This window comes from Methylobacterium sp. A49B, from assembly GCF_053346215.1.
Genome location: NZ_JBKFBO010000117.1, coordinates 337,049 through 449,267 on the forward strand (window position 1 = coordinate 337,049; position 112,219 = coordinate 449,267).

The 112,219-nt window shown below is 69.5% G+C and carries 108 protein-coding genes, 1 tRNA gene and 1 riboswitch (2 of these 110 cut by a window edge); of the genes, 53 read left to right on the forward strand and 56 right to left on the reverse strand.

Features of this window, described 5'->3' with window-relative positions; genetic code table 11:
- The 3 genes from carB to carA form a co-directional block, all read right to left on the reverse strand.
- Window positions 1–1,268, reverse strand: the start of a protein-coding gene (carB, locus tag ACLBX9_RS22845; RefSeq protein ID WP_447720525.1) for a carbamoyl-phosphate synthase large subunit. 2,206 nt of this gene lie to the left of the window's left edge; the window shows 1,268 of its 3,474 coding nt (coding positions 1–1,268); it begins with the start codon at window positions 1,266–1,268; its stop codon lies off the left edge, out of view.
- Window positions 1,269–1,439: 171 nt separating this feature from the next.
- Window positions 1,440–1,817 carry a hypothetical protein gene (locus ACLBX9_RS22850; RefSeq protein ID WP_447720526.1) on the reverse strand — a complete coding sequence of 126 codons (378 nt, stop codon included), beginning with the start codon at window positions 1,815–1,817 and terminating at the stop codon, window positions 1,440–1,442.
- A 275-nt stretch (window positions 1,818–2,092) separates the two neighbouring features.
- Window positions 2,093–3,325 (reverse strand): glutamine-hydrolyzing carbamoyl-phosphate synthase small subunit, encoded by a 1,233-nt coding sequence (gene carA, locus ACLBX9_RS22855; RefSeq protein WP_010681969.1) that lies wholly within the window; start codon window positions 3,323–3,325, stop codon window positions 2,093–2,095.
- A 192-nt stretch (window positions 3,326–3,517) separates the two neighbouring features.
- Here carA and ACLBX9_RS22860 point away from each other — a divergent pair, with 192 nt between their 5' ends.
- The 4 genes from ACLBX9_RS22860 to ACLBX9_RS22875 all read left to right on the forward strand — a co-directional run bounded on the left by ACLBX9_RS22860 (window position 3,518) and on the right by ACLBX9_RS22875 (window position 9,498).
- On the forward strand, window positions 3,518–3,979 hold the full coding sequence (locus ACLBX9_RS22860) for a GatB/YqeY domain-containing protein (RefSeq protein WP_010681968.1): 462 nt from the start codon (window positions 3,518–3,520) through the stop codon (window positions 3,977–3,979).
- Between the two features lie 110 nt (window positions 3,980–4,089).
- On the forward strand, window positions 4,090–5,979 hold the full coding sequence (gene dnaG / locus ACLBX9_RS22865) for a DNA primase (RefSeq protein ID WP_447720527.1): 1,890 nt from the start codon (window positions 4,090–4,092) through the stop codon (window positions 5,977–5,979).
- Between the two features lie 199 nt (window positions 5,980–6,178).
- Window positions 6,179–8,158: an RNA polymerase sigma factor RpoD gene (rpoD, locus tag ACLBX9_RS22870; RefSeq protein ID WP_010681966.1), complete on the forward strand. Its 1,980-nt coding sequence runs from the start codon at window positions 6,179–6,181 to the stop codon at window positions 8,156–8,158.
- An 80-nt stretch (window positions 8,159–8,238) separates the two neighbouring features.
- The gene (locus tag ACLBX9_RS22875; protein ID WP_447720528.1) at window positions 8,239–9,498 is read left to right on the forward strand and encodes an adenylate/guanylate cyclase domain-containing protein; all 1,260 of its coding nucleotides are present in this window, start codon (window positions 8,239–8,241) and stop codon (window positions 9,496–9,498) included.
- A gap of 78 nt (window positions 9,499–9,576) precedes the next feature.
- On the opposite strand, the gene ACLBX9_RS22880 is transcribed toward ACLBX9_RS22875, so the two are convergent.
- Both ACLBX9_RS22880 and ACLBX9_RS22885 read right to left on the reverse strand, forming a co-directional pair.
- Entirely contained in the window at window positions 9,577–10,737 is a 1,161-nt protein-coding gene (locus tag ACLBX9_RS22880; protein ID WP_447720529.1) for a tetratricopeptide repeat-containing glycosyltransferase, read from the reverse strand.
- A gap of 349 nt (window positions 10,738–11,086) precedes the next feature.
- Complete coding sequence (locus ACLBX9_RS22885; protein WP_447720530.1) at window positions 11,087–12,247, reverse strand: glycosyltransferase; 1,161 nt, start codon at window positions 12,245–12,247, stop codon at window positions 11,087–11,089.
- 562 nt (window positions 12,248–12,809) lie between these two features.
- Window positions 12,810–12,938: riboswitch (TPP riboswitch) on the forward strand.
- Window positions 12,939–13,002: 64 nt separating this feature from the next.
- Between ACLBX9_RS22885 and thiO the strand changes: the two genes are divergently transcribed.
- The 6 genes from thiO to ACLBX9_RS22915 all read left to right on the forward strand — a co-directional run bounded on the left by thiO (window position 13,003) and on the right by ACLBX9_RS22915 (window position 17,443).
- A complete protein-coding gene (gene thiO, locus ACLBX9_RS22890; protein WP_447720531.1) occupies window positions 13,003–14,226 on the forward strand; it encodes a glycine oxidase ThiO in 1,224 nt (407 codons plus the stop codon).
- Window positions 14,223–14,435 carry a sulfur carrier protein ThiS gene (gene thiS, locus ACLBX9_RS22895; RefSeq protein ID WP_447720532.1) on the forward strand — a complete coding sequence of 71 codons (213 nt, stop codon included), beginning with the start codon at window positions 14,223–14,225 and terminating at the stop codon, window positions 14,433–14,435. Before thiO ends, thiS begins: the two co-directional genes overlap by 4 nt.
- Window positions 14,436–14,437: 2 nt before the next feature.
- On the forward strand, window positions 14,438–15,241 hold the full coding sequence (thiG, locus tag ACLBX9_RS22900; RefSeq protein WP_447720533.1) for a thiazole synthase: 804 nt from the start codon (window positions 14,438–14,440) through the stop codon (window positions 15,239–15,241).
- Window positions 15,238–15,891 carry a thiamine phosphate synthase gene (locus ACLBX9_RS22905; protein ID WP_447720534.1) on the forward strand — a complete coding sequence of 218 codons (654 nt, stop codon included), beginning with the start codon at window positions 15,238–15,240 and terminating at the stop codon, window positions 15,889–15,891. Before thiG ends, ACLBX9_RS22905 begins: the two co-directional genes overlap by 4 nt.
- Before the next feature lie 265 nt (window positions 15,892–16,156).
- Window positions 16,157–16,522, forward strand: coding sequence for a hypothetical protein (locus tag ACLBX9_RS22910; protein ID WP_447720535.1), 366 nt, complete (start codon window positions 16,157–16,159; stop codon window positions 16,520–16,522).
- Between the two features lie 222 nt (window positions 16,523–16,744).
- On the forward strand, window positions 16,745–17,443 hold the full coding sequence (locus ACLBX9_RS22915; protein WP_010684121.1) for a YoaK family protein: 699 nt from the start codon (window positions 16,745–16,747) through the stop codon (window positions 17,441–17,443).
- On the opposite strand, the gene ACLBX9_RS22920 is transcribed toward ACLBX9_RS22915, so the two are convergent.
- The 4 genes from ACLBX9_RS22920 to ACLBX9_RS22935 all read right to left on the reverse strand — a co-directional run bounded on the left by ACLBX9_RS22920 (window position 17,433) and on the right by ACLBX9_RS22935 (window position 19,399).
- A complete protein-coding gene (locus tag ACLBX9_RS22920; protein ID WP_010684120.1) occupies window positions 17,433–17,681 on the reverse strand; it encodes a hypothetical protein in 249 nt (82 codons plus the stop codon). The two genes, ACLBX9_RS22915 and ACLBX9_RS22920, sit on opposite strands and share 11 nt — an antisense overlap.
- Before the next feature lie 134 nt (window positions 17,682–17,815).
- A tRNA-Leu gene (locus ACLBX9_RS22925) sits at window positions 17,816–17,902 on the reverse strand.
- Window positions 17,903–17,935: 33 nt separating this feature from the next.
- Entirely contained in the window at window positions 17,936–19,129 is a 1,194-nt protein-coding gene (locus ACLBX9_RS22930; RefSeq protein ID WP_447720536.1) for an FAD-dependent monooxygenase, read from the reverse strand.
- A gap of 12 nt (window positions 19,130–19,141) precedes the next feature.
- Entirely contained in the window at window positions 19,142–19,399 is a 258-nt protein-coding gene (locus tag ACLBX9_RS22935) for a zinc-finger domain-containing protein (RefSeq protein WP_447720537.1), read from the reverse strand.
- Window positions 19,400–19,613: 214 nt separating this feature from the next.
- Here ACLBX9_RS22935 and map point away from each other — a divergent pair, with 214 nt between their 5' ends.
- The 6 genes from map to ACLBX9_RS22965 all read left to right on the forward strand — a co-directional run bounded on the left by map (window position 19,614) and on the right by ACLBX9_RS22965 (window position 25,481).
- A complete protein-coding gene (map, locus tag ACLBX9_RS22940) occupies window positions 19,614–20,441 on the forward strand; it encodes a type I methionyl aminopeptidase (RefSeq protein WP_010684117.1) in 828 nt (275 codons plus the stop codon).
- A gap of 6 nt (window positions 20,442–20,447) precedes the next feature.
- The gene (radC, locus tag ACLBX9_RS22945) at window positions 20,448–21,194 is read left to right on the forward strand and encodes a RadC family protein (protein ID WP_447720538.1); all 747 of its coding nucleotides are present in this window, start codon (window positions 20,448–20,450) and stop codon (window positions 21,192–21,194) included.
- Window positions 21,195–21,290: 96 nt separating this feature from the next.
- Complete coding sequence (locus ACLBX9_RS22950) at window positions 21,291–22,724, forward strand: circularly permuted type 2 ATP-grasp protein (protein ID WP_447720539.1); 1,434 nt, start codon at window positions 21,291–21,293, stop codon at window positions 22,722–22,724.
- Window positions 22,725–22,789: 65 nt separating this feature from the next.
- A complete protein-coding gene (locus ACLBX9_RS22955) occupies window positions 22,790–23,737 on the forward strand; it encodes an alpha-E domain-containing protein (protein WP_010684114.1) in 948 nt (315 codons plus the stop codon).
- A gap of 122 nt (window positions 23,738–23,859) precedes the next feature.
- Window positions 23,860–24,687 carry a transglutaminase family protein gene (locus ACLBX9_RS22960; protein ID WP_447720540.1) on the forward strand — a complete coding sequence of 276 codons (828 nt, stop codon included), beginning with the start codon at window positions 23,860–23,862 and terminating at the stop codon, window positions 24,685–24,687.
- A 44-nt stretch (window positions 24,688–24,731) separates the two neighbouring features.
- Window positions 24,732–25,481: a proteasome-type protease gene (locus ACLBX9_RS22965; RefSeq protein WP_010684112.1), complete on the forward strand. Its 750-nt coding sequence runs from the start codon at window positions 24,732–24,734 to the stop codon at window positions 25,479–25,481.
- A 181-nt stretch (window positions 25,482–25,662) separates the two neighbouring features.
- Here ACLBX9_RS22965 and ACLBX9_RS22970 read toward each other — a convergent pair whose 3' ends face one another.
- On the reverse strand, window positions 25,663–25,911 hold the full coding sequence (locus ACLBX9_RS22970; protein WP_447720541.1) for a hypothetical protein: 249 nt from the start codon (window positions 25,909–25,911) through the stop codon (window positions 25,663–25,665).
- 150 nt (window positions 25,912–26,061) lie between these two features.
- Window positions 26,062–26,691, reverse strand: a complete 630-nt coding sequence (locus ACLBX9_RS22975; protein WP_447720542.1) for a carboxymuconolactone decarboxylase family protein — start codon at window positions 26,689–26,691, stop codon at window positions 26,062–26,064.
- Window positions 26,692–26,852: 161 nt separating this feature from the next.
- On the opposite strand from ACLBX9_RS22975, the gene hrpB reads away from it, so the two are divergent.
- From hrpB to ACLBX9_RS23010, 7 genes are all read left to right on the forward strand, one after another.
- Window positions 26,853–29,315, forward strand: a complete 2,463-nt coding sequence (gene hrpB / locus ACLBX9_RS22980) for an ATP-dependent helicase HrpB (RefSeq protein WP_447720543.1) — start codon at window positions 26,853–26,855, stop codon at window positions 29,313–29,315.
- A 45-nt stretch (window positions 29,316–29,360) separates the two neighbouring features.
- On the forward strand, window positions 29,361–29,786 hold the full coding sequence (locus ACLBX9_RS22985; RefSeq protein WP_447720544.1) for a PaaI family thioesterase: 426 nt from the start codon (window positions 29,361–29,363) through the stop codon (window positions 29,784–29,786).
- Window positions 29,787–29,879: 93 nt separating this feature from the next.
- Window positions 29,880–31,076 carry an SMP-30/gluconolactonase/LRE family protein gene (locus tag ACLBX9_RS22990; protein WP_447720545.1) on the forward strand — a complete coding sequence of 399 codons (1,197 nt, stop codon included), beginning with the start codon at window positions 29,880–29,882 and terminating at the stop codon, window positions 31,074–31,076.
- A gap of 91 nt (window positions 31,077–31,167) precedes the next feature.
- Window positions 31,168–31,752 carry a DUF1285 domain-containing protein gene (locus tag ACLBX9_RS22995; protein ID WP_039893518.1) on the forward strand — a complete coding sequence of 195 codons (585 nt, stop codon included), beginning with the start codon at window positions 31,168–31,170 and terminating at the stop codon, window positions 31,750–31,752.
- On the forward strand, window positions 31,749–32,420 hold the full coding sequence (locus tag ACLBX9_RS23000; RefSeq protein ID WP_010684105.1) for a CoA pyrophosphatase: 672 nt from the start codon (window positions 31,749–31,751) through the stop codon (window positions 32,418–32,420). The genes ACLBX9_RS22995 and ACLBX9_RS23000 overlap by 4 nt, the downstream gene beginning before the upstream one ends.
- Before the next feature lie 13 nt (window positions 32,421–32,433).
- A complete protein-coding gene (locus ACLBX9_RS23005) occupies window positions 32,434–32,691 on the forward strand; it encodes a DUF6111 family protein (RefSeq protein ID WP_010684104.1) in 258 nt (85 codons plus the stop codon).
- Window positions 32,688–33,932: a CCA tRNA nucleotidyltransferase gene (locus tag ACLBX9_RS23010; RefSeq protein ID WP_447720546.1), complete on the forward strand. Its 1,245-nt coding sequence runs from the start codon at window positions 32,688–32,690 to the stop codon at window positions 33,930–33,932. The genes ACLBX9_RS23005 and ACLBX9_RS23010 overlap by 4 nt, the downstream gene beginning before the upstream one ends.
- Before the next feature lie 64 nt (window positions 33,933–33,996).
- Here the strand turns inward: ACLBX9_RS23010 and ACLBX9_RS23015 are convergent, their stop codons facing one another.
- From ACLBX9_RS23015 to ACLBX9_RS23045, 7 genes are all read right to left on the reverse strand, one after another.
- Complete coding sequence (locus tag ACLBX9_RS23015) at window positions 33,997–34,398, reverse strand: F0F1 ATP synthase subunit epsilon (RefSeq protein ID WP_039893282.1); 402 nt, start codon at window positions 34,396–34,398, stop codon at window positions 33,997–33,999.
- 210 nt (window positions 34,399–34,608) lie between these two features.
- Window positions 34,609–36,063: a F0F1 ATP synthase subunit beta gene (atpD, locus tag ACLBX9_RS23020; RefSeq protein ID WP_010684101.1), complete on the reverse strand. Its 1,455-nt coding sequence runs from the start codon at window positions 36,061–36,063 to the stop codon at window positions 34,609–34,611.
- Between the two features lie 41 nt (window positions 36,064–36,104).
- The gene (locus ACLBX9_RS23025) at window positions 36,105–36,995 is read right to left on the reverse strand and encodes a F0F1 ATP synthase subunit gamma (protein WP_447720547.1); all 891 of its coding nucleotides are present in this window, start codon (window positions 36,993–36,995) and stop codon (window positions 36,105–36,107) included.
- 148 nt (window positions 36,996–37,143) lie between these two features.
- A complete protein-coding gene (gene atpA / locus ACLBX9_RS23030; protein WP_010684099.1) occupies window positions 37,144–38,676 on the reverse strand; it encodes a F0F1 ATP synthase subunit alpha in 1,533 nt (510 codons plus the stop codon).
- Between the two features lie 54 nt (window positions 38,677–38,730).
- Entirely contained in the window at window positions 38,731–39,303 is a 573-nt protein-coding gene (locus ACLBX9_RS23035) for a F0F1 ATP synthase subunit delta (RefSeq protein ID WP_447720548.1), read from the reverse strand.
- Between the two features lie 217 nt (window positions 39,304–39,520).
- On the reverse strand, window positions 39,521–40,207 hold the full coding sequence (locus tag ACLBX9_RS23040) for a DsbA family protein (protein ID WP_010684097.1): 687 nt from the start codon (window positions 40,205–40,207) through the stop codon (window positions 39,521–39,523).
- Window positions 40,208–40,326: 119 nt separating this feature from the next.
- The gene (locus ACLBX9_RS23045; RefSeq protein ID WP_447720549.1) at window positions 40,327–40,953 is read right to left on the reverse strand and encodes a DsbA family protein; all 627 of its coding nucleotides are present in this window, start codon (window positions 40,951–40,953) and stop codon (window positions 40,327–40,329) included.
- Window positions 40,954–41,158: 205 nt separating this feature from the next.
- On the opposite strand from ACLBX9_RS23045, the gene ACLBX9_RS23050 reads away from it, so the two are divergent.
- A complete protein-coding gene (locus ACLBX9_RS23050) occupies window positions 41,159–42,403 on the forward strand; it encodes an argininosuccinate synthase (protein ID WP_085988029.1) in 1,245 nt (414 codons plus the stop codon).
- A gap of 176 nt (window positions 42,404–42,579) precedes the next feature.
- Here the strand turns inward: ACLBX9_RS23050 and ACLBX9_RS23055 are convergent, their stop codons facing one another.
- The gene (locus tag ACLBX9_RS23055; RefSeq protein ID WP_447720550.1) at window positions 42,580–43,224 is read right to left on the reverse strand and encodes a hypothetical protein; all 645 of its coding nucleotides are present in this window, start codon (window positions 43,222–43,224) and stop codon (window positions 42,580–42,582) included.
- A gap of 62 nt (window positions 43,225–43,286) precedes the next feature.
- Complete coding sequence (mtgA, locus tag ACLBX9_RS23060; RefSeq protein ID WP_447720551.1) at window positions 43,287–44,045, reverse strand: monofunctional biosynthetic peptidoglycan transglycosylase; 759 nt, start codon at window positions 44,043–44,045, stop codon at window positions 43,287–43,289.
- Between the two features lie 47 nt (window positions 44,046–44,092).
- On the opposite strand from mtgA, the gene ACLBX9_RS23065 reads away from it, so the two are divergent.
- The gene (locus ACLBX9_RS23065) at window positions 44,093–45,064 is read left to right on the forward strand and encodes a polyprenyl synthetase family protein (RefSeq protein WP_010684092.1); all 972 of its coding nucleotides are present in this window, start codon (window positions 44,093–44,095) and stop codon (window positions 45,062–45,064) included.
- Window positions 45,065–45,607: 543 nt separating this feature from the next.
- On the opposite strand, the gene mmsB is transcribed toward ACLBX9_RS23065, so the two are convergent.
- The 4 genes from mmsB to ACLBX9_RS23085 form a co-directional block, all read right to left on the reverse strand.
- Window positions 45,608–46,837, reverse strand: a complete 1,230-nt coding sequence (mmsB, locus tag ACLBX9_RS23070; protein WP_447720552.1) for a multiple monosaccharide ABC transporter permease — start codon at window positions 46,835–46,837, stop codon at window positions 45,608–45,610.
- A complete protein-coding gene (mmsA, locus tag ACLBX9_RS23075; protein ID WP_447720553.1) occupies window positions 46,834–48,369 on the reverse strand; it encodes a multiple monosaccharide ABC transporter ATP-binding protein in 1,536 nt (511 codons plus the stop codon). Before mmsA ends, mmsB begins: the two co-directional genes overlap by 4 nt.
- Before the next feature lie 90 nt (window positions 48,370–48,459).
- Window positions 48,460–49,536: a multiple monosaccharide ABC transporter substrate-binding protein gene (chvE, locus tag ACLBX9_RS23080; RefSeq protein ID WP_447720554.1), complete on the reverse strand. Its 1,077-nt coding sequence runs from the start codon at window positions 49,534–49,536 to the stop codon at window positions 48,460–48,462.
- A gap of 632 nt (window positions 49,537–50,168) precedes the next feature.
- Complete coding sequence (locus ACLBX9_RS23085; RefSeq protein ID WP_010684088.1) at window positions 50,169–50,918, reverse strand: SDR family oxidoreductase; 750 nt, start codon at window positions 50,916–50,918, stop codon at window positions 50,169–50,171.
- A gap of 206 nt (window positions 50,919–51,124) precedes the next feature.
- Between ACLBX9_RS23085 and ACLBX9_RS23090 the strand changes: the two genes are divergently transcribed.
- The 5 genes from ACLBX9_RS23090 (at window position 51,125) to mutS (ending at window position 57,497) form a co-directional block, all read left to right on the forward strand.
- On the forward strand, window positions 51,125–52,858 hold the full coding sequence (locus ACLBX9_RS23090; RefSeq protein WP_447720555.1) for a patatin-like phospholipase family protein: 1,734 nt from the start codon (window positions 51,125–51,127) through the stop codon (window positions 52,856–52,858).
- 98 nt (window positions 52,859–52,956) lie between these two features.
- A complete protein-coding gene (locus tag ACLBX9_RS23095; protein ID WP_447720556.1) occupies window positions 52,957–53,154 on the forward strand; it encodes a hypothetical protein in 198 nt (65 codons plus the stop codon).
- Window positions 53,155–53,192: 38 nt separating this feature from the next.
- Complete coding sequence (locus tag ACLBX9_RS23100) at window positions 53,193–54,050, forward strand: alpha/beta fold hydrolase (RefSeq protein ID WP_447720557.1); 858 nt, start codon at window positions 53,193–53,195, stop codon at window positions 54,048–54,050.
- Between the two features lie 321 nt (window positions 54,051–54,371).
- Window positions 54,372–54,665 carry a hypothetical protein gene (locus ACLBX9_RS23105; RefSeq protein WP_447720558.1) on the forward strand — a complete coding sequence of 98 codons (294 nt, stop codon included), beginning with the start codon at window positions 54,372–54,374 and terminating at the stop codon, window positions 54,663–54,665.
- A 114-nt stretch (window positions 54,666–54,779) separates the two neighbouring features.
- The gene (gene mutS, locus ACLBX9_RS23110; protein WP_447720559.1) at window positions 54,780–57,497 is read left to right on the forward strand and encodes a DNA mismatch repair protein MutS; all 2,718 of its coding nucleotides are present in this window, start codon (window positions 54,780–54,782) and stop codon (window positions 57,495–57,497) included.
- 50 nt (window positions 57,498–57,547) lie between these two features.
- Here the strand turns inward: mutS and ACLBX9_RS23115 are convergent, their stop codons facing one another.
- Together ACLBX9_RS23115 and ACLBX9_RS23120 are read right to left on the reverse strand one after the other, a co-directional pair.
- Window positions 57,548–57,997: a response regulator gene (locus ACLBX9_RS23115; protein WP_010684082.1), complete on the reverse strand. Its 450-nt coding sequence runs from the start codon at window positions 57,995–57,997 to the stop codon at window positions 57,548–57,550.
- Between the two features lie 42 nt (window positions 57,998–58,039).
- A complete protein-coding gene (locus ACLBX9_RS23120; RefSeq protein ID WP_447720560.1) occupies window positions 58,040–59,116 on the reverse strand; it encodes a histidine kinase dimerization/phosphoacceptor domain -containing protein in 1,077 nt (358 codons plus the stop codon).
- A 205-nt stretch (window positions 59,117–59,321) separates the two neighbouring features.
- Here ACLBX9_RS23120 and ACLBX9_RS23125 point away from each other — a divergent pair, with 205 nt between their 5' ends.
- From ACLBX9_RS23125 to ACLBX9_RS23135, 3 genes are all read left to right on the forward strand, one after another.
- The gene (locus ACLBX9_RS23125; protein WP_010684080.1) at window positions 59,322–60,707 is read left to right on the forward strand and encodes an AmpG family muropeptide MFS transporter; all 1,386 of its coding nucleotides are present in this window, start codon (window positions 59,322–59,324) and stop codon (window positions 60,705–60,707) included.
- Window positions 60,708–60,732: 25 nt separating this feature from the next.
- Window positions 60,733–61,671 carry an EcsC family protein gene (locus ACLBX9_RS23130; RefSeq protein ID WP_447720561.1) on the forward strand — a complete coding sequence of 313 codons (939 nt, stop codon included), beginning with the start codon at window positions 60,733–60,735 and terminating at the stop codon, window positions 61,669–61,671.
- 79 nt (window positions 61,672–61,750) lie between these two features.
- Window positions 61,751–62,410: an MgtC/SapB family protein gene (locus ACLBX9_RS23135; protein WP_010684078.1), complete on the forward strand. Its 660-nt coding sequence runs from the start codon at window positions 61,751–61,753 to the stop codon at window positions 62,408–62,410.
- Window positions 62,411–62,551: 141 nt separating this feature from the next.
- On the opposite strand, the gene ilvA is transcribed toward ACLBX9_RS23135, so the two are convergent.
- From ilvA to ACLBX9_RS23155, 4 genes are all read right to left on the reverse strand, one after another.
- Window positions 62,552–64,183 carry a threonine ammonia-lyase, biosynthetic gene (ilvA, locus tag ACLBX9_RS23140; RefSeq protein WP_447720638.1) on the reverse strand — a complete coding sequence of 544 codons (1,632 nt, stop codon included), beginning with the start codon at window positions 64,181–64,183 and terminating at the stop codon, window positions 62,552–62,554.
- A complete protein-coding gene (locus tag ACLBX9_RS23145; RefSeq protein ID WP_010684076.1) occupies window positions 64,170–64,517 on the reverse strand; it encodes a diacylglycerol kinase in 348 nt (115 codons plus the stop codon). Before ACLBX9_RS23145 ends, ilvA begins: the two co-directional genes overlap by 14 nt.
- Window positions 64,514–65,572 (reverse strand): AbrB family transcriptional regulator, encoded by a 1,059-nt coding sequence (locus ACLBX9_RS23150; RefSeq protein ID WP_447720562.1) that lies wholly within the window; start codon window positions 65,570–65,572, stop codon window positions 64,514–64,516. Before ACLBX9_RS23150 ends, ACLBX9_RS23145 begins: the two co-directional genes overlap by 4 nt.
- 145 nt (window positions 65,573–65,717) lie before the next feature.
- Window positions 65,718–66,653: a LysR substrate-binding domain-containing protein gene (locus ACLBX9_RS23155; RefSeq protein WP_447720563.1), complete on the reverse strand. Its 936-nt coding sequence runs from the start codon at window positions 66,651–66,653 to the stop codon at window positions 65,718–65,720.
- A 135-nt stretch (window positions 66,654–66,788) separates the two neighbouring features.
- Between ACLBX9_RS23155 and ACLBX9_RS23160 the strand changes: the two genes are divergently transcribed.
- Together ACLBX9_RS23160 and ACLBX9_RS23165 are read left to right on the forward strand one after the other, a co-directional pair.
- On the forward strand, window positions 66,789–68,378 hold the full coding sequence (locus ACLBX9_RS23160) for a catalase (RefSeq protein ID WP_010684073.1): 1,590 nt from the start codon (window positions 66,789–66,791) through the stop codon (window positions 68,376–68,378).
- Window positions 68,379–68,462: 84 nt separating this feature from the next.
- Window positions 68,463–68,939: a cupin domain-containing protein gene (locus ACLBX9_RS23165; RefSeq protein ID WP_447720564.1), complete on the forward strand. Its 477-nt coding sequence runs from the start codon at window positions 68,463–68,465 to the stop codon at window positions 68,937–68,939.
- Here ACLBX9_RS23165 and ACLBX9_RS23170 read toward each other — a convergent pair.
- From ACLBX9_RS23170 to ACLBX9_RS23225, 12 genes are all read right to left on the reverse strand, one after another.
- The gene (locus ACLBX9_RS23170; protein ID WP_447720565.1) at window positions 68,891–70,135 is read right to left on the reverse strand and encodes an MFS transporter; all 1,245 of its coding nucleotides are present in this window, start codon (window positions 70,133–70,135) and stop codon (window positions 68,891–68,893) included. The two genes, ACLBX9_RS23165 and ACLBX9_RS23170, sit on opposite strands and share 49 nt — an antisense overlap.
- Window positions 70,136–70,153: 18 nt before the next feature.
- Complete coding sequence (gene lnt / locus ACLBX9_RS23175; RefSeq protein WP_447720566.1) at window positions 70,154–71,833, reverse strand: apolipoprotein N-acyltransferase; 1,680 nt, start codon at window positions 71,831–71,833, stop codon at window positions 70,154–70,156.
- Between the two features lie 10 nt (window positions 71,834–71,843).
- A complete protein-coding gene (locus tag ACLBX9_RS23180; protein ID WP_010684069.1) occupies window positions 71,844–72,977 on the reverse strand; it encodes a hemolysin family protein in 1,134 nt (377 codons plus the stop codon).
- A gap of 36 nt (window positions 72,978–73,013) precedes the next feature.
- On the reverse strand, window positions 73,014–73,493 hold the full coding sequence (gene ybeY / locus ACLBX9_RS23185) for an rRNA maturation RNase YbeY (RefSeq protein ID WP_447720567.1): 480 nt from the start codon (window positions 73,491–73,493) through the stop codon (window positions 73,014–73,016).
- 2 nt (window positions 73,494–73,495) lie between these two features.
- On the reverse strand, window positions 73,496–74,602 hold the full coding sequence (locus ACLBX9_RS23190) for a PhoH family protein (RefSeq protein WP_039893271.1): 1,107 nt from the start codon (window positions 74,600–74,602) through the stop codon (window positions 73,496–73,498).
- 37 nt (window positions 74,603–74,639) lie between these two features.
- A complete protein-coding gene (miaB, locus tag ACLBX9_RS23195; RefSeq protein ID WP_447720568.1) occupies window positions 74,640–75,977 on the reverse strand; it encodes a tRNA (N6-isopentenyl adenosine(37)-C2)-methylthiotransferase MiaB in 1,338 nt (445 codons plus the stop codon).
- A 166-nt stretch (window positions 75,978–76,143) separates the two neighbouring features.
- Window positions 76,144–77,883, reverse strand: a complete 1,740-nt coding sequence (locus ACLBX9_RS23200; protein ID WP_010684065.1) for an L-lactate permease — start codon at window positions 77,881–77,883, stop codon at window positions 76,144–76,146.
- A 164-nt stretch (window positions 77,884–78,047) separates the two neighbouring features.
- On the reverse strand, window positions 78,048–78,917 hold the full coding sequence (locus tag ACLBX9_RS23205) for a lysophospholipid acyltransferase family protein (RefSeq protein ID WP_447720569.1): 870 nt from the start codon (window positions 78,915–78,917) through the stop codon (window positions 78,048–78,050).
- A 4-nt stretch (window positions 78,918–78,921) separates the two neighbouring features.
- Entirely contained in the window at window positions 78,922–79,437 is a 516-nt protein-coding gene (locus ACLBX9_RS23210; protein WP_447720570.1) for a GNAT family N-acetyltransferase, read from the reverse strand.
- Entirely contained in the window at window positions 79,434–80,108 is a 675-nt protein-coding gene (tsaB, locus tag ACLBX9_RS23215) for a tRNA (adenosine(37)-N6)-threonylcarbamoyltransferase complex dimerization subunit type 1 TsaB (protein ID WP_447720571.1), read from the reverse strand. Before tsaB ends, ACLBX9_RS23210 begins: the two co-directional genes overlap by 4 nt.
- Window positions 80,109–80,300: 192 nt before the next feature.
- Entirely contained in the window at window positions 80,301–80,453 is a 153-nt protein-coding gene (locus ACLBX9_RS23220; RefSeq protein ID WP_010684061.1) for a hypothetical protein, read from the reverse strand.
- A 310-nt stretch (window positions 80,454–80,763) separates the two neighbouring features.
- Window positions 80,764–81,330, reverse strand: a complete 567-nt coding sequence (locus ACLBX9_RS23225) for a NifU family protein (RefSeq protein ID WP_010684059.1) — start codon at window positions 81,328–81,330, stop codon at window positions 80,764–80,766.
- Window positions 81,331–81,488: 158 nt separating this feature from the next.
- Between ACLBX9_RS23225 and ACLBX9_RS23230 the strand changes: the two genes are divergently transcribed.
- The 4 genes from ACLBX9_RS23230 (at window position 81,489) to ACLBX9_RS23245 (ending at window position 83,742) form a co-directional block, all read left to right on the forward strand.
- The gene (locus ACLBX9_RS23230) at window positions 81,489–81,968 is read left to right on the forward strand and encodes an atp-dependent helicase (RefSeq protein ID WP_447720572.1); all 480 of its coding nucleotides are present in this window, start codon (window positions 81,489–81,491) and stop codon (window positions 81,966–81,968) included.
- Between the two features lie 120 nt (window positions 81,969–82,088).
- Entirely contained in the window at window positions 82,089–82,487 is a 399-nt protein-coding gene (locus tag ACLBX9_RS23235) for a DUF2934 domain-containing protein (RefSeq protein ID WP_447720573.1), read from the forward strand.
- 196 nt (window positions 82,488–82,683) lie between these two features.
- Window positions 82,684–83,355 carry an HAD family hydrolase gene (locus ACLBX9_RS23240; protein WP_447720574.1) on the forward strand — a complete coding sequence of 224 codons (672 nt, stop codon included), beginning with the start codon at window positions 82,684–82,686 and terminating at the stop codon, window positions 83,353–83,355.
- 180 nt (window positions 83,356–83,535) lie between these two features.
- Entirely contained in the window at window positions 83,536–83,742 is a 207-nt protein-coding gene (locus ACLBX9_RS23245) for a hypothetical protein (RefSeq protein WP_010684055.1), read from the forward strand.
- 14 nt (window positions 83,743–83,756) lie between these two features.
- Here the strand turns inward: ACLBX9_RS23245 and ACLBX9_RS23250 are convergent, their stop codons facing one another.
- Window positions 83,757–84,056, reverse strand: a complete 300-nt coding sequence (locus ACLBX9_RS23250) for a hypothetical protein (protein ID WP_447720575.1) — start codon at window positions 84,054–84,056, stop codon at window positions 83,757–83,759.
- Window positions 84,057–84,612: 556 nt separating this feature from the next.
- Window positions 84,613–84,990, reverse strand: a complete 378-nt coding sequence (locus ACLBX9_RS23255; protein ID WP_447720576.1) for a DUF6481 family protein — start codon at window positions 84,988–84,990, stop codon at window positions 84,613–84,615.
- Window positions 84,991–86,100: 1,110 nt separating this feature from the next.
- Between ACLBX9_RS23255 and ACLBX9_RS23260 the strand changes: the two genes are divergently transcribed.
- The 10 genes from ACLBX9_RS23260 (at window position 86,101) to ACLBX9_RS23305 (ending at window position 95,827) form a co-directional block, all read left to right on the forward strand.
- Window positions 86,101–86,292, forward strand: coding sequence for a DUF4089 domain-containing protein (locus tag ACLBX9_RS23260; protein ID WP_010684051.1), 192 nt, complete (start codon window positions 86,101–86,103; stop codon window positions 86,290–86,292).
- Window positions 86,289–87,680, forward strand: coding sequence for an AtzE family amidohydrolase (locus ACLBX9_RS23265; protein ID WP_447720577.1), 1,392 nt, complete (start codon window positions 86,289–86,291; stop codon window positions 87,678–87,680). Before ACLBX9_RS23260 ends, ACLBX9_RS23265 begins: the two co-directional genes overlap by 4 nt.
- Entirely contained in the window at window positions 87,680–88,063 is a 384-nt protein-coding gene (hpxZ, locus tag ACLBX9_RS23270; protein ID WP_447720578.1) for an oxalurate catabolism protein HpxZ, read from the forward strand. Before ACLBX9_RS23265 ends, hpxZ begins: the two co-directional genes overlap by 1 nt.
- Window positions 88,064–88,171: 108 nt before the next feature.
- Window positions 88,172–89,794, forward strand: a complete 1,623-nt coding sequence (locus ACLBX9_RS23275; RefSeq protein WP_447720579.1) for an ABC transporter substrate-binding protein — start codon at window positions 88,172–88,174, stop codon at window positions 89,792–89,794.
- Window positions 89,795–89,869: 75 nt separating this feature from the next.
- Window positions 89,870–90,823 carry an ABC transporter permease gene (locus ACLBX9_RS23280; RefSeq protein ID WP_010684047.1) on the forward strand — a complete coding sequence of 318 codons (954 nt, stop codon included), beginning with the start codon at window positions 89,870–89,872 and terminating at the stop codon, window positions 90,821–90,823.
- A gap of 13 nt (window positions 90,824–90,836) precedes the next feature.
- Entirely contained in the window at window positions 90,837–91,772 is a 936-nt protein-coding gene (locus tag ACLBX9_RS23285; RefSeq protein ID WP_010684046.1) for an ABC transporter permease, read from the forward strand.
- Window positions 91,769–92,824 carry an ABC transporter ATP-binding protein gene (locus tag ACLBX9_RS23290; RefSeq protein ID WP_447720580.1) on the forward strand — a complete coding sequence of 352 codons (1,056 nt, stop codon included), beginning with the start codon at window positions 91,769–91,771 and terminating at the stop codon, window positions 92,822–92,824. The genes ACLBX9_RS23285 and ACLBX9_RS23290 overlap by 4 nt, the downstream gene beginning before the upstream one ends.
- An 8-nt stretch (window positions 92,825–92,832) precedes the next feature.
- Window positions 92,833–93,858, forward strand: coding sequence for an ABC transporter ATP-binding protein (locus tag ACLBX9_RS23295; RefSeq protein ID WP_010684044.1), 1,026 nt, complete (start codon window positions 92,833–92,835; stop codon window positions 93,856–93,858).
- Window positions 93,859–93,946: 88 nt separating this feature from the next.
- A complete protein-coding gene (locus ACLBX9_RS23300; protein WP_447720581.1) occupies window positions 93,947–95,206 on the forward strand; it encodes a hypothetical protein in 1,260 nt (419 codons plus the stop codon).
- Window positions 95,207–95,539: 333 nt separating this feature from the next.
- Window positions 95,540–95,827 carry a hypothetical protein gene (locus ACLBX9_RS23305; protein ID WP_158169196.1) on the forward strand — a complete coding sequence of 96 codons (288 nt, stop codon included), beginning with the start codon at window positions 95,540–95,542 and terminating at the stop codon, window positions 95,825–95,827.
- On the opposite strand, the gene pdxR is transcribed toward ACLBX9_RS23305, so the two are convergent.
- Window positions 95,802–97,310, reverse strand: coding sequence for a MocR-like pyridoxine biosynthesis transcription factor PdxR (gene pdxR, locus ACLBX9_RS23310; RefSeq protein WP_447720582.1), 1,509 nt, complete (start codon window positions 97,308–97,310; stop codon window positions 95,802–95,804). The genes ACLBX9_RS23305 and pdxR overlap by 26 nt on opposite strands.
- A 125-nt stretch (window positions 97,311–97,435) precedes the next feature.
- Here pdxR and ACLBX9_RS23315 point away from each other — a divergent pair, with 125 nt between their 5' ends.
- Together ACLBX9_RS23315 and ACLBX9_RS23320 are read left to right on the forward strand one after the other, a co-directional pair.
- Entirely contained in the window at window positions 97,436–98,062 is a 627-nt protein-coding gene (locus ACLBX9_RS23315) for an FMN-binding negative transcriptional regulator (protein ID WP_010684040.1), read from the forward strand.
- Window positions 98,059–98,775 carry a GNAT family N-acetyltransferase gene (locus tag ACLBX9_RS23320; RefSeq protein ID WP_447720583.1) on the forward strand — a complete coding sequence of 239 codons (717 nt, stop codon included), beginning with the start codon at window positions 98,059–98,061 and terminating at the stop codon, window positions 98,773–98,775. The genes ACLBX9_RS23315 and ACLBX9_RS23320 overlap by 4 nt, the downstream gene beginning before the upstream one ends.
- 43 nt (window positions 98,776–98,818) lie before the next feature.
- On the opposite strand, the gene ACLBX9_RS23325 is transcribed toward ACLBX9_RS23320, so the two are convergent.
- From ACLBX9_RS23325 to ACLBX9_RS23340, 4 genes are all read right to left on the reverse strand, one after another.
- Window positions 98,819–99,874, reverse strand: coding sequence for a DUF2891 domain-containing protein (locus ACLBX9_RS23325; protein ID WP_447720584.1), 1,056 nt, complete (start codon window positions 99,872–99,874; stop codon window positions 98,819–98,821).
- Between the two features lie 60 nt (window positions 99,875–99,934).
- Entirely contained in the window at window positions 99,935–100,903 is a 969-nt protein-coding gene (locus ACLBX9_RS23330) for an alpha/beta fold hydrolase (RefSeq protein ID WP_447720639.1), read from the reverse strand.
- A gap of 198 nt (window positions 100,904–101,101) precedes the next feature.
- Window positions 101,102–102,649: a GMC family oxidoreductase gene (locus ACLBX9_RS23335; protein WP_447720585.1), complete on the reverse strand. Its 1,548-nt coding sequence runs from the start codon at window positions 102,647–102,649 to the stop codon at window positions 101,102–101,104.
- Window positions 102,646–104,070 (reverse strand): alpha/beta fold hydrolase, encoded by a 1,425-nt coding sequence (locus tag ACLBX9_RS23340; protein WP_447720586.1) that lies wholly within the window; start codon window positions 104,068–104,070, stop codon window positions 102,646–102,648. Before ACLBX9_RS23340 ends, ACLBX9_RS23335 begins: the two co-directional genes overlap by 4 nt.
- Window positions 104,071–104,222: 152 nt before the next feature.
- Between ACLBX9_RS23340 and ACLBX9_RS23345 the strand changes: the two genes are divergently transcribed.
- Entirely contained in the window at window positions 104,223–104,975 is a 753-nt protein-coding gene (locus ACLBX9_RS23345) for a GNAT family N-acetyltransferase (RefSeq protein ID WP_447720587.1), read from the forward strand.
- 98 nt (window positions 104,976–105,073) lie between these two features.
- On the opposite strand, the gene xseA is transcribed toward ACLBX9_RS23345, so the two are convergent.
- From xseA to ACLBX9_RS23375, 6 genes are all read right to left on the reverse strand, one after another.
- Window positions 105,074–106,756: an exodeoxyribonuclease VII large subunit gene (gene xseA / locus ACLBX9_RS23350; RefSeq protein ID WP_447720588.1), complete on the reverse strand. Its 1,683-nt coding sequence runs from the start codon at window positions 106,754–106,756 to the stop codon at window positions 105,074–105,076.
- A gap of 74 nt (window positions 106,757–106,830) precedes the next feature.
- Window positions 106,831–108,303 carry an MDR family MFS transporter gene (locus tag ACLBX9_RS23355; RefSeq protein ID WP_447720589.1) on the reverse strand — a complete coding sequence of 491 codons (1,473 nt, stop codon included), beginning with the start codon at window positions 108,301–108,303 and terminating at the stop codon, window positions 106,831–106,833.
- A 170-nt stretch (window positions 108,304–108,473) separates the two neighbouring features.
- Window positions 108,474–109,793 (reverse strand): MFS transporter, encoded by a 1,320-nt coding sequence (locus tag ACLBX9_RS23360; RefSeq protein ID WP_447720590.1) that lies wholly within the window; start codon window positions 109,791–109,793, stop codon window positions 108,474–108,476.
- Window positions 109,793–109,996: an Rmf/CrpP family protein gene (locus tag ACLBX9_RS23365; protein WP_010684030.1), complete on the reverse strand. Its 204-nt coding sequence runs from the start codon at window positions 109,994–109,996 to the stop codon at window positions 109,793–109,795. Before ACLBX9_RS23365 ends, ACLBX9_RS23360 begins: the two co-directional genes overlap by 1 nt.
- A 77-nt stretch (window positions 109,997–110,073) precedes the next feature.
- On the reverse strand, window positions 110,074–110,331 hold the full coding sequence (locus ACLBX9_RS23370; RefSeq protein ID WP_010684029.1) for a DUF6894 family protein: 258 nt from the start codon (window positions 110,329–110,331) through the stop codon (window positions 110,074–110,076).
- Window positions 110,332–110,452: 121 nt separating this feature from the next.
- Entirely contained in the window at window positions 110,453–110,716 is a 264-nt protein-coding gene (locus ACLBX9_RS23375; protein ID WP_010684028.1) for a hypothetical protein, read from the reverse strand.
- Between the two features lie 688 nt (window positions 110,717–111,404).
- On the opposite strand from ACLBX9_RS23375, the gene ACLBX9_RS23380 reads away from it, so the two are divergent.
- Entirely contained in the window at window positions 111,405–111,770 is a 366-nt protein-coding gene (locus ACLBX9_RS23380; RefSeq protein ID WP_158169194.1) for a c-type cytochrome, read from the forward strand.
- A gap of 49 nt (window positions 111,771–111,819) precedes the next feature.
- Here the strand turns inward: ACLBX9_RS23380 and ACLBX9_RS23385 are convergent, their stop codons facing one another.
- Window positions 111,820–112,219, reverse strand: partial view of a MarR family winged helix-turn-helix transcriptional regulator gene (locus ACLBX9_RS23385; RefSeq protein WP_010684026.1) — the 3' portion only. The gene runs 119 nt beyond the window's last position; only the last 400 of its 519 coding nucleotides appear in the window; its start codon lies off the right edge, out of view; it ends in the stop codon at window positions 111,820–111,822.

Below are 112,219 nucleotides of genomic sequence, written 5' to 3' on the forward strand. Positions count from 1 at the left end.
CCCGGGAACTTCTCGAACGCGAACCGCGGGATCTTGGTGACGACGTAGTCGATCGTCGGCTCGAACGAGGCCGGAGTCGCGCCGCCGGTGATGTCGTTGGCGATCTCGTCCAGCGTGTAGCCGACCGCGAGCTTGGCCGCGACCTTGGCGATCGGGAAACCCGTCGCCTTCGAGGCGAGCGCCGAGGAGCGCGAGACGCGCGGGTTCATCTCGATCACGATCATGCGCCCGTTCTCGGGATTGATCGCGAACTGCACGTTCGAGCCGCCGGTCTCGACGCCGATCTCGCGGAGCACCGCGAGGGAGGCGTCGCGCATCACTTGGTATTCCTTGTCGGTGAGCGTCAGCGCGGGGGCGACGGTGATCGAGTCGCCGGTATGGACGCCCATCGGATCGATGTTCTCGATGGAGCAGACGATGATGCAGTTGTCGTTCCGGTCGCGAACGACCTCCATCTCGTACTCTTTCCAGCCGAGCACGCTCTCCTCGATCAGCACCTCGTTGGTCGGCGAGGCGTCGATGCCGCGCTCGACGATGTCGAGGAATTCCTCGCGGTTGTAGGCGATGCCGCCGCCGGTGCCGCCCATCGTGAAGGAGGGCCGGATGATCGCCGGCAGACCGACCTCGGCCAGCGCGATCAGGGCCTGCCCGATGGCGTGCTCGCCGTAACGCTTGCGCCGATCGCTCTCGCCGGCCATCCAGCCCTTCTCGAAAGCCGCAAGGGCAACCCGGCGGGCCTCCGGATCGGCGTTGGCGGACTCGATCCGCGCAACCTCCGCGAGGTATTTCTCGCGGTCGGCTTTCTTAGCCGCCGAGGCGTTGGCCAGCGCCGATTTCGGGGTGTCGAGCCCGATCTTGGTCATGGCGTCGCGGAACAGACTCCGGTCCTCGGCCTTGTCGATCGCCTCCGCGGTGGCGCCGATCATCTGCACGCCGAACTTGGCGAGCACGCCCATCCTCTGCAGCGAGAGCGCGCAGTTCAGCGCAGTCTGCCCGCCCATGGTCGGGAGGATCGCGTCGGGGCGCTCCTTCTCGATGATCTTGGCGACGATCTCGGGCGTGATCGGCTCGACATAGGTCGCGTCCGCCATGTCCGGATCGGTCATGATGGTCGCGGGGTTCGAGTTCACCAGGACGATGCGGTAGCCCTCCTCGCGGAGCGCCTTGCAGGCCTGTGTGCCGGAGTAATCGAATTCGCAGGCCTGTCCGATGATGATCGGACCCGCACCGATGATCAGGATCGAGGAGATGTCGGTGCGCTTGGGCATCGGAGGCCTTCTCAGGCCAAGCGCGCCCGATCGGGCACGGCTGGGTTCAGCCCTGCTCCCGGACGCGCGTGGCGGGATTGTCGTTGAGCCCCGCGTTTACACGGGCCACGGGCGCATTGGAAGGCCGCTGCAACCGCGCAGCCTCGCTGCGCGCGCCGTGCATGGCCGATCTCAGAAGCCCGCGAGAAGGGCGGCGACGGCCCGGTCGATCGAGAGATAGAAAACCCCGAAGGCCACCATGGCGGCCGCCGCGAATTCGACCGCCACGTTCGAGAGCGTCTGTGCGCGGCGCAGGGTCTCGCGGCCGAAATAGAGGGAAACCCAGGCCAGGGCGAGGACCGCGGGAAGGGCGAAGAGATACGACACCGTGCTCTCGACGCGGTCGAGCCCGGCCACCGGATCGATCAGAGCCCGGATGTTGCGCACCCAGGGTGCGTAGAAGGCGGCGGTGAGAGCGGTCAACCAGGACAGGCTCACCGCCACGCCCAGATGGAACGTGAACGTGCGGTGCAGGCGGGAGAAGTCGTCGCGCGCCTCGTCGATGGTCATCCGGCATTCCCCTGCGACGGTGGCGGCGGTGGCGGGGGCGCCGCCGCTCGCGGGTCGTCGTGGGTGTGCATAAGCCAGTCGATCTGGCGGATTTTATGGCCCCGGCAGGGCTCGTTTGGGATCGCGTGATCGACGACGCCCGAGGCGAATCACTCCAGCCCGACCGTTTTGGCGAATGCAGCGCCACGATTTAGGGACGGGACGCACCGAGCGCGAACTTGGCTGTCAGGCCTGCTTCGCCGCGGCCGCCGCGCTCGGGCGCGGCAAACGCCGTTTCAGCTGTTCTTCGCGGCCTCCGGCTCGCCGGAGCGCATCAGCGTCACGAAGCGCTCGAAGAGATAGTGGCTGTCGCGGGGACCGGGCGACGCTTCCGGGTGGTGCTGCACCGAGAAGGCTGGACGATCGGTCAGCGTCAGCCCGCAATTCGAGCCGTCGAACAGCGAGACGTGGGTCTCGACCGCCGTGTTCGGCAGGCTGTTCGGATCCACCGCGAATCCGTGGTTCATCGAGACGATCTCGACCTTGCCGGTGGTCTTGTCCTTGACCGGATGATTCGCCCCGTGATGGCCCTGGTTCATCTTCACGGTCCGGCCGCCCAGGGCGAGGCCCATGAGCTGGTGGCCCAGGCAGATGCCGAAGGTCGGCACCTTCTCGTCGAGCAGCTTACGGATTACCGGAACCGCGTAGGCGCCGGTTGCCGCAGGATCGCCGGGGCCGTTCGATAGGAACACGCCGTCCGGCTTCATCGCCAGGATCTCCTCGGCGGGCGTGGTGGCCGGCACCACAGTGACGTCGCAGCCGGCTTGAGCGAGGAGACGCAGGATGTTCCGCTTCACGCCGTAATCGATGGCCACGACCTTGAGCCCCTCGCCGGGGGCGCGCTTGCCGTAGCCGTCGCCCAGCGCCCAGACGGTCTCCGACCATTCGGACGGCGCCCGGCTCGTCACCGGGGGCACGAGGTCCAGTCCCTCCATGGGCGCGAGCGCGGCCGCGCGGGCCTTCAAGGCCTCCCGATCGAATCTGCCTTCGGGATCGTTCGCGATGACCGCGTTCGGCATACCCTGATCGCGGATGCGGGCAGTGAGCGCCCGCGTATCGACGCCGGTGATGCCGACGATGCCGCGGGCCTTCAGCCAGCCGTCGAGGTGCGACGAGGAGCGCCAGTTCGACGGCTTCGTCACCGCGGAGGCGATCACGGTGCCGCGCACGCCCGAGGCCGGCGCCGCCTCCAGGCTCTCCAGATCCTCGTCGTTGGTGCCGACATTGCCGATATGCGGGAATGTGAACGTGACGATCTGGCCGGCATAGGACGGATCGGTCAGGATCTCCTGATAGCCTGTCATCGCTGTGTTGAAGCAGACCTCGCCGTCGGCGATGCCGGTCTGCCCGATTCCGAAGCCCTCGAGAATGGTGCCGTCCGCCAGGACCAGCAGCGCCGTCGCCACGGGCTCGGCCCAGGGCTCGGGGGCCCGAGCCTCGGGAGCGGGCGCGGCGGCGTCTTGCAGCATGGGTCGAGTCTCGCTTATGTCCGGCCGAAGGCGGGCGCCGGCTTGTGGCGCTCTCGGCTTGCAGCATGATCGTGTGTGGCGCTCTTAGCGAGCGGCCCGCGATGGGGTCAATGTGGCCCCGCTTTTCGCCGGGCTCAACATCCGCAAATCGCAGGCCAGCCCCCCGTTTCGACCTTTGGAAGGCTCACCAACATGCTGCGCGCGCGCTTCACGACCGAGATGAAGGAGGCCATGAAGGCCGGCGACAAGGAGCGGCTCGCGACCATCCGGATGATCCAGGCCGCCCTCAAGGACAAGGACATCGAGGCGCGGGGCCTCGGCAAGGAACCCATCTCCGACGAGGAGATCCTGTCGCTGCTTCAGAAGATGATCAAGCAGCGCACCGAATCGGCCGGCGTCTACGATCAGGGTGGACGCCCCGAACTTGCCGCCACCGAGCGGGCCGAGATCGGCATCATCGAAGGCTTCCTTCCGAAGCAGATGGACGAGACCGAGATCAAGGCGGCCGTCGAGGCGGCGATCCTCGAGACCGGCGCCGCCGGCCCGAAGGACATGGGTAAGGTGATCAGCGCCCTGAAGGGCACCTTCGCGGGCCGAATGGATTTCGGCAAGGCGAGCGGGCTGGTGAAGGCCGCGCTGGCGGCCAAGGGCTGACGGGAGCTGAGCCTCTCCCCGCTATCCTCCACCGGATTTCGGGGGTGCGAAGGACTCGGTTACGTGTCACGCGCTATAAGGATGGGTTCACGCAACCCATCCCAGGCCCCGTGCGCTATCCGCCCCATATCTTGGAAGAGATTCGCGCCCGGCTGCCGGCCTCGTCGGTGGTCGGCCGCCGCGTGAAGCTGAAGAAGGCCGGCCGGGAGTGGCGTGGCCTGTCGCCGTTCAACGCCGAGAAGACTCCCTCCTTCTACGTGAATGACCAGAAGCAGTTCTACCACTGCTTCTCGTCTTCCAAGCACGGCGACATCTTCACCTTCCTGATGGAAACGGAGGGCTTGAGCTTTCCCGAGGCGGTCGAGCGGCTGGCGGGGGAAGCCGGCGTCAGCCTCCCCGCGCCCACCGAGGACAACCGCGCCGCCGAGACCAAGCGCGCGGGTGCCATCGAGGTCATGGAGATGGCCGCCCGCTGGTTCGAGGAGCGGCTGCGCTCCGGCCAGGGCAGCGAGGCCCGCACTTATCTCGAGCGAAGGGCGCTTGCGCCGGAGGTCCAGGAAAAATTCCGGCTCGGCTACGCGCCGAACGAGCGCTACGCCCTGCGCGATCATCTGGCCGGACAGGGCGTCGACAAGGCGCTGATGGTCGAGATGGGCCTGCTGGCCGCCGGAGAGGGTGTGTCGGTCCCGTACGACTATTTCCGTGACCGGGTGATGTTTCCGATCACCGATACCCGGGGCCGGGTGGTGGCCTTCGGCGGCCGGGCGCTCGCCAAGGAGGTGCGCGCCAAGTACCTGAACTCCCCGGAGACGCCGCTCTTCCACAAGGGCCGGACGCTCTACAATCTCCACGGCGCCCGGAAGGCCGCGCATGATCGGAGCTCGATCATCGCGGTCGAGGGTTACGTCGACGTGATCGCGATGACGCTCGCGGGCCATCCCGAGACGGTGGCGCCGCTCGGCACCGCGCTGACCGAGGACCAACTCGGCCTGCTCTGGCGCCATGCCGACGAGCCGATCCTGTGTTTCGATGGTGACAAGGCCGGTCAGAGGGCGGCGTTCCGGGCGCTGGACCTCGCGCTGCCACTCCTCGAACCGGGGCGGTCGCTGCGGATCGCGCTGCTCCCCGGCGGACAGGACCCCGACGACCTGTTGCGCTCGGGCGGACCGGCGGCGATCGATCAGGTGCTGAAGGCCGCGCTGCCCCTCTCCGAGCTGCTATGGCGGCGCGCCGTCGAGGCCGGGCCGGTCGATACGCCTGAGCGGCGGGCCGGATTGACCCAGACCCTGCGCACCACCGTCGCGACGATCCGCGATGAGACCGTGCGGCGCTACTACCGCGACGAGATCGAGGAGCGGCTGCGCGGCCTGTCACCCCGGGGGGCGCGTGCCGCCGGGCCGGCCACCCGCGGACGCACCCGCTTCACCCGTCCCGGCGAGCCGGTCTCGCCCCGTATCACCGGCGGCCCGAGCCCGTCGGTGACCGCCTCCGCGGGCTTCACCGGCGCCGCCGCGGTGCGCGAGGCGGTGATCATCGGCACGCTCCTCGCGCATCCCGAGATGCTCGCGGACTTCGCCGAAGAGATCGCCGAATTCGATTTCGAGGATCCGGACGCGCAGGCGCTGCTGTCGGTCCTGCTCGCCAGCGCGGCCGAGGAGCAGCGTACGGACCCGGACGTGTTGCAAAATCGCATCACACGCGCTGGACTCGCTGCAGCGTCCGACCGGATCCTGACCCTGGCCCGCTCGCGTGACCGTACAACCCTGGCTCCGCATGCGGACCCGGCACACCGCGCGGACGCCCTCAGACAGGCGATGATCTTGCACCGGCAGGCAGGCGCGCTACATAGCGAACTTCGCGAAGCACGGCAGGCGTTTGAGAACGATCCGACCGATGCCGGGTGGGCATGGCTCTGCGAGGTGAAGGCGAGGCTGGAAACCGTCATCGCCGCCGAGGCTGAGGCCGACGTGCCGGTGTCGAACGACTCGACGGCCGCGTGATGGCTGTGCCATGGCGGTGGCGGAGGGGGAACGCCCCGCCATAGTTAATAATCGGTCAAGCCTCAGGCTTGCATACGGAAACCGACGACTCAACGCGACCGGAGCGATCCGGCGCGGTTCTCAGAAAGCGGCGTCGCAGGCTTGGACCGGCCTCACCACGGCCTCCGCCGCGCGCCGCGTGCGAAACAATAGGCTGATCATGGCAACGAAGGCAACGGAACGGGACGAGACGGACGCTGCCCCCGAGCAGCCGACCGACGGGCCGCTCCTCGACCTGACGGATGCTTCGGTCAAGCGGATGGTCAAGCTCGCCAAGAAGCGCGGCTACGTGACCTACGAGGAGGTGAACGAGGTGCTGCCCGAGGGCCAGTCCGACCCGGACCAGCTCGAGGACGTGCTCTCCCAGCTCTCCGAGATGGGCATCAACGTCGTCGAGGCCGAGGAGACCGACGAGGCCGCTGGCGAGAAATCCGCCGATGGCGAGGAGGAGGAGGCCGAGGGCGGCGAGGTCGCCGAGGTCGCGCCGGCGCGCGCGGTCGCGGTCGCTACCACAACCAAGGAGCCCACGGACCGCACCGACGACCCGGTGCGCATGTATCTGCGCGAGATGGGCTCCGTGGAGCTTCTGTCCCGCGAGGGCGAGATCGCCATCGCCAAGCGCATCGAGGCCGGCCGCGAGGCGATGATCGCCGGCCTCTGCGAGAGCCCGCTGACCTTCCAGGCGATCATCATCTGGCGCGACGAGCTGGTGGAGGGGAAGGTCCTCCTGCGCGACATCATCGATCTCGAGGCGACCTACGCCGGGCCGGACGGGAAGAACGCGCCGCAGATCGCCGAGGGCGAGGAATCGGAGGACGGCGAGCCGCCGGCGCCCCCGGAGGGCGGTGACGACGAGGACGACCTCGAGAACAACGTCTCGCTCGCCGCCATGGAGGCCGAGATCAAGCCGCGGGTCCTGGAGACCTTCGACGCGATCGCGGCGAACTACCGCAAGCTGCGCAAGTTCCAGACGGAAGGCACCGAGCGCAAGGCTGCTGGCGAGCAGAACACGCCCGCCCAGAACCAGAAGCAGGTCGAGCTCAAGGACATCGTCGTCGCTGACGTGAAGTCCCTGTCGCTCAACAACAACCGCATCGAGGCTCTGGTCGGGCAGCTCTACTCGATCAACAAGCAGCTCATCGGCCACGAGGGCCGGCTGATGCGCTACGCCGAGAGCCACGGGGTCGCCCGCGACGAGTTTCTGCGCCACTACCAGGGCTACGAGCTCGATCCGAACTGGATGGAGCGCGTCGGCACGCTCGGCGGCAAGGGCTGGAAGAACCTGGTCGAGCGCGGCTCGAAGCAGGTGGCGGAGCTGCGCGCACAGATCCTCGATCTCGCCTCCGAGACGGGCCTTGAGATCGGCGAGTACCGCCGGATCGTCAACATGGTCCAGAAGGGCGAGCGCGAGGCCCGGCAGGCCAAGAAGGAGATGATCGAGGCGAACCTGCGCCTCGTGATCTCGATCGCCAAGAAGTACACGAACCGCGGCCTGCAGTTCCTGGACCTGATCCAGGAGGGCAACATCGGCCTGATGAAGGCGGTGGACAAGTTCGAGTACCGCCGCGGCTACAAGTTCTCGACCTACGCCACGTGGTGGATCCGGCAGGCGATCACCCGCTCGATCGCCGACCAGGCCCGCACCATCCGCATTCCGGTGCACATGATCGAGACGATCAACAAGATTGTCCGGACGTCCCGCCAGATGCTGCATGAGATCGGCCGCGAGCCGACCCCGGAGGAACTGGCCGAGAAGCTGGCCATGCCGCTGGAGAAGGTCCGCAAGGTCCTGAAGATCGCCAAGGAGCCGATCTCCCTCGAGACGCCGATCGGCGACGAGGAGGACAGCCATCTCGGCGACTTCATCGAGGACAAGAACGTGGTCCTGCCGATCGACGCGGCGATCCAGTCGAACCTGCGCGAGACGACCACGCGGGTGCTCGCCTCGCTCACGCCGCGCGAGGAGCGCGTGCTACGCATGCGTTTCGGCATCGGCATGAACACCGACCATACCCTCGAGGAGGTCGGCCAGCAGTTCTCGGTGACACGCGAGCGCATCCGCCAGATCGAGGCGAAGGCCCTGCGCAAGCTGAAGCACCCGTCGCGCAGCCGGAAGCTCCGGAGCTTCCTGGACAACTGAGCCCACGCCGCGGCGGCCGTCGCGGCGCTTTTCTCGTCGACCGCGTTGCCAAGGTGTTTCGCGGCATCCAGTCTGGCGCCATGCTCGAACGCCGCCCGTCAAACACCGGAGCGCCGACGGCCTTCGCGGACGGCTCCGAAGCCGACGACGTCCCCTTCGGCGCCCTCCAGCCTTCCGTGGGCATCCGCGACTGGCTGCTCGGGGAAGGCGCGCGGATGCCGAACGCCGAAGAGATGCTCGCAGGACTCGCCGAGCGGCTGATTGCCATCGGGGTGCCGGTGGACCGGGCTTCCACGGCGATCGACACCCTGCACTCGGAATATGCCGGCGTCGGCCGCATCTGGACGCGGGACGGCGGCACCACCGTCCGGCTGTTCCCGCACGGCGCCCGCTCGACCGACGCCTACCTCAACTCTCCCTTCCACACGGTCCACGAGACCGGGGAGTGGCTGATCCTCGATTTGTCCGAGACACCGGACGATGCCTACGCGATCGTCCCGGACCTGAAGGCCGGCGGCTACACCCACTACGTCGTGGCGCCGCTGTTCTTCACCAACGGCACCAAGAACGGCATCACCTTCGCCACCCGCGCACCGAAGGGATTCGGCGAGGACGACATCGCGATCCTGCGCTTCGTCATGCCGGCGCTCGCCGCGGTCGCTGAGATGCGCGTGCTCAACAAGCAGCTCGACCATGTGCTGCGGCTCTACGTCGGCGACGAACCGCACCGGGCGATCCTTGCGGGCGATATCCGCCGCGGGCAGGTGACGCGGATCCGTTCGGCAATCCTGTTCGCCGACATGCGCGATTACACCCGCACCTCCGCCGACATGACGCCCGAGGAGGTGGTTGGCCTGCTGAACGTGTTCTTCGACTGCCTCGTGCCGCCGATCGAGCGCGAGGGCGGCGAGGTGCTGAAGTATCTCGGCGATGGCCTGCTGGCGATCTTCCGCGAGTCCGGCGACGATCTCGGCGGCGCCGCCAAGGGGGCGCTGACGGCGGCGCAGCACGCCTTGGCGGCTCTCGATGAGGCGAACGCGCTGCACCAGTTTCCCGTGCCGGTGGCCGCCGGTATTGCGCTTCACCACGGTGAGGCCGCTTATGGGAATGTCGGATCGGGTTCGCGCCTCGACTTCACCGTCATCGGCCGGGACGTGAACCTCGCGAGCCGCCTCGCGCAGATGAATCGGATCCTGGGCGAGCCGCTGCTGATGTCGAAGCCGTTCGTGGATTTCTTGTGGGGCGATCCGATTCCCCTCGGCGAGCATCAGCTCGACGGCTTCCGGGAGCCGATGGCGGTATTCCGACCGAAGTTTCTGCGGCCGCGCAAGGCGAGCTGAACGCGCGCCCCGGGCGCGCTCGCCGAACAGAGTCGATGACTGGCGCCGCGAATCCCGATGTGGACGCTTCGGACCGCGCTAAGCTCGCCACTGAGGATCGTATTGCGAACTGTAGGGCAGTGGCCGGCAGCCCCATATGGGTTCCACAATCTGGGTGAGCGCCTGGCGCGCCAGCGCGCGAACGCGCGCACGCACCTCGTCGGGTATGTTCGACTGCACCAGTATCTCGGTGCAATTATACAGGCAGACGGCAGACTGCCCTAAGTGGAACGCATTGAGGGCAAGTTCCTCCCGCAGGCCATAGGCATAGACCCAAGGGTGCAAACTGAGGCCTTTGCTCGGCAGGTCCAGGCCAACGCCCCCCTCCGCGTAGCGATAGCTTGCGGCGTGGTTTCCTTTGCGCCGGCAATATCGGCTGGCTCCGAGCCATGCCTCCGCACGCTCCGGCCTGATGGCGATCATCCTCTCATAAAGCATCAAGATCGCAGCCGCCGGTTCGTCCAGGCGCTCCATCGCATCGGCAGCCGACAGCAGCGCGAGGAAAACTTCTTCATCCCAAAAACCTTGATCTGCACGCTTCAAATACAAATCGATAGCCTTGCAATATTCGGACGTTTCAAAATAGCCGTTTGCGAGGTAAAAATTGTAGCGCGCGATCATGAATGGATCCGTCTCGGTCTTCAACGCCTGCTCCAAGACAGCAATCATGCGTTGGGCGGTCGCATCATCGAGATGACGTGCTCCGTCCTTGCCACGCCGAATTTTCAGCGGTAGAGCCTCCACCTCACGCTTATCGGAACACTCCAGAAACTCATGTACGACGCCACGATAACGCCAATCCACTCGATTGTTCAAAAGATGGTTGCGCCAATAGCTTGTTTGATCATCGACGATTTCTAGCTGATAGGCGATGTCGCTCAATTCGGGCATGACGAATCCTGGGGGAACGATCAGGTCGTCGTCGGCGTCAATGATCAGCGAGTACTCGGCCCGTGACCGAGCTAGGCTCAAGGCCTCGTTCCGGTTGAACGCGAAGTCGACCCACGGCCGTTCGACGAGCATGCCGGGCATATCGATCATCGCGGTGCGGATCACGTCCTGGGTTCCATCCGTGGAGCCGGTGTCGACGATAATCCAATGATCAATAAACGGCCGAACAGATTCCAAGCATCTTGTAATAACGTGCGCCTCGTTTTTGACGATCATAGACAAACATATTGTCTGGCCAGATGCGTTCATGCCATGAATCCCCCGGCATACCGAGAACGCCGCGATCATTGCGGCCGCGAGTGTCTATCTCAAGACTGATTGCGAAGTAAATCTGAAGTTCTAGTTTTATAAAGCTTACTTATTCATTTATCTGTTAAATAAAGATCCTGTTAGTTCCTGGTAGAAAATCCGATTGTGTGGCAATATTCCTCGTGGAGTACAAAACGATAACACGGCTTGTTCAGAGAGAGAACGATCTTGATCAATTATAGCGGATGTCAAACTCCTGGAGATCTTCTGCGGAAGCGAATGAGCCCCCACGCTCCGACGTATCTTGGAACTGCTGCCCTCGCATTCGGATACGCGAGCCCAACGGTCTTCAAATTTGCCAATCCGGCATAAAGTCCGATGTGTAAGGTACCGGCTGACAGCCCCAGGCAGGATCAGTCAATTTGGCCAGCGCCTCACGAGCCAAGGTGATGCTTCGCTGAAGGATATCGGGTGTCACATCGGCTTGCCTCATGATTTTTAAACATGTCGATATACAAAGTCGGTATTTTTTAAGATGGAATACGCTATCGGCCAATTCATGCAACATACCGTATTTATACACGGACGTATCGACGCTGACACCTTCAGCGGGCACATCTAAAGCGATGCCCGCTTCCGCGTAGGACAGTGCCGCCGCGAACTTCCCTTGCGATCTCAGATAACGACTCGCACTGTAACGCGCCTCAGCGCGGTCCGGACAGATTGCTATGATCCGATCATACATCTTCAAAACGGATTCGGCCGGTGCGCCGAGCTTCTCCATGATACACACGGCCTCGAGCAGACTCAGGTAAACCTCTTCCTCGTCGAATCCAAATTCGCCTCGCCGCAAGAAGTGGTCGAGAGCTTTGAAATGCTGGCCCGTATTGCGGTACGATCTTGCCAAATAGAACGTATAGCGTGAGATCAGGAACGGATCTGCTTCGGTCGATAGAGCCTTCTCCATCGCCGCAATGTCGCGCAGTTCGGTCACTCGGTCGCGATGCCGCGCCCCGTCGTCGCCGTAGCGCATGGACAACGGCAGCGCCGGTGTCTCCGGATTGCCGGAACATTCCAGAAACTCGTGAATGACACCCCGATAACACCAGTTCAATTTATTGCTTACGAGCTGGATCCGTCTGTATTGAACTCGATTTTCCACGATTTGGAAAGTGTATCCAGCATCCTGCAGTTTCGGAAGCACGAAATCGTCCGGGATGATGAGTTCGGCGGCGGCGTCGATGATCAGCGAGTAGTCGGCATGGGGCCGGGCCAACGTGAGCGCCTGGTTCCGATTGTAGGCGAAGTCCACCCAGGGCCGCTCCACGAGCGTGCCCGGCAGACCAGCCAGCGCCGCTTGGACCTTCTCCTGTGTTCCATCGGTCGATCCCGTATCGACGATAATCCAGTGATCGATAAAGGGGATTACCGAGTCGAGACAACGCTTTATAACTGGCGCTTCATTCCTCACGATCATCGAAAGACAAACCGTTGCACTGAATTCTTTCATGACCGACCTGAGAAAAGAGCGCTCAACGGGGCGCTGATTCAAGCTGACGCATCATGAACGGAAAGCCATTGCCGTATCAACTCCGAGAACATGGAGAAAATTTTGGAGAATAATTCTGATTTTTGAACGGTTGAATCCCATTATTAGCAATATACAAGCCTCTAATTACATATATAGACCTCAGTAAAAGAATTATTATTCAGAATTTACTGCTTGATCGATGATTTCACATGCGCTCGCCTACGGTCCATCGAGCATCGAGATCGCAAAAACCGTGTTGGGATGCGCTGCGCTCGCCCGCTGGCACGTAAATATGGACTTCTGCACGACGCCACCGGCGTGACCTCGCCCTCCGGGGCCGGCAACGCGTCGCGGATCGCACGCTCGCCCGCGACGTCGGGCTTTGGGGCGAGACGCATCGTGCTCTGAGCCTGTCCGTCGCCGTCGCGATCGCGTCCTCATCTCGGCGCTTTTTGGTGACGGCAGCGATACGGATGCCGCCGCAACTGGTCGCGCCCCGAAGGACGGGGTTGACCACAAGCCTTCCGGCGACCACATCTGTACCCGTTCCAGGGAGATCCCCGGCAAGGGGCTGAGAAACCGCTGGCACGTCCGTCAGGACCTGCGGCGCGGAAATCCTTCGAACCTGATCCGGCTCATACCGGCGTAGGGATTGGACCGCGGCCGCCCGCAGGGTAGGCCACAGCTTCTCACAGAAGCGCACGGCCCGATCCCCGCGGCGGCAATCCGCGGAGATGCCAGTGCCCCTGAACCGTCCCGACTCACCGATCGGCCGCCGCCGCAGCGCGGACGGCTTCGGTGCGTCAGCTGCTCTGCCGGCCCGCACCGACATCGCCCTGGTCGGCGGCGGGCTGATCGGGCTGTCGATCGCGTGGCGGCTCGCCCGGACAGGACGCACCGTGACGGTGCTTGAGCGGGAGACGATCGGGGCGGGGGCGAGCCTTGCGGCCACAGGCATGCTGGCGCCGGCCGCCGAGCACGAGCCCGGCTCGGACCCGCTGCTGCCGCTCGCCCTTGAGTCGCTCCGGCTCTGGCCGGATTTCCGCGATGCCCTGGAGGCCGAGTCGGGCGGGGCGATCGACTATCGTCCGGACGGCACCCTGGTGCTGGCGATCGGCCGGGATGAGGTCGAGCGCCTGCGCTTCCGCTACGATCTCCAGAGGCGGTCCGGGCTCGAAGCGACTTGGCTCCCGGGCAGCGAGGTCCGGCGGCTGGAGCCGGGCCTGCGCCCGTCGGTCACCGCCGGGATCCACTGCAACCTGGACCATCAGGTCGATCCCCGGTTGGTCATGGCCGCCCTCGGCGAGGCCTGTCGCCGGGCCGGCGTGCTCCTCGCCGAGCGGACGCCCGTCAGCGGTCTCGACTGGTCGGGGGGCCGCGTAACGGGCATCCGTGCCGGCGAGCACGGCATAGCGGCCGGCACCGTCATTCTGGCATCCGGCGCCTGGAGCGGAGAGGGAGGCCTGTTGCCGGAGAGCCTCGCCCTGCCGGTCCGACCGCTGAAAGGACAATCGCTCGCCCTCCGCACCACCGCGCGCACGGGCGGGCTTGCCCGGATGGTCTGGACCGAGCAGGTCCACATGGCCCCGAAAAGCGACGGCCAGCTCATCGTCGGCGCAACCGTGGAGGATTGCGGCTTCCGGCCAGGCGTGACCGCGGGTGGACTCTACGCGCTGCTGGAGGGGGCTCGGCGTGTCCTCCCCGGCATCGAGGAGATGGAGGTCGAAGCGGTCTGGTGCGGTTACCGACCCACCTCGGACGACGACGCGCCGATCCTCGACGAACTCGCCCCCGGCCTGGTCGTGGCCACCGGTCACCATCGCAACGGCTATCTGCTCGCCCCCGCCACCGCCGAAGCCATCGCCGAGCTGGTGACGCACGGCACGTTGCCGGCCATCGCCCGGCCCTTCGGACGGGCACGGTTCGGACGGGCCGAGCCTCTGAGGGAATCGGCATGAGGCTCTTCATCAACGGCGAGCCCCGCGAGCGGGAGGCCGACACCGTCGACACCCTGTTCCGCCTGGAGGCGGAGGAGACGGGGATCGAGAGTCCGCAGGGCGTCGCCATCGCGCTTAACGGTCGGGTGCTGCGCCGCCGGGACTGGGGCGAGACGCCGATCGCGGAGGGCGACCGCGTCGAGATCGTCCGCGCCATGCAGGGAGGTTGAGAATGGACCGAACCGTCACGCCGCTGCACCCCGACAGCGGGGAGGGCAGCCTGACCATCGCCGGCGTGAACCTGTCGTCCCGGCTGTTCATCGGCACCGCCGGCTACCCCACCCAGGCGATCATGCGCGATGCCGTGCAGGCCAGCGGCGCCGAGGTGGTGACGGCCTCGATTCGCCGGGTTTCTCTCCAGGGCCACGGCTCGGATACGGTGAAGATCCTCAAGGGCAAGCGTTTCCTGCCCAACACCGCCGGCTGCGAGACTGCACGCGACGCGATCATGACCGCCGAGCTGGCCCGGGAGGCTCTCGACACCAACTGGATCAAGGTCGAGGTCATCGGCGACCGGGAGACGCTCTATCCGGACGTGACCGAGCTGATCGAGGCCTGCCGCCACCTCGTGGACGAGGGCTTCGTGGTGCTGCCCTATTGCAACGACGATCCGATCGTCTGCCAGCGCCTGGAGGATCTCGGCTGCGCTGCCGTGATGCCGATGGGCTCGCTGATCGGCTCCGGGATGGGTGTGGCCAACCCCGCCAACCTCGAGCTGATCTGTCGCCGTGCCAAGGTGCCGGTCGTGGTCGATGCCGGGATCGGCACCGCCTCGGACGCGGTGATCGCCATGGAACTCGGCGCCTCCGCCTGCCTGATCAACACGGCGGTCGCCAAGGCCGATGACCCGGTGCGCATGGCGCGCGCCATGGGCCGGGCCGTGGAGGCTGGGCGCGACGCGCATCTGGCCGGACGGATTCCGAGGCGCGGCCGGGCCGAGCCATCGAGTCCGCAACTCGGCCTCGTGGGCTCGTGAGGGCTCTGCCGTCGTCGCTGCTGGCGGTGACGGACCGGCACGGCCGCGGGCGTTCCCTCGCCGAGACCGTCCAGGCGATCCTGGACGGTGGCGGCCGCTGGATCTGGTTCCGCGACAAGGATCTGGACGCGGTTGCGCGCCGCAGCCTCGGCGCGGCTGTCTCGGCGCGCGTGCGCGCGGCCGGCGGGTTCCTGACGGTGGGCGGCGACATCGCGCTGGCGCGCGCCCTCGAAGCCGACGGCCTTCATCTCGGCGGCGGCACGGGTCCCGAGGCGGTCGCGGCCGCGCGGGCAGCGCTGGGGGAGGGGGCGCTGATCGGCATCTCGGCCCATGCACCGCAGGAGGCTGCACGGGCAGCGGCGGCCGGCGCCGATTACGTGACGCTCAGCCCGATCTACGCGACGGCGAGCAAGCCCGGCTACGGCCCCGCGCTCGGTCCTGAGGGTGTCGCGACGGCCGCGGCAATGGGGGTGCCGGTGATCGCTCTCGGCGGGATCGAGCCGGACAGGATCGCGGAATGCCGGAACGCCGGTGCGGCCGCCGTCGCCGTCATGGGCGGCCTGATGCGGACCGCGGATCCGGCTGCCGCCGCGACCCGGCTCCTCGGCTCCTGGGCGACCGCCCGCTCCGCGACGACACGGGAGGCGTGAGACCCTCGGCGGCGCGGATTGCGCGGCCTGGCGCCGCGATCCGGCGAAACACGCGCCTCGAGCGCCGCATGAGTCGCGCAAACGCTTCGCTGCCAGTCCATCCGACCTTCCGGGACCCGTCTCCGTCAGGATGCATCGAGGCGGCCTATGCAAGCTGAACGGTGGCTGCAGGCGCGCTTCAGACCCGGTGCAGCGTGGCCGTGAGATGTTGCCTCCCGTGATCCGGGACGCCCCGGGGCTCCCGCGCTTCATCTGGAGACAGGTCATGACACGCATCGCTCTGCTCTCGGCCGCCGCGCTGATCGGCGCGGGCTCCCTGGCCTCTACGCAAGCCGAAGCCCGCGGCGGCGGCGCGATCGCGGCGGGCATCATCGGAGGCCTCGCCGCGGGTGCCCTGATCGGTGCCGCGACGCAGGCCCACGCGGCGCCGGGCTACGGTTATGCGGATTACGGCTACGCCCCCGCGCCGGTCGCGGTTCGGCCCGCGCCCGCCTACCGCGTCTACGAAGAGGAGGCTCCGGTCTATGCCACCCGGCGAGTCGTCACGTACGAGCGCGTGCCGGTCGGCTACGGCCCCGCTCGCCACTGGCACGGCGATTGGGACGGTGGCTACGGCTATCGCGGCTGGTAGGGCCGAAACCGCGACACTTGGTCGAAGAGGGGCGTACCGAGCGGCCGGGCATGAACCAAGTGTTCAGGCCCATCGGGCGAAACTCCCGAAGGCTTTTCCGGAATCCGGCGACGATGTCGTCGCTTGAGTCCGGTCGGGATGTGCGGCGGCTGAGCGACATGAACGTCCCGATCGACCTCGGCCGCCAGCCCGTTACCCGACGCCCCTGCTGACGGCGAGCTCATGCTGGTCCACGACGGCGAGACGCGCACACCTGAGGCCGACCGGCATCTCGCCCTGTCCCTGGCGGCCGTGGCGGGAGCCTTGAACACCGCGGGATTCTACGCGGTCGGCCTGTACGCTTCGAACATGACCGGAAACATCTCGGCCATCTCGGACCGAACCGGCACGGGCGATATCGTCCTGGCGGCGCAGGCGCTGCTGATCGTCGTCCTGTTCGTCCTGGGTGCCGCGACATCGACGCTGCTGATTCGCCATCGGCGCCGAAGGGCCGACGTCGGAGCCTATGCGTACAGCGTCTGCGCCGAGGCGGCACTCCTTGCCGGCACGGGCCTGCTCGTGCTGCCGCTCCATGACCCCGCCCGGAGCCACGTCCTCGTTCTTGGCCTGAGCTTCGTACTCGGCCTTCAGAACGCGGTCGTGACCAAGATCTCCGAGGCCCGGGTGCGGACCACGCACGTGACCGGCATCGTCACCGACATCGGCATCGAGCTGGCCCGCTGGCTGGATCGCGGCGCGACCGGGGCCGGGCCGATGAAGCCGCATGATCCGGAACGGCTTCGGCTGCACCTCGTCACCGTCGGCGCGTTCCTGGCGGGCGGCCTTGTCGGGGTGGTCGCCTACCGGCTCGTCGGTGTCGGCCTGCTGTTCGCGGCAGCCGCGATTCTCGCCGGTCTGGCGCTGCCCGCCCTCAGGCGCTGACATCGAGGAGCTGGCCGGTCATCCGGTCGGCGGTGCGGGCCACGGCCGCATTCAGCGCGAAGGCGGATTTCGAGCCGATCAGCTCGGCAGCGGCGCCGGACAGATCCACACGGTCGGCGGGAGCCAACGCCGTGGCGCCGACCGGTGCGCCGCTCGACGCGATGGTCTGCGCGGCGGTCCCGAACCGGTCGGCCGCCTGGGTCATCCCGGTGGTGGCGGTGCGTACAGCCTCGATCATCCGAAATCTCCTCCGGACGATCGTGACACGAAGCCGACAAGCGGTCGTTGCATGGGTCGCTCAAATGCGACGGATCGTGCTCGCGCAGCGGCGTGCCCCGCGCAAAGGCGGACGGCGTCGGCGGCGCGGGCCTGTGGTGCGGACGGCGGGACTCGAACCCGCACGGCCTTGCGGCCGCAAGATTTTAAGTCTCGTGCGTCTACCGGTTCCGCCACGTCCGCCCGCGCCCTCGGTAGCGGGGGCCGCGGGCGCGATCAAGCGGGCGGCGTCCAGCCGTAGAGCCAAGCGTAGCGCTCGCGCATGCCGTCCGGGCCGAGGCGGGCCATCACGGCGTCGCGCACGAACGCCAGGAGCCCGCCGGCGTGATAGGTGCGGCCGTTGCTGCGCGCGGCCTTCTGGACGCGACGGACCCGCGCGGCACGGCGCTCGGCGTACGCCGACAGAGCCGCCGGCACGTCGCGATGCTCGGCGAGGGCCCATGTCAGCACCGCGGCATCCTCGATGGCCAGGGCGGCGCCCTGTGCCAGATATGGCAGGACCGGGTGGGCCGCGTCGCCGATCAGAGCGAGCCGGCCGCGCGCGATCGGCCGGGCAACCGCCCGGTCGGCCAGCGACCACACTAGCCACGAATCGGGCAACGTCAGCAGGTCGCGCAGCGGCCCGGCGCAGCCGCGGAAATGCGCCCGCAGCACGGCTGGCTCGCCGAGCCGGCCCCAACCTTCGTCACCCACCGCCTCCGGGACCACTGCGACGACGTTGAGGAACTGGCTGTCCCGCACCGGGTAATGCACCACGTGCCGGCCCCGCCCCAGCCAGAGGCCGGTCGTCGCGCCGCGCAGGGCCTCCGGCGCCGCCTCGATCGGCACGAGGGCCCGCCACGCGGCCGCCCGACCCGGCCGCAGCGGCGCCGCGTCGAGATGCGCGCGCAGCCGTGAGCGCAGACCGTCCGCCCCGATCACGAGATCGAACCCGAGATCCTGAGGCCCGCCGGCGCTCTCGACAGTGAGGCGCGCCTCGACGTCTGTCTCGGACAGGCCCGTGACGGCGCGGCCCATCATCAGGCGGATCGCCGGCCGGCTCCGCAGAGCATCCAGGAGCAAGGTCTGCAGGTCGGCGCGATGGATCACGTAATAGGGCGCGCCGAAGCGGTCCTGCGCCCGCGGCCCGAGGCTGACGCCGCCGATGCGGCGGCCGCTGTCCAGGGCGCGCACCTCCACGGCCGGCGGCTCGCTCGCCGCCCGGCGCAGGGCCGCCGAGAGGCCGAGGGCGGCCAGGACCCGGCTCGCGTTGGGCGAGATCTGGATCCCGGCGCCGACCTCGCTGAAGCCGGTCCGGCGCTCGATGACCGTGACGGAATGACCGGCATCCGACAGCGCCAGGGCCGTCGTGAGCCCGCCGATCCCGGCCCCGACGATCCCGATCCGCAGAGGTCGAAGGTCCGAGGGCACTGCGGGCGACGCCTACTCCGCCGCGAGCTTGGCGTCGTCGTGCCACACACACGAGTGCGGCTCCGCCTCGTCGGCCTTCAGGCCCGCGCGGTAGCGGTAGAGCGTCGAGCAGTACTGGCAGATGATCTCGCTGTCCGCGCCCATGTCGAGGAACACGTGCGGATGATCGAACGGCGGCAGCGCGCCGATGCACATGAACTCCTTCACGCCCACGGTGATCACCGGGACGCCCGGCTCATTGTGGAAGTGCGGTACCGCCTTGCCTGCCATCCGGCCCTCGCCTGCCTCGCAACCGACCGCGCGGCGAATCTGCCCGCGCGCTCCCGGGCGCCTTGCGGCCGCTTATGCCGCCAGCCCCGCGACCGGCGCAAGCCTCGCCCGCCGACGGCGTCACGCGTCTCGGTCCGGCGCGTCTTGGCCTGCCGCGCGCCACACCGTACATAGGGCGGACGACCCTCAGACGACGCCGCGAAAAGTCTCAACCATGCAGCAGGAACAGGCCACCGCGCAGGGCACGCGCCGCGCCCCGGAGCCGCCGATCCACGGGCCCGAGGGATTCGAAGGCATGCGCCGGGCGGGTCGCCTCACGGCCGAGGCCCTCGACCTGCTCATGGAGGCCACGCAGCCCGGCGTGACCACCGAGGCGCTCGACAAGCTCGCCTACGAATTTGCCATGGATCACGGCGCCTACCCGGCGTCTCTGCTCTACCGCGGCTACCCGAAATCGATCTGCACCTCGATCAACCACGTCGTCTGCCACGGCATCCCCAACGACAAGCCCCTGCGCGAGGGCGACATCGTCAACCTCGACATCTGCCTGATCCTCGACGGCTGGCACGGCGATTCGAGCCGGATGGCCTATGTGGGCGAGGTCCCGCGCAAGGCGCAGCGCCTGTGCGAGATCACCTACGAGGCGCTGATGCGCGGCGTGGCGGCGGTCAAGCCCGGCGGCTCGACCAACGACATCGGCCGGGCGATCCAGAGCTATGCCGAGAGCGAGCGATGCTCCGTGGTGCGCGACTTCTGCGGCCACGGCCTCGGGCGGACCTACCACGACGCGCCGACGATCCTGCACTACGTCGAGGCGAGCTACGATGTGCCGTTCAAGCCCGGCCAGTTCTTTACGGTGGAGCCGATGATCAACCTCGGGCGCCCCGCCGTGAAGGTGCTGGGCGACGGCTGGACCGCCGTGACCCGCGACCGCTCCCTCTCAGCCCAGTTCGAGCACACCGTGGCCGTCACCGAGACCGGCGTGGAGATCTTCACGATCTCGCCCAAGGGGCTACACCAGCCCGTCAATCCGGCCGCCTGACCGGCCGTGACGCCGCGGACGGAGGACGGTGAGGCAGGTCTCTTCGCCGACAGCGCCGTCCCAGCATCCGTCGAGAAGGAGCCGCCGCACTATCACGGCCACCGCGATCGCCTGCGGGAGAAGTTCGCGGCCGCAGGGGGCGACGCGCTTCCAGATTACGAATTGCTGGAACTTGTGCTGTTCCGGGCGATCCCGCGGCGGGACGTCAAGCCGCTGGCCAAGGCGCTGGTCGCCCGGTTCGGAAGCTTCGCCGAAGTCCTCAGCGCCGAGCCCGCCCGCCTCATGGAGGTGGACGGCGTGAGCGCCGGGGTCGCCTCGGACCTCAAGGTGATCGCGACCGCCGCCCGGAGACTCGCCCGCGGGGCGATCCGGGACCGCGCCCTGCTCGACTCGTGGTCCGCCCTCCACGACTACCTGCGCGTCACCATGGCCTTCGCGTCGCGCGAGGAATTTCGCGTCCTGTTCCTCGACAAGCGCAACCACCTCATCGCCGACGAGGTGCAGGGGCGCGGCACGGTCGACCACACCCCGGTCTATCCGCGCGAGGTCGCCCGCCGGGCGCTGGAGCTCTCGGCGACCGCGATCATCCTGGCCCACAACCATCCTTCGGGGGACCCGACCCCCTCGACGGCGGACGTGGCGATGACCCGTGAGATCGTCGCCGTGCTGGCGCCGCTGAAGATCGTCGTGCACGACCACGTGATCCTGGGCCGAAACGGACATGCGAGCCTGAAAGGCCTGAAGCTGATCTGATCCTCCAGCCGGCTTGAGCGTTGTCGAGCGCGGATATAGCCATGACGGCGTGGCGCGCCTCTTGCCTCAAGAGCGGGAGCGTACGGGAGGAGCGAGATGGCGGTGACGGCCTTCGACGAGATGAACGGCATCGACGCCGCCGAACCGGCCGCCGTCCGCGACGCCTACGGCCAGCTCAAGGCTTGGCTCGACTCCACGCCGCCCGAGCATTTCAATACCCGCCGCAGCCAAGCGGAGCTGCTGTTCCGCCGGATCGGCATCACCTTCGCGGTCTATGGCGACAACGAATCGACCGAGCGCCTGATCCCGTTCGACATCATCCCGCGGGTGATCACCAAGCCGGAATGGGCCTTCCTGGAGCGGGGATTGAAGCAGCGGGTGACCGCCATCAACCTGTTCCTCAAGGACGTGTACGGCGCCCAGGAGTGCATCAAGGCCGGCATCATCCCCGCCGACTTGGTCTATCGCAACGCCCATTACCGCATGGAGATGCGCGGCTTCCGGGTGCCCCACGACCTCTACGTCCACATCGCGGGGATCGACATCGTCCGCACCGGCGAGAACGACTTCTTCGTGCTGGAGGACAACGCCCGGATCCCGTCCGGCGTCTCCTACATGCTGGAGAACCGGGAGGTGATGCTGCGCCTGTTCCCGGACCTGTTCTCGAAGCACCGCGTCGCGCCGGTGGAGAACTACCCCGACGCGCTGCTCGCCACCCTGCGGAGCCTTGCCCCGGGCTCGGCGACCCGTGACCCGACGGTCGTGCTGCTGACACCCGGGCGCTACAACTCGGCGTTCTACGAGCACTCGTTCCTGGCCGACAAGCTCGGCGTCGAGCTGGTGGAGGCGTCCGACCTCTTCACCAAGGACGACGTGGTCTACATGCGCACCACCGAGGGTCCGCGGAAGGTCGACGTCATCTACCGCCGCCTCGACGACGATTTCCTCGATCCCCTCGTCTTCCGCCCGGATTCGGTGCTGGGCGTGCCGGGCCTGATGAACGCCTACGAGCGCGGCTCCGTAACGCTGGCCAACGCGGTCGGCACCGGCATCTCGGACGACAAGGCCGTCTACAGCTACATGCCGGAGATCGTGCAGTTCTTCACCGGCGAGGAGCCGATCCTGCACAACGTGCCGACCTACCGCTGCCGCGAGAAGGACGCTTTCGCGTACGTGATGGACAACCTGTCGGAGCTGGTGGTGAAGGAGGTCAACGGCTCGGGCGGCTACGGCATGCTCGTGGGCCCCCACGCCAGCAAACGCGAGCTCGATGACTTCGCCAAGAAGCTCCGCCACGCCCCCGACGGCTTCATCGCCCAGCCGACCCTGTCGCTCTCGACGTGCCCGACCTTCGTGGCCTCCGGCGTGGCACCGCGCCACGTCGATCTGCGGCCCTTCGTGCTCAATGGGGCCGACCAGATCCGCATCGTGCCGGGCGGCCTGACCCGCGTGGCGCTGAAAGAGGGCTCCCTGGTGGTCAACTCCAGCCAGGGCGGCGGGACGAAGGATACCTGGGTGCTCGACGCCTGATGTCGCTGACGTCAGGGTGGTTCACGGCGCGGCGTTCGGTCTCCACGCGATTTGGCTGAAAGACAATGCTTTCCAGGACTGCCGACAGCCTCTTCTGGCTCTCCCGCTACGTCGAGCGCGCCGACTTCGTCGCCCGCATCCTCGACGCGGCGCACCGCTTCGCCTCGCTGCCGTCGAGCTACGGCGGCGGCGAGAGCAACGAGTGGGACTCGGCCCTCGCCTCGGCCGGCGACGCGGACGCGTTCAAGACCCACTACAGCGCGGTGAATGCCGACACGGTCTGTGACTTCCTGGCCTTCAGCCCGCACAATCCGTCCTCGATCCGCTCCTGCATCGAGGCGGCCCGCGAGAATGCCCGCTCGGTGCGCACCGCGCTCACCACAGAGATGTGGGACGCGATCAACGGCGCGTGGCTGGAACTGCGCAACTACGCCGGCAAGGACCTCAACCGCGACGAGTTCGGCCGCTTCCTCGATTGGGTGAAGACCGTCTCGCTGACCTTCGACGGCTCGGCCTTCCGGACGATGCTGCGCAACGACGCCTTCTGGTTCACCCGCCTCGGCACCGCGATCGAGCGTGCCGACAACACCGCCCGCATCCTCGACGTCAAGTACCAGATTCTGCTGCCGCACGACGAGACGGTGGGCGGCAGCCTCGACTACTTCCAGTGGACCACGATCCTGCGCGAGGTCTCGGCCTTCAACGCCTATCACTGGGTCTACCGGGAGAGCATCAAGCCGCTGCTGGTGGCCGACCTTCTGATGCTCAACAAGCAGATGCCGCGCTCCTTCTCGAACTGCTACGGCGTGATCGTCGAGTATCTCGACCTCATCGCCGATGCCTACGGCCGCCGCGGCCCGAGCCAGCGGCTCGCTGGCAACATGCTGGCGAAACTGGAGGGCGAGGACATCGACCGGGTCTTCGCCACGGGGCTGCACGAGTTCGTGGAGGCGTTCATCGCCGAGAACAACAGGGTGGGCGAGGCGATCGCCAAGCAGTATCTGGTCGGTTGAGACGCCGGCCCGGATGCGGCATCCGGACCGGCGCCTCAGCCTCTCGATTGTGCATCATCATCCCGAAACCCGGCAGCCACCGGCCGGGATGATGCTCTGACGAACACGCACAGGCTCGGCGCATGCGCATCCGCGTGGTCCACGAGACCATCTACACCTACGAGCAACCGGCCCGCGGACTGGTGCAGGTCCTGCGCCTGACGCCCCGGGACCATGACGGCCAGTATGTCCGCACGTGGCGGATCGACACCACGGTCGACGGGCGCCTCACCGCCCGCGAGGACGGCTTTGGCAACAAGGTGCACTGGTTCACCCCGGACGAACCGGCCGACGCCCTGACCATCCGGGTCACCGGCGAGGTCGACACCGACGACACCCACGGCGTGGTGCGCGGCACGGTGGAGCGCCTGCCGGACGAGTTCTACCTGCGCGACACGGACCTGTGCGCCGCCAGCCCGGAGCTTCACGCCTTCGCCGAGCGCGTCGCCACGGACGGGGACGCCGCGATCCTGGCCCTGCTCCATCGTCTAATGGGCGCGGTCCACGGCGCGGTCACCTACGAGCCGGGGCCCGCCACCAGTGCTGTCCCAGCCGCCAAGGCCTTCGCGGCGGGAACGGGCGTCTGCCAGGATCTGGCTCACGTCTTCATCGCCGCCGCCCGCCATATCGGCATCCCGTCCCGCTACGTGGCGGGCTACCGGGCCCGCGACGACGGGCAGGCGGAGGTCGAGGCGCCGCACGGCTGGGTCGAGGCCCTGGTGCCCGATCTCGGCTGGGTGGCGTTCGACCCCTGCATCGACGTGAGCCCGTCGGACAACTACATCCGCGTGGCGACCGGGCTGGATTACCTCGGCGCGGCGCCGATCCGCGGCAGCCGCACCGGCGGCGGCACCGAGACACTGGACGTGAAGCTCCGGGTCGAGCAAGGCAGGGCCGCCGCCCAATCCTGATCGTTCCGACACCGGTCCGCCGGCCGCACGAGAGCCTGAAGACGATGACCTACTGCGTCGGTGTTCTGGTCGAGGACGGTCTGGTGATGGTCGCCGATACCCGCACCAATGCGGGGCTCGACGACATCTCGACCTACCGGAAGCTGCATCATTTCAACGTGCCGGGCGAGCGGGTGATGATGCTGGCCTCGGCCGGCAACCTGTCGATCACCCAGTCGGTCCTCAGCCTGCTGCAGGAGGGGGTGCCCGGCGAGGAGGACGGCGAGCCGTCTCAGAAGCTCGTCGAGGCGCCGACCATGTTCCAGGCGGCGCAGCTCATCGGCCGGGCCATCCGCCGGGTGCGGTCGATCGAGAAGGACGGGTTCGAGGCGGCCAACATCCGCTTCTCGATCTCGCTGCTGTTCGGCGGCCAGATCGGGACCGGCGAGATGCGGCTGTATCTGATCTACTCGGCGGGGAATTTTATCGAGTGCAGCACGGACGCGCCGTTCCTGCAGATCGGCGAGCACAAGTACGGCAAGCCGATCCTCGACCGGGCGGTCAAGTATACGACCGACCTCTACGACGCCCTGAAGGTCAGCCTCGTCTCGATGGATTCGACCATGCGGTCGAACCTGGGTGTCGGCCTGCCGATCGACATCGCGGTGGCGCGCCGGAACGCGCTGACGCTGGAGGTGAATCACCGGATCGAGGCCGGAGAGGGCTACTTCCACGACCTGCGCGAGCGCTGGTCGGCCGCGCTCCGGGCCGCGCACCGGGCGATCCCGCGTCCGCCCTACGGGCCCACCACCTAGAGCCGTCGCCGATCGATCGCCTCTCGACGGGCTACAGGGCGGGCGCCCTCCCTGGGTCGGAGGCCCGCGTATCGCCACCGATGAACGGGCTACGGTGGATCCGCTTGCCCGCACGGGTTCGGGCATACACGGGCCCGAATGCCCGTCCTGCCCAGGCGCCGCACCTGAAGCGGCATCAGCGTCATGACGCCGGGGCCGCGCTTCGGAGCCCCAGCCCCGCGTCGGGCATCTCCCGGACATAGCCACGGGAGATAAGACGGCTGCGCTCGCGGGTGCGCCGCTCCGCCTCCATCAGGTCCGAAAGGGCGTCGGCGATGGCGCAACGCAGCGCGATCCCGGCATCGCCGCCGGCGAAACCGAGATAGGCGGCGCTGATGGCCTCGACCGGGCAGGCCTGATCGTCGCGTGTGGTAGCGGCTTGGGTCAGCATCGGGGCCTCCTTCGTTCCACCCGTGAACGAAAAGAGAACAAGCCACATTGATTAACGTTCGGTCAACGGGTGCCCGATCGTCCCGGCTGGCCCCATTCCAGCCTGTGGAAAACGGCGATTTCGCCGTCTAACCACTGTGGATAAGGCCGTTCATTCGGGCATCCGCGGCAGCGGCTTTCCGTCCTGCGGAATCGCATAGCGCGCTGCGTTCAGCTCCATCGCCAGGAAGGTGTAGTAGCCCGAGATGGCCGCCAGATCGACGACGCCTGCCTTGCCGAACCGGGCCTCGGCCCGGGCGAAGGTGGCGTCCGAGACGCGCTTGTTATCCTGCAGCTCGGCCGTGAAGTCGTAGACGATCGTCTCGTCGTCGCTCATCGCCGCCGGGCGGCGGCCGTCGTGGATCGCCGCCACGATCGCGGGTGCGATCCCGGCCTTCTCGGCGATCGGCGCGTGGACGTACCACTCGTAATCCTGGGTCCAGCGCCGCGCCGTCATCAGGATCACCAGCTCCGACAGGGTGGTGCCGATCTTCGGCTTGTAGCGGAGATAGTCCCCCATGGAGCGGGCGAGGCTCATCACCTCGGGCGAGTGCATCAGCGGCTCGAAGGGTCCGAAGGGCGGCTTCCCACGCGCCTGCTGAAACGCCTCGGCCGCCTGCTTCTGCTCCGGCGTGTAATCCTGCGGCGGGATGGTCGGCAGGCGATCCTGTGCCCGGGCCGCGCTGAGCGCGAGGGGCAGGGCGGCCAGCGCGACGGCGAGCGCGCGGCAAGGATGTCGCATAGGGTCCTCTCGGTTGTCTTTTGTATCCACGACGTACCATCGCGTCGGCACGCGGCGTCGGCCAGGGGGCGGGCCGATCGACCGGTATCGTTTCCCGCACGGCGTCACGCGGCGGCGGGGACGGTTGCGCTCGGCGCCGCGCCGCGCCATCAGCGGCCGCGATGGCCGGCCCCACAACCGCGCTGCCGATCGAGGCGGCGCTCCCCGATCTGCATCGCGCGCTCGCAGGGCGGAACGCGGCCGTCCTGGTGGCGCCGCCGGGCGCCGGAAAGACGACGCGGGTGCCCCTCGACCTGCTGGAGGCGCCCTGGCTCGACGGGCGCAAGATCATCCTGCTGGAGCCGCGACGGCTCGCCGCCCGGGCGGCCGCGTCCCGCATGGCGCAGACGCTGGGCGAGGCGGTGGGCGGCACGGTCGGCCTGCGCGTGCGGCTCGGCTCGAAGATTTCCGCCCGTACCCGGATCGAGGTCGTCACCGAGGGCGTCTTCACCCGGATGATCCTCGACGATCCGGAACTCGCCGGCATCGGGGCGGTCCTGTTCGACGAGTTCCATGAGCGCTCCCTCGACGCCGATCTCGGCCTCGCCCTGGCGTTCGACGCGCAGGGAGGCCTGCGCGAGGAGCTGCGGATCCTGGTCATGTCGGCGACCCTCGACGGCGCCCGCGTGTCGCGGATCCTGGGCGATGCCCCGGTGGTGGCCTCCGAGGGCCGGGCATTCCCGGTGGAGACGCGCTACGTGGAGCGCGACCCCAACCGGCGGATCGAGGACTCGGTCGCCGAGGTCACGCTCCGCGCCCTCCGGTCGGATCCGGGCTCGATCCTGGTCTTCCTGCCCGGGCAGGCGGAGATCCGCAGGACCGTCGAACGCCTGGCCGAGCGCGTCGAGCCGGCGGTGCAGCTCGCGCCGCTCTACGGCGCGCTCACGCCCGCCGAGCAGGATCGCGCCGTCGCCCCGGCGCCCGCCGGGACCCGCAAGGTCGTGCTCGCCACCAGCATCGCAGAGACCTCGCTGACCATCGAGGGCGTGCGGATCGTCATCGATTCCGGGCTCGCGCGGGTGCCGGTCTACGAGCCCGACCTCGGCCTGACCCGGCTCGTGACCGCGCGCGCATCCCGCGCCTCCGTGGATCAGCGCCGCGGCCGCGCCGGGCGCACCGAGCCGGGCCTGTGCTGGCGGCTCTGGTCCGAGGCCGGAACCAACGCCCTCGAACCGTTCACGCGGCCCGAGATCCTGTCGGCGGACCTCGCCGGGCTGCTCCTCGACTGCGCCGCCTGGGGCGTAGCCGACCCGCGGAGCCTCGCGTTCCTCGATCCTCCGCCAGCGCCGGCTCTGGCCGAGGCCCGCACCCTGCTGGCCGACCTCGGGGCGCTCGACGCGGACGGCCGCCTGACGGAGATCGGCGCGCGGCTCCGGGCCCTGCCGCTGCCGCCGCGTCTGGCCCGCATGGTGACGGCGGCGGCCGGACAGGGCGAGGCTCAAGCCGCCGCCGACCTCGCGGCGGTCCTTGTCGAGCGCGGGCTCGGCGGCGACGGCGTCGACCTCGACGCGCGCCTGGAGCGGTTTCGCCGCGAGAGGGGCGGTCGGGCCGGGGACATGCGCCGGTTGGCCGAAAGCTGGGCGCGCAACGCGGGCGGAGGCCGGCAGGCCGAGCCGGCCGCGCCGGCGGCGGCTGGGCCGCTTCTGGCGCTCGCCTATCCGGATCGCGTCGCCCGCTCCCGGGGCCGGGACGGCGAGTACGTCATGGCGAGCGGCCGGGCCGGCCGGATCGACCCGGCGAGCCCCCTCGCGCGGGAGACGTTTCTGGTGGTCGCCGATCTCGCCGGAGCGGCCGGCAATGCCCGGATCCTCGCAGCGGCGGCGATCGAGGCGGACGCGATCGAGCGGCTGTTCGCCGTCCGGATCACGGCGCGCACGGAGATCATCTTCGACCCGCAGGTCGCCGCCCTGCGGGCACGCGCCGTCCGTCGCCTCGGCAACATCAACCTCGGCGCGCGTCCCCTACCGGTGCCGGCCACACCGGAAAGCGCCGCGATCCTGGCCTCCGGCATCGCGGCTCTCGGCCTCGACCGCCTTCCCTGGACGCCCGCCCTGTCGCAATGGCGCGCCCGGGTGCGGTTCCTGCACGCGGCCGAGGGAGCCGATTGGCCCGACCTCTCCGACCAGACGCTCGCCGCCACCGCTTCGGACTGGCTCGCACCGGCGCTCGACGGACGAACCACCCTGTCGGCGATCACGGCCGACGACCTCGCGGGCGCCCTGCAGGGGCTCTTGCCCTGGCAGCTCCGCGGCCGGCTCGACGCCGCGGCGCCGACCCATGTCGAAGTGCCGACCGGCTCGCGCGTCCCGGTGGATTATGGCGCCGAGGAACCGGTGCTTGCCGTGCGGGTGCAGGAGCTCTTCGGCCTCGACCGTCACCCGCAGGCCGGCGGACGGCCGCTCGTGCTGCATCTGCTGTCGCCCGCGCAGCGCCCGATCCAGATCACCCGAGATCTGCCGGGCTTCTGGCGCGGCTCCTGGGCGGCGGTGCGGGCGGAGATGCGCGGGCGCTATCCCCGCCACCCCTGGCCGGAGGATCCGCTCAGCGAGGCGCCCACACGCCGGGCGAAGCCGCGGGGCACCTGACCGGTCGCGGCACATCCTCCAGTTTCGACATCACGGACGGGACTCATGACCATCGATACGAGCAGCTTCGATCCCGCCTCCGAGGGCTGGTCCCCGGTAGACGACAAGGGCTTCATCGCCCATGTCGGCCCGCTGCACCTGCGCGCCGCGGACGGCGCCTACGCGTTCCAGGCCGACCAGAAGCACGCCAACCTGATCGGTGTCGTCCACGGCGGCATGCTCATGAGTTTCGCCGACCGCGCCCTCGGGGAGACCGCCATGCGGGCCGCGGACGGCGCGAATTGCGTGACCATCCAGCTTGAGATGAAGTTCATCGACGTCGGTCGGCTGGGCGACTGGATCGAGATTCGCCCGCAGATGGTGAAGCGGACCGGCTCCCTGGTCTTCATGCGCGGCGACGTCCGGGAGGGCACACGCCTGCTGGCCTCGGCGGACGGCGTCTGGAAGATCCTGCGGCGACGCCCCGGCTGATCGCGCCGCCCTCACGCCGGCGCAAGGCTCCCCGGATAGAGGCGATCGCGTCCACTGGGAGGGGGTTCATCGATGAGACCAAGGGAACCGAAGATGCCGGGATCCGCCAACGGCAGCCTCACACCGTCCCGTCGCACCGTCCTGGCCGGAGCCAGCGCCGTGCTGGCGAGCGCCGGATCCGCCGCGGCGCAGCCGGAGCCGCCCAGCACGGTCACGTCACCACCGCGCGACTTCCGACCCGGCGCGGCCCCGGCCACCTACTTCACCGATCCTGACGTGATTACGGTGGACCCGGCCTTCGCGCCCTACGTGGTTCCGAACAGCGCCATCCGCCGCCTCTGGATCGGGGCCCTCTGGGCCGAGGGGCCCGCCTGGAACAGCGTCGGCCGCTTTCTGGTCTGGAGCGACATCCCCAACAATCGCCAATTGCGCTGGCTGGAGGATGACGGGCACGTCTCGGTCTTCCGCGCGCCCAGCAACAACTCCAACGGCAACAGCTTCGACCGGCAGGGCCGCCAGCTCTCCTGCGAGCACGCCACGCGCCGCGTGGTGCGCTACGAACTCGACGGGTCGGCGACGGTGCTGGCTGACACTTTCGAGGGCAAGCCGCTCAATTCCCCTAACGACGTGGTCCAGCACGCGGACGGGTCGTACTGGTTCACCGATCCGCCCTACGGTGGTCAGCTCTACGAGGGCCTGCCGGACGAGGCGGGCGGCCCCTCGAACCCGCAGGGCCATCTGAACCCGCGGCTGGGGCAGCCGGCCGGCACCGTCCTGAAGCGTCGGACGCTGCCCAACGCGGTCTACCGAGTCGACCCGTCCGGCCGGATCGACCGCGTGCTCGCCGACGATCAGGTTCCGGACCCGAACGGCCTGTGCTTCTCGCCGGATCACCGCATCCTCTACGTCTGCTCCACCGGAAAGGGACCTGGCGATACAGGTCCAGGCGGCAAGGGCGAGATCTACGCCTTCGATGTCGGAAGCGGCGCCGCTCTGTCGAACACGCGTCTGTTCGCGGATTGCGTCGTCGACGGGATCAAGTGCGGACCCGACGGCCTGCGGGCCGACGTCGACGGCAATCTCTGGGCATCGAGCAACGCGGGGAGGGCGGTCGGCTACAACGGCGTCACGGTCTGGTCGCCGCAGGGCAAGCTGATCGGGCGGATCCGCCTGCCCGAGGTTTGCGGCAACATCACCTTCGGCGGCCCGAAGCGGAACCGTCTGTTCATGGCGGCGAGCCAGTCTCTCTACGCCCTGACGGTGAACACCCAGGGCGCCGGGCCGGCCTGACCGGTCGAGGCGACAGCGTCGACGCGGGCGTGCCGGCCGAACCGGTCGGGCAGCCATGGCTGCCGGCGCGCCTGGTGCTATCTACAGGCTCATGAACGAGGACATCGCCCCCGATCCGACCTTGAGCCGCCTGAGCGCGGCCCTGGGCGACCTGCCCAAGCGGGGTTCGCCACCGGTCGAGCGCTGGAACCCGCCCTATTGCGGGGAGATCGACATCCGGATCGCGTCCGATGGGACTTGGCACCACAACGGCTCGCCGATTCGCCGGGACAAGCTGGTCAAGCTGTTCGCCACCATCCTGCGGCGCGAGCCGGACGGGCGCACGGTGCTGGTCACCCCGGTGGAGAGCGTCGGGATCACCGTCGAGGACGCGGCCTTCGTGGCGGTGGAGATGGCGGTGGACGGGACCGGTCCGGACCGGCGCATGTCGTTCCGCACGAACGTGGACGACCTCGTCAGCGTCGACGCCGAGCACACCCTGCGCTTCGAGGAGGCCTCGGACGGCGCGCTGAAGCCTTATCTCCACGTGCGCCGCAACCTCTGGGCCCTGGTGACCCGGGCCCTCACCTACGATCTCGTGGATCTCGCCGAGGAGCGCAGCGTCGACGGGCAGACCTGTCTGGGCCTGTGGGCCGGCGGCGTCTTCCACACCATCGCGCCGGCCGCAGCCGCGTGAGCGACCCGCTCGCCGATTTCCTCGCCCGGGCCGCCTCAGGCCTGTCTTCGGATCCGCCGGGACCGGACGATCCGACATCGAATCCCCGCGGCGACCACAGCCTCGATCCGGACGGCTCGGCCGTGATCCCGCCGCCGCCGCATCGCCGCGCCGCCGTCCTCGCGCCCGTGATCCTGCGCGCGGGCGGCCCGAGCCTGATCCTGACGGAGCGCGCCGCCAATCTGCGCGACCATTCCGGGCAGGTCGCGCTGCCCGGCGGCAAGATCGACCCGTCCGATCCGGGTCCCGCCCATGCAGCCCTGCGAGAGGCTCACGAAGAGATCGGCCTGCCGCCAGCCGCGGTGCGCCTCCTGGGCTATCTCGACCCGTACCTGTCGGGCACCGGCTTCCTGGTGACGCCGGTGATCGGCCTCGTTGCTCCGGACGCGACCTTCCGGCCGAACCCGACGGAGGTGGCGGAGGTTTTCGAGGTGCCGCTTGCGGTGCTGATGGACCGGGACCGCTATCGCCTGCGCTCCCGGTCGTGGCAGGGCCGGACCCGGTATTTCTATGCCCTGACGTTCGGCGAGCGGCTGATCTGGGGCGTGACCGCCGGGATCCTCAACAACCTCCGGGAGAGGCTCTACCCGGAACCGGAACCCGGCGCGGTCCGCCGCTCGGCGGGATAGGCTACGAAGGGCCATGCTGCGTCGCGTCCTCGAAGAGTTCGGCCTCTTCCTCATCCCCTTCGCCCTGTTCGTGGTCTACCTCGTGCTGGTCGGCCGAAATCCGCTGCGGCGCGTCCACTGGGATGCCCATCTCTGGCGGCTCGTCCTCGCCGGCTTGGCGGTGGTCATCGGCACGCTCGTCTACGAGGGCCTGTTCTCGGAGCGCCGAGCGGGCGGCTACGTCCCAACCCACATGGAGAATGGCCGTCTGGTTCCGGGAGGCTTCCGGTGAGGCGTTCCCTCGCTCGCGCAGGTCTGTCCGCCCTTCTGGAGCGTCCCGGCGTGCGGCGGACGCTCGCCGCCCTCGCCCTTCCCGGCGCCGAGACCCGCCTCGTCGGGGGCTGCGTGCGCGACGCGCTGCTCGGAACGCCGTCCGCCGATATCGATCTGGCGACCACGCTGCTGCCCGACGCGGTGATGGCGCAAGCCGGTCGGACGCCTCGTCTGAAGGCGGTGCCGACGGGCATCGAGCACGGCACCGTCACCCTGGTGACCGAGGACGGGCCGATCGAGGTCACGACCCTGCGCGAGGATGTCGAGACGGACGGCCGCCACGCGGTCGTGCGGTTCGGCAGCGATTTCGCCCGAGACGCCGAGCGGCGCGACTTCACCGTCAACGCGCTGTCGCTCGGGGCCGACGGCGTCCTGCACGATACGGTCGGCGGCCTCGTCGACCTGGAGGCGGGGCGCGTCCGCTTCATTGGCGACCCGGCCACGCGCATCCGCGAGGACGCACTGCGGATCCTCCGGTTCTTCCGCTTCCACGCGCGCTTCGGGACCGGGGCGCCGGATGCCGCGGCGCTCGCCGCCTGCGTGGCGGCGCGGGATGCCCTGGACCGCCTGTCGCGGGAACGGGTGCGGGCGGAGTTTTTGAAGCTCCTGGCCGCCGAGGGCGGTCCGGCCATGGTCGCGACGCTGGGCGCGACCGGGCTGCTCCAGCGGATCACGGGGGGCGTCGGCGAACACGGCCGGCTGGAGCGGGCCGCCGCGGCATCGCTGTCACCCGTGATGCGGCTCGCGGCCCTCGCCGTCGGAAGTCCCCCGGACGCGGACCGCCTGCGGGAGCGACTGCGCCTCTCGAAACAGGAGCACGCGCGGCTGATCGGCTACGCGCAGGCCCTGGCGTCCCTGCACGGCCGCGCAGAGATCCGAGGCACCGACGCGCGGAGCCTGGCGGCCGAGCACGGGGACGCGCTCCTGCGGGAGACGCTGCTGATCCTGTCGGGCGAGCCGCGGCCCACGGTCACGGACGAAGGGTGCCGGGCACTCGCGGATCTGGGCGGGGAGGGCGGTGCGCCGGTCTTTCCGCTGGCCGGCGCGGATCTGGTCGCCGCCGGCGTCGCGCCCGGACCCGCGATCGGCCGCGGCCTGGCGGCGGCCCGGAAAGACTGGCTGGCGCGCGGCTGCCCAACGGGGAGCCACGTACGGGCCGAATTGCTGGAGCGGGCGCTGGAGGGCGCCCGCGAGACCTAGAGCCCCTGTTGCGACGCGGGCTCTGGCGCGAACCGGCGTCGACTCCGGCGGAATGCGCCCTCGCTCAGAGCTTCAGGAGCGCCTTGGTTTCCTGCAGCTGGACGATCTGGCCGTTAAGCTCCTCGCGCTTCTGCAGGTCCTCGGTGGCGTCGCGCTGCATCTCGACGGCCTCGATGTCCCGGTCGAGGGATTCGTGCGTCAGCTCCTCGATCGGGGCGGCGCGCTCGGCCAGCACGGTGACGGCCGTTGGCCCGATATCGGCGAAGCCGCCGCGGACATAGATCCGCTTGCCGCTGCCCTGGCTCTCGGTGACCACGATGACGCCGACGCGCAGGGAGGTCAGCACGGGCGCGTGGCCCGGCATCACGGTCATCTCGCCCTCGGTGCCGGGCAGCTGAACGGCGGTCACCTCGCCGGAATACAGCGTCCGCTCGGGGCCGACGAAATCGAAGTGGAAGGTGGCCATCTCAGGACGATTCCGGATCCGCAACAGGCTCTCCTCCCCCTTGCGGGGAGGAGGTGGAGGTGGGGGTGGTGCAGGAGGCACTGGATCGCTCGATCTTGCACCACCCCCACCCCCGGCCCCTCCCCACCTAGATCGGGCTTGCCCAATCTAGGAAAATCCAATTCTGATCTCAGGCAGGCCTGAGAACAGCGGGGAGGGGAGTGGGCAGCCTTACGCCGCCTTCAGCTTCTTGGCCTTCTCCTGGGCCTCCTCGATGGTGCCGACCATGTAGAAGGCGGCCTCGGGGAGGTCGTCGTAGTCGCCGTTCACCAGGCCCTTGAAACCCTTGATGGTGTCCTCGAGGGCGACCTGCTTGCCCGGCGAGCCGGTGAACACCTCGGCCACCGAGAACGGCTGCGAGAAGAAGCGCTCGATCTTGCGGGCGCGCGCCACGGTCAGCTTGTCCTCCTCGGACAGCTCGTCCATGCCCAGGATCGCGATGATGTCCTGGAGCGCCTTGTAGCGCTGCAGGGTCTGCTGGACGCGGCGGGCGACGTCGTAGTGCTCCTCGCCGAGGATGGCCGGCGACAGCATGCGCGAGGTCGAGTCCAGCGGATCCACCGCCGGGTAGATGCCCTTCTCGGCGATCGAGCGCGACAGCACGGTCGTGGCGTCGAGGTGGGCGAATGAGGCGGCGGGCGCCGGGTCGGTCAGGTCGTCGGCCGGCACGTAGATGGCCTGCACCGAGGTGATCGACCCCTTGTTGGTGGTGGTGATGCGCTCCTGCAGGGCGCCCATGTCGGTGGCGAGCGTCGGCTGGTAGCCCACCGCCGACGGGATGCGGCCCAGCAGCGCCGACACCTCGGAACCCGCCTGCGTGAAGCGGAAGATGTTGTCGACGAAGAACAGCACGTCCTGGCCGTCGTCGCGGAACTGCTCGGCGATGGTGAGGCCGGTGAGCGCGACGCGCGAGCGGGCGCCGGGCGACTCGTTCATCTGGCCGTAGACCAGGGCGCACTTCGAACCCTCGGCGGAGCCGTGCTCCTTCGGATCGACGTTCACCTTGGACTCGATCATCTCGTGGTAGAGGTCGTTACCCTCGCGGGTGCGCTCACCCACCCCGGCGAAGACCGAGTAGCCCGAGTGCACCTTCGCGATGTTGTTGATCAGCTCCATGATCAGCACGGTCTTGCCGACGCCGGCGCCGCCGAACAGGCCGATCTTGCCGCCCTTCGCGTAGGGAGCGAGCAGATCCACCACCTTGATGCCGGTAACGAGGATCTGCGCCTCGGTCGACTGCTCGGCGTAGGAGGGGGCCGGCTGGTGGATGGCGCGGAAGGTGTCGGCCTGGACCGGGCCGGCCTCGTCGATCGGCTCGCCGATGACGTTCATGATGCGGCCGAGCGTGTTCATGCCCACCGGAACCTTAATCGGCTCGCCGGTGTCGGTGCACTCCTGGCCGCGGGTCAGCCCCTCGGACGTGTCCATGGCGATGCAGCGGACGGTGTTCTCACCGAGCTGCTGGGCCACCTCGAGGACGAGGCGGGCGCCGTTGTTCTTGGTCTCCAGCGCGTTCAGGATCTCGGGCAGGTGGCCCTCGAACTGCACGTCGACCACGGGGCCGATAACCTGGGTGATCTTGCCGACCTTGTTGGAGCCGGTGCCGGGGAGTGCGGTGTTCGCCATCGTTAACCTACCCTTCAAGCTGTGCGGTCAGGTCGCGTGCCTCAGAGGGCTTCCGCACCCGAGATGATCTCGATGAGTTCCTTGGTGATCATGGCCTGACGCGTCCGGTTGTAGATCAGCGTCTGCTTCTTGATCATCTCGCCCGCGTTGCGGGTCGCCGAGTCCATGGCGCTCATGCGCGCGCCCTGCTCGGAGGCGGCGTTCTCCAAGAGCGCCCGGTAGATCTGCACCGTCAGGTTCTTCGGCAGCAGCGTCTCGAGGATCGCCTCCTCGGAGGGCTCGAATTCCAGGGCCGCGTTGCCGGCGGTCGCCTTCGCGCTCGTGTCGGCCTCGGGCAGCTCGGCCGGGATCAGGCGCTGCGCAGTCGGGATCTGCGAGATGACCGAGCGGAACTCGGAGTAGAACAGGGTCGCGACATCGAACTCGCCGGCCTCGAAGCGGGTGAGGATCTTGTCGGCGATCTCGGCGGCGAACTCGTAATCCACCGGCCGGTTGCCGCGGATGTCCATGCTCTCGACGATCTGGTCGCGATACTGCCGCCGCAGCATGTCGAGACCCTTCTTGCCGACCGTCATGATCTTGAGGGTCTTGCCCTGGGCGGTCAGCTTCTGGGCATACTCACGGATCGCGAGGCGGACGATCGACGAGTTGAACGCGCCGGCGAGACCACGATCGCCGGTGCAGACGACCAGCAGATGCGTCTGCTCCGAGCCCGTGCCGGACAGGAGCTTCGGGGCACCGACGCCGCCCACGAGGTTGCCCGCGAGGTTGCCGAGCACCGCGGACATCTTCTCGGCGTAGGGGCGCCCGGCCTCGGCGGCCATCTGCGCCCGGCGCAGCTTGGCGGCCGCGACCATCTGCATGGCCTTGGTGATCTTCTGCGTCGCCTTCACCGAGGTGATGCGGTTGCGCAGGTCCTTCAAGCTCGCCATCGGGTGAGGTCCAGGTCCATTTGAAAGGGCCTCTCCTCCCCTTTGTGGGGAGGAGCCGGAGGTGGGGGTGGTTCAGGATGGAGCGGCACGGTGCCTCCTGCACCACCCCCACCCCTAACCCCTCCCCGCAAGGGGGAGGGGCGGCGCCTTAGGCGATCGACTTGGCGACGCTCTCGACGACGCTCTTCAGCTTGCCGGCGTTCTCGTCCGACAGGTCCTTGGAGGCGGCGATCGCGTCGAGCAGGTCCTTGTGCTTGGAGCGCAGGGTGCTGAGCAGCGCGTCCTCGAACGGACGGACCTTGCTGACCGGCATCTTGTCCAGGTAGCCGTTCACGCCGGCGTAGATCACCGCGACCTGCTCTTCCATCTTCAGCGGCGAGAACTGCGGCTGCTTCAGGAGCTCGGTCAGACGCGAGCCGCGGTTCAGCAGCTGCTGGGTCGAGGCGTCGAGATCGGATCCGAACTGCGCGAAGGCCGCCATCTCGCGATACTGCGCGAGCTCGCCCTTGATCTTGCCGGCGACCTTCTTCATCGCCTTGGTCTGGGCCGAGGAGCCCACGCGCGACACCGAGAGGCCGACGTTCACCGCCGGGCGGATGCCCTGATAGAACAGGTCGGTCTCGAGGAAGATCTGACCGTCGGTGATGGAGATCACGTTGGTTGGGATGTAGGCCGAGACGTCGTTGGCCTGGGTCTCGATGACCGGAAGCGCAGTCAGCGAGCCGTTGCCGGCGGCGTCGCCCATCTTGGCGGCGCGCTCCAAAAGGCGGCTGTGGAGGTAGAACACGTCGCCCGGGTAAGCCTCGCGGCCCGGCGGACGGCGCAGCAGCAGCGACATCTGGCGGTAGGCCACGGCCTGCTTGGAGAGATCGTCGTACACGATCACGGCGTGCATGCCGTTGTCACGGAAGTACTCGCCCATGGCGCAGCCGGCGAAGGGCGCGATGAACTGCATCGGGGCCGCGTCGGACGCCGTCGCGGCGATGACGATGGAGTATTCCAGGGCGCCCTGGTCCTCCAGGACCTTCACGAACTGGGCCACCGTCGAGCGCTTCTGGCCGATGGCGACATAGATGCAGTAGAGCTTGGCCTTCTCATCGCCGCCCGCGGCGTGGCCCGGCTTCTGGTTCAGGATCGTGTCGAGGGCGATGGCGGTCTTGCCGGTCTGGCGATCGCCGATGATCAGCTCGCGCTGGCCGCGGCCCACCGGGATCAGGGCGTCGATCGCTTTGAGGCCCGTTGCCATCGGCTCGTGCACCGACTTGCGCGGGATGATGCCCGGCGCCTTGACGTCGACGCGGCGACGCTCGGTCGACTGGATCGGGCCCTTGCCGTCGATCGGGTTGCCCAGCGCGTCGACGACGCGGCCGAGCAGGCCCTTGCCGACCGGCACGTCCACGATGGCGCCCGTGCGCTTGACGGTCTGGCCTTCCTTGATCTCGCGGTCCGAGCCGAAGATCACGATGCCGACGTTGTCCTGCTCGAGGTTCAGGGCCATGCCGCGCACGCCCGACTCGAACTCGACCATCTCGCCGGCCTGGACGTTGTCGAGGCCGTAGGCGCGGGCGATGCCGTCACCGACGGACAGGACCTGCCCGACCTCGGTGACCTCGGCCTCCTCGCCGAAGTTCTTGATCTGCTCTTTCAGGATCGCGGAGATCTCGGCGGCGCGGATGTCCATACTCGGGCCTCTGTCGCTGATGCGTCTATGCGTGTTCGGGTCGGATGGGGGCGCTTACCGCGCGGCCCGCATCGCGAGGCGGATACCGTTGAGCTTGGTCTTGAGCGAGGCGTCGACCATGCGCGAGCCCATCTTCACGACGAGGCCGCCGATCAGGCTCGGGTCGACGACGAGGTCGAGGTCCACGTCGGCCTTGGCGATGTCGCGCAGGGACGCCTTGATCTCCTCGATCACTGTGTCAGAGGGCTTCTCGGCGACCCGCACCTCGGCGCGGACGATGCCCTTCGAATCCTGGACCAGGGTCCGGAACGCGGCGATCATGTCGGGCAGGGCGAAGAGGCGACGGTTCGAGGCTGCGAGGCGGATGAAGTTGCCCGCCAAGCCGCCGATCCCCGCCTTGTCGAGCACGGCGCCGACAGCGGCCGCCTGCTCCTCGGCGCTGAAGACCGGGCTGCGGACGAGGCGGCGCAGGTCCGCGCTCTCCTTCAGCAGCGTGTCGAATTGATTGAGGGCTTCGGCGACCGCGTCGACCTGGCGCTCGTCGCGCGCGAGCTCGAATAGGGCGGAAGCGTACCGGCCCGCCACGCCTGCGACCAGGGGACCAGCCTCGGAACCGTTCTGCGCCACCCGTCGCTCTCTTCTCTGGTTGCCCGCCCGCTCCAAGCGCTCCAGCGGGAGCGCGGTGCGAGACCGTTCGGGACGTGGGATCGCGCCGGCAGCGGGCAGGGTCGAGAACTGCCCTCGCGGCGCGGCGACCGCCTAGCATGCCAGCATAGCCGCACGCAACACGCGAGGCGCGCCTCGCTGCGCGCCAGGACGGCGGAAGTGTGACGCGGGACAGGACTCAGCAGGCGAGCCGGTCGCAGCGCCGCACGCTGGCGATCATCTTCGCCATGGCACGGGCGCCCGGATGGCCGAGGATACCGCTGTTGCCGAGAACGTAGGAGGGCGTGGCGTAGAGCCCGAGATCGGCGGCCATCCGCATCTGGCTCTTCAACGCAGCGCGGACCTCCTCGCTGTCGGCGATCTCCTCCACCTCCGCCTGCGGGATCCCCATCGCGGCCGCGGCGGCCAGCGCCCCTGGCCCGTCGATCCGGCCGGGCTTGCCGAGGAGCGTCTGATAGAAGCGCCACGCGGCGTCGGAGCCGAGCCTGCGCTGCACGGCCAGCATCACCTTGGCGGCCTGGGCCGATTGGGGCGACAGGATCGGGTTGTGGACAAGCCCGATGCGCAGCTCCGCGTCGCTGTCGTGGAGGGCGACGACGTCGGCGGCGGCCTTCCGGCAGTACGGGCAGTTGAAGTCGAAGAACTCGTAGAGCGTGGCTCCAGCGTCCCGCGGGCCGACATAGGTGACGCCGCGCAGGGCCGGGATCTGCCCGGTGATTTCGCCGGGCAGCATCGAGTTCGCCACCGCCTTGCCGTCGTCGCCGGTGACCGCGACGCGCTGGCCGTAGGATTGCGCGGCTGCGCGGCCGATCCCCGTACCCAGCAGGGCGCCGGCGGTGACGAGAAGGCGTCGGGAAATGGGCATGGGGCTCGTCCGGGGCATCGCTGTCCCGCTCCGGCTGCACCGAAGCGGAGCCTGACCGGAACCAGGGGGTCGAGTCGGTTTGATGGCGAAGCGGGATGAACGGGATCCTAAACCAGATCCTATTTGAGCCCCTTCGGCCGGTCGCCGGTGGCCCAGGCCAGGGACAGTTCCAACCGGTCGTTGCCCCAGAACAGCTCGCCGTCATCGGCCAGGAAGGTCGGCGCGCCGTAGATCCCGCGCGAGCGCGCCTCCTCGACGCAAACCCGCAGCTTGGTCTTGTTGGACTCGGCGGCGGCGGCGCGCACGGTCTGGGTCCCGTCGAGGCCGAGCGAATCGAGGATCTCGGCGACCGCCGTCGGCTCCGCGATCGAACGCCCCTCGGCGAAGCTCGCGCGGAACACCGCCTTGGTGAACGGCACGAGCCAGTCCTGGTCCTGGCCGTAGACGGCGACGCGCACGGCGCTGAGGCTGTTCTGGGGGAACTGGGCGGGTCGGGTCAGCGGCGGCAGGTCGAGGCGCGCCGCCTCGCGCTCCACGTCCCGCCACATGTTTTTGCCCTTGGCCGGGTAGAGGTTGAACGGCGAGGTCGTCCAGCCCTGCGAGGCGAAGAGCGGGCCCACGAGGAACGGCCGCCAGCGAACCGCGACGCCGGCCTCCGCGGCGGCTGCCTCGACGCGCATCGCCGCAAGGTACGAATACGTGGAGGCGAATTCGTACCAGAACTCCAAAATTGGCTGGCGCGCCATAGACTTCGCTTCTCCGATACACGCTCGCGGCGATGACGACTGGCAACGCCCGGGCCAACTTACGCACGGCCGCAAGGCCGCCGTGAGGCGAAACGCGGCCGATCCTCCGGCAACGGCCTACGCACGAGATGGCGCGCCGGTTGCAGGTCGGTGACACCCGCGATAAGCCGCAGACGCAGCGCCAGATCCCTCGCCCAGTCCCGGAATGAGCATGTCCGTCCCAGCCAAGAGCCCCGTGAAGAAGGTCGTGCTGGCCTATTCCGGCGGCCTCGACACGTCGATCATCCTGAAGTGGCTGCAGACAACCTACGGCTGTGAAGTCGTGACCTTCACGGCCGATCTCGGCCAGGGCGAGGAGCTGGAGCCCGCCCGGCGCAAGGCGGAACTCCTCGGCATCAGGCCCGAGAACATCTTCATCGAGGACCTGCGCGAGGAATTCGTCCGCGACTACGTCTTCCCGATGTTCCGGGCGAACGCCGTCTACGAGGGTGTCTACCTGCTCGGCACCTCGATCGCGCGGCCGCTGATCGCCAAGAAGCAGATCGAGATCGCCGAGAGGGTCGGGGCCGACGCGGTCTGCCACGGCGCCACCGGCAAGGGCAACGATCAGGTCCGGTTCGAGCTCGGCTACTACGCCCTGAAGCCCGATGTGACGGTGATCGCCCCCTGGCGCGAATGGGACCTGCGGTCCCGCGAGCAGCTCATCGCCTTCGCCGAGCAGCATCAGATCCCGATCGCCAAGGACAAGCGCGGCGAGAGCCCGTTCTCGGTGGACGCCAACCTCCTGCACGCCTCCTCGGAGGGCAAGGTGCTTGAGGATCCGGCCGTCGAGGTGCCGGACTACGTCTACTCGCGCACCCTCTCCCCCGAGGAGGCGCCCGACCAGCCGACGATCGTCACGATCGGCTTCGAGCGCGGCGACGCCGTCTCGATCGACGGCGAGGCGCTGTCGCCCGCGAGCCTTTTGGCCAAGCTCAACGAGCTCGGCCGCGCCAACGGCATCGGGCGCCTGGACCTCGTGGAGAACCGCTTCGTCGGCATGAAGAGCCGCGGCATGTACGAGACGCCCGGCGGCACGATCCTGCTGCCGGCGCACCGGGCCATCGAATCGATCACGCTGGACCGGGGCGCCGCCCACCTCAAGGACCAGCTGATGCCGCAATACGCGGAGCTGATCTACAACGGCTTCTGGTTCTCGCCGGAGCGCGAGATGATCCAGGCGCTGATCGACAAGAGCCAGGAGAAGGTCACCGGCACCGTGCGGCTGAAGCTCTACAAGGGCGGCGTCCACGTGATCGGTCGCGAGAGCCCGCACTCGCTCTACGACCAGGATCTCGTGACCTTCGAGGAAGGGGCAGTCGCCTACGACCACCGCGACGCGGCGGGCTTCATCAAGCTCAACGCCCTCCGGCTGCGGACCCTGGCGCAGCGCAGGAAACGCGAGGGCTGATCTCCGGCCGATCGACAGCGCCATCGTCCCTGCGGGCGGAGCGAAGCCATCCGGTTCGCGGCACGCTCCCGAGCGTGCCGCTGCCCCCGGGGTTCGCTCGGCGCATGCCGACGAACAGGCGCGCCGCCCAGACGCGGGAGCCGCTGCCGGTCCGAGTCCATCGACCCCGCGTGGCGTCAGGCGGGTCCCCAACCTCCGCCGGAAAGCCGGAAGTCGCCCGGCCCGAGGTCGGCATAGCGCAGGAAGATCTGCAAGGCCGGCTGTGATTCCCGGTGAAGCCGGACGAGGCGGGTCTCGGCATCCTCGTCATCGTTCGCCGCCGCCTGCGGGACGGCGGCGAGGTGCCGCTTCATGGCAACGATATAGGAACCGTCGCCACCATACGGCCGCTGCGGATCCACCCGCGGCACGCCCTGCGCCGCATCCCAGCCGAAGCTGAGCCGCGGAATCAGCGCGAGGTGCTCCGGTGTCACCGCGAAGGTGATGTGCTCGGGCGTCTCGCCGGTCTCGGCGTCCCGGAACACATCGCCGACCGCGTCCGGATCGAGCTTCGCCAGAGCGTTGTGATACTGGTACCGGCCGGGCTTGAGCTGCGCGTTCTGCACGAACACGGCGAGACCGTCCTCGAGCGCCCGGTGCTCCTCCTCCGCCCCCTCGTCGTCGCCGGTCACGTTGGCGATGTCGCCGTCGCGGTCGAGGCTGCCATAGGGCGCTTCCGGGTGAATCGTCGGCGCGCCCGGCTCGGCGCCGCCCCAGGCGACGACCATCCGGCGGATGAGGGCGATGCGCTCCAGGGTCAGGTCGTAGACGGCGTCGCTCATCGTATGTCGGTCCCAGGTGTCGCGCTTCTCCCGCTCGTCTTACAGAGGCGGTCCGGCGCCTGCTACCGCCGCAGGCAGCCGGTAAGCCCCTCGATCCGGCCCATCATGGCCTGGATCCGCGCGGCACGGCGTCTGACCCCCGGGGAGGGGCGGCCGGCGCTGCGGGTGATCGGGTTCGGCAGGACGGCGGCCAGCAGCGCCGCCTCCCCGGAGGTCAGACGGCTCGCATCCTTGCCGAACCAATGCCGGCTCGCGGCCTGCGCGCCGTAGATCCCGTCGCCCCACTCGGCGACGTTGAGGTAGATCTCCATCATGCGGCGCTTGCCCCAGAGCGTGTCGAGCGCCAGCGCCAGGGGGATCTCGATGGCCTTGCGGATGTACGAGCGCCCCGGCCACAAGAAGACGTTCTTCACGGTCTGCATGGCGATCGTGGAGGCGCCGCGGCTCGGCGAATCGTCGTCCTCCACAACGTCACGGATCGCGCCGAAATCGACGCCGTGGTCCAGGCAGAAGCGCTGATCCTCCGAGGCGATCACCGCCTGCGACAGGGTCGGCGCGATGGCCGACAGCGGCACGGGATCCCGGCTCACCGGCTGGAGTATCAACCACCGCCCGAGCATCAGGGTCGACGGCGGCATCACCGCGCTATAGACGAGCGCCAGCGTCAGAGCGACGACGAACCCGATGGCGGGGAGCAGAAACAGCCCCCCGACGATCCGGCGGACAAAGCGGGAGCGCCGCGGGCGCGCGAGCGGAAGGTCGCGTCCCGCCGCCTCGCGCCTGCGTCCTGCCCCGGCCACCGTGATCTCGTTCCCGTGCAACTGACGATCGATTGGTTTCCGCAAGGCCAGGACCGGACGTAAGCCCGATGACCCCGACCCCCTCAACGCAGGCACCGACCGGTTCGGTCAAGCCAGGCCAGCCCGCCGTCGATTTTACCCACAGGTTGACGGAAGTCGCCGGGACGGTGGAAACCTTCCTGGTCGAGCGCCTCGGCCCGACGATCGGCCCCGGCGAAATCGACCGGCCGCCGCGCCTCATGGAAGCGATGCGCCACGCGGTGCTCGGCGGCGGCAAGCGCCTGCGCCCGTTCCTCGCGATCGAGACCGCCCGGATGCTCGGCGGCTCCGAGGCCGCCGCCCTAGCGGCGGGCGCGGGTGTCGAGCTGGTCCACTGCTACAGCCTCGTCCACGACGACCTGCCCGCCATGGACGACGACGACATGCGCCGCGGCAAGCCGACCGTGCACAAGGCCTACGACGAGGCGACCGCGATCCTGGTCGGCGACGCCCTCCAGACGCTGGCCTTCGAGATCGTGGCCGATCCGGCCTGGCAGCCGGATCCTCGGATTCGCGCCGACCTCGTGCTCGGTCTCGCCCGCGCCTCCGGCCTCGGCGGGATGGTCGGCGGCCAGCTCCTCGACCTCACCGCCGAGGGACGCTTCGGCGCGGCCAACATGGACGTGGACGACACCCTGCGGATGCAGGCGATGAAGACCGGTGCCATCCTGGCCTTCTCGGTGGAGGCCGGCGCGATCGTGGGCGGTGCCGACGAGGGCCAGCGGGCGAACCTGCTGCGCTACGGCCTCGCTCTGGGGCAGGCCTTCCAGATCGCAGACGACATCCTCGACCGGGAAGCCTCGCCCGAAGCAATGGGAAAGGCCACCGGCAAGGACAAGGATGCCGGCAAGGCGACGCTGGTCGACCGCCTCGGCATCGACGGCGCCCGGGCCGAGTGCGACCGCCTCGTCGGCGTCTGCGAGGACGCGGTCTCGTCCTGGGGAGAGGGCGCCCGGATCCTGCGGGATGCCGCCCGATTCACGGTCGCGCGCAAGACCTGACGCCGGCTCATTCGGGCACGACCTCGGCCATTGACCGGGCCGTTGTCTCCGAACGGTTCGGGCGAAGCCGGATGGCGGGGCTTGCCTGTTCGCAGCCCGGAATCCCGTCTGTCGGCTTCGGCGGTCGGCTCGTTGATCCGCCGTCGGGAACACCCGGCCGCGTCCTGAGTGATTGAGCCTGGCTGATACGGTTGCCGGTTGAACGCTTCGGTCAAGGCGTCTCCCACGGTCATCGCGAGCGAAGCCAAGCGACCCGCGCAGCGCGACCTCGAGTGGTTTGGCGCCGCGTGGATCGCTTCGTTCCGCTCGCAAGGACGGATTGGTTGGAGCCACCGATGTCTTCAGCGGGAAACGCTGGGATTCCGTGCGCCGATCTCTGTCGCGATCGTGGCCTCGTCGACGGCCCCACCGCCGCGATCGGTCGGGAGAAACGGCGTCCGGCACCTTTGCCGCCCCGGCGTCGCCGGCTCGCGACTGCATCGCCTGCGGCAACTGGAGGAGGTGCCCGGCGATCGGACGCGTCGCCGTCCGCTCCAGCCCCGATCAGTGCCGGTTGTTCTTGTTGTGGACGTCCAGGCAGACGGCGGCCAACAGGACGACGCCCTTGATCACCTGCTGATAGTCGACGCCGATCCCCAGGATCGACATGCCGTTGTTCATGATGCCGATGATGAACGCGCCGATCACGACGCCCGAGACCTTGCCGATGCCGCCGGCCGCCGACGCACCCCCGATGAAGCAGGCCGCGATCACGTCGAGCTCGAATCCGACCCCGGCCTTCGGGTTCGCGGTGTTGAGCCGCGCCGCGAAGATCATGCCCGCCAGCCCCGCCAGCGCGCCCATGTTGGCGAAGGTCAGGAAGGTCAGCCGCTCGGTCTTGATCCCGGAGAGCCGCGCGGCCTTGATGTTCCCGCCCAGCGCGTAGATCCGCCGCCCGATCGTCGTCCGGGTGGTGACGAATCGGTAGAGCATCACCAGCACGAACATCACGAGCAGGACGTTGGGCAGGCCGCGATAGGCGCTCATCTGGTAGGCGAAGGCGAGGATCACGATCGCGGTCACGCCGTTGCGGATGATGAAGGTCGCAAGGGGATCGGCCGGGCCGCCGTTCCTGAGCCGCACCTGCCGGCGCCGCCAATTCAGGCCGACCAGGATCGCCGTGAGCAGGGAGGCGCTCAGGAGGGCCGTCCAGGGGCCGGCGAAGTTCGTGAGGAAGCCCTTGGCGAGGAGCTGGAACACCTCCGGGAAGGGGCCGATCGAGGCGCCTTGGAGGAGCGCCAGCGTCAGCCCACGGAAGACCAGCATGCCCGCCAAGGTGACGATGAAGCTCGGGATGGCGAGGTAAGCCACGAAGTAGCCCTGCAACCCGCCGATGGCCGCGCCTAGCGCGAGGCACACGACCGTGGCGGTCAGCGGATCAAACCCGAAGCGCACCATGAGCAGCGCCGCGAGCGCACCCACGAAGCCAACCACTGATCCGATCGACAGGTCGATATGGCCGGCCACGATGACCAGCAGCATGCCCAGCGCCATCACGACGACGTAACTGTTCTGCAGGATCAGGTTGGTGAGGTTCAGCGGCTGGAACAGCACCCCGCCGGTCGCGTACTCGAAGAACACGGTGATGACCGCCAGCGCGAAGACGAGCCCGTATTCGCGCAGCTGCGCTGTCTTGAAGGTCCCCCGTCGCGCCTGCGGCTCGCCACCGGCCTGGGCGCCGGGCAGGATGTCGGTCGGGGACATCATGGGCTTGCTCACAGAGATGTCGGTCATCCGTTCACGTCCTTGGAGCGCATGATCGCGCGCATGATCGCTTCCTGGCTCGCGTCGGCGCGCGGGAACTCGCCCACGAAGCGCCCCTCGTTCATCACGTAGATCCGGTCGCAGAGGCCGAGGAGTTCGGGCATCTCGGAGGAGATCACCAGCACGCCCCGGCCACCGTCGGCCAACTCATTGATGATGCTGTAGATCTCGTACTTGGCGCCCACGTCGATGCCACGGGTCGGCTCGTCGAGGATCAGCACCTTGGGGCCGGTGAACAGCCACTTGCTCAGCACGACCTTCTGCTGGTTGCCGCCCGAGAGGTTCACGGTCTGCTGCGCCACCCCGAAGGAGCGGATGCGCATCTTGGTGCGGTAGTCGCTGGCGATGCGGTGCTCCGCGTCGGTGTCGATCACCGTGGCGGTGGACACGCCAGGCAGGTTCGCCAGGGTCGTGTTCTTGGCGATGTCCTCGCCGAGGATCAGGCCCAGTTGCTTGCGGTCCTCGGTGACGTAGGCGATGCCCGCCGCGATGGCCCGGTCGATGGAGGAGACGTCGGCTTCGACACCGTCGATGCGGACGCTGCCGCCGATGCCCTGGCCGTAGGACCGGCCGAACAGGCTCATGGCGAGTTCGGTCCGGCCGGATCCCATGAGGCCGGCGATCCCCACGATCTCGCCCTTGCGCAGGTTCAGGCTGACGTTGTGCACCATCACCCGGTCCGCATGGACCGGGTGGCGTACCGTCCAGTCGCGTACCTCAAGGAGCAGGTCGCCGATCCGCGGCTCGCGGACGGGGTAGCGATTCGCCATCGTGCGGCCGACCATGCCGCGGATGATGCGATCCTCGTCGATCGCCGCTTTTCGGCAGTCGAGCGTCTCGACGGTGGTGCCGTCGCGCAGGACGGTGATCCGGTCAGCCACCTGGGAAATCTCGTTCAGCTTGTGCGAGATCAGGATCGAGGCGATGCCCTGCGCCCTGAAGCGGCGCAGCAGGCGCAGCAGCGCCTCGCTGTCGGTCTCGCTGAGGCTCGCGGTCGGCTCGTCGAGGATGAGCAGCCTGACCTTCTTGGAGAGCGCCTTGGCGATCTCCACGAGTTGCTGCTGGCCGACGCCGAGATGGGTCACCAGCGTGTCGGGATCCTCGTCGAGCCCCACCAGCGCCGTCAGCTCGCGGGCGCGGGCGTAGACCCGGTTCTGGTCGATGATTCCGAAGCGTGCGGGCTCGTTGCCGAGGAAGATGTTCTCGGCGATGGACAGGTAGGGGACCAGGGCGAGTTCCTGATGGATGATGACGATGCCGAGGCGCTCGCTGTCGGAGATGTCGCGGAAGTGCCCGGGTCGGCCCTCGTAGGTGATCTCGCCCTCGTAGGAGCCGTGCGGGTAGACGCCGCTCAGGATTTTCATCAGCGTCGACTTGCCGGCGCCGTTCTCGCCCACCAGGACGTGGATCTCGGCGGGTTCGACCGTGAGGTTGACGTCGTTGAGGGCCCTGACGCCGGGAAACGTCTTGGAGATGCCCCGCATTTCGAGGACGGGCTGCATGCGCGCTCTTCGGCTCGGTCGTCACGGTCGAAACCCGCGCCGTCGAGCCGGCGCGGGGCGGAGCGAGGCCGGGCCGCAGCCCGGCGGCGGTTACTTGAGCTGGTCGAGGGTGTAGTAGCCCGTGTCGTCGACCAGCGCCGCCTTCCAGTTGGCCTTGGTGATGATCACCGGCGTCAGCAGGTAGGACGGCACGACCTTCTTGCCGTTGTTGTAGGTCTTCGAGTCGTTGATCTCGGGCTGCCGGCCACCCTCGATGGCGTCGATCATCGCCACCGTCACCTTGGCCAGCTCGCGCGTATCCTTGAAGATCGTCGCCGTCTGCTCGCCCGCGATGATCGACTTGACCGATTGCAGCTCGGCATCCTGGCCGCTGACCACGGGGAGCTTCATGGTGCCCGAGCCGTAGCCGACGCTCTTCACCGACGAGATGATAGCGGTGGAGATGCCGTCATAGGGTGAGAGCACGGCATCGAGATGCGCGGTGCCGTAATAGGCCGAGAGCAGGTTATCCATGCGGGCCTGGGCGGTCGCCCCGTCCCAGCGCAGGGTCGAGACCTTGTCCATGCCGAACTGGCCCGAGCGCACCACCAGCGTCCTGGCGTCGAGGTAGGGCTGCAGCACCGACAGCGCGCCGTCGTAGAAAAAGTAGGCGTTATTGTCGTCGGGCGAGCCGCCGAACAGCTCGATGTTGAACGGCCCCTTCCCGTCCTTCAGCCCGAGCCCATCGACGATTGAGGTCGCCTGCTGCACGCCGACCTTGTAGTTGTCGAACGTGGCGTAGTAATCGACGTTCGCTGTTCCCTTGATGAGGCGGTCGTAGGCGATGACCTTCACGCCGCGCTCGGCTGCCTTCGCCAGCACATCACTGAGCGTCGTGCCGTCGATCGAGGCGATGACCAGGACTTTCACGCCCTTGGTCAGCATGTTCTCGATCTGCGCGAGTTGGGTCGGGATGTCGTCGTCGGCGTATTGCAGGTCCGGCTTGTAGCCCTTGGCCTTGAGCAGCTTCACGATGTTGTTGCCGTCGTCGATCCAGCGCTGGGACGACTTCGTGGGCATGGCCACACCGATCGGATCACCGCCCGCCGCCTGCGCGGGCGGTGCGGCCAAGCCGCTCAAGAGGGCAGCTCCGAAGAAAAATTTCCGAATCGTGTGCTTGCCGAACATAATCCCCCCGTTCTTGTTGTCGAAGTCTGGACGATCACACAGATCCCGATCCGGATCAAAGGATCAATGATATCGCTATTGCTAGGTTAAAAGCCATCAATAGCTGTTGTCGTTGCTCAGCTAAAAGGGGCTATTTGCCATTACATCGACCATCGACGCGTTTTATTTTTAACTATGCGAGACGGCATGTGCTTTTTACTTAGCAGGTGCCAGCAGCTTGAGGTCAGTCTGATCGAAGTCGGCGCGCCGGGCGCTTGTCTTCTCCCTACGGCGACCGGATTTGAGCCCAGCCGTTCTTCGGCGCTTGGTTTGTATGAGTTATAGCGCGGGCCGTCAATCGCGTGCGGGCGCATCGAGGCTCAAAACGCAGGTCTTTGGATGAGCCGTGCCGGTCCGCGCAGACCCTGCCGGACAGCGTACCCCTGCCCGGGGAGGCCAGGCGTCGGCGGGTCCGGGGCCGGCGCCGGAAACGCCACTGGTTTCCGCAGCGCCAGCCGGTTGTGGCGCGTCATTTCATGGCGAGAGAATTCGGTTCGAGGGATCGCCTCCAACCGTCTCCGTCTCGTGTCGCGTCTCTTGTCGCGTCTTATGGGGCGGAGGCGAGCGTCGCGATGCCCGCGTCCTTCGCGCCTTCAGCCGCGTCCGACGAACGGCATCTTGGTGGCCATGATGGTCATGAACTGCACGTTGGTCTCCAGCGGCAGGCTCGCCATCGTCAGGACCGCCTGTCCGACATGGTCCGCGTCCATCACCGCCTCCGCGCGGAGCGACCCGTCGGCCTGGCGCACGCCAGCCTTCATCTTGCCGCCCATAGGCGTGTCGGCGTTGCCGATGTCGATCTGGCCGCAGGCGATGTCGTAGGCGCGCCCGTCCAGCGAGGTCGCCTTGGTCAGGCCGGTCACCGCGTGCTTGGTCGCCGTGTAGGCGATCGAGTTCGGCCGGGGGGCGTGCGCCGAGATCGAGCCGTTGTTGATGATCCGCCCACCCCGGGGGTCCTGGTCGCGCATGAGACGGAAGGCGTGCTGCGTGCACAGGAACAGCGCCGTGAGGTTGGTGTCGACCACCTGTCGCCACGTCTCCAGCGGCAGATCCTCCAGGGGCACCGCCGGTGCACCGATGCCGGCATTGTTGAAGAGGAGGTCGAGGCGGCCGAACGCCGCGTGCGTGCGGGCGAAGAGATTGGCAATCGACGCGGGGTCGGTCACGTCGGTCGGCACCGGCAGCGCCCGATCGCCGATCTGGGCAGCCACCTCTTCCAGGGGGGCCGGCCGGCGGCCGGAGAGCACGACGGTCCAGCCGCCGCCGGCGAGCGCCAGGGCGGCGGCCTTGCCGACGCCCGTCCCCGCCCCGGTCACGATCGCGATCCGATCCGCCCTCGACATGCCGTCCTCCCGGTCCAATTTCCGTCCGCCTGTAGCGGATGGCGTCCGCGGCGCGAAGAGTTTCGGGTTTCAGATGCCGCACGCGGTCACGACGGGCGGCCGGTGGACTATGATTTGACGGGCGGCGGGCGAGAGGGAGGACGGGGGACGATGCGGCGATGCCCGGCGGGAGGCCCGCGCCATCCGGCTGATCCGGTGGTGACGGCGTGAGCACGCCCCTGATCCCTTTCCTCGCGGGTCTCGACGTGGCCGCGATCGAGGCGGTGCGCGCCCGCATGGTGCCGCTCGCCGTCCCGGCCGGCCACACGCTGTTCGAGCAGGGCGCGCGGGGGGATGCGCTCTACACCCTGGTCTCGGGGGCGATCGGCGTCTCGGCGCGCGATCACAACGGGAAGCCGACGCGGCTCGCGCGCCTCCGGCCACCCGAGACCTTCGGCGAGATGGCCCTCTTATCGGATGCGCCGCGGGCGGCCACCGTGATGGCGCTCCGCGATTCGCACTGTCTGCAGCTGACCCGCGAAGCCTTCGAGGCGGTCATCGCCGAGCATCCGCACACGCTCCTCTACTTCGCCCGCATGCTGGCAGACCGCATCCGCGCGATCTACGACGGCTATTCGTTGCACCACGCGCCGCGCGTCTTCACGATCCTCGCGGTAACGGAGGGTCCCGACCCGGCCGCGCTCGCGCCGCGGCTCGCCGCAGCCCTCGACGCGCTCCTGCCGGGGGAGACCAGCTGCCTCACCGACTGGCCTGACGGGGCCGACGAATCGTGGTTCCAGGAGTTCGAGGGCCGGAACGCGCGCACGATCCTGGCCGCGCGCGAGATCGATTGTCCCTGGTGCCGGCAGAGTCAGCGCCGGGGCGACCACGTGCTGCTGCTGGCCGAGCCGGACGCGCCGCCGCGGCCGGGGGCGGCGGCCTACCTGGAGCGTGTGCGCTCCGACTGGATCCGCATGGACCTAGTGGTCCGGCAGGATGCCGGTGCGCGGCGCCCGAAGCCCCTGCATCCCGCGGTGGCCGCCCTGCGGGCGGCCCTGCGGATTCAGCTGCGTGACGACCGCCCGGCGGATCTCGAGCGCCTCGCCCGGCTCGTCAGCGGCACGGCCCGGGGCCTCGTCCTCGGCGGCGGCGGGGCGCGGGGGCTAGCCCATCTCGGAGTCCTGAAGGCCCTCGACGAGGCCGGCTGCGCGCCCGACTTCGTGGGCGGCACCAGCATGGGCGCCATCATCGCGGCGAGCCTCGCGATGGGCTGGAGCACGGCGGAGATCCACGCGCAGACCGAGGCGTTCTTCGCCTCCAGCAACCCGATCAACGACTACACGCTGCCGCTCCACGCCCTGACTCGCGGCGCCAAGGTCGATGCCGGCCTCGCCGCGCGCTACGGCGGCGCGCGGATCGAGGATCTGTGGCTGCCGTTCTTCTGCGTCTCGTCGAACCTCACCACCGGCAACACGATGGTTCACCGGTCGGGCGACCTGCCGAAGGCCCTGCGGGCCAGCATCGCGATCCCCGGCCTGCTGCCGCCGGTCCTCTGCGACGAGGGTGTCCTGGTCGATGGCGGCATGATGAACAACCTGCCGGCCGATGTCGCCGCCGACATGGAGCGCGGGCCGGTCCTGGCCGTCGATGTCGGGAGCGACCGGGCCTTCCAGGACATGCCGACGCGGGGATGGAGCGGCCGGCTCATGCGCAAGCTGATCGGCTCGCCCCTGGCGATGCCGGGCCTCGCGCCGCTGCTGCTGCGCGCCGCCACCGTGTCGAGCGATGCCCAGAGCCTGATGGCCGCGGCCCATGCCACGGCCGTCTTGAAGCCCCAGCTGTCCGGAATCGATCTCCGGGCGTGGTCGCGGTTCGAGGAATCCGCCGAACTCGGGTACCGCGAAACCCGCGCGGGCATCTCGGGCGGGGCGCTCGCGCGCTGGCTCGACCCGGTGCGCTGATCGGTCCTCGTGCGGCACCGCACGCTTGCGACCGCGGACCCTGTAACCCGGCGCGCCGCGCGCCGATCTCCCGGGAGAGACACGCGGAGCACATGACCATGACCCACATCCCTTCGAAGCCGATCGACGGACGCGCTTTCGCTCCCGGCAGCACTGCGATGTCGTCACCCGCCCGCGGAGGCCTGCTCGAGGGCGCGGCCTTCGTGCTGCTGTGCCTCCTGACCCGGACGACGCCGGATCGTCTCCGGGACCAGCTGTCGCCCGAGGCGGGCCCCTGTGCCACGCTCGGGTTCTGAGCGCCGCGCGCCCGCGTCGTGACGGAGCCTCGCCCGATATGGACGTGACAGGCGTCAGCTTTCGCCGGATCGCACTGCCGGACGTGACCCTGCATGTCGCCGAGGCAGGGCCTGCGGAGGGGCCCGCGGTGATCCTGCTGCATGGGTTTCCGGAGTTCTGGTACGGCTGGCGCCACCAGATCGCGCCCCTCGCCGAGGCCGGCTTCCGCGTGATCGTGCCGGACCAGCGCGGCTACGGGCTCAGCGACAAGCCGGAGGGTCGGTCGGCCTATCACCTCGACCGGCTCGCGGCCGACGTGGTGGCCCTGGCCGACGCCTGCGGCGCGCCGACCGTGCGGCTGGTCGGCCACGACTGGGGCGGACTCGTCGCGTGGTGGGTCGCGAGCCTCTACCCAGCGCGGATCGAGCGCCTGGCCATCCTCAACGCGCCGCACCCCGCCATCGTCGGCGACTACATGCGGCATCATCCCGGCCAGTGGCTCCGCAGCATCTATGTCGGCCTGTTCCAGCTTCCCCGACTTCCCGAGCGGCTGCTCACCGCCGACCGGTGCCGCGCCCTGCGGCATGCCCTGGTGAGAACCAGCCGGCCGGGCGCTTTCGCGCCGGCCGACCTCGAACGCTACGTCGCGGCTTGGCGCCAGCCCGGCGCGATGACGGCGATGCTCAACTGGTACCGCGCCCTGGTCCAGCTGGAGCGGGCCGAACCGCCCCGGGTCCGGGTGCCGACACTGATCCTCTGGGGGAAGCGGGACACCGCCCTTCAAGCCGGGCTCGCGCAGGCGAGCCTCGCCTTCTGCGACGACGGCCGGATCCGCTGGTACGAGCGCGCATCCCACTGGCTGACGCACGAGGAGCCGGCCGCCATCGCCGCGGATCTTGAGCGCTTCCTGGCTTGAGCACCTGCTCCGACCGGAAAAGGTCTTCGTCACCTGAGATCATCGGGGCGAGCGGGACCGCGGACAGGTCCTGTCCCGGGCGCGCATCAACCTGTCGCGCAGGGGACAGCGTCAACGCACGACAAGATTGTATCAGATATTCAATCTCGCCTTTAAGTTCTGATCACTGCTGCCTTCGTTCATCGAGCGTACGGATCAGAGCATCCGATAATCCGTGATTTCCTATTTGGACAAAGTCTATTTTTCTAAATGGTCGTGGAACATTCCAATCCAACAGCCCTTAGGTTGTCGCTCATGAGGGCGGATCGGAGATAGCACATCATGTCTTTTCGCACGCTTTTGACCGCCGGCCTGTTCGCGGCTGGTCTTTTCGCGGGCACGGCAGCCGCCCAGGCCGCGCCCGCGATGCCGCAACCCGGCCTCGTCGAGGGCGGTTTGGTCGAGCACGTCGTCATGCATCGCCACCATCGGATGCATCGGCATCGCACCACCCGTCATGAGCGCCGGATGCGCCGCATGAACACGCATCGGCACGGCAACCCGAACGCGAAGAACCCCGCCCTCCGCGGGCACCAGCAGAATCTCGGCAACACCACGAACGGCCCCCGCTACTGAGGACCGGCCGTTCCGCGCGCCGGAACCGCTGCCATCCACCATCGAGGCGGCTTCTCCCCAGCCGCCTCGGTGCCCGCGTCCTGATTCGCGGCCCGCGCTCTGCTAAGAGGCGGCATGGCCCGAACCGCCGTCCGCCCCGCCGCCGATACGACGCACGCCACCGGCCTCGATCCGGTGGGCGCCACGCCCATGATGGCGCAGTACATCGAGATCAAGGCCGCCAATCCGGACTGCCTGCTGTTCTACCGGATGGGCGACTTCTACGAGCTATTCTTCGAGGATGCCGAGATCGCGTCCCGGGCGCTCGGCATTGTGCTGACCAAGCGCGGCAAGCATGCGGGATCCGAGATCCCGATGTGCGGCGTGCCCGTCGATCGCGCGGACGATTACCTCAACCGCCTGATCGCCCTCGATCATCGTGTCGCCGTCTGTGAGCAGACCGAAGATCCCGCCGAGGCGAAGAAACGCGGGCCGAAATCGGTGGTGCGCCGGGAGGTCGTGCGCCTCGTCACGCCCGGCACGATCACCGAGGACCGGCTCCTGGACCCGGCCCGGGCCAACCTCCTGCTGGCGATCGGCCGCCGCAAGACCGGGGAGGGGGCGGTGGCCTACGGCCTTGCCGCGGTGGACATCTCCACCGGCCGCTTCGCCTTGAGCGAGGTGGCCGGCGGCGACCTCGCGGGCGCCATCGCCCGGCACGACCCGCGGGAGATCGTCCTGTCGGAGGCGATCCATGCGGATCCGGCCCTCGCCCGGATCTGGCAGGAGAGCCGGGCCGCCATCGTACCGCTGGCCCAGGCCGAACTGGAGCCCGCCGCCGCCGAGCGGCGTCTGCGCGAGCAGTTCGGGGTCTCGACCCTTGAGGGCTTTGGTCAGTTCAGTCGGGCCGAGATCGCGGCGGCCGGCGCGGCGCTGCTCTACATCGCCCGCACGCAGCTCGCCGCGAGGCCGCCCCTGGCGGTCCCGACCCGGGAGGATGCGGGCGCGACGCTCGCCATCGACGCGGCGACGCGGGCGAATCTCGAACTCACCCGCACCCTGTCGGGAGAGCGCGCGGGAAGCCTCCTCGCCACGATCGACCGAACCGTGACGGCCAACGGCGCGCGGCTCCTGGCCGAGCACCTCGCCGGCCCGCTCACCCACCTCACCGCCATCGCCCGGCGTCACGCGGCCGTGGCACATCTCGTCGAGGATCGGGGGCTGCGCGGTGCGTTGCGCGATGCCCTGGCCCGGTCGCCGGACCTGGCCCGCGCCCTGTCGCGGACCGGCCTTGGCCGGGCCGGTCCCCGCGACCTCGCCGCCATCCGGGACGGTCTCGCGGTGGCGGCGGATCTCGGGGCACGCCTCGCGGCCGTGCCGGATCTGCCGGAGGATCTCGCCCGTCTGGGCGAGCATCTGTCCGGTGCCGATCCCGACCTGATCGCGACCCTGTCGGCGGCCCTTGCCGACGAGCTTCCGCTGAGCCGGCGCGACGGTGGCTTCGTCCGCGCGGGCTACCACCCCGAGATCGACGAGGCGCGAACCCTCGGCCAGGATTCGCGCAAGGTCATCGCGGCCCTGCAGGCCCGCTACGCCGAGCAGACCGGGTGCCGCACCCTGCGGATCAAGCACAACAACCTGTTGGGCTACTTCATCGAGGTCCCGCAATCCGTGGGCGAGGCCTGCCTCAAGGGCCTCCAGAGCGAGTTCGTCCACCGGCAGACCATGGTGGACGCGATGCGCTTCACCAGCGTCGAACTGGGTGAGCTGGAATCGAAGATCTCCGGTGCCTCCGACCGCGCGCTCGCCCTGGAGGGCGCGGTGTTCGACGATCTCGCCGCCCGGGTGCTCGCGCGGGCCGAGCCCGTCGCCGAGGTGGCCGAGGCGCTTGCAGGACTGGACGTCGCCGCGAGCCACGCCGAACTGGCGGTCGAACTCGACTGGCGGCGGCCGGTGGTCGACGATTCGCTGAGCTTCGTCGTGATGGGCGGCCGCCACCCAGTGGTCGAGGCGGCCCTGCGACGCGCGGGCGAGCCGTTCATCGCCAATGATTGCGATCTCTCGGGCGACACCCGCGGACGGATCCGGCTGATCACCGGGCCCAACATGGGCGGCAAGTCGACCTTCCTGCGCCAGAACGCGCTGATCGCGGTACTCGCCCAGATGGGCGCCTTCGTGCCGGCCGCGGAGGCGCGAATCGGGCGGGTCGACCGGCTGTTCTCACGGGTCGGCGCCGCCGATGACCTAGCCCGCGGCCAATCGACCTTCATGGTCGAGATGGTCGAGACCGCCGCGATCCTGAATCAGGCGACCCGGCGCTCGCTCGTGATCCTCGACGAGATCGGCCGCGGCACCGCGACCTTCGACGGTCTCTCCATCGCCTGGGCCTGCCTGGAGCATCTGCACCAGGCCAATGCCTGCCGGGCGCTCTTCGCCACGCACTTCCACGAGTTGACGGCCCTGGGCGACCGCCTGGCGCGGCTCGAGAACGCGACGCTGAAGGTGGCCGAGCACCGGGACGGGGTCGTGTTCCTGCACGAGGTCGTGCCCGGGGTGGCCGAGCGGAGCTACGGCCTGCAGGTGGCGCGGCTGGCGGGCCTGCCCGGCAGCGTCGTGACCCGGGCCGGCGCGATCCTCAAGAGCCTCGAGAAGGCGGAGCGGGGCCGCCCCGCCCGCGCGCGGATCGACGACCTGCCGCTCTTCGCCGCCCTGGCTCCGCCGCCGCCGCCGGAGCCGCCGCCCGAGGACCCCCTCGGCGCGCTCCTCGACGCGATCGATCCCGACGCGCTGACGCCGCGGGAAGCGCTGGACGCGCTCTATCGGCTGAAGCGGGAGCGGGCGGGCAAGGGCTAGGCGAGCCGCACACTCGCGACTCCGGGGATTTCAGAGCGGTGTGGAGGGCCTCAGGCCGGAGCCGGGGAGAAGCCGTCCGGACAGCTGGGCTCGCGCCGGCCGGCGCGGCGATCCGCGACGTAATCGAGGGTGCTGGCCACGACCCGCTCGGAATAGGGCTTCGCGATCACCCCGATCGCCCCGGCGAAGTCCTCCGGGATGCGCTTGGCGTTCGCGGTCATGAACACCACCGTGGTGCGCCGGTCCGCCGACAGCGCCCGCGCGACCTCGATGCCGGTCGGTCCGTCGACCAGATGAATGTCCACGAGGGCGACGTCCGGCGCGGTGGAGCGCCCCATCGCGATGGCTTCGGCCGCGTTGCCGGCGACGCCCACCGTCACGTGCCCCAGATCGTCCAGAAGGCACTCCAGCTCCAACGCGATGAGCGCCTCGTCCTCAACCACGAGGATTCGGAGGGCCGCCGCATTGGTGTCGCCCAGCTCCATATCCACTCCGTTCATCGGCACGGGAACCGGTGAGCTTGAAGCGTCACGGCCGAATCCTCAAGACGCGCCCCGGATCGGAATATCGATCTCCACGGTGGTGCCGGGCTCGGCATCCGACCACGCGATGGTTCCGCGCATCTGCCGGACGACCATCTCCACGAGGTTGCGCCCGAAGCCCGCCGGGTTGGGCGGAGCCGCCGCGAGCCCGATTCCGTCGTCCCGGATCGTCAGATGCATCCCCAACTCGGTGCGGCGGGCCGCGATGGAGACGCGGCCCTCGCGCTCGTCCGGGAACGCGTGCTGCAGGGCGTTCGCGGTCAGCTCGTGGATCAGCAGGGCGAGCGGGGCCGCCATCGCGGCCGCGACCGCGATCGGCTCCACATCGGCCTCCACGCGGCGCCGGTCCGGATCGAGGCCGGCGTTCATGTCGGCCAGGAATTCGGCCGCGAACTCGCCGAGGTTGAAATGCGTGCAGTCGCCCTCCGAGTAGAGCATCCGGTGCGCCGTCGACAGCGCCCCGATCCGCTCGGCCATGCTCTGCAGCGCGTCGCGGGCCTCCCCTTCCGGCGTCCGGCGCGCCTTGAGCAGCATGAGCGACGAGATCACCTGAAGATTGTTCTTCACTCGGTGATCGACCTCGTGAAGCAGCGCGGTCTTCTGCTCCAGCGCGGCGCTCAGGTCCTGCGTCCGGGCATCGACCAAGCGCTCCAAGTGGTCGTTCGTCCCGCGCATGGTCAGTTCGAGCTGGTGGACGTGGGTCATGTCCGCCTGCGCCGCGTAGAAGAACGCCACGCCCTCCGCGTCGCGGACCGGTGTGATGGTCATCGCGTTCCAGAACGCCGTCCCGTCCTTCCGGTAATTCAGCAGTTCCACCGAGATCGGCTCCGCCGACCGGATCGCTCCGCGGATCCGCTCGACGGTCGCCCGGTCAGTCGCCGGGCCCTGCAGCATGCGGCAATTGCGCCCGACGATCTCGTCAGCCCCGTAGCCGGTCGCCGCCAGGAAGGCATCGTTGGCCCAGGCGACGGGGTTGTCGGGCGCGCGGGCATCCGTGATGACCATCGGCGACGGGCTGCGCGCGAACGCGTCGACCAGCGCCGTGGGTGGCGGACTGGGCTTGGCTCGGACACTCAACGCATCAATCCATACACAGGCGACGACACCCGTTTGACCGGCGGCGCCTGCGAAACGCCGCGCGCCGCAGGACGGGGGCACCGCGTTAAGCAAGCTTCGATCAAGATTGAGGCAAAAGACATCACAATCCAGCGAAAAAACCTGCGGCGTAAGGCTGCCACGATTTCGCGGGATCAAGGCCACGCAGGCTCAGGAGTTCCATGCCATGGCCAACCAGCCGCCGGCCGCGCACCGCTTCCGGCTCCGCGACATCGTGGAGGACCGGCGCATCGCGCTGATGCTCGCATTGGGCTTCTCCTCGGGACTGCCGCTGCTCCTTGTGCTCGGGACCTTCACGCTCCGGCTCGCTTTCTCGGACATCGATGTGCGGGCGATCGGCCTGTTCAGCTACGTGGCGCTGCCTTACTCGCTGAAGTTCCTGTGGGCTCCGGCCATCGACCGCCTCAACGTCCCGGTGCTGGGTGCTCGTCTCGGGCGTCGCCGGGCCTGGATGGTGACCACCCAGGCCGCCGTCGCGCTGTGCCTCGTTCTGATGGCCTTCTCGGACCCGAAGACCAACCTCGCGCTCCTCGGCCTCGGCGCCTTCCTGGTGGCGTTCTGCGCAGCAAGCCAGGACGTGGTCATCGACGGCTGGCGCATCGACGCCGCCGGCAGCGACTTCCAAGGCATCCTGGCGGCGACCTCGAACCTCGGCTACCGCCTGGGCCTGATCACCGCCGGCGCCGGCGCGTTGTTCATCGCCTCGGCCGGCGGCTGGACGCTGGCCTACCTGATCATGGCCGCGCTCATGCTGGTCGGGATGATCGCTGCCCTGCTGGCTCCGCCATTCGACACGCATCGCGCGGCACAAGTGGAGGAACCGGGCCGATCGCGGCTGTGGTCGATGCGCCGGGCCGTGCTCGAGCCGCTGACCGAGCTCCACGGTCGCTTCGGCACCGCCCTCTGGGGCATCCTGCTCCTGGTGGCGCTCTACCGGTTGCCGGACTTCCTGTCGGGCGTGATGGCGAGCCCCCTCTACCGCACCCTCGGCTTCGACCTGAAGGAGATCGCCACCGTCACCAAGCTCTACGGGATCTGGATCGGAATCGCGGGCGGCTTCGCCGGCGGCTGGGCGCTGGCCCGCCTCGGGCTGTTCCCGACCCTGCTGCTCGGCGCATTCCTGGCGGCGTCCTCGCACCTCGCCTTCGCGTGGTTGTCGGCAGGCCCAGCCGACATCTGGCGCCTGACCGTGGCCATCTCGATCGAGAATTTCTGCGGCTCCTTCGCGGGGATCGTGCTCATCGCCTACATGTCGAGCCTGACCAGCATGGCCTACGCGGCCACCCAGTACGCGCTGTTCTCCTCGCTCTACGCCCTCCCGGGCAAGCTCGTGGCGGGCTCGTCCGGCTTCGTCGTCGCGGCGATCGGCTATCCGGCCTTCTTCGTGATGACGTCGCTGGTGGGAATACCGGTCCTGATCCTCGCCCTTGCCGTCGGGCGACGGAGCGGCCGCTTGGCCGATGCGGTGCCGGTACGGGACGCGGGTGAGCCGGGGAACCGCATACCGGGGGCCGAACTTCCTTCCACGGCGCGAGCCCCCGGGGCCGCGTGAGCGGGACAGAACCAGGAACCCACGGATGAGCACGAGCGACCTGACCCGCGCCGACGAGACTCTGCCGGCGGCCACGCCCGAGACCGCCCTGAGCGAGGCCGACCTCGCCGCCCTCCGCCGGGCCGTGCGGATCCTGGAGCGGCCGAGCCTGGCGGCACGCCTCTCCGCGGCGGCCGGCGCGCCCCTCGACATCATCGGTCGCTCGCTGCCCGCGCCCATCACAGAGGCGGTCGGCCGCAGCACGGAGGCCGCCATGCGCGGCGCCATGCGCGTCGCCCTGGCGACGCTGCCGCGCACGGAACTCGCGCCGGCCGAGGGTGAGGGTGTCGTGGCCGCCTCCGCCAAGGCCGAGAGCCGGGTCGCGCGGATGCTCGGCTCCGGCGAGACCAAGCATAAGGCGATGGCGGCCCTCTCGGGCGCGGTCGGGGGCGCCTTCGGCCTCGCGACGCTGGCGGTCGAGCTTCCGGTCTCCACCACGTTGATGCTGCGCTCGATCGCTGAGATCGCCCGCGAGGAGGGCGAGGATCTGGAAACAGCCGAGAGCGCACTGGCCTGCGTCCAGGTCTTCGCGCTGGGCGGACGGGCGGCTGCGGCCACCGAGGCGGGATCGGCCCTCACGGAGAGCGGCTACTTCGCGGTTCGTGCCGCCTTGGCGAAGACGCTGGCGGAAGCAGCGCGCTACGCCGGCAGCAAGACACTCCTCGACCAATCGGCCCCAGCCCTCATCCGCTTCACCGCGCAGATCGCGGCCCGGTTCGGTCTCGTGGTCTCACAGAAGGTCGCCGCCCAGGCGGTTCCGATCCTCGGTGCGTTCGGCGGCGCGGCGGTGAACGCCGCCTTCATGGACCATTTCCAGAGCACGGCTCGGGCCCATTTCACGGTCCGGCGCCTGGAGCGGACCTATGGCGCAGCGGCCGTAAGGGCGGCCTACGAGATCGAGAAGGCGGCCCTCGGGATCGCTTGATAGCCGGCTCATATTCCGCGAGACTTCCGACCGTCGACGACGGTGTGTCAGGGAGGTTGCGCTGATCGGCAATGGCGAGATGGTGGCCCGGCTGGCTCTGGCGGCCCTTTTCGGCAGCGTGATCGGCCTGGAACGCGAACGCCTGCTCTGGGCGGCCGGATTGCGGACCCACATGCTGGTCTGCGTCGGCTCCTGCCTGATCATGCTGGTCTCGGCCTTCGGGTTCTCCGACGTGCTCGGAATGCAGCACGTGGTGCTCGATCCCTCCCGTATTGCCGCGCAGGTGGTGTCGGGCATCGGCTTCCTCGGAGCGGGCACGATCCTGCTGCGCGGCGAGGTGGTGAAAGGCCTCACGACCGCGGCCAGCCTCTGGGGCGTCGCGGCGATCGGCCTGTCGATAGGCAGCGGGCTCTACGTGCCGGCCCTGGCGGCGACGGCGCTGATCGTCGGCATCCTGGCCGGGGTCAAGCCGTTCGAGGAGCGCTGGCGGGACAGGATGCGGGCCCAGACCCTGCGTCTGATAGCCCGCAAGGGAGCCCTGTCGATCGACACCCTCAATGCGGCGTCCGGCGAGCGCGCCTCGCGGGTGCGGACCTTCGCGGTCCGCCCGAGCGCTGACCCGGACCTCGACGAAGTCACCGTCACCTTCGTGCGCCTGTCTCGGACGAGCTTCGAGGCCATCGCGGCGAAGCTGCGGGCGCTGCCCGATGTCACGGCGGTGGAGGAGGGGGAGGAATAGACCTGCCAGGCACGCCGCGCATCATCGCGAGTGTCGTAAAAGGACCCGGGGCAGCGCGCCGTGTGTATGCTGTCTCGATGATGCGCGATTGCGTCACGCCCGCAAATGCGAGGGGCGGGAGAGCGACAAACCGGTTCACGCTCACCCCGCCCCGACGCTCTCCCCATCGAGGAACAGCCGGTAGGCCGGATTCTCGGTCTCGTCGGTGGCCGGGTAGCCGAGCGCCTCGATCGCAGCGTCGAACCGCGCGCGCTCAGCGGGGGGCACAGCGATGCCCGCGAGTACGCGGCCGTAATCGGCGCCGTGGTTGCGGTAGTGGAACAGCGTGATGTCGAAATCCGGACCGAGGGCGTCGAGGAACTTCATCAGCGCGCCCGGCCGCTCCGGGAACTGGAAGCGGAACAGGCGCTCGTGCGCCACGCCCACGGCCCGGCCGCCGACCATGTAGCGGACGTGCACCTTGGCCATCTCGTTGTCACTCATGTCCAAGACGCGGTAGCCGGCCTCACGCAGGATGGCGATGAGCGCCTGCTTCTCGCGCTTGCCGCCGGTGACGTTGATCCCGACGAAGATCTGCGCCTCCGAGCCGGCCGCGTGGCGGTAGTTGAACTCCGTGATCGCCCGGGGCCCGAGGGCGTTGATGAAGGCCCGGTAGGCGCCAGGCCGCTCCGGGATCGTGACCCCGATCAGCACCTCCCGCTGCTCGCCGATCTCGGCACGCTCGGCGATGTGGCGAAGGCGGTCGAAATTCAGGTTCGCGCCGGACGAGATGGCGATCAGCGTCCCGTCGCCGCCCTCGCGCTCGGCGTAGAGCTTGGCGCCGGCCAGACTGAGCGCCCCGGACGGCTCCGACACCGCGCGAGTATCGTCGAAGATGTCCTTGACCGCCGCGCACATGGCATCGGTGTCCACGGTGATGACCTCGTCGAGGTGCTCGCGGCAGAGCCGGAAGGTCTCCTCGCCGGCCTGCCGTACGGCGACGCCGTCGGCGAACAGGCCGACCGAGGGCAGGCTGACCCGCGTGTCGGCCGCCAGCGCCGCGGCCATGCAGGCGGCGTCCTCGGGTTCGACGCCGATCACCTTGGTGCCAGGCCGCAGGTACTTCACGAAGGTGGCGATGCCGGCGGCGAGCCCGCCGCCGCCCACGGGCACGAAGATCGCCTCGATCGGGCCGGTATGCTGCTCCAAGATCTCCTTGCCGATGGTGCCCTGGCCCGCGATCACGTCCGGATCATCGAAGGGATGCAGGAAGGTGAGGCCCTGCTCGGCTTCGAGCGCCTTGGCCTGGGCGAGCGCCTCGTCGAAGGCATCACCGTGCAGAACCACTTCGGCCCCGCGGGCCCGGCAGGCATCGACCTTGATGGAGGGCGTAGTCCGCGGCATCACGATGACGGCCCGCGCGCCGAGCTTGGCGGCGGCCAGTGCCACGCCCTGCGCGTGGTTGCCCGCCGAGGCGCAGACTACGCCGCGGGCGATCTGGTCCGGGCTCAGACCCGACATCTTGTTGTAGGCGCCACGCAGCTTGAACGAGAAGACCGGCTGCAGGTCCTCGCGCTTCAGCAGAACCGGGCGGCCGAGCCGCTGAGTCAGCCGCGGCATGGGGTCGAGCGGGCTCTCGATCGCCACATCGTAGACGCGGGCGGTGAGGATCTTGCGGATGTAGTCCGTCACGGTTTGGCTTCTCGACCGGCGCACTGGGCTCTGCCGGCCAGATAGACCCTCCGGCCAGCGGATGCGAGCGCGTGGGACGCGATGCAGGTCAGCCCAGCCGATCGACCAGCGCTGCCACCCATACGACCAGCGCCGCCAACTGCGCCATGAACGTCCCGGCGGAGGCCAAGTCTTTCACGACGCCGATCATCGGGTGGTGCGCAGGGTGGACGTGATCGCAGAGCTTCTCGACGGCGGTGTTGAGGAACTCGGCGGCGAGCATCAGCATCAGGCTGACCAGCAGGGCGACGCGAACCCAGAGGGTTGTGCCGAGGAGGAGGGCCACCGGGACGCCGAGCGCCAGGAGCATCAATTCCTGCCGCACCGCCCGCTCGGTGCGCGCGCCGTGAAGCAGCCCGCGCCAGGAGTTCAGGAAGGCGAGGAGCAGAGCATTCATCGCAACGCGGTTTCCGGTACGGACCTGCTGATCCACTTGGCCAGAAGGGGCCCGGTGAGCAGCACCACGAACAGACGCAGCGTCTGGACGGCGAGGACGAAGGAGACGTCCGCCTTCGAGCCGACCGCGATGATCGCCACCGAATCGAGCCCGCCCGGACTCGTGGCGAGGACCGCGGTGAGGAGATCGATCGGCAGCAGCAGGGTCAGCCCCCAGCCCCAGGCCGCGCATAGCGCGATCACCGAGAAGGTCGCCACCAGAATACCGGGCAGGGCCGTGACGGTCAGGCGCAGGGTCTCCCGGGTGAAGCGCAGGCCGACATAGATGCCGATGCAGGCATAGGCGATCTCGAGGAGTGGGACCGGCAGGGCCATGCGAACCACGCCGGTGGCGTGGAGCAGGCTGCCGAGGACCATCGGTCCGACCTGCGCGCCAGCCGGCACCCGCAGGGCGAGCGCGGCGCCGGCGCCCAGGACGGCGACCGTCAGGGTCGCCAGAAGGGAGAGGGGCCCGGTCACCTCGCCGGCTCCCGCGGCGGCGCCTGGGATGGGAGATTCCATGAGGAACCGCGCGGCCAGCGAGGCCGAGAACACGACGGCGGCAACGCGCACGTACTGCATGAAGGCAACGAGGCGCGGGTCGGCCCCGAAATCCTCGGCCATCGCAACCATGGCGGACGCGCCGCCGGGAGACGAGCCCCAGGCCGCCGTGGTCCCGGGAAGCACGCGCAGCCGCGTCAGGATCCAGCCGACGAGGCCGCTGACCGCGACGGTCACCAGCACGACGGCGACGATGAGCGGGCCGTCCTCCAGCAGCGTCTGGGCGATCTGCCCGGTCACCGCGTGCGCCACGAGGCAACCAATCGCCGCTTGCGAAGCCTGGAAGGCCGGTCGCGGCACCCGGAGACGAGAGCCGCCGACGCCGAACGCGATCGCCGCGATCATGGGCCCGAGCAGCAGCGCAGCCGGAAACTGCGCGCGCATCAGCCCGTAGGAAACGATGGCTGAGACGGCGATAAGGGCGACCCAGAGGCCGAAGGTGCGGAGCGAGGGCAAGGGAACCGGCGAAGTATCCACCCGCTCAAGACGGTCGGGCGTAAGACCCGCGCTACACGGCAATATTGGCTCTGTCACGGCGGAGTTTCGGCACGGCGGCCCCGCATCTCCGTCAAGGCTGACAGTTTTTCGCCGGCCGAGCCCCTTACAGGATCCCATCGCCGTCGCGACAGGCGGCCGTGCCGGGCGGCGCATGCGCGCGGAAGAAGGCCGCGAGACTGGCGAGCCCCGTGCCGCGGGGATCGCTGGCCCGCCAGATCAGCGCCACGGTGCGGCCCGGCCCGTCAACGTCGAACGCCCGCGTCACCGTGAGGCCCGTCGGGTCCGGCCCGGACGGCACGGCCAGGGCCGGCAGCAGCGTGTATCCGGCACCGGCCGCCACCATCGACCGCAGCGTCTCAAGGCTCGTGGCGTGGCGGCCGACCGAGGAGCCGGCGCCGCACGCCGCGATGGCCTGGTCGCGCAGGCAGTTCCCTTCGTCCAGAAGCAGGAGGTCGGGTCCTGCGATCTCCGTCGCCGAGAGGGCGCCGCCGCGGGCGAGGGCGTGCTCGGACGGGCAGGCGAGCCAGAAGGGTTCGATGAAGAGGGGCGAGACCGCCAGCCCCTGCTGCGCCACAGGCAGGGACACCAGAGCGGCGTCGATGCGCCCGTCGCGCAGGCCTTCGATGATCTCGGCCGTGCGCGATTCGGACAGCGAGAGCATTAGCAGCGGGTACTGCTCGCGCAGCGGTCGCATCACCAACGGGAATAGATACGGTCCCAGCGTCTGGATCGCCGCGAGAACGAGTCGCCCCGTAAGCGGAGCGCCGCGCCCCTCGCTGGCCAGCGCGAGGAGCCGCTGCGCCTCCGCCAGGACCACACGCGCCTGCCGCACGATGACCTGCCCCGCCTCCGTGAGCAGCACCCGGCGATTCGAGCGTTCGAACAAGGTGAGCCCGAGCGCGGTTTCCAACTTGCGGACCTGCACGCTGAGCGTCGGCTGGCTGACATTGGAGCGCTCCGCCGCTCGGCCGAAATGGCCTTCGTCCGCGACGGCGACGACATACTCAAGGTCGCGGAGGGATAGGCCGGCGAGGTTCATAGATCACGTCTATCAGAACCTTTGTGACGATGCATTTGCCTCGGGGTTCCACCGAGGTCATAACCATGCACCAGAACGGTTCCAGGCTGGCCCCGTTGTCACCGAGAGCCTTCGCAGAACGGAGAGACGGTACGCATGAGCGATCAACGCCCGATCCTGACCACCCGCCAGGGCCACCCGGTCCGCGACAACCAGAGCACCCGCACGGTCGGTGAGCGCGGCCCCGCGACGCTTGAGAACTACCAGTTCATCGAGAAGATCACGCATTTCGACCGCGAGCGCATCCCGGAGCGCGTCGTCCACGCCCGCGGCGCCGGCGCCCACGGCTGGTTCGAGGCTTACGGCAAGATCGGCGACGAGCCGGCCTCCAAGTACACCCGCGCCCGCGTGCTGAACGAGACCGGCGTCAAGACGCCGATGTTCGTGCGCTTCTCGACCGTCGCCGGCGCGAAGGAGAGCCCGGAGACCGAGCGCGACCCGCGCGGCTTCGCGGTCAAGTTCAAGACCGTCGACGGCAACTGGGACCTCGTGGGCAACAATCTGAAGGTCTTCTTCATCCGCGACGCGATCAAGTTCCCCGACATGATCCACGCGTTCAAGCCGGATCCGGTGACGAACCGCCAGGAGGCGTGGCGCTTCTTCGACTTCGTGGCCCAGCACCCCGAGTCGATCCACATGGTGACGCACCTGAAGTCGCCCTGGGGCATCCCGGCGAACTACCGCGAGATGGAAGGCTCGGGCGTCAACACCTACAAGCTGGTCAACGACCAGGGTGAGGCCGTGCTCTGCAAGTTTCACTGGGAGCCGAAGCAGGGCGTCCGCAACCTGACCTCGCAGCAGGCCTCCGAGATCCAGGCGAAGGATGTCGGCCACGCGACCCGCGACCTCTACGACAACATCAAGGCCGGCAATTTCCCCGAGTGGGAATTCTGCGTCCAGATCATGCCGGACGGCCCGAACGACCACCTGTCGTTCGACCCGCTGGATGACACGAAGCTGTGGCCGGTCGACCAGTTCCCGCTGCTGCCGGTGGGCCGCATGGTGCTCGACCGCGTGCCGGACAACTTCTTCGCCGAGGTCGAGCAGTCGGCCTTCGGCACCGGTGTGCTGGTCGATGGCATCGACTTCTCGGACGATAAGATGCTTCAGGGTCGGACGCTGTCCTATTCGGACACGCAGCGCTACCGCGTCGGCGCCAACTACCTGCAGCTGCCGATCAACGCGCCGCAGCCGGGCGTGAGGGTCTACTCGAACCAGCGCGACGGTCAGATGGCCTACACGGTCGACGGCACCGGCCCGAACAAGCACATCAACTACGAGCCCTCGACCCTGGCCGAGGGCCTGCGCGAGGCGCCGAAGCCCGCGAAGGACTACCACCAGCCGGTGGAGGGCCGACTCGGCCGGTATCAAACCTCGCGTTGCGAGGACGACTACACCCAGGCCGGCGTTCGCTACCGCTCCTTCGCGGACTGGGAGCGCGACGACCTGATCGCCAACCTCGTCGCCGATATGAAGCAGTGCCCCGAGCCGATCCAGCTCCGGATGGTCTGGCACTTCTGGCACGCGGACGAGGATTACGGCCGCCGCGTCGCCGAGGGTGCCGGGATCGATCTGGAGAAGGCCAAGGCGCTGCCGCCACTGCCGGGCCGCGCCGCCCCGGGCAAGCGCCTGCAGTCCGAGACCTACTCGGACGGCTCGCAGGCGCATCGGGTCGCCGCGGAGTAGGCCTCGCGGTCTCGATCGCACTCGGAGCCCGCGCGGTCACTCGGCCGCGCGGGATTTTTGTTTGAACAGCGGGCGAGGGCTGTGATGGCGCATGTCGTGCACCACCGTCTCGGCCCGAACGCTGTCATCGGTGGCATGCGTGTCTCCTATCTGGCGCGCAGCGACGAGACGGCCGACGGGCTTGGCATCTACCGGGTCGACATGGATCCGCGCACGCCCGGCGCCGGATTGCACCGCCACGCCCGGCTGACAGAGACGTTCCAGGTGGAGGCCGGCCGGCTCGCGCTTCACATCGACGGGACGGATCACGACCTCGGCCCGGGCGAATTCGCGCTGATCCCGCCCGGCGTTTCCCACGCCTTCGCTAATCGCGGCGACCGGCCGGTGCGCTTCACGCTGAGCTTCGCGCCGGCCCTCGGCCGTGAGGGATTCTTCGAGGGGCTCGCCCGGCTGGCCGCGAACGGTCGCCTTTCGGATCAGGCCGCGATGACCGACCTGATGGCGCGCTATGATCAGGAGCCGCTGGCCGGGTTGGCCGGGTGGAGCGCGGTCGACGGCTGAGCGGAGGCATCTTGCGGCTCCGGCTCCGCCGCGCTGACCCTTCGGTCGCGGCCGGCGGCCTGACCGATCAGGATCGCCACGACGGCGATGCCGACGAACAGCGCTCCCGGTACGCCCCATCCGCCTGTGGCCTCATGGGCGAGGCCGAACACCAGCGGGCCGAGGCAGGCGCCCGTGTAGCCGATGCCCTGTGCCATGGCCGACAGGCCCGCGGCGCTCGCCGCGTCGGCGGCGCGCAGCACGATCAGGGTCAGTCCGAGGCCGAAGCATCCGCCGACCCCGAAGCCGAGCGCGCCGGCAGCCGGGATGCGCAGCGAATCCGCCCCGAAGGCGAGGACCAGGAAGGCCGCGGCGGTGAGCCCCGGGATGGCGATGATCCAGGCCCGCTGATCCCGGGCGCGGGCGGCCAGCATGGCGGTCAGCAGAGCGCCGGGGGCCTGAACCAGCGTGGTCAGCGAGGCGTAGAGCCCCGCATCCAGCGGTGTCAGGCCGCGCCCCTGGAGGAGCAGCGGCAGCCAGCCGAACAGGATGTAGGCGAGCGACGATTGCAGGCCCATGAAGCCCGTCACCCACCACGCCAGCGGGTTGCGGAGCAGTCGCCCGGCGGAGGGCGCGGCGGTCGAGACCGTCCGGCGGGCGAACGGGATCCACAGGAAGGCAGCGGCCAGCGCCGGCAGCGACCAGATCGCCAGAGCGGAGGGCCAGCCCCCGTCCAATGCGTGCTCCACCGGCACCGCCGCCCCGGCGCCCGCGGCCGCCCCGAGGCAGAGGGTCATGGTGTAGAGGCCGGTCATCAGGCCGCCGCTGGCAGCGAAATCGCGCTTCACCAGGGCCGGCAGGAGCACGTTGTCGAGCCCGATGCCGATGGCGGCCAGCGCCGTCCCGGCGAAGAGCGGCCAGAGACCGCCGAGGCCGCGCAGCGTCAGGCCGGCCGCCAGGATCGTGGATCCCGCCAGCACGGCGAGGTCAGGGCCGATTCGCCGGATCAGCGGCGCGGCCAGGGCGCAGGCAATGCCGAGGCAGAGAACCGGTAGCGTCGTGAGGATTGCGGCGCCGCCGGCGCCCAGGCCGGTCCCGTCGCGGATGGTCGCCAGCAGGGGGCCGACCGTGCTCAGTGCCGGCCGCAGGTTGAACGCGACCAGCATCAGCGCGAGCCCGAGCAGGAACCGACCCGGAGCGGTGCGATCGGGGGTCACGTGAGGCTCACGCGGGGTTCACGGTTGCCGACGCGCGATCAGGGCGCCGCTGAGGCAGGCGGCGAGCATCAGGGCGAAGGCAGCGTCGCCGATCCGGCGGTACAGGGTGCCGCCGATGATCGGGGCGGGCAGATCGGCATCGAGCCACGTTTCCTCGTCCAGTTTGGTCTGGGCGACGATCCGACCGTGCGGGTCGACCACCGCGGAGATTCCGGTATTGGCGTCGCGCACGAGGGGCAGCCCTTCCTCGACGGCGCGCAGGCGTGCCTGCGCGAGGTGCTGGCGGGGACCCGGCGTGTCGCCGAACCACGCGTCGTTGGTGACGTTCAGGATCAGGCCGGGCGCCACCGGTACGGCCTGACCGGCGGGCAGGATCGCACCGGGAAAGATCGCCTCGTAGCAGATCGTCGCCGCCACCGGTGGCAGGCCCGGAACTGTCAGGATCCGCTGGGCGGCGGCCGACCCGGCGGAGAAGCCGCCCGGGATCGCCACGAACTGGCGCAGGCCGAGCGCCCGCAGGGCGGCGTCGAGCGGCGCCGGAAGGTACTCGCCGAAGGGAACGAGGTGAACCTTGTCGTAGGTGTCGGAGATCGCACCGCCCGGGCCGATCACCATCACGGCGTTGAAGTAGCGCAGCCGCTCGCCGGGCAGCGGCTCCTCCGCGCGGGCCGCGCCGGTGATCAGGTGCTGACCCGGCTTGAGGCCGGCCGCGACCTTGGCCAAGGCGTCGGGATCGCGCTGAATCAGGAACGGGAAGGCGGATTCCGGCCAGACGATGTGGGTCGGCTCGGCCTCGCCGGCCCCTACGGGACGCTGGCTCAGCTCGATGTAGCGGTCCACGATGTCGGCCCGGTTCTCGGGCCTGAACTTGGCGTCCTGAGGCAGGTTCGGCTGCACGAGGCGCAGCCGAACGCCGGCCACGGCCGGATCGGGCGGTCCGAGGCGCGCGGCGCCGTAGAGACCCATGCCGATCAGCACGATTGCGGCCGCCGCGCTGGGACCGTACCGGCTGCGCGGGTGCGATCCGGTGGCGAGCGTCGCGGGCGCGGCGCAGATCAGGACGGCCAGGATCGTCAGGCCGTAAAGCCCGATCTCCGCGGCCCACTGCATCAGCCAGAGGTTCTGGGCGAGCGCCATCCCGAGGGTGTTCCAGGGAAAGCCCGTGAACAGGTGGCCGCGGAGCCACTCGGCGCCGCCGAGCCCGAAGGCCAGGGCGGCGATTCGCGCGGGCCCGCGCCCCCACAGGAGGCCGGCCGCCCCGAAGCCCGCCCCGTAGAATAGGCCTAGCCCGAAGGGCAGGCCGATGACGCCGAGCGGTAATGCCCAGAGGAACTCGTCCGCCTCCACGAGGAAGGCCTGTCCGAGCCACCACAGGCCGGCGGTGAGGTAGCCGAAGCCCCACGCCCAGCCGAGCAGGAAGCACGGCCAGAATCGCCGAAGGGTCGTGAGGCCGGCGGAGGCCCCGTCCTGGAGCCAGACCGCGACGGTCAGGGAAAGGATGAGGGCCGGCAGCATGCCGTAAGGCGGCATCGCCAGGGCCCCGAGCGCGCCGACGATCCAGGCCAAGCCGAGTCGGCGCCATCCGGTCAGGCGCAGGATGACCAGGACCGCACCGCGCGGGGGACCAGACGCCGGCTCCCGCGCAGATACGCCCGGCGCCGCGGAGGAGCGGGCATAGCCGTCCGCTAGTCGAGTCATGCCGCGCCCGTCACGGGTGCGGCGTCTCGGTGACCGGCGCGCTGGAGGGCGGGGGCAAGGCGAGGGGGACCACAGTGGCGATCCGCGCCGCGCCCTTGTGGAAGCGCAGGCGCTTCAGGCGCCGGGGATCGGCGTCGAGCACCTCGAACTCAAGGTCGCCCGGACCGGCGATCAGTTCGCCGCGCGACGGGACGCGCCCGGCCAATGTCACGATCATACCGCCCAGCGTGTCGATCTCCTCGGCCATCTCACCGACCGCCGCCACCAGATCGACGCCGGTCGCCTCAGAGACCTCGGCCAGCGGCGTGCGGGCATCGGCGACGAACACCTCGCCCTCGCCGTCGACGCGCTGGACATGCTTGTCCTCGGCGACGTCGTGCTCGTCCTCGATGTCGCCGACCACGACCTCGATCAGATCCTCGATCGAGATCAGGCCGTCGGTGCCGCCGTACTCGTCGATGACGAGGGCCATGTGGGTCCGCGTCGCCTGCATCCGCACCAGCAGATCGATCGCCGGCATGGAGGGCGGCACAAACAGGACCGGACGCTGGATGCGCGCGGCCGCCAGGGTCGTCGTCAGGTCGACCTTGCCGAGGTCGAGCCCGCGCGGAAGCCGGGCCGCCACCCGGCGAACCCGCGGCGCGACCGACGCATCCGCGACCCCGTCGACGCCAGGCTCCGCGGCCTTGACGGCGGCCGGGGCGCTGCGGCGGGCCGGCTCGGCCTTGGCGGCGATGTGGTCGACGAGATCGCGGATGTGGACCATGCCGCGGGGATCGTCGAGGGTCTCCCCGTAGACCGGCAGACGGGAATGGCCGGCGGTGCGGAACAGCTTGAGCAGATCGCCGAGGCTGGTATCGTTGGACACCGCGACGATGTCGGCCCGCGGGATCATCACGTCGTCGACGCGCACCTTGTGCAGGCCCAGAACGTTCTTGAGCATGATCCGCTCGAGCGGGGTAAGGCCGCTCTCGCCGGCATCCGGCTCGGCCAGCGCCTCCTCAAGGCCCTCACGCAGCGAATCGCGCGGCTTGAGGTGGAGCGCCTGGAGCAGGCGGTCGTACCAGGGCTCCCGAGTCTGGGATTCGCCCTCGGTGGAACTGGGCGCGGCCAGGGCCGCGCCGCGACTTCGATCGTTGGTCATGTCTCTCTGATCTGGGAGCGTTCGGGCGTCGTGCGCTCAGGCGTAGGGGTCCGGGATGCCGAGGGTCGCAAGGGCCGCGACCTCAAGGGCTTCCATGGCATCGGCCTCGGCCTCGCCGATCTCGTGGTCCTGACCGAGACAATGCAGGGTGCCATGGACGAGGAGGTGCGCGAGGTGATTCTGGAGCGGCTTCGACTGCTCCGCACTCTCGCGCACCAGGGTCTCGTAAGCAAGGACCACGTCGCCAAGCGGCGTCGCGGCTTCGAGATGCCTAGGCTGAGAGGCCGCCGGGAATGAGAGGACGTTGGTCGGCTTGTCCTTGCCGCGCCATGTCCCGTTCAGCTCCCGGACGGCGGCGTCGTCCGTCAGGACGATGCTGACCGCGACGGGGCCCGCCGGGTTTTCGGGGACGATGGCCAGCCCGGCCTCCACGGCGCGGATCACGAGCGATTCGAGATCCGGGATCGCGGTCTCCCAGCGCTCGTCCTCGACGGCGAGATCGATCTCATGCGGCATGATCACACCAGCGGCCGGCGCCTGGGGTTCGGATTCCGGTCGGCCTCGCTGACGCCGTGGGCAGCGCGCTCGTAGGCGGTGACGATCCGGCGGACGAGGTCGTGGCGCACCACGTCGACATCCTTGAACCGGACATGGCCGATCCCCTCGACGCCCTCCAGCACGCTGACGGCCTCGACGAGACCGGATTTTTGACCGGGCGGCAGGTCGATCTGGCTCGGATCGCCCGTGATGATCATCCGCGAGCCCTCGCCCAGGCGCGTGAGGAACATCTTCATCTGCATGGAGGTCGTGTTCTGCGCCTCGTCGAGGAGCACCACGGCATTGGTCAGGGTCCGGCCGCGCATGAAGGCCAGCGGCGCGATCTCGATCGTGCCGGTCTGCAGGCCGCGGTCGACGTGGCGCGCCTCCATGAAGTCGTAGAGGGCGTCGTAGATCGGCCGCAGGTAGGGATCGACCTTCTCACGCATGTCGCCCGGCAGGAAGCCCAGCCGCTCGCCGGCCTCCACCGCGGGCCGGGACAGGATCAGCCGCTCGGCGTGGCCCTGCTCCAGCAGCGACACGGCATGACCCACGGCGAGCCAGGTCTTGCCGGTGCCGGCCGGCCCCTCGGCGAAGACCAGCTCGTTGGTGCGCAGGAGCTTGATGTACTCGTCCTGCGCCGGGTTGCGCGCCCGCACGGCTCCGCGCTTCCGGGTGGCGATCTGCTCGAAATGCGGCTTGTCGGCCTCGGCCGCGATGACCTCGGCCGGGAACAGGGTCGCCTGCGCGGAAGCCTCGCGGATGGCACCGTCGACGTCGCCGAGCGTCAGCGTGCTTCCGCCGGTGCGCACCCGCGCGTAGAGCTTCTGGAACACGCGCCGCGCCGTCTCCGCGGCGTCGGCCGGGCCTTTGATGACGAGATGATTGCCCAGTGCCGTCGCGGTGACGTCGAGCCGGCGCTCGATATGGGCGACATTCTGGTCGTACTGGCCGAAGACGAGGCTCGCGAGGCGGTTGTCGTCGAAGGTCAGAGGCACCTCGACCGCCTCGTCCGATCCGGGCGGCCGCGCCGCCGGGCCGCGACCTCGCAGGGCGCCGCGCGCGCCCCCACCGTCCGATGCGCTCAAGCCGTGATCCTCGCCGCCATCCCGACCGCCCACATCCTCACGCCGCCGCAGCCTCCGAAACGAGCCGCCCGAACAGGCTGTTGGCGCCGGCCTCGGTGATCCGCACCGGCACCACGTTGCCTATATGGTGAGGCGCGGCGTCGAACTGGACGGCGAGCAAGTGCGGCGTCTTGCCCGCGACCTGCCCCGGATGCCGTCCGGGCTTCTCGACAAGGACATCGAAAATCCGGCCCTCGGCTGCCCGCTGGTAGGCGTGGCGCTGGCTGTCGAGGAGCGCCTGCAGCTCCGCCAGCCGCCCCGCCATCACGGCCTCGGGCACGTGGTCCGCGCGGTCCGCGGCCGGCGTGCCGGGACGGGGACTGTACTTGAACGAGAAGGCACTCTCGAAGCCGACGTCGCGCACGATCCGCAGGGTCTCGGCGAAATCCGCGTCGGTCTCGCCGGGGAAGCCGACGATGAAGTCGGAGGACAGGGCGATGTCGGGCCGCGCCGCGCGCACCCGGTCGATTAGGCGTCGGTACTGGTCGCCGGTGTGCTTCCGGTTCATGGCGGCCAGGATCCGGTCCGAGCCCGACTGCACGGGGAGGTGCAGGTAGGGCATCAGGGCCGGCACCTCGGCATGGGCCCGGATCAGCGCGTCGTCGAAATCGTTCGGGTGGCTGGTCGTGTAGCGAATCCGCACGATCCCGGGAATCCGCGCCACCGCGCGAACCAGCTCGGCGAGGCCCACAGGCGCGTCGGCGGCGCCGGCACCGTGATAGGCGTTAACGTTCTGGCCGATCAGCGTGATCTCGCGCACGCCGCCCTCGGCGAGCCGCTCCGCCTCGGCCAGCACCGCCCCGACCGACCGCGAGACTTCGGCACCCCTCGTGTAAGGCACCACGCAGAAAGCGCAGAACTTGTCGCAGCCCTCCTGCACCGTCAGGAAGGCGGAGGTCCCGAGGGTCCGGCGACGGGGCAGGTGGTCGAATTTGTCCTCGATCGGGAATTCAGTGTCGACGACGCGCCGCTCGCGGGAGCGGGCCAGGAGGTCGGGCAGGCGGTGATAGCTCTGCGGACCGACCACCACGTCGACCGCGGGTTGACGCGCTTGAATCTCGGCGCCCTCGGCCTGGGCAACGCAGCCGGCCACGACGATGCGGGTGTCGAGGCCCTGCGCCTTCCGCTCGCCCTTCAGGACTCGCAGGCGACCGAGTTCCGAATAGACCTTCTCGGCGGCCTTCTCGCGGATGTGGCAGGTGTTGAGGATCACCACATCGGCATCCTCGACCGAGTTGGTCGCCGCATAGCCCTCAGCGCCGAGGACGTCGGCCATGCGGGCCGCGTCGTAGGCGTTCATTTGGCAACCGTAGGATTTGACGAAAGCCTTCTTCAACGCGTGCCGTCCCGAACCAATCCGCTCACGTTCTCGCGCCCGCCCGTGGGAAGGGGCTGGCGGGGGCCTGTAGCACGGATCGTGCGGCCCGTCGCGGCGCCAAAACACGACCGGCCGCCCGAGGGCGGCCGGTGCAGGTGCGGTGCGGAGGCTTCCGCCGCCGACCTCAGTGCGCGGCCGGGGCCGCGGCGGGCAGGTCGATGACCATGTGCTGGAAGAACGGCACGTAGGCCTGCAGCATCACGAACAAGCCGACGAGGCAGGCGAGCGCGATCGAGTGCCAGAACACGAAGCGGAGGATCTTGCCTTCCTGGCCGAAATAGCCGGTGGCCGTGGAGGCGACGACGATCGACTGGGCGTCGATCATCTTGCCCATCACGCCGCCCGACGAGTTCGCCGCCGCCATCAGCACGCCGGAGAGGCCGAGCTGCTCGGAGGTGATCCGCTGCAAGCCGCCGAACAGCACGTTCGAGGCCGTGTCCGATCCGGTGAGGGCGACGCCCAGCCAACCGAGCAGCGTCCCGAAGAACGGGTAGAGGATGCCGGTGCCGGCGAAGGCGAGGCCGAGGGTGGCATCGACGCCCGCGTAGCGGGTGAGGACGCCGAGCGCGAGCATCGCCGAGATCGTGATCAGCGAGTAGCGCAGGGCCCAGATGGTCTCGAAGTAGGCCGTCACGAGGCGCAGCGGCGAGAACCGCATGATCAGGCCGGAGATGATCGCGGCGATCAGCACGCCCGTGCCCGTGTAGGACATGTAGGTGAACAGGAAGACGGCGCCCTCGGGTACGGGCTTGGCCACCACCGGCGGCACCTTCATGATCACGTTGTGCAGGCCCGGCACCTCGTACTTCCAGGTGAAGAGCGGGTTGACGATGCCCTTGAACCAGCCGGTTCCCCAGACCGCGACGATCACCGAGAGGACGATCCACGGCACCCAGGCCATAAGGATCTCGCCCTGCGAGGCGGTACGGGCGCCGACATGGACCGGAGGCGGCATGTCGGGCACGCCGGCACCGAGCGCCACCGGGCGCGGACCGGCGACGGCCAGCGACGGATCGTGCCCGCGCAGAGCCGGCGACGACCAGATCTCCTTGGGCTGCCAGATCTTCAGGAACAGCACGAGGGCCAGCATCGAGACGAGCGAGGCGCCGATGTCGACGATCCACGGGTTCACGTAGTTCGAGATCAGGAACTGCGCGACCGCGAATGAGGCGCCGCAGACCAGGATCGGCGGCCACACCCGGATCATGCCGCGGAAGCCGGCGAACACCCAGATCAGCCAGAACGGCACGATCAGAGAGAACAGCGGCAGCTGCCGGCCGATCATCGCACCGAGGATCTCCGGCGGGTAGCCGGTCACCGAGGCCAGGCCCTGGATCGGCGCGCCGAGCGCTCCGAAGGCGACGGGGGCGGTGTTGGCGATCAGCGACAGGCCAGAGGCCGCGAGCGGCGAGAAGCCGAGGCCGATTAGGATCGCGCCGGTCACCGCGACCGGCGTGCCGAAGCCACCCGCGCCCTCGAAGAAGGCGCCGAACGCGAAGGCCACCAGGAGGAGTTGCAACCGACGGTCGGCCGTGATGCCGGCCACCGACTGCTGCAGGATCGCGAACCAGCCCTTCTCTACCGTCAGCCGGTAGAGGAAGATGACGTTGAGGATGATCCAGCCGATCGGGAAGAAGCCCGTGACCATGCCGAGGATGGCGGCGCGGGTGGCGAGGTCGGTCGGCATGCCGAAGCCGACGATCGCCACCAGCAAGGCGAGGCCGAGGGCGATGACGGCCGCGATATGGGCTTTCACGCGCCCGCTGGCGATCATGGCGAGCAGTGCGATGACCGGCACTGAGGCGGCGAGCGTCGAGAGCCACGGGCTCCCGAACGGATCGTAAACCTGATTCCAGGTTTGCACCGGGCGTCCTCCACAAATCCCGACTGTTACGGGTTGCGGCCTAGCTAGCAGAGAGGTTCAGCCCGCTCAATGCGCTGCATCATGTATTCTCGCGGTCTCTTCAAAGGATCATTTTCGATGAAGATCTGATCGTTCGGGTGCCGGGTGCGTCCCCTTGCCCGTGCTCAGACCGCCGCGATCTCAGGGCCGTGCAGGCCCAGGCCGGCTGGTTCGGCCGGGGCCTCCTCCCCGAGCTCATCCCCGCCGCGTCCAGTGCGTAGAATCTGCAGGGTGCGGCGGACCTCGGCCTCTGCGGCGGCCGTGGCAGCCTTGCGGTCGGTGCTGGCCTCGAAGACGATCGGCGCACCCCAGACCACGTGCACGTCGACCGGCCCTTCCTGCACGAAGGCGGCGAGGTGCGGGGCCAACTCCGTGTCCCCGAACCAGGCGATCTCGGCGCGCTCGGCCCGCGTCGCCGGAAGGCCGTTGCGCCGGGGATAGGCGATGGCCAGCGGCTGCAGGCGAATCCGGCCGCGCCCGGCCTCGGCCTGCAGGGCGGCCCGCGCGGCGCCGACCAGGGAGGAGCGGAACGGCAAGAGCCGCGTGCCATCGCCTGTCGTGCCTTCGGCGAACAACACCACCAGCTCGCCCTCGGCCAGGCGATGCCCCATCGCGGTGCTCACCGCAACTGTCGCCCCGCGCCGCTGCCGGTCGATGTAGAGCGTGCGCTGCAGTCCCGCGAGGGTGCTGATCACCGGCCAGCCGGCGATCTCCGACTTCGCCACGAAGGACAGCGGTCGCAGGGAACCGATCGCGATAATGTCCAGCCAGGACACGTGGTTGGCGAGTACGAGGGCCGCCTCGCCGAGGGCGGGCGGCGTGCCGCTCTGCGTCACCCGCACCGAGAACAGGCGCAGGAACACCCGATGGAACAGGACCGGGGCGAGGCTCGCGCGGCGGCCGAGGAGCCGCAGGGCAATCCAGTGCGGCGGACCCAGGATCGCGAAGGCGAGGGCGAGGGCCGCGACGCGCCAAGCGATGCCGAAGCGGCTCACGGCGCTACAGGTCGGCGCTCATCGTCAGCGCGGTCGCCCGGCTGCCGTCGGCCTTGAGGTAATAGCCGGTGCGCGCGCCCACCTGCCGGAAGCCGTGGCGGGCGTAGAGCTTGAGGGCCGGAGCATTGCCCTCATCGACCTCCAGGTGCACCCGGGCGATCCCGGCGAGAGCGAGGCTCGACAGGTGCTCCCGCAGGAGCTTGCGGCTATGGCCGCCGCCCCGGAGCGCAGGGGACAGCACCACGGTCAGGATCTCGGCCTCGTCCGCGGCCCGGCGCGAGAGCACGAAACCCTGAAGCGTGCCGGCCCGCCACAGGGCGTGCGCCTGCGTCGAGCGCTCACACAGCATCCGCTCGAACTCGTGCGCGTCCCAGGGCCGCGCGAAGGCGGTGGCGTGGAGGCGGGCGAGGGCAGGGGCCTGCGATGCGTCGGTCAGGGGCGCGACGTAGGGCTCGGGCGTGAGGGCATCCCACCACGCGAACCACCAGTCGAAGGGCCAGAACGGGATCGGCCGCGTCATCGCCGGGCAATCCGCGCATGGTCCTGGGGCCGCGCATCGGGGCCGCGCAGGTAGAGGGGTCGCGGCAGGGCCTGGGTCGGATCGGCGAGCAGACCGAGGGACGCGACGGAGGCGATGTCCGGTCCGGCCACGCCTGCGACGCGGGCTTCGACACCGCGCTCGGCCAGCGCCGCCGCCAGCAACGGCGCCCCGGAGCCGGTCAACACGATGGGCCCGCTCCCCAGATGGTCGGCGGCGTCCGCGATGGCCAGATGGGCGGGCGCAAGGCCTTCGCCGGAACCGAGGGCCTGCGCGTAGACCGCTCCGTGCCGGGCGTCGATCGCCGCGGCGATCGTGCCTTCGACGGTGTCGGCCAGAAGGGGCGCCAGCAGCGCCGAGAGCGTGCCGACACCGACCACCGGCTTGCCCGTGGCGAGCCCGATGGCGCGGGCGGCCGACAGGCCCACCCGCAGGCCCGTATAACTCCCCGGCCCCACCGTGACGGCGACGCGGTCGATGGCGTCGAAGCCGCCCTCGACCCGAGCGATCACCCGCTCGATCAGCGGCAGCAGGGACTCGGCATGTCCCCGCGCCATAGGCAGCGACTCGTCGGAGATCGGCGCCTCGTCATCCTCCGCAAGGACGCAGGCGGCGCAGGTGTCCAGCGCTGTGTCGATGGCAAGGATACGCACGACCACTCCCGCAAGCCGGTCCGGACCGGCCGTCGCCTCCTGAACGTCCCCGGAGGACGCGAAGAGTCTTGAGCGTTAAAGCAATTCGACCGGCTCGTCAGCGGCGGGGCGGCCGGGGCAGGCTCATCAGCGGTGGAGTGTTGCCGGCTTGCGCCGGTTATCCCCTGCGACTCGACCGCGTTCAGCCCGCGCTCATTCCGCACGCACGGCGTCGAGGAAGCGGTGCACCTCGTCGCTCAGCCGGTCGGATGGATTGCCGTGACAGCGCGGAGGCAAAGGCCAGCACCTGGGTCCCGCGGCGCCGGCGCCTTCCTCGTGAGAATTGCCGTGCGCGAACAGGCCCATGCGGATCTCCGGAATGGATGCACCACGAAGGTGGCGCCAAAACTTTCCGTCAAGCCGCAAGCCTGAAGATCCCGCCGGTAACGACCGGCGACAAGATCTGTGAACACGCCATCCCGGAACGGAGCTTCGGCTGGGTCCGATCCGGTATCGAGGCTTCTTCGATCGGAAATCGCAGATTCACGCCTGATCGATTGATACGTGACGAAAAATCGAGGGCGTTGCTGGGCCATCCTTCCTGATGACGGGCGCCAGCGTCCTGCCACCCGGGGACCGCGCCCCCGGGGTCGATCCGGTGATCCTGTACCGGCGCTCAGATGGCCTGGACTTCCCGGACTTCCGGCAGGAAATGCCGGAACAGGTTCTGCACGCCGTGCCGCAGCGTCGCCGTGGAGGAGGGGCAGCCCGAGCAGGCGCCCTTCATCTCCAGGTAGACCACGCCTTCCTTGTAGCCGCGGAAGGTGATGTCGCCGCCGTCGCCCGCGACCGCCGGGCGTACCCGCGTCTCGAGCAGGTCCTTGATGGTTACCACGGTGTCGTGGTCAGCCTCGTCGTAGAACTCGTCGCCCGGCTCTATGTCGTCGTCGGCCCCCTCGGCCATGACCGGCGCACCGGACTGGAAATGCTCCATGATGGCGCCGAGCACGGCCGGCTTCACCTGGGCCCACTCGGAGCCGTCCTCGGCCTTCGTCACCGAGATGAAGTCGTGCCCGAAATAGACGCCGGAAACGCCCGGGACGGCGAACAGCGCGGAGGCGAGGGGCGAGCGGCCGGCAGCCTCGGCGTCGCGGGCCTCGAAGGTGGATTCGGGCAGCACCACGCGTCCGGGCAGGAACTTCAGGGTCGCCGGGTTCGGCGTGGCTTCGGTCTGGATGAACATGCTGGGCAACTCCGCTGCGCCGGTTCAAGGCCGGCCGGGACAGGCGCCGCGCGGCGCCGCCTTCCATGTGGACCGGCAACCGGATTTTCTCAACCTGGGCTCAGTCCGCGCAGAGGGGGGCGGAGTAGACATTCGGCGGCGGGCGCGACAGGACGGGCGTGACCGAGGTGGAGGAGCCGGACGTGACTGCGGACGAGACGCTCGCGCCGAACCTGTTGAACGACCTGCGCGAGACCCAGGCCAAGCTTGAGGAGGCCCGTGCCGAGGCGGCCTCACTGAGGGTGTTGCTGGCTCTGCGGACGCATCAGCACGACAGCGCGTGGCGGGAGGAGCGGCGCCTCGCGGCTGAGCGCGATGACGCGCGGGCACAGGCGGCGGCCCAGGCCGCCGGGCGCGACGCAGCCGGACCCGGCCCGGCGGCCGCGGAGGCCCTGGCGGTCGCCGAAGAGCGCGCCGAGGCCGTCCGCACCGTGCTGGGCGCCGTGCTGGCGAGCATCGGCCAGCGCGCCCTGGACCGGAAGCGCTTCCAGGATCTCATCGCCCGTGCCGGCCGCGCGGTGCCGGACCACGGCCCGGCATCGGCGCGGCACGCGGTGCTGCTGACCGAGGCGCGCCGGGTGCTGGGCATCCCGCAATAGGCATGGCGGGCGACGCCGGCGGCCGCAGGACAGGCGTCCGCGCAGCACGCCGACGAGGTTAACCGACCCTTAACCCTGTCCTCTGATCCTCTCAGCCGGGACGGACAGGAGATCGACCGCATGCAGATCAGCGAGCAGCACGTGCGCGAATGCGCCTATTACATCTGGGAGAACGAGGGCCGCAGGCACGGCCAGGCCGCGGCCCACTGGCTCCGCGCGGAAGCCGAGCTGCGCGCCAACGCCATCCTGGCAGCCGGCGAGACCGTCAAGGCCCCTGCGAAGGCTGCGGCCCCGAAGACCGTTAAGCCCGTCGCCAAGCCTGAAGGCAAGGTCGCGGCGACTGCGCCGACCGCCGCCAAGGCTGCCACCAAGTCTGCCACCAAGCCCGCGGCCAAGGTCGCCGCCAAGGTTGCCGCCAAGCCGGCCGCACCGAAGCCCGCCCGGGCGTCGAAGGCGGCCGTGACTGCCGGCCTCGCCGCCAAGGCGAAGCCGGCCCGCACGCCGGCCGCGATGCACTGACGCGCAGCCCTGCAGGCGCACCCACGCCGCCGGAAAAAATCCGGCATGCCGCCAGAAGCCCGCCCCCACCCGGGGGCGGGCTTCTGGCGTTTTTCGGACCCTGACGGTCCGCTCGAAACACATCACGGCGGAACAGCGCGGTCGCCGCCCGGTTGACGGCCGTGGCGCGGGCGTCCCGCGCCGAGGCGAGGCAGGGATGCGCGCGGCAATCTTCGACATCGACGGCACGCTGCTCGACAGCGTCGACCTCCATGCCCGCGCCTGGGTCGAGGCCTTCGCGCATTTCGGCGTCGAGACCGATCAGGCCGATGTCCGGCGGCAGATCGGCAAGGGAGGCGACGAGCTGATGCCGGTTTTCCTCCCGGAGGCGCGCGTCAAGCGCGAGGGCGAGGCGATCGAGGCCTACCGCTCGGACCTGTTCAAGCGGACCTACCTGCCCGAGGTGCGACCGTTCCCGGGCGTGCGCCCACTGTTCGAGCGCCTGCGGGCGGCCGGCCTCAAGATCGCACTCGCTTCGTCGGGCAAGCGTGAGGAGGTCGAGCACTACACCGGGATCCTGAAGATCGGCGACCTCATCGACGTGGCGACCAGCTCGGACGATGCGGACCGCTCGAAGCCGCATCCCGACATCTTCGAGGCGGCGCTCAAGAAGCTCCACCAGGGGTCGCACGACGTCATCCACGCGATCGGCGACACGCCCTACGACGCCGAGGCCGCCGGGCGGGCGGGGCTGCCCACGATCGGCTTCCTGTGCGGCGGCTTTCCAGAAGCCGATCTCTCCGCTGCCGGCTGCGTCGCGATCTACCGCGATCCGCAGGACCTCCTCGACGGATTCGACCGTTCGCTTCTGGCGGAGACGCGAGGCTGAGAGGGGACGTGACGTTCGCGCCCCACGCCACGATCCACAGGTTTCCGCCCGTCTGTTGCAGCGCGGTGACTCGTCTGGATGCCGGCTACGTAAATTCGAGAAAGGGGCTGGTGCAGCACGATCGAAAGGCGTAGCGAGCCGGCCGCCAATCTGGATCTCTTCGAAGGACGCGCGCCTCGTATGCCCCAGACCCACCAAGCCGGCCCGGCACCGCGCTTCATCCCGGACGTCAAATCCCTGTCGGACCAGATCGCCGAAGCGATCGGCAGCCGGACGACCCCGCTCAGCCAGCTCCTGCGCTTGATGTCGGCGCTGGAGGCCGAGGGTGGCGACGAAGCGCTTCGCCTTCAGTTGCGGACCCGTATCGGCGCACCGCTCGACGCTTGACGCGGAGACCCGTCTCAGCGCCGCCGATGACGATGGCCGCGCCGTCGTCCCGGATTTTTGCCCGCCTGGGCGTTGGCTTGGCCTAGGCGGCTCATGCAGGCGAAATAGATCTGGCGTCCGATCTGCTCCAGCTCCAGACCGTGCGGATTAGGCGTCGAGAAGACCTTGGCGCGGGCCTCCAGGCGGCAGGCCGCATCCTCCGGACTCCGTATCGGAGGCTCGGCCCGCACGGGATCGGAGGCGAACGCGAAGCCGATCAACGAACCGGACACTATCGATACGGCGATTCTCGCCTTCGCCCCGATATGCGCCATTCTGAAGTGCGATCCCCGCTGATCGAACCGCAGACATAGCGCGTCTTGGCTTCCGGTGAAGCTTGGTCAAACTGCTGGTTGCACAGTCATTCGCGCGTCGGGGCCGGTGTCAGGGCACGATCCAGCGGCATCGGCCGCCCCCAGCGACGGTCATGCACTCGTACGGGGCTCCGCCGATCATAGCCCGCTGCTCCACGGTGCCGACTTGGCTCCGCGGGATCCGGCGACACTCGGCTTCGGAAGCGGCCGGCTGCCCCGAACCGGCCGCAGCGTCGATCCGGCGCGCCGCGATCAGTGTCTCGCAGGCCGTCACGGTCGCAGAATCCTGAGCAAGGCTGAAGCTCGCCCATGTCACGGCGGGCATGAGTGCCAGAGCGAATCGGAAGCGCATCGCGTCCTCGTGAGCGGACCGCGCAGGGGTCTTCCCTCTGTCCTGCGCCGCGGCCGTCAACGCCGGAAGCCATATTCGGGTTGCCGACACGGTGAAACGCCCAAACACGAAAACGCCCGCCTTGCGGGCGGGCGTCTATCGACACTCAAGCGTCGCGGCTCGCGCTCAGCGCTTGTTGGCCTTCGCCTTTCGGGCCGCGTAGCGCGCGTCGCGCTGGGCCTTCTTGGCGACGAGCTCGGCGGACTTGCGCTCCTGCGCCGCCGCGAGTTCGGCGGCTTCCCGGGCGATCTGCGCGGCGAGTTCGGCCTCTTCCCGCTGGCGCTTCTCCTCCGCAGCCTTGCGCTCGGCAGCGATCCGCGCAGCCTCGCGTTCACGGGTACGCTCCTCGCGTGCTTTGGCAACGTCGGCGCGAGCTTTGGCCTTGGCGATCACCTCCGGATCGTCCGCCGGCGGTCGAGCCTTGAACTTGGCCAGCAAGGCGGCCTTGGCATTCTGTGAGTTCTGGCGTCGGTCGTCGAAATTCCTGTAGTCGAATGCGCTCATCTGACCTTTCTCAGTTGCAAGCGTGAAGCGTTTCGGGGGGACACCCGTCTGTTTCGATCAACGCGAGGTTCCGAAGCCGTCCCCTGTGCCTCGGAACCGCACCGATCCATCGGCGCTGCCGATGGTCCGACCCGAGCGCTCGGCCTGCGCCGGAGCGCTCGGGTCGGACCACGTCTGTAATTTCGGAAAGCCCTTAACCAGAGCTCCATCCCATATGCAATCGCCGCCTGAGGCACAGACTGCCGACGCGGCGACAAACGTCATCATCTCTGTAAGAGTTTCATCGACCGATGCCGAAAAACCGCAAGCCGACGGTCGCACGCGAGTTCAAACGCTCAAAGAGAGGCGCGTGGAGATCCGGCTCGCGACCGCACTGGAGATAGGGCGCCCCCGCGACTGGGGCAAGGTCGACGCGGCGGTGCAGGGTAGGAAGAAGTAGGAAGATGCCGGATCAGCCCTGTTCGGGCTAGTGTCGATGCCGTCTTCCGTATTTGACGCACTGATCTTCATCGGCCGGCTCTTCGCATTCGACAATGCAGACCTGCATTTTTCTCATTGGCTTGCTTGGGCGACCTCGGGCGCGCGCGCCGTTTATGGACGCCGCCTTCGCGGCATCGCTCCGTCCGGCGTCATCAAAGCGGGATGGTACCGCCTAGCGTCACCGCACGGGACGAAATTGCACATCGAATAGGCAGACGCGGCGCGCGCCTGTTCGCGCTCCTGGCTCGCCCACACTGTGCTTCTTCGATGGGCAGTTTTGACACGGGCTCCTGAGAGATGCGCCAGACGTGCCTTCGCCCACGACTGCCGAGCTAACCGGGCATTTCACGCCGTCTCCTCAGAAGACCGGAGACGAGACCGGACCCGAGCGCCGTCGATGCCCCTGCTCGGAGCATCGGGGATGTGGATCGGAGCTCCGCACTGCGGTGTCGCGTCGACAGGGTGACGCGACGCGATGGGTGAAGATCTGCGGCGCGGACCGAAGGATCGCGCGTCGCTTCGAGATGGAACGTGCGACAGTGTTTGACCCGAAGCATCCATAAAGCAGGCGGCATGGGCCCTGCTTCGGCTTCGATGCCCATCCACAAGCTTGGCGGCTGAGAGATCGTGATGCCAGAGACCTCATCCTTCGATCCCGAAGCGTACGCGGCCGCGGCGTCGGCCCTGCTGGCGCTGGAGCTTGATCCGGCCTGGGTCCCGACGATCGCGGCGAACCTGCGCGTCCTGGCCGCGGCTGCTGAGTTGGTGAGCGGGTTTCCGCTTCCCGACGAACTCGATGCCGCGCCGAGATTCGAAGCGTGAGTACGCCTTTCGATGCCGCGTCGATCGCTGCGGCGGTCGCGGACGGACGTGCCAGCGCCCGAACCGTCGTTCTGGACGCCCTCGAACGGATCCAACGGATCGACGGTCGCGTGAACGCGTTCACCGACGTGCTCGCCGAACGCGCGCTCGCGCGGGCTGACCGACTCGACGCCGCCATCCGCGATGGCGTCCGGATCGGACCGCTCGCGGGCGTGCCCTTCGCGGTGAAGAACCTGATCGACATCGCGGGGCTGCCCACCCGCGCCGGCGCGAAGATCAACCGGGATCGGCCGGCGGCCGAACGGCACGGCGCGCTGATCCGGCGTCTGGAGGCGGCGGGTGCGATCTTGGTCGGCGGCCTCAACATGGGCGAGTACGCCTATGACTTCACCGGCGAGAATGTCCACGACGGCGACGCCCGCAATCCGCACGCTCTCGGCCACATGACCGGCGGCTCCTCCAGCGGCTCCGCCGCGGCCATCGCCGCCGGACTGGTGCCGCTGACGCTCGGCTCGGACACCAACGGCTCGATCCGCGTGCCGGCCGCCTTCTGCGGATGCTTCGGACTGAAGCCGACCTACGGACGTCTGAGCCGTGCGGGCAGCTTTCCCTTCGTCGGAAGCCTCGACCATCTCGGCCCCCTGGCCCGGAGCGTCACAGATCTGGCGCTCGCCTACGATGCCCTGCAGGGACCCGATCCGGACGACCCGGTGGCGACGACCCGGCCGCCGGACCCCGTCACACCGGCGCTCGAAACGGGGACCGACGGCCTGCGGATCGCGGTAGCGGGCGACTACTTCGCCCGCGGCGGCGACCCGGAGGTCTTCGCAGCGGTTGCGCGCGCGGCCGAAGCGCTGGGTGCGCGAAGCACCGTCGTGTTGCCGGAGGCGCAGCGTGCCCGCGCCGCAGCCTACCTGATCACCGCGGCGGAGGGCGCCACTCTCCATCTCGACCGCCTGCGCGCGCGGCCGAAGGATTTCGACCCAGCGGTGCGGGACCGCCTGATCGCCGGGGCGATGCTTCCTGCGGCGCATGTGGAACGGGCGCAGCGGTTCCGCCGCTGGTACCGGGCGCGGGTGCTTGAGCTGTTCGACTCCGTCGACGTGATCCTGGCCCCGACCACGCCTTGCCGGGCGCCGAAGGGCGGCCAGACGCACTTTGTCCTCGATGGTGTGAGCCTGCCGGTGCGGCCCAATATCGGCGTGTTCACGCAGCCGATCTCGTTCATCGGCCTGCCCGTGGCCGCCGCGCCGGTCTGGCTCGACGACGGATTGCCGCTGGGCGTACAGGTCATCGCCGCCCCCTGGCGCGAGGAAATTGCGCTGCGGGTGGCGCGCCATCTCGAACGGACCGGCGTCTGCGCGGCGCCGGTCGCGGAGCTTGCCTGATGATCATCGACGATCCCGCCGTGAAAGCCGAGGTGGAGGCCGCGTTCCGGGCCTACGAGATTGCCCTGACCACGAACGACGTGCCGACCCTGGAGGCGCTGTTCCGGGACGATCCGCTGACCATCCGGTACGGCATCGGCGAGAACCTCTACGGCATGGACGCGATCCGCGCCTTCCGCCGGGCGCGCTCCCCGGTGGGTCTGGAGCGGACGCTGGCGCAGACGCAGATCACCGCCTACGGGCGCGACTTCGCAACCGCCATGACGCTGTTCACCCGGGCCAGCGCCCCCGGCAAGATCGGTCGCCAGAGCCAGACCTGGGTGCGCTTCCCGGAGGGCTGGCGGGTGGTCGCGGCCCATGTGAGCCTGATCGACGCCGCGTAGGGGCAGCCGGCTTGAGCCCCCACGGCGGGGCGTGTGGCCGCGGGCTTGCATACGGTCGAGCGTATTCCGTGCCTGCAGGCGCGGACCAACGCGAGTACCCAACCCAAGATGCTGTCCCGTCTGAGAAAAATCGGCGCCCGTGCGGCGCTCGCCGGCGCCCTGGCGCTCTCCGCGAGCGCCGCTGCCCTCGCGCAGGGAACGCTGCGGATCGGCATGACCGCCTCCGACATCCCGCTGACCACCGGCCAGACCGACAACGGCGGCGAGGGCATGCGGTTCATGGGCTACACGGTCTACGACGGGCTCATCAATTGGGACTTGTCGAGTGCCGGACTCGCCTCCGACCTCGTCCCAGGCCTCGCCACGAGCTGGGGCGTCGACGCCACCGACAAGACGAAGTGGACCTTCACGCTCCGGCCGGGGGTGAAGTTTCACGACGGCTCCGACTTCACGGCCGACGCGGTGGTCTGGAACCTCGACAAGCTCCTGAAGGCCGACGCACCGCAATACGATCCACGGCAGTCGGCACAGGGCAAGACGCGCATTCCGGCGGTCGCGAGCTACCGCGCCGTCGACCCGCTGACCGTCGAGATCACCACGAAGGCCCCCGACGCGACGCTGCCCTACCAGATCGCCTGGATCATGATGTCGTCGCCGGCCCAGTGGGAGAAGCTCGGCAAGTCCTGGGACGCCTTCGCCAAGCAACCCTCGGGCACTGGCCCTTGGAAGCTGACCCTGTTCGCCCCGCGCGAGCGCGCCGAGATGGTGCCCTTCAAGGCGTACTGGGACAAGGACCGGATCCCGAAGCTCGACAAGCTCGTGCTGATCCCGCTGCCCGAAGCCAATGCCCGGACGGCCGCGCTCCGTTCCGGTCAGGTCGACTGGATCGAGGCGCCGGCGCCGGACGCCGTGGCCTCGCTCAAGGGCGCCGGCTTCACGATCGTCACCAACGCCTACCCGCATAACTGGACGTGGCACCTCTCCCGGGTCGAGGGATCTCCGTGGAACGACATCCGGGTGCGCAAGGCCGCCAACCTCGCCATCGACCGCGAGGGCCTGAAGGAGCTGCTCGGCGGCCTCGCGATCCCCGCCAAGGGCTTCATGCCGCCCGGCCACCAGTGGTTCGGCCAACCGACCTTCGACGTGAAATACGACCCGGAGGCCGCCAAGAAGCTGCTGGCCGAGGCCGGCTACAGCCCGGCCAAGCCGCTGAAGCTGAAGGTCGCAATCTCGGCCTCGGGCTCGGGCCAGATGCAGCCGCTGCCGATGAACGAGTTCGTCCAGCAGAACCTCGCCGACGTGGGCATCCAGGTCGATTACGAGGTGGTCGAGTGGAACACGCTGATCAACATCTGGCGCGCCGGGGCCAAGGCGGACCTTTCCCGTGGCGTCTCGGCGATCAATTATTCCTACTTCATCCAGGACCCGTTCACGGGTTTCATTCGCCACCTGCAGTGCAATTTCGCGCCACCGAACGGCACGAACTGGGGTTATTACTGCGACCCGGCCATGGACAAGCTGTTCGATCAGGTCCGCAACACCTTCGACAAGGCCGAGCAGACGAAGGTCCTGGAGAAGGTCCACGAGAAGTACGTTGATGACGCGCTGTTCATCATGATCACGCACGACGTGAACCCGCGGGCGATGAGCCCGAAGGTGAAGGGCTTCGTCCAGGCGCAGAACTGGTTCCAGGACTTCTCGAAGATTACGATGGCGACGGCGGGACGGTAGCGGAACGGGACACCTCTCTCCTCCCCCTTGTGGGGAGGAGAATAGCCTCGGCTGTGCATGACGACAGGCCCTTGAATGCTCCTCTACACCCTCAAGCGATTGATCTACGCGACCCCCGTGGCGTTCGGGGTCAGCGTCGTCTGCTTCCTCCTCGTCCACCTCGCGCCGGGTGATCCCCTCAGCGCGGTCCTGCCGGCCGACGCCACGCAGGCCACCATCGACGAGATGCGGGCCGCCTACGGCTTCGATAAGCCGCTGCCGGTCCAGTACCTTATCTGGCTCTGGCACGTGCTGCACGGCGATCTCGGCGTCTCGATCGCCACCGGCCGGCCGGTACTCGGCGAGGTCAGCCGCGCCGTCGTCAACTCCCTGATCCTCGCCTCGGTGGCGACCGTGATCGGCTTCACCTTCGGAACCCTGTTCGGCTTCGTGGCGGGCTACCACCGCAACTCGCTGGCCGACCGGTCAGCGTCCGCGCTCTCGGTTTTCGGCGTGAGCGTGCCGCATTATTGGCTCGGCATGGTGCTGGTCATCGTGTTCTCGGCGACGCTGGGCTGGCTGCCGCCCACGGGCGCCGGACCCGACGGCTCCGGCAACTGGCGGCCGGACTTCGACCACCTGCGCTATCTGATCCTGCCGGCGGTTACGATGTCGGTGATCCCGATGGGCATCATCGCCCGCACGGTCCGGGCGCTGGTGGCCGACATCCTGTCCCAGGATTTCGTCGAGGCCCTGCGCGCCAAGGGCATGGACGAGCGCGGCGTGTTCCGGCACGTGGTGCGCAACGCCGCCCCGACGGCGCTCGCCATCATGGGCCTGCAGCTCGGCTACCTGCTGGGCGGCTCGATCCTGGTCGAGACCGTGTTCGCGTGGCCGGGCACGGGCTTCCTCCTCAACGCCGCGATCTTCCAGCGCGACCTGCCCCTCCTGCAGGGCTCGATCCTCGTGCTGGCGATGTTCTTCGTGCTCCTCAACCTGCTGGTGGATGTGATGCAGACCGCCCTCGATCCGCGCATCGAGCGCGTCTGACTTGGAGGCGACCATGACCGCTCCCGTCACCGCCGCGTCCATCGCCCTCGACGGTGGCGTGCTTGCCGCCGAGGACGTCGCCCACGGTCCCGAGGCCGCCTTCGTCCCATCGCGTGGCTTCTGGGGCCATGTCGGCCACCGCCTCGTGCGCGATCCCGTCGCGATGAGCGCGGGCGCCGTGATCCTGATCGTCGTGCTGATCGCGATCCTGTCGCCCTGGATCACCCCGATGGATCCCTACAAGGGCTCGATGCTGCGCCGGCTCAAGCATGTCGGCGACGCCACCTACTGGCTGGGCTCGGACGAGCTCGGGCGCGACATGATCAGCCGGCTGATGCTGGGCTCGCGGCTGTCGCTGTTCATCGGCGTCACGCCGGTGCTGATCGCCTTCGTGATCGGCTCCGGCATCGGGATCCTGGCGGGCTATGTCGGCGGCTGGACCAACACGATCCTGATGCGCACCATCGACGTGTTCTTCGCCTTCCCGTCCGTGCTGCTGGCGATCGCGCTGTCCGGCGCGCTCGGCGCCGGCATCTTCAACTCGATCGTCTCGCTGACCTGCGTGTTCGTGCCCCAGATCGCCCGGGTGGCCGAAAGCGTCACTACCGGCATCCGCAAGCGCGACTACATCGACGCCGCCAAGCTCTCGGGGGCCTCGGCCCTGACGATCATGCGCGTACAGGTGCTCGGCAACGTCGTCGGGCCGATCTTCGTCTACGCGACCAGCCTGATCTCGGTCTCGATGATCCTGGCGTCCGGCCTCTCCTTCCTCGGCCTCGGCGTGCGCCCGCCGGAGCCCGAATGGGGCCTGATGCTCAACACCCTGCGCACCGCGATCTACGTGAACCCGGTCGTCGCCGCGCTGCCGGGGGTCTGCATCTTCATCGTCTCGATCGCCTTCAACCTGTTCTCGGACGGCCTCCGGGCTGCCATGGAGATTCGCCAGTGAGCGTCATCCCGGACGCCCTCGATCCGTTCGCCCGCGACCGTGGCGGACCAGCCCAGCCGCTCCTGTCGGTGTCGGGCCTGATCAAGCACTTCCCGGTCCGCAAGGCCGGGGGCAAGAAGCAGGTGGTCCGCGCCGTCGACGGCGTCGACTTCGACGTCCTGAAGGGCGAGACGCTGGGCATCGTCGGCGAGTCCGGTTGCGGCAAGTCCACGACCGCCAAGCTGCTGATGGGCCTGATCGAGCGCGATGCCGGCACGATGCTGTACGATGGGCAGGCGGTCGGCGAGCGCGCCATGCCCTGGCGGTCCTACCGCCGTCAGGTCCAGATGGTGTTCCAGGACAGCTACGCCTCGCTCAACCCGCGCATGACCGTCGAGCAGTCGATCGCCTTCGGCCCGAAGGTGAACGGCGTGCCCGGCCGCGAAGCCGTGGAGCGCGCCCGCGCCCTGCTCGCCCGGGTCGGCCTGGAGCCGAAGCGCTTCGCCGGCCGCTACCCGCACGAGATCTCCGGAGGCCAGCGCCAGCGGGTCAACATCGCCCGGTCCCTCGCCCTGGAGCCGCGGCTCGTGCTCCTCGACGAGGCGGTCTCGGCGCTGGACAAGTCGGTGGAGGCGCAGGTGCTGAACCTGCTCCTCGACCTCAAGGCCGAGTTCGGCCTGACCTACATCTTCATCAGCCACGACCTGAACGTCGTGCGCTTCATCTCCGACCGGGTGATGGTGATGTATCTCGGCCGGGTCTCCGAGATCGGCCCGTCCGACACGGTGCTCGAGGCGCCGGCCCATCCCTACACTGAGGCGCTGCTCGCCTCGATGCCATCGCTCGACCCCGACAACCGCACCCAGGCCGCCTTGCTGGCGGGCGACCCGCCGAACCCGATCGACCCACCGCCGGGCTGTCGCTTCCATCCCCGCTGCGCCCTCGCGGAGGGCGTCTGCGGTGAAAAGGAGCCACCACTCGACACAGTCCGGCCGCTGCACCGCGTCGCCTGCCTCGCCCGGCAGCCCGGCTCGGGCCACTCAGCGGCCCCCGCGGGCGCGCTGGCAGCATGAGCAACCCGATGTCCGGTTCAGAACCCGCGGTCGCGTTGAAGGACCTGCGCGTCGCCTTCGGCAAGGTGCAGGTCGTCGACGGCGTCGACCTGACCCTTGAGCGCGGTCAGGCGCTCGCGCTCATCGGCGAATCAGGCTCCGGCAAGAGCGTGACCCTGCGGGCGATCCTGCGCCTGTTTCCCGAGGGCCGCAGCCGAATCGAGGGCGGCATCCGGGCCGCCGGCATGGACGTGCAGGCGCTGACCAAGCGCCAGCTCGCCGATTTCCGCGGCGGCGACGTCTCGATGATCTTCCAGGAGCCGCTTCTGGCCTTCGATCCGGTCTACACGGTCGGCCGGCAGATCACCGAGGCGATCCTGCGCCACGAGAGGATCTCGAAGGACGAGGCCCGCAAGCGCGCCCTCGCGTTGTTCGAGCGGGTTCGGATCCCGAGCCCGGAGCGGCGGCTCGACAACTATCCGCACGAGATGTCGGGCGGCATGCGCCAGCGGGCCATGATCGCGCTGGCGCTCGCCTGCCGGCCGCAGGTGCTGCTCGCCGACGAGCCGACCACGGCGCTGGACGCCACGGTGCAGATCCAGGTGCTGCTGCTCCTGCGCGAGTTGCAGCGCGACCTCGGCCTGTCGATCATCATCGTCACGCACGATCTCGGGGCGGCGGTGGAGGTCGCCGACCGGATCGCCGTGATGTACGCGGGCAAGATCGTGGAGACCGGCACGGCGCATCAGGTCGTTCTGAACCCGCATCACCCCTACACGATCGGCCTCCTGCGCAGCCGCGCGGAAGGGGCGCTCGCCAAGGGCTCCCGGCTCGAGACCATCCCGGGCAGCCCACCCGACCTCGCCAATCGGCCCCCGGGCTGCCCCTTCGCGCCGCGCTGCTTCCTGGCCGAGGATCGCTGCCGCCGGGAGATGCCGCCGGTCGCCGAGATCGCCACCGGCCATCGCGTCGCCTGCTGGCGGACCGCGGAGGCGGCGGATGCCTACCGCGCCGGCCCGACCCCGGTGCGCGCCGCCGAGCCGGTCCCCGCCTGATCTCGACGCCTCCGCGCGGAGCCGTTATCCGGCTTCGCGCGGTTCCGCGGCGGAGGGCCGCCGCCGAAACGGCCGCCCGGGCATCACGATGAGCCAAGTCCTTTCCGGGCAGGTCCCCTCGGAGATCCTGCTCGTCCCCCGAGGCGACGCCGGCCACTTCCTGCCCGCGGCCCTGTGCTGGATGGGGAAGCCGGTCACCGTGACGGCGGACCCGGGCGGGGCGAACCACGTCCTCTGCCTGCCGGTGCTCGATTTCGTCCGTCTGGGCTTCCCGGAGGCGAACGGGCGCCTCGATCTGCTGCGGCCCGGGGACGCCGAGAACCTGCGTGACGGGCGGGCGGCGCTCCTGCTCGACCTGTCGAACGAAGGGCCGGGCCTTCACGGGCCGACCTTCGAGGCGCTCCACCGCAACCTCGACGGGCTCGGGATCCCGCGCGCGCGGGTCATCCTGGTCTCGCAGAACCCGGTGCTGCGGCTGGACTACGAGCGGCTCTACGGCGAGGGTCTGCGCTTCTGGTCCTTCGAGTTCTTCCCGCTTCAAGTCGCCCTGTGGCTCGACGCGGAAGCAGGGCCGCGCCTGTTCCCGCAACACCCCGTCGACCGCGCCGGGTACGCGCCCCTCGCGCGCGCAACCGGACCCGCTCGCTTCCTGTGCCAGAACGCCGCCCTGCGCTGGCACCGGGTGCTGCTCTACCGGTGGTTCCAGCTCAACGGCCTTGACCGCGAAGGACTGATCTCCTTCCACGGGATCGGGGCCGACAACCCGAAGGCGGGCGGCATCAATGTGTTTCACGCGCCGCCGGAGATCGCGGCCGCCTTCGCGCCGCTCCTCGCCGGTGTCGGCGACTGGATTCCGCGCCAAGCCCGGCGGATCGACGCCGACCAGGGCACCGATATGGTGATGACCCTGGATACCGGGGCCTACGCGGCGTGCGACCTGACGGTGATCTCGGAGACGGACTTCTTCGAGCTCGGCGTCGAGCGTGTGACCGAGAAGTCGCTGAAGGCCGCGGCGGCCGGGCTGCCCTTCGTGATGGTCGGCGCCCCGCGGGCGGTGGCCCGGCTCTCGGAACTGGGCTTTGAAACCTTCGGCAACCTGATCGATCACTATTACGACCTGATCGCCGACCCGGCGGAGCGCCTGCCGCAGGTGTTCCGCTCCATCGAGCGGGCGTGGTCCGCCTGCCGGGGCGACCGCGCCGGCTGGCAGCGCCGGGCGCGGGAGCAGGCGGAGGCCAACGTCGCGCACGCGCGACGTGGGCTCCTCGCGCAGCTCGACCGGGTGATGGTGAGGCCGCTCGTCCTGCGTCTGGCCCGGTTCGCGGAGACCGGCGAGATCGCCCGCTGATTGGCGCACCCCGTGATCGCGGAGCCGACACTGCCGGAGTACCAGTGCGGGGCCTGCGGCCGCGGGCATTTCGTCTCGGTTCCGTTCTGCCCGTTCTGCGGATCCCGGCAGGATGATCCCCGGCCACCTGCGTCGCCTGCCGTGCCACGGGTCGTCAGCCGCGACCGTGCCACGCCGACCGATCCTGTCCCGACGCCATCCCCGAGCGGACCCGCCACGCCGGACCGGCCGCAACCGGGCGCGCGCAAGCAAACGACACCGCATCCGGCGGCGCGGAAGACCTCACCCTCGCGCTGGAGCCTGCGTCTACGCCAGGCCGTTCTGGCGGCCCTGATGGTGGCAGCGCTCGCGACCCTCGCACCCGAGCGGCAGACGGGCGCACCAACACCGTTGCGGATCGCGGTCGGGCCGGCCTGGACCGCCGTGTCGCTCGCGCCGGTCCGCGCCGCGCCGCAGCTGCACGTGAGCGGTGACGGCGCGTTCAGCCTTCGAATCGACGGGACGCGGGTGGTGCGCGTCGCGCCGGACGAGGGGATCACCGTCGGGACGTCCTACCTGCGCAGCCTCGAACTGCGCGCCACACGCCCGACGATCGTCACGCTGGCGCCGCAGCGGGACTGATCGAACCGGCCTCACGCAGCGTCTCCGCCATGCGCCGCACCGCCGGATCCATGGCGCGCTCCGGCACCGCGGCGTAGCCGAGGAGCAGGCCCGGCGCCGACGATCCGGCATAATAGGTCGAGAGGGCGACGGCGGAGAGGCCGGCCCGCGCCAGCGCGGTCGCGGCGGCCGCGTCGGTGAGCGTCGCGGGCCAAGCCGGTCCGGGCCGGGCGATGAGGTGCATCCCACCCTCCATCGGGGCGATCGTCACGACATCCGCGGCGCCGCGGCCGGCCGCCTCGACCAGCGCGGCCTGTCGCAGGGCGTAGAGCCGTCGCGTGCGGCGCAGATGGCCGGCGAGATGTCCCTCCTCGATGAAGCGGGCGAGGGCGAATTGACCGATCACCGGGGGCGGCGGGCCTGTTCCGGAGAGGGCTTGGCTCACCGGTCCCAGGAGGCCCGGCGGCAGGACGAGGTAGCTGAGGCCCATGGCGGGCAGGAGGAGCTTGGAGAAGCTGCCGACGTAGATCACCCGTCCGCGGCGATCGAGAGCCCGCAACGGCGCCAGGGGACGCCCGGCGTACCGATAGGCGCCGTCGTAATCGTCCTCGACGATCCAGCCGGACGCTGCCTCGGCCCAGTTCAGGAGATCGAGCCGGTTCTTGAGGCTCATGGCATAACCGAGGGGGTAGTGCTGGGCCGGCGTGACCACGGCGAGCCGCGCCCCGGGCGCCAGGGACGCGGCCCGGCTGGCCGAGAGGCCACCGGGACCGATCGGCACCGGAACCGGCCGCAGCCCGGCCTGCGCGAGGGCCTGGGCGATCCCCGGAAAACCCGGCTCCTCGACGAGGGCGGTCTCGCCGGGATCGAGGAGCAGCTCCGCGATCAGCCGGAGACTCTGACGGATGCCCGCCGTGACGATCACGTCCTCCGCCGTGCAGGCGACGCCCCGGGCCTGCCCAAGATAGGCGGCGATGGCGCCCCGGAGCGCGGGCGATCCGCGCGTATCGGGCCGCTCCGCCGGACCGTGGCGCCATTCGGCCTGGAGCAGGCGCGCGTAGACTGCGTACGGGAAGGCGTCCAGCGCCGGCCGGCCGAGCGCGAATGCGTCGGCGGCGCCGGGCTCCGCCATGAAACGCCGCTGCGCGGCGCCGACGAGGCGGGCGCCGCGCCGCGACAGGTTCGGCAGCGGCGCCTGAGCGGGCGCCTCGGCCCGCACCGAGGCCGGCACGCTGTCGTCCGGAAGCGTCGCCGCCACGCGGGTCGAGGCGCCGGGCCGCGCCGTGAGGTAGCCCTCCGCGGTGAGCTGCTCCAGGGCGAGTACCACCGTGCCGCGGGCGCAGCCGAGATCGGAGGCCAGAACGCGGGAGACGGGGATCCGGGCGCCGCGCGGCAGCCGACGGTCGAGGATCGCGGCGCGCAGCGCCTCGCGGAGCTGCGCGTGGAGTGGCAGGGGTGAGGCGGCGTCGAGGCTGAGGGAGAGGGGCGGGATCGCCCGGGCCATGGGACGAAGCGGTCCAGTCGAGTTTCGGAAACTGGACCTTTCTCCTGGTCCGCCGATAGGTCAATCGGCTTCTCGCGGTGACGCCGCCCAAAGTCGTTCCGAGTGCCGTTTCGAGACCCGCCTCCATGTACCAGCCACCGCATTTCCGCGAGGGGTCCCGGGCCGCGCAGCACGCGCTCATCCGTGCCCATCCGCTCGGCCTCCTGGTCACGGCCGGGCCGGCTGGGCTGCTCGCGAACCCGATCCCGTTCCTGCTCGACGAGGCCGGTCCGCACGGGACCTTGCGAGCCCATCTCGCCCGCGCCAACCCGCAGGGGCAGGAACTCGCGGCGGTCGCGGAATGCCTGATCGTGTTCCAGGGCCCGCAGGGCTACGTGACGCCGGGCTGGTACGCGAGCAAGCGCGAGCACGGCCGGGTCGTGCCGACCTGGAACTACGCCACGGTCCACGCCTGGGGCCGGCCGCGGGTGATCGACGACCCGGCCTGGCTGGGGCGGCAGGTGGCCGACCTCACCGCCCTGCGCGAGGGCTCCCGCGCCGAGCCCTGGGCGGTCTCGGACGCGCCGGAGCCGTTCGTCGCCGGGCAGTTGCGGGCGCTCGTCGGCGTCGAGATCCCGATCACCCGCATCGAAGGGAAGTGGAAGATGAGCCAGAACAGGCCCGAGGCCGACCGGCACGGGGTCATCGCGGGTTTCCGCGCCGAGGGCGCGTCGGACCTCGCCGGGCTGGTGGCCGAACGGAGCAACGCATGAGCACGCGTCTCAATACTTTCGGACAGCCGATCGGTCCCGCCCTGCCGGACTGGACGCCCCGTCCGCGCCCGCCCCGGACACCGATGGAGGGACGCCTCTGCCGGCTGGTGCCGCTCGACGCGGAGGCGCAGGCGGACGCCCTGTTCGCGACCTACAAAGCCGCGGCCGACACGCGCGGCTGGACCTATCTCGGCGACGACATGCCGGAGAGCGCGGCGGCCTACCGGACGCGCCTCGAAGCCCAGCAGGCGAGCCAGGACCCGCTGTTCCACACGATCCTGGACCGCGTCAGCGGCGACGCCCTCGGGATCGCCTCCTATCTCCGGATCGATCCCGGCAACGGCGTGATCGAGGTCGGCCACCTGCATTTCGGGCCGCGGCTGCAACGCGCGCCGGCCGCCACGGAGGCGATGGCGCTGATGATGGCCCGCGCCTTCGACGAGCTGGGCTACCGGCGCTACGAGTGGAAATGCGATAGTCTCAACGCCCCGTCCCGGGCGGCGGCCCTGCGCCTGGGGTTCACGTTCGAAGGCATCTTCCGCAATGCCGTCGTGGTGAAGGGCCGCTCCCGCGACACGGCGTGGTTCTCGATCACGGACGCCGAATGGCCGCGGGTGCGCGCCGGCTTCACGGCCTGGCTCGACCCGTCGAACTTCGACGCCGAGGGTCGGCAGCGGCGCGGGCTCGCGGAGATGCGCGAGGCGGCACGGTGACGGCGGGAGTCCGCTGGAGAAAGGTCTTCCGGAGGATCGTGCGTTACGGGTCCGTCGCGAGCACCGCGAAGCTGGCGAGCCAGTGCGAGCCCATGTAGTGGGCCGTCAGGTGCGGGAGGCTGGTCTCCAGATGGATCTCGGCCGCCGCCAGCATCGCGGATCGGCGGGGATCGGTCGCCGGCAAGACGCCCGCCAGGGCACGGAAGCACCATGCCCGGCTGAGGTTCAGCCCGTCGAGATGGGCGATCTTACCGTCGCTGCGATCGCTCACGATCGCCGGCTCGAACAGGGTGGCGGGCTGGCGAGACGCGAGGCGCGGCAGGTAGCGATCGAACCAGGGCAGGAATCGCCCGGCCGGCAGGAGGCGCCGCATGCACTCGGCCTCGATCAGAGTCGAGGACAGGAAATCGTCGCCGCTCGGCTCGCCCCAGGCCGGACAATCGCCATCTCCGCCGTACCAAGCCTCGGCCGTGTCGACCATGAGCTTGGCCAGGACCGCGTCATGCGCGCCCTCAGCATAGTCGAAGGCCATCCGGAGCCCGAAGGCGGTGTTGAAGTGGGTCCCGACCCGCACCGGATAGCGGGCGAGGGGCAGGAAGTCGCGGACGCGCTGCGCGAACAGCTGGGCGAGCGGTGCGAGCGCACGCGACCAGCGCGTCTCCGGGAGATACGACAGCTCGTCGGCGAGCTTCAGGAGCCAAGCCCATCCGTAGGGACGCTCGAACCCCCGGGCGGTGGGTGCAGCGAGGTAGCGGCATTCTCCGTCGATCGTGTCGGGTGTCAGCTGCCGGTCGAACAGGGCGTGGATCGCGGCCGCCTGCGCACCCGCCGGAAAGCGCCGGAGCACGCGGGCCAGGAGCCAGTAGCCGTGCACGCAGGAGTGCCAATCGTAGCTGCCATAGAAGACCGGATGCAGTGCGGACGGCGTGCGCGCATCCTCCGGCCCTGCGAGCACATGATCCAGCTTGTTCGGATATTCCTGCGTGACATGCCCGAGCGTGACGGCGGCGAAGCGGCTCGCGGCCTCGGTGGTCAAGGGGTGACGCAACGGAGCCTCCTTGTGCGGTTCCAGACCATACTCTGCCGATGACGTCAGCATCGCCGCTCTCGCGAGCGCGGCGCCGCGACACCGCAGGGGCCCTGCTGATGATCCGGCCTCCTATGGTCCCGGCGCCGACGAAGGCTTCTGCGATCCCACGTGGCGGCCCAGGAAGTCGCGCGTCAGGCTGGCGATCTGGTCCGTTGCCTCATCCAGCGCGAAGTGCCCGGCGTCGAGGATGTGGAGCTCGGCTTTCGGCATGTCGCGGAGGTACGCTTCCGCGCCCGGCACGATGAAGGAGGGGTCGTGGCGTCCCCACAGCACGAGCGTCGGCAGTGGATGGTCCCGCATCCAGGCCTGCCAGGCCGGGTAGGACGCGACGTTCGTGCGATAGTCGTAGAGAAGTGCCGCCTGGATCTCCCGCCGGCCCGGTCGCGCCAGGATGGCGTACTCGTCCGCCCAGGTGTCCGGGTTGTACCGCTCAATGTCGGGGCTGGTGCCAAGGTGGCGCTGCTTGGCCGCTTCGAGGGAGGTGAAGGCATCGACCTGCTCGGGATGGGCGGCCGGATCGGCCCAGTAGTCGGCGATGCCGCGCCACTTGGCACCCAGGCCCTCCGAGTAGGCGTTGGCGTTCTGCACGATCAGCGCGGTCACCCGCTCGGGATGCGCCAGCGCCATGCGGAAGCCGACCGGGCCACCGTAATCCTGCATGAAGAGGGTGTACCGCTCGATGCCGAGCTGCGCGACCAGCGCCTCGACGGTCGAGGCGAGGGCGTCGAAGGTGTAGGTGTACTGCCCGGGCGGCGGGGCGTCGCTTTGACCGAAGCCCGGGTAGTCCGGGGCGATCAGGTGATAGCGGTCGGCAAGCAGTGGCAGCAGCGGGTCCCACTGTCGCGACGATGACGGATAGCCGTGCAGCAGCAGGATGGTGGGCGCGTCACGCGGACCGGCCTCGCGATAGAAGATGCCGACGCCGTTCACATCGGCTCGATGATAGGTCGTCGTCGCCGAGACGGAGGGAAGCGGCTTCGGCGACCCTTGCGCGAGCGTCAAGGCGGTTGCGGCGGCGAGGATGGCCTGTGTCGGCATCATCGATCTCCCACATCGATCTCCAACGACCCAGATAGGGGCGGTGCGCCGGATGCGACACCGCGCGCGCTTGCCCGCTGCCGAGCCTCCTTCGCTGGGGTCGATCGTGACCGTGGCGCAGACGCCGGCGCCCGCACCGATACGGCGGGTCGCCACTTCGGTTCCCGCCGCCGGCCGGCCGGGAAACTCAGCCTTCCCTCACGGTTCCGCCGCCAGGAACGCCTCCGCGCTGCGCAGGCTCAGCGCCATGATCGTGAGCGCCGGATTCGCGGCGAGCGAACTCGGGAAGGTCGAGCCGTCGCAGATCCACAGGTTGTCGATGTCGAAGCTGCGGCCCACGGGATCGACCACGGCGGTCGATCCGTCACGCCCCATGCGGCAGGTCCCGATCGTGTGGGCGACACGTTCCAGCACCCAGATGTCCTCAGCCCCGGCCTCCTCCCAGAGACCCCGCATCACCGCCGTGGCGTGCGCGTTGAGCCGGTTCTCGTTGGTGCCGTAGCCGAAGCTGATCTGCGCCTTGCGCATTCCGCGCGCGTCCCGCTCGTCCGACAGGGTCAGCACGTTCGCGTCGCAGGGCAGCGTCTCGCCGTTGATGCCGATGCCCGCCAGGCGATTGTAGCGGTCGAGGTAGTCGAGGAGCGGCTGTCCCCACAGGCCGCGCCCGCGCGCCGCTGAATTGCCGAAGGTCACCGGCACCACGCCGAGGCTCTGGATCAGGTAGCCGCCGGCAAAGTCGGCGCCGGGGCGTATGAAATCCTCCGTGATCAGCGACGAGGGGTAGCCCCGGTTCATCCGCACCTCGTGCGGGAACGTACCCCAGACCTGGGTGGCTACGTGGCCCATGTAGTTGCGGCCGACCTGATCGCTCGAGTTGGCGAGCCCGAGATGCAGCAGCAGGCGTGGCGTCTCCACGGCTCCGGCGCAGAGGAACACCGCGCCGCAGCGCTGGCGCCGGTCCTCTCCACCCTGCCGGTAGACGACCCCGGTGATCCGCCCGTCGGCTCCGCGCTCGAGGCCGTGGACGAACGCCTCCGGCCGGATCTCCGCACCGCGGGCCACCGCGAGGGGCAGGTAGGTGACGTCCATGCTGGCCTTGGCACCGTTGCGGCAGCCCTGGTGACAGTAGCCGCAATTGATGCAGGCGTTGCGCCGCGGACCGTCCTCGGACTGGAAATCCCGCGACACCACTGCGGCCGGCGCGTCGGCCCAGCGGATGCCGCGCGCATCGCAGGCCTGCGCCATGAGCCGCGCGGGGCCGTTGCGGGGCACGGGGGGGAGGGGGTAGCGCCGGTCGGCATCCCAGGGATAAGCCTGCGCCCCGGAGACGCCGAGGAAGCGCTCGACACGCTCGTAGAACGGGCGCAGCTCGTCGTAGGTGAGGGGCCAGTCCACCCCCTCGCCGGTCTCCGTGTGGAGACGCAGGTCGCGGGCATCGGCCCGGGGCACGAAGGCGCCCCAGTGCAGCGTAGAGCCGCCGACGCCGGTACCGCTGTTGTTTGCCCCGAAGGCCTCCGGCGTCGAGCCGCCGCTCAGGCGCTCCTCGGTCCAGTAGATCTCGTCCGCCAGCGTCTCATCGAAGGCGAAGCGCTCCGGCGTGAAGTTCGGCCCCGCCTCCAGGGCCACGACCTTCAGTCCGGCCGCGGCGAGACGGGCGAGGAGGGGCGCGCCGCCCGCGCCGGTTCCCACGATCACGGCATCGACGGCCTCGTCCCCGCGGTAGGTCCGCATCCCCGCGAGGTTCATCGCGCCGCCTCCGTGTGGAGCGCCCGAGGCTCCCAGGCCTCCGGCGCGTCGAGCCCGACTTCGTGGAAGCCCGGCAGGCCGTCGGCGATCTCCCCGGCCCGGTCACCGCCCGCCCCGATCCCCGAGAAGCCGATCCGCGCCAGCGCCGCCGGATGGCTAAGCCAGAGCCGGACCGCGTCGGCGCGCAGATCCTCGAACCAGAACCGCATCCGGTCGGCGTCGAGCCGGCCCCCGAGGGCGTCCGGGACCGCGAGGTCCGCGCGCGCGCAGAGGGTCAGCAGCGCGTCTTGATCTCGGCCGTCCAGGACCACGAAGGGTCGGTCATGCGCGGCCCGGGCCGCGGCATCCAGGGTGCGCAGGGCCGCCCGGTAGGCGTCCGGGTCCGGCGGCAGCGCCAGAAAGCGCCACCCGTCGCCGCCTCCCGCGGCCAGCCGCCGGTCGAGGCGGGCGGCCAGATCCAGGTGCGGCACCGGCATGACCCGGCAGAGGGCGGCGCGGAGGATCGCGAGTTCCACGGGATCGACGGCGTCCGGCTGGTAGTCCGGGTCGTCCGGCGCGGCGCGCGCGTCGAGGGCATCGCGCAGGCGGCCGTTCACCCGCTCGGAAGCGATCAGGGCCGCGTAGGCCGGCGGAACCGCGGGGCCGGTCCGAACCGGAACGCGGGGCCGGTCGACGATATGCGCGCGAATCTGGTCAGCCAGGATCTCGGGCCGCTCCAGCGGCAGGAGGTGGCCGACGCCGTCGACCGTGACCCGGCGATGATGGGCGAGGTGCGGCGCCATCAGGGCCTGCTGCGCATCGGCCCCCAGGTCGGCGTCCTCGGATCCCGCCAGGATCAGCGCGGGCGTGCGCAGAACGCCGATGCGGCGACACCAATCCTCGCGGGCACCTGCTTCGAGCCAAGCCTTCCAGGCCGCCGGCTCGGCTCGCAGGACATCCGCCACCGCGCGGTCCTCAAGATCCGGATCCAGCCGCACCCCGACATTCTCCCGCACGAAGGCGCGCGCCTCGCGGCGCCGCGTCTCGCCATCCCCGTCGATCCACGCGAGCATCCTGTCGCGCCGATCCTCCGGGATCGGCTCGGGGCTCGGTGGCGAACCGGAGATCAGGATGAGGTCAGAGAGGCCGGCCAGACTCGGCTCCCCGTCCTCGGCGCGGCGCGCCAGTGCCAGCGCGACCTTGGCGCCCATGCTGTGTCCGGCGAGGCCGAAACGTTCAGGCGCCCGCGCGCGAATCGCGTCGGTGACGGCATCGGCCATCGCGGCGACGGAATAACCGGGCGTCGCCGCCGACGCGCCGAAGCCGGGCAGGTCGACCGGGATGCATGTCGGCTTGCCGTCGAGGGCGCCTGCAAGACGATCCCAACTTCGGGCGCTGCCGCCCAGGAAGTGCAGGCAGAACAGGACTTCAGGTTCAGACATCGCGGAGACATCGCGCGGCCCCACACTGCTTCAAGCGTACGCGACGCCGCATGGCCGAAGTCTTGGTGGCCGAAGTCTTGGCGAGTTGGCCCGGCGCGGCGGATTGGCCCGGCCTTTGGAGCATGCGATCAGGCGGCCGGGAGTGTGTGTCGATGTCGGATCTCGAACAGGCCTGGCGGGTGGAGGAGGCCTGCCTCAACGCGTGGCCGAGCCCGCGCCAGCTCTTGGTCCACGGCTACCTTCTGCGCGCCGCCGGGGGGCGCTCGAAGCGCCAGAATTCCGTAAACCCCTTACGCGGAAGCGGGGCGCCCGAGCCGGCCCTCGCGGCGGCCCACGCGGTCTATGCGCGTCTCGGCCAGAGGCTGATCGTCCGGGTGCCGGCCATCGCGTCGCAGATGGAGCCGCTTCTCGCGCGATCCGACTACGCCGTCGTGGACGAGACCTGCACCCTCTACCGCACCCTCGATGATCTGCCGGCCGACACCGACCCGTCGGTGACGGTCGCTGCGTTGCCCGGGGCCGATTGGCTGACGCTCTGGGACGCGGTGAACCGGGCCGACACCGAGGCCGCGCAGGTGTTCCGCGAGACGGTCGCAGCCCTCGTCCTGCCGCGCGCCTTCGCGGCGGTACAGACCCGAGCCGGGATCGCGGCCATCGCGTTCGGCGTGCTCGACCGCGATCTGCTGGTGCTCGAATCGGTCGCGACGCCCGAGCCTCTGCAAGGCCGCGGCCATGCCCGGCGCGCCGTGGCCGCGCTGCTGCACTGGGGACGGAGGGAGGGCGCCAGGGCCGCCTGCCTGCAGGTCGTTGCGGCGAATACACCCGCCCGGGCGCTCTACAGCGCGCTCGGCTTCGAGCAGGAATTGTATCGTTATCACTACCGGGTCGGGCCGATGCCGGGCTGAGTGCCGCCGAATGCGGTCTCTGTCTGATGGACGCCGCGGCCCGGATTGCTTCGCCGTGCTCGCGAAGTCGGCGGCGCAGGCATGGTCCGGGACGGGGATCAGGCGTCGAACAGCGAGCCCTGCCGCGCCGACCCGGTCGCCGCGGCGCTCCGCCTGCCGGGCGCTGATGGCGCGCCGGCACCGCTGCGCCGGGCTTGTCGCGCCGAGGGTGCCGGGTCGGTCGATCCCTGGGGCAAGGCTTCGACGGTCCCGTCGGCGAATTGCAGGCTGAGGCGTTCGGCAGCGGCCGCATCCGCGGCGCGCCGGACCGGCAGCCCCGCGGCGTCGCGCACCAGCACGTAGCCGCGTTCCAGAACGGCATGGTAGCTGAGCGAGCCCAGCAGGCTGGCCAGGCCGTCCAGACGGTCGCGGCGCCGCTCGAGGCCGCGGGAGGCCGCCTGGGCAAGGCGCTCAGACAGAGCGAGGAGGCGGTCGGTGCGGCGCGCCTGCAGCGCCCGCGCCCGCTCCAGGCTCGCCTCCCGGGCGACGACGAGGCGACGCCCGAGCTGGACCAGGGTCTCGCCTTTGCGCTGGACGTCGTTGCGCAGGGCGTGCAGCGGCCGGTGGTCGATCCGCGCCAGCCGCGCGCGGGCATTGGCCAGCGCCACGTCCGGCGAGCGCCGGGCCATCCGGTCGAGGAGGAGCTGGAGCCGCGCCCGGTGCCGGCTGGCCCCCGCCGCCAGCGCCGGCGAGAGGCGCGCCTCGGCGAGGTCGAGCCGCTGGCGCTTGGCCGCCAGCAGGGCATCGGCGCCTGGCAGGGCGCGACCGAGGGCGCGCAGGTCCGCCCGGTCACGCTCGATCCTACGTCCGACCGCGCCGGTTCCGCGCGCCGACAGGTCGGCCACGGTGGCGATGAGGTCGACGCGGACCGGCACGGCCATCTCGGCGGCTCCGGTCGGGGTCGGGGCGCGGCGGTCGGAGACGTAATCGATCAGTGTCGTATCGGTCTCGTGCCCGACCGCGGAGATCAGCGGGATCGCGCTCTCGAACGCCGCGCGGACCACGCATTCCTCATTGAAGGCCCAGAGATCCTCGATCGAGCCGCCGCCGCGAGCCACGATCAGGACATCGGGGCGCGGCATCGGACCGCCGGGCGGAAGCGCGTTGAAGCCCCGGATCGCGGCGGCCACCTCCTCGGCGGCGCCATCGCCCTGTACCCGCACCGGCCAGACCAGGACCGGGCGGGGAAACCGGTCCTCCAGCCGGTGGAGGATGTCGCGGATCACCGCGCCGGTGGGCGAGGTGACGACGCCCACGACCCGCGGCAGGTAGGGAATCGCGCGCTTGTGCTCGGGGGCGAACAAGCCCTCGGCGGCGAGCTGCTTCTTGCGCTCCTCCAGCAGGGCCATCCAGGCGCCGAGGCCTGCCGGCTCCAGGCTCTCGACCACGATCTGGTACGAGGATTTGCCCGCGAAGGTGGTGATCCGCCCGGTGGCGATGACCTCAAGCCCCTCCTGGGGCCGCTGGCGCAGACGTCCGAACACGCCCTTCCAGACCACGGCGTCGATGCGCGCCTGCCCATCCTTGAGGGAGAAGTAGGCGTGGCCGGAACCGTGCTGCCCCCGATAGCCCGAGATCTCGCCGCGCAGCCGCACGTGGCCGAACGCATCTTCGAGGGTGCGCTTCAGGGCGCCCGCCAGCTCGCCGACCGTCCATTCCGGCTGGTTGGCGGTGAGCACGCTGGTCGGCGGGACATCCGCCGCTGGCTGGGCTGCGGGGCGCGGGGGCGGAACGAGGGGCATGGCCGGACGCTAGGGGGCTCCGGCGGGACAGTCAAAGGGATGGCGGGCGGTGAGGTGTTGGCTGCAGGAGCCGCCTACTCCACCGCCAGTTCCCGCGGCCCGTCCGAGATCGCCACTCGGGGCACGAGGAGCGACAGGAGCAGGGTCAGCACCGCCACCGCGAAGACCGTCCAGAACGTGCCGTGCAGCGCGTGCTGCAGCCCGTCGCGGATCGCGTCGCCGCCGCCGCCGAGGCTCGCCGGATCGTCGAGCAGGCGCCGGAGCTGATCGGCATCGACCACCGGGCCGGTCGTCGGGTGCGCGAGCCTGTAGTTCAGCACCGCGCCAAGGACGGTCGCGCCGAGTGTCGAGCCGAGGTTGCGCGAGAAGATGTTGGAGGCGGTGGCCGCCCCGCGCTGGGCCCAGGCGACGCTGTCCTGGATGATCACGATGGCGGCGGTCGACAGGAAGCCCATGCCGAGCCCCATCACGATCGAGCCCCCTGCCGCCACGACCGGCGAGGTTTCCGAGCCGAGGATCACGAAGGCGACCGCGCCGAGCGGCAGCAGGCTCGCGCCGACCAGCAGGATCGCCCGCAGGCCGAAGCGCACGAAGCTGCGCGCGGCCGTGGTGGCGCCGATCGGCCAGCCCAGCACCATGAGGGTCAGCGTCAGGCCGGCCACGAGCGGCGATTGCCGCAGCACGCCCTGCACGTACATCGGCAGGAACGCCGTGAGCCCGATCACCGTCATGCCAGAGAGCAGCGTCGCGGTGTTGGCGGTGGCGATGGGGCGCTGCATCCACAGGCGCACGTCGAGCATCGGGTCCGCGGCGCGGCGCTCTTGCACGATGAACAGGATCGCGGCCACGACGAAGCCGACGGCCGGCCACAGGGCCGCGGCCACGGATTCGCCAGCCTCCGTCAGTGCCATCATGAGGGCCGCGATGGCGGCGGTGAACAGGGCCGCCCCGATCGTGTCGATCTGTCGGCTGCGGCGCGCGACGCCCTCGTGCAGGTAGCGCAGGAACAGCCCGGCCGCGATCACGCCGATGGGCAGGTTGATCCAGAAGATCCACGGCCAGCTGAGATGGCCGATGATCAGGCCGCCGACGAGAGGACCGGCCACCGACGAGATCCCCCAGACGCTCGCGAGATAGCCCTGAATCCGGCCGCGCTCGCGCGCCGCGTACAGGTCGCCGACGACGGTGAGGCTCACCGGCTGGATGGCCCCGGCGCCGACCCCCTGTACGAGGCGGAACAGGATCAGAGACGGCATCGACCACGCGACGCCGCACAGGAGGGAGCCCGCCAGGAACACCGCGATGCCGAAGAGCAGCACCGGGCGGCGTCCGTACAAGTCGGACAGCTTGCCGAACACCACCGTGGTGGCCGTCTGCGTCAACAGGAAGGACGCGAACACCCAGGCGTAGAGGTGGAGGTCGCCGAGCTGGCCGGCGATCTGCGGCATGGCCGTCGAGACGATCGTCGCCTCGATGGCGATCATGAACATCACCGCCATCACCGCGGCGAGGACCAGCGGGCGGCGCGTCTCAGGGGGTGTATGCATGACGACGGTCTAGGGCGGCCCTGGACGGCCACCTAGCGACGCGACGGGGGTCCTCATGCGACCGGAACGAGCGCAGTGCGGGAACGCACATCGTCTGAGGCACAGCCTCGCGGCGCATGCATGCATTCTGGCGCGCAATGCGCCTGACGCATGCATTCCGCGCGGGACAGTCAGGCTTCCGCGTCGGCGTCGAGATCGCGCCCGCGCGTCTCGGGCAGGAAGATTGCCGCCACCGTTCCGATCAGGCTGAAGGCGGCGAGGTAATAGGCCGGCGCCAGCCGGTCCCCGGTCGCGGCGATGAGCCAGTTGACCATGTAGTTGGTGCTGCCGCCGAAGACCGAGACCGAGACCGCGTAGACGATCGACAGGCCGGCGCTTCGCACCGCCCGCGGAAGCGCCTCCGGAATGCCGACGATCACCGCTGCGGCGTTGATCGACGACAGGGCGGAGAGCAGGAAGGTGACCGCGTAGACGCTCGCGGCGCTCGGCGCCCGCACCACCCAGGCGAATGCCGGCACGGCCAGGATCAGGATCAGCGCGCGGGGCCAGATCATGACCGGGCGCCGGCCGACGCGATCGGCCAGCCAGCCGCCCAGCAGGGGAAACACCACCGAGGCAAGCCCGAGCGCGATCGGCACCGCCGTAGCAGCCGTCTCGCTCAGGCCCAGCGTCGCGCCGGCGAAGACCGGCATGTTAGTTCCGACCGCGTTGGAGACCGTCGAGGCGGCGATGACCAGGAAGGTCAGGCCCAGAAGGCGTCCGTGATCCCGCAGGAGCCGGCCGACCACCGCCAGGGTCGAGGCCGCCGCATGCGGATCCTCGTCGGCCCCGGCCGTCTCCGGCAGATGGCTGCGGATGACGAGCCCGACCGGCACGACGCACAGGCCGAGCGCGAACATCAGGCGCCAGCCCCACTGGCTCATGGCCTGGTCGCCGACCGCTAGGGCCAGGCATGTCGCGATGATCCCGGCGAACAGAGCGGCACAGCCCTGGCTGGCGATCTGCCAGCTCGTGACGAAGCCGCGCCGGTCCGGCGGCGCGGCCTCCAGCAGGTACGCCGTGGACGGGCCGACCTCGCCGCCCAGCGCGAGGCCCTGGACGAGGCGTCCCGCGATGACGATGACCTGCGCCCAGCCGCCAATCGCCGCATAGGGCGGGCAGGCCGCCAGCATGAGCATGCCGAGCGCCATCAGCGCGATGGTGATCAGCATCGCGGGCTTGCGCCCCGCCCGGTCCGCGAAGGCCCCGATCAGCACGCCGCCGATCGGGCGCATCACGTAGCCGATGCCGAAAAGGGCCAGCGACGCCAGGAGGCTATGGGTCGGGTCGTTGGCCGGGAAGAAGGCCTCGCCGATCGGCTTGGCGAAGAAGGCGTAGACCGTGAAGTCGTAGAATTCGAGTGCGTTGCCGAGCACGACCGCGCCGACCGCCTTCCGGTCGAGGGGAGGGTGGGCTTCCGCGCCGGGGGGGGCTCCGATCCGCGCGTCCATCAGCGCTCAGGGCCCGCCGGATGCTTGGCGATTCCGCCGGTCACGGGATCGGCCCCGGCCGACACGGCCTCGTCGTAGCCGGACAGCCAGAGCACGCGCGCCTCCGTGCCCTCCGCGTATGGACAGGCCTCGCGGGCCAGACCCTTGCCGGGCGCGGCCTTGCCGAGCGCGCGCGCGTCGAGGTCGTTGGGGGGTGACTCCATCCTGCCGCGGCTCCTGATCCGTCGCGTCGCCATCATGTCCGCCGCGATGTAGGGCGCAACGGATCGGATGGCCGCCCTCAATTCAGCGTCGGATCTCCCGGCGACGGCAGCGAGACGGCCTCGCTGAACGGAAACTCCAGCACCACCTCGTCCGCGGCATCGGTGACAACCAAGCACGCCGTCATCAGGCGGGCCTGATCCTCGGGCGTGCGCAGGGCGGCGCGGATCGTGGCGCGGGCCTTCTCCCAAGCCTCATCCGGATCGCGGAGTTCGATGCCGGCGGGGTCGGTGATGAGATCCTCGCCGATCTGGGTGTGGAAGAAATAGCGCGGCATGGCGTTCGGCCCCGTTGGGATGTCCGCGACGGCGGGCGGCCTCCCCCAGGTGGTAATCGCGAACGGCCGGCGCAGCACCCTGTCCCGCGCCATCCCCATGCCGGATCGCGCGGTGCGGTGTTCAGCCGTTGGCGGCGCGGGCCTCGGGCGCAGCCGGCACGGGACGAAGAGTCCGGACCTGCGCGGAGGCGCCGCCAGCGCGATGGTGCTTCTCCATCATCATCAGCGGCCTGAGTTCCGGCTCGGCGAAGTCGAGCAATTTGGCGTTGCGCCAGCGCGGCTTCGCGTTGCCGCGGCCGAACCAGCGCGGACGCTCCTCCTCCACGAGGAGGATCAGCCGCCCGGTCCAGGTTTTCCGAAACCAGAAGCGTCCGGTCAGACTCATCGCTGCTCTCCCGACCCTGCAGCCGAGCTTCGCCGCTCGAACCGACTCCACACAATCTTGGACGGACCGATACCTGACTTGGTTTAGAATGGGTCTTCGATCGCATCGATGACCGGTCCGGCCACCGATATCCACAGCGTCCTGGCCGCAGGAAGACCGCCGTCTCAGCGCCCGAAATGATGGATGAACAAGGCCATCACGCCGAGCCAGACGAGACCCGAGACGCCGTAGACGAAGCCGCGCAGCACTGCGGATTCCAGTGCCGCATGTGACGAATGCCGATCGGGCGCCTCCGCCGGAGGCGTGGCCGGTTCCAGTCCAGGTCCGGTCGCGCACTGCGGCGTCTCGAGGAGGCGCGTCAGGCAATCCGGAAGTGAGGGTTCTCGCGCACGCACGGCCCGCAGGAGCCTAAAGAAGCTCGGGTCTCCCGGCAAACGGGCATGGGCGCTCAGGGTGCGCGGTGCCGGACGGAGTGCCCCGGCACAGCTTCCAACTGCTCCAGGGAGCCAAATCGGGCGCATCGAGTTGAGGGAGGCGGCGGCGGGACGCGACCACCGCGACCGCAGACTGGGCTATTGACGGCCGAAAACTCGGCCGTTGCGCCCTGTAGGCGGATTATTTAGAGCTGTTCCAGGCAGGCAAGCTCTGCCCCAGCGCTGCCGCGGCGGCGGCCAACAGGAGGAAATCCATGCGTTCACTCGTTCTCGGCGCCGTCCTCGCCGTCCTGATCCCGCTTTCGGCGCAGGCCCAGGAGGCCGGAGACGCGGCCGCCGGCGAGAAGGCGTTCGCCCCCTGCAAGGCGTGCCACAACTTCCAGAAGAATGGTGTCGGCCCGGATCTCAAGGGCGTCGTCGGCCGCAAGGCCGGCACCTACGAGGGCTACAGCTACTCCGCGGCGCTGAAGAATTCCGGGATCACCTGGGACGAGGCCAACCTGCACGAGTGGCTGAAGAACCCGAAGGCGAAGGTCCCGGGCACCAAGATGATCTTCCAGGGCTACCCCGACGACAAGAAGATCAACGACGTGATCGCCTACCTCAAGACGCAGTCCTGACGTCGACAGCTCCGGCGTTTCGAGGGGCGGCCAACGGGCCGCCCCGTCCCTAATCGGCGAGCAGGCCGTCCTGAAGGCCGCGCCGCAGGTTCACAAGATCGTCAAGAAGGGTCTTGCGGCCTTCGAGGCTGAGCCCGGTCAGTCCGCCGGCATCGTCCGGGATGCAGGCCAGAACGTCGCGCAACTTCAGTCCGTCCGGTGTCAGGAAGATGCTGACTTGGCGCTCGTCGACCCTGTCACGCGCGCGCCGCACCCGTCCCGAGGCCTCCAGGCGCTTCAGCAGCGGGGTCAGCGTGCCGGAATCGAGGAAGAGGCGGGTGCCGATCTCCTTCACCGACAGCCCGTCCTGCTCCCACAGCACGAGCAGAACGAGATATTGTGGATAGGTCAGTTCGTAGCGACCGAGGAGATTGCGATACGCGCGGCCGAAAGCGTGGGCCGCGGCGTAG

Bases quoted from the DNA above. Each gene is read 5' to 3' on its own strand.
- ACLBX9_RS22860 (WP_010681968.1), top strand. From the start codon at position 3,518: ATGCTGCGCGCGCGCTTCACGACCGAGATGAAGGAGGCCATGAAGGCC.
- ACLBX9_RS23210 (WP_447720570.1), bottom strand. From the start codon at position 79,437: ATGACGCGGCCGATCCCGTTCTGGCCCTTCGACTGGTGGTTCGCGTGG.
- ACLBX9_RS23065 (WP_010684092.1), top strand. From the start codon at position 44,093: ATGACCCCGACCCCCTCAACGCAGGCACCGACCGGTTCGGTCAAGCCA.
- ACLBX9_RS23340 (WP_447720586.1), bottom strand. From the start codon at position 104,070: ATGTCTGAACCTGAAGTCCTGTTCTGCCTGCACTTCCTGGGCGGCAGC.
- ACLBX9_RS23095 (WP_447720556.1), top strand. From the start codon at position 52,957: ATGACCCACATCCCTTCGAAGCCGATCGACGGACGCGCTTTCGCTCCC.
- ACLBX9_RS23085 (WP_010684088.1), bottom strand. From the start codon at position 50,918: ATGTCGAGGGCGGATCGGATCGCGATCGTGACCGGGGCGGGGACGGGC.
- ACLBX9_RS23165 (WP_447720564.1), top strand. From the start codon at position 68,463: ATGGCGCATGTCGTGCACCACCGTCTCGGCCCGAACGCTGTCATCGGT.
- ACLBX9_RS23355 (WP_447720589.1), bottom strand. From the start codon at position 108,303: ATGCATACACCCCCTGAGACGCGCCGCCCGCTGGTCCTCGCCGCGGTG.
- thiS (WP_447720532.1), top strand. From the start codon at position 14,223: ATGAGGCTCTTCATCAACGGCGAGCCCCGCGAGCGGGAGGCCGACACC.
- ACLBX9_RS22875 (WP_447720528.1), top strand. From the start codon at position 8,239: ATGCTCGAACGCCGCCCGTCAAACACCGGAGCGCCGACGGCCTTCGCG.
- ACLBX9_RS23130 (WP_447720561.1), top strand. From the start codon at position 60,733: ATGAGCACGAGCGACCTGACCCGCGCCGACGAGACTCTGCCGGCGGCC.
- ACLBX9_RS22995 (WP_039893518.1), top strand. From the start codon at position 31,168: ATGAACGAGGACATCGCCCCCGATCCGACCTTGAGCCGCCTGAGCGCG.
- ACLBX9_RS23245 (WP_010684055.1), top strand. From the start codon at position 83,536: ATGCCCCAGACCCACCAAGCCGGCCCGGCACCGCGCTTCATCCCGGAC.
- ACLBX9_RS23320 (WP_447720583.1), top strand. From the start codon at position 98,059: ATGAGCACGCGTCTCAATACTTTCGGACAGCCGATCGGTCCCGCCCTG.
- ACLBX9_RS23280 (WP_010684047.1), top strand. From the start codon at position 89,870: ATGCTCCTCTACACCCTCAAGCGATTGATCTACGCGACCCCCGTGGCG.
- carA (WP_010681969.1), bottom strand. From the start codon at position 3,325: ATGCTGCAAGACGCCGCCGCGCCCGCTCCCGAGGCTCGGGCCCCCGAG.
- ACLBX9_RS23250 (WP_447720575.1), bottom strand. From the start codon at position 84,056: ATGGCGCATATCGGGGCGAAGGCGAGAATCGCCGTATCGATAGTGTCC.
- ACLBX9_RS23295 (WP_010684044.1), top strand. From the start codon at position 92,833: ATGTCCGGTTCAGAACCCGCGGTCGCGTTGAAGGACCTGCGCGTCGCC.
- ACLBX9_RS23025 (WP_447720547.1), bottom strand. From the start codon at position 36,995: ATGGCGAGCTTGAAGGACCTGCGCAACCGCATCACCTCGGTGAAGGCG.
- ACLBX9_RS23005 (WP_010684104.1), top strand. From the start codon at position 32,434: ATGCTGCGTCGCGTCCTCGAAGAGTTCGGCCTCTTCCTCATCCCCTTC.
- ACLBX9_RS23225 (WP_010684059.1), bottom strand. From the start codon at position 81,330: ATGTTCATCCAGACCGAAGCCACGCCGAACCCGGCGACCCTGAAGTTC.
- ACLBX9_RS22935 (WP_447720537.1), bottom strand. From the start codon at position 19,399: ATGGCAGGCAAGGCGGTACCGCACTTCCACAATGAGCCGGGCGTCCCG.
- ACLBX9_RS23345 (WP_447720587.1), top strand. From the start codon at position 104,223: ATGTCGGATCTCGAACAGGCCTGGCGGGTGGAGGAGGCCTGCCTCAAC.
- ACLBX9_RS22920 (WP_010684120.1), bottom strand. From the start codon at position 17,681: ATGATCGAGGCTGTACGCACCGCCACCACCGGGATGACCCAGGCGGCC.
- ACLBX9_RS22950 (WP_447720539.1), top strand. From the start codon at position 21,291: ATGGCGGTGACGGCCTTCGACGAGATGAACGGCATCGACGCCGCCGAA.
- ACLBX9_RS23145 (WP_010684076.1), bottom strand. From the start codon at position 64,517: ATGAATGCTCTGCTCCTCGCCTTCCTGAACTCCTGGCGCGGGCTGCTT.
- ACLBX9_RS23260 (WP_010684051.1), top strand. From the start codon at position 86,101: ATGCCAGAGACCTCATCCTTCGATCCCGAAGCGTACGCGGCCGCGGCG.
- ACLBX9_RS22915 (WP_010684121.1), top strand. From the start codon at position 16,745: ATGCTGGTCCACGACGGCGAGACGCGCACACCTGAGGCCGACCGGCAT.
- chvE (WP_447720554.1), bottom strand. From the start codon at position 49,536: ATGTTCGGCAAGCACACGATTCGGAAATTTTTCTTCGGAGCTGCCCTC.
- ACLBX9_RS23375 (WP_010684028.1), bottom strand. From the start codon at position 110,716: ATGAGTCTGACCGGACGCTTCTGGTTTCGGAAAACCTGGACCGGGCGG.
- ACLBX9_RS23315 (WP_010684040.1), top strand. From the start codon at position 97,436: ATGTACCAGCCACCGCATTTCCGCGAGGGGTCCCGGGCCGCGCAGCAC.
- ACLBX9_RS23275 (WP_447720579.1), top strand. From the start codon at position 88,172: ATGCTGTCCCGTCTGAGAAAAATCGGCGCCCGTGCGGCGCTCGCCGGC.
- ACLBX9_RS22850 (WP_447720526.1), bottom strand. From the start codon at position 1,817: ATGACCATCGACGAGGCGCGCGACGACTTCTCCCGCCTGCACCGCACG.
- ACLBX9_RS23100 (WP_447720557.1), top strand. From the start codon at position 53,193: ATGGACGTGACAGGCGTCAGCTTTCGCCGGATCGCACTGCCGGACGTG.
- ACLBX9_RS23360 (WP_447720590.1), bottom strand. From the start codon at position 109,793: ATGGACGCGCGGATCGGAGCCCCCCCCGGCGCGGAAGCCCACCCTCCC.
- thiO (WP_447720531.1), top strand. From the start codon at position 13,003: ATGCCAGTGCCCCTGAACCGTCCCGACTCACCGATCGGCCGCCGCCGC.
- ACLBX9_RS23040 (WP_010684097.1), bottom strand. From the start codon at position 40,207: ATGCCCATTTCCCGACGCCTTCTCGTCACCGCCGGCGCCCTGCTGGGT.
- ACLBX9_RS23160 (WP_010684073.1), top strand. From the start codon at position 66,789: ATGAGCGATCAACGCCCGATCCTGACCACCCGCCAGGGCCACCCGGTC.
- mutS (WP_447720559.1), top strand. From the start codon at position 54,780: ATGGCCCGAACCGCCGTCCGCCCCGCCGCCGATACGACGCACGCCACC.
- ACLBX9_RS23285 (WP_010684046.1), top strand. From the start codon at position 90,837: ATGACCGCTCCCGTCACCGCCGCGTCCATCGCCCTCGACGGTGGCGTG.
- ACLBX9_RS22885 (WP_447720530.1), bottom strand. From the start codon at position 12,247: ATGAAAGAATTCAGTGCAACGGTTTGTCTTTCGATGATCGTGAGGAAT.
- ACLBX9_RS23155 (WP_447720563.1), bottom strand. From the start codon at position 66,653: ATGAACCTCGCCGGCCTATCCCTCCGCGACCTTGAGTATGTCGTCGCC.
- ACLBX9_RS23220 (WP_010684061.1), bottom strand. From the start codon at position 80,453: ATGGGCCTGTTCGCGCACGGCAATTCTCACGAGGAAGGCGCCGGCGCC.
- ACLBX9_RS23255 (WP_447720576.1), bottom strand. From the start codon at position 84,990: ATGAGCGCATTCGACTACAGGAATTTCGACGACCGACGCCAGAACTCA.
- atpD (WP_010684101.1), bottom strand. From the start codon at position 36,063: ATGGCGAACACCGCACTCCCCGGCACCGGCTCCAACAAGGTCGGCAAG.
- hrpB (WP_447720543.1), top strand. From the start codon at position 26,853: ATGGCCGGCCCCACAACCGCGCTGCCGATCGAGGCGGCGCTCCCCGAT.
- ACLBX9_RS22970 (WP_447720541.1), bottom strand. From the start codon at position 25,911: ATGCTGACCCAAGCCGCTACCACACGCGACGATCAGGCCTGCCCGGTC.
- ACLBX9_RS23135 (WP_010684078.1), top strand. From the start codon at position 61,751: ATGGTGGCCCGGCTGGCTCTGGCGGCCCTTTTCGGCAGCGTGATCGGC.
- ACLBX9_RS23365 (WP_010684030.1), bottom strand. From the start codon at position 109,996: ATGGAGTCACCCCCCAACGACCTCGACGCGCGCGCGCTCGGCAAGGCC.
- ACLBX9_RS23125 (WP_010684080.1), top strand. From the start codon at position 59,322: ATGGCCAACCAGCCGCCGGCCGCGCACCGCTTCCGGCTCCGCGACATC.
- ACLBX9_RS22975 (WP_447720542.1), bottom strand. From the start codon at position 26,691: ATGCGACATCCTTGCCGCGCGCTCGCCGTCGCGCTGGCCGCCCTGCCC.
- map (WP_010684117.1), top strand. From the start codon at position 19,614: ATGCAGCAGGAACAGGCCACCGCGCAGGGCACGCGCCGCGCCCCGGAG.
- ACLBX9_RS22880 (WP_447720529.1), bottom strand. From the start codon at position 10,737: ATGAACGCATCTGGCCAGACAATATGTTTGTCTATGATCGTCAAAAAC.
- xseA (WP_447720588.1), bottom strand. From the start codon at position 106,756: ATGCCCCTCGTTCCGCCCCCGCGCCCCGCAGCCCAGCCAGCGGCGGAT.
- ACLBX9_RS23370 (WP_010684029.1), bottom strand. From the start codon at position 110,331: ATGCCGCGCTATTTCTTCCACACCCAGATCGGCGAGGATCTCATCACC.
- ACLBX9_RS23300 (WP_447720581.1), top strand. From the start codon at position 93,947: ATGAGCCAAGTCCTTTCCGGGCAGGTCCCCTCGGAGATCCTGCTCGTC.
- atpA (WP_010684099.1), bottom strand. From the start codon at position 38,676: ATGGACATCCGCGCCGCCGAGATCTCCGCGATCCTGAAAGAGCAGATC.
- ACLBX9_RS23115 (WP_010684082.1), bottom strand. From the start codon at position 57,997: ATGAACGGAGTGGATATGGAGCTGGGCGACACCAATGCGGCGGCCCTC.
- ACLBX9_RS23380 (WP_158169194.1), top strand. From the start codon at position 111,405: ATGCGTTCACTCGTTCTCGGCGCCGTCCTCGCCGTCCTGATCCCGCTT.
- ACLBX9_RS22960 (WP_447720540.1), top strand. From the start codon at position 23,860: ATGCGCATCCGCGTGGTCCACGAGACCATCTACACCTACGAGCAACCG.
- ACLBX9_RS23325 (WP_447720584.1), bottom strand. From the start codon at position 99,874: ATGCTGACGTCATCGGCAGAGTATGGTCTGGAACCGCACAAGGAGGCT.
- ACLBX9_RS23330 (WP_447720639.1), bottom strand. From the start codon at position 100,903: ATGCCGACACAGGCCATCCTCGCCGCCGCAACCGCCTTGACGCTCGCG.
- ACLBX9_RS23235 (WP_447720573.1), top strand. From the start codon at position 82,089: ATGCAGATCAGCGAGCAGCACGTGCGCGAATGCGCCTATTACATCTGG.
- ACLBX9_RS22910 (WP_447720535.1), top strand. From the start codon at position 16,157: ATGACACGCATCGCTCTGCTCTCGGCCGCCGCGCTGATCGGCGCGGGC.
- ACLBX9_RS22955 (WP_010684114.1), top strand. From the start codon at position 22,790: ATGCTTTCCAGGACTGCCGACAGCCTCTTCTGGCTCTCCCGCTACGTC.
- ACLBX9_RS22985 (WP_447720544.1), top strand. From the start codon at position 29,361: ATGACCATCGATACGAGCAGCTTCGATCCCGCCTCCGAGGGCTGGTCC.
- ACLBX9_RS23045 (WP_447720549.1), bottom strand. From the start codon at position 40,953: ATGGCGCGCCAGCCAATTTTGGAGTTCTGGTACGAATTCGCCTCCACG.
- hpxZ (WP_447720578.1), top strand. From the start codon at position 87,680: ATGATCATCGACGATCCCGCCGTGAAAGCCGAGGTGGAGGCCGCGTTC.
- thiG (WP_447720533.1), top strand. From the start codon at position 14,438: ATGGACCGAACCGTCACGCCGCTGCACCCCGACAGCGGGGAGGGCAGC.
- ACLBX9_RS22990 (WP_447720545.1), top strand. From the start codon at position 29,880: ATGCCGGGATCCGCCAACGGCAGCCTCACACCGTCCCGTCGCACCGTC.
- ACLBX9_RS23105 (WP_447720558.1), top strand. From the start codon at position 54,372: ATGTCTTTTCGCACGCTTTTGACCGCCGGCCTGTTCGCGGCTGGTCTT.
- mmsA (WP_447720553.1), bottom strand. From the start codon at position 48,369: ATGCAGCCCGTCCTCGAAATGCGGGGCATCTCCAAGACGTTTCCCGGC.
- lnt (WP_447720566.1), bottom strand. From the start codon at position 71,833: ATGACTCGACTAGCGGACGGCTATGCCCGCTCCTCCGCGGCGCCGGGC.
- mmsB (WP_447720552.1), bottom strand. From the start codon at position 46,837: ATGACCGACATCTCTGTGAGCAAGCCCATGATGTCCCCGACCGACATC.
- pdxR (WP_447720582.1), bottom strand. From the start codon at position 97,310: ATGGCCCGGGCGATCCCGCCCCTCTCCCTCAGCCTCGACGCCGCCTCA.
- ACLBX9_RS23180 (WP_010684069.1), bottom strand. From the start codon at position 72,977: ATGACCAACGATCGAAGTCGCGGCGCGGCCCTGGCCGCGCCCAGTTCC.
- rpoD (WP_010681966.1), top strand. From the start codon at position 6,179: ATGGCAACGAAGGCAACGGAACGGGACGAGACGGACGCTGCCCCCGAG.
- ACLBX9_RS23305 (WP_158169196.1), top strand. From the start codon at position 95,540: ATGGTGGCAGCGCTCGCGACCCTCGCACCCGAGCGGCAGACGGGCGCA.
- ACLBX9_RS23240 (WP_447720574.1), top strand. From the start codon at position 82,684: ATGCGCGCGGCAATCTTCGACATCGACGGCACGCTGCTCGACAGCGTC.
- ACLBX9_RS23050 (WP_085988029.1), top strand. From the start codon at position 41,159: ATGAGCATGTCCGTCCCAGCCAAGAGCCCCGTGAAGAAGGTCGTGCTG.
- ACLBX9_RS22965 (WP_010684112.1), top strand. From the start codon at position 24,732: ATGACCTACTGCGTCGGTGTTCTGGTCGAGGACGGTCTGGTGATGGTC.
- ACLBX9_RS23335 (WP_447720585.1), bottom strand. From the start codon at position 102,649: ATGAACCTCGCGGGGATGCGGACCTACCGCGGGGACGAGGCCGTCGAT.
- ybeY (WP_447720567.1), bottom strand. From the start codon at position 73,493: ATGCCGCATGAGATCGATCTCGCCGTCGAGGACGAGCGCTGGGAGACC.
- ACLBX9_RS23015 (WP_039893282.1), bottom strand. From the start codon at position 34,398: ATGGCCACCTTCCACTTCGATTTCGTCGGCCCCGAGCGGACGCTGTAT.
- ACLBX9_RS23055 (WP_447720550.1), bottom strand. From the start codon at position 43,224: ATGAGCGACGCCGTCTACGACCTGACCCTGGAGCGCATCGCCCTCATC.